The sequence below is a fragment of the Lactiplantibacillus daowaiensis genome, from assembly GCF_005405085.1.
Classification (GTDB): Bacteria; Bacillota; Bacilli; order Lactobacillales; family Lactobacillaceae; genus Lactiplantibacillus; species Lactiplantibacillus daowaiensis.
Genome location: NZ_BJDJ01000006.1, coordinates 1 through 113610, shown reverse-complemented (window position 1 = coordinate 113610; position 113610 = coordinate 1). Strand labels below are relative to the sequence as shown.

Here is a 113610-nt window from a genome sequence, read left to right as displayed (position 1 = left end):
TTGGCACTGATCACCTATGGTTACAACCAGCCAATTCGTTATTACATGTCCCGATCACGACTAAAAATGAACCCCAAGCTGATCCAATCTTGTTGGGAGGCCTCGCTTTCGCTGATCAAAAATTACAAGAACTCGCGACATTAACGACGGCGGCTAACCAAGGCGTTGCGGCCGTCCAAGCGGATTTTGACCGCAATCAAGCCAACTTAGCCGCTTTGAATGCCTCTAGTCACCGTAATAATCAAGCGGTTCGTGACGCTGAAGCCCATTTAGCTGACCAAACATTTGAACGGCAAGCGCCTTTTGCGACCCGGATCAAATTACAACATGACCGACTCCACTTGCCACTACTACCAACAACCACGATTGGCAGCTTTCCTCAAAGTAAAACAGTACGGTCGAAACGCGCGGCTTGGCGCCACGGCGACTTATCTGATGCCGATTATCAAACGTTTTTAAATGCAGAAACCAAGCGTTGGATCGACTATCAAAATGATTTAGGCTTAGACGTCTTAGTCCACGGTGAATTTGAACGCACTGACATGGTCGAATATTTTGGTCAAAAGCTCACTGGCTTTTATGCCACCCAAAACGGTTGGGTTCAATCATATGGGTCTCGTGGGGTACGGCCACCAGTCATCTTCGGTGATGTCGCCTATACCGAACCCATTACGGTCGCGGCTTCTGTCTATGCACAAAGTTTGACCGATAAACCCGTCAAAGGCATGCTAACGGCCCCACTCACGATTATCAACTGGAGTTTTGTCCGTGATGATATTCCAACCGCGCAAGTTCAAAATCAAATTGCGCTCGCTTTACGTCAAGAAGTTCAAAATCTTGAAAAAGCTGGCATTAAGATTATCCAAGTTGACGAACCCGCTTTACGTGAAGGGCTGCCGCTAAAACAACGCCATTGGCAAGCTTATTTAGACGAAGCCGTTTATTCGTTTAAAATCACCACGACAGGTGTTGCCAACGACACCCAAATTCATACACATATGTGCTATTCGAACTTCGCTGACATTATTGACACCATTAAGGCGTTAGATGCCGACGTCATTTCAATTGAAACGTCTCGTAGTCACGGTGAAATCATCAGCGCCTTTGAACAAACTGGCTATGACCAAGAAATTGGCTTGGGCGTTTACGACATTCATAGTCCCCGCGTCCCAAGCGTCGCTGAAATCCAAGCCAATATTCAACGGGCACTGCGGGTGATTGACGTCCATCAATTTTGGATCAATCCAGATTGTGGCTTAAAGACACGTCAAAAACCAGAAACGTTGGCGGCTTTAAAGAACATGGTCGCGGCCCGCGATGCCGTTCGTGACCAGCTCACCACCCCAGCGAAATAAGGAGGTCGGGCCATGGATTTTAAAACAGCCCTTAAACAACGGGTCTTAGTTGCCGATGGCGCGATGGGCACCCTGTTATATGGTAACTATGGTATCAACTCAGCCTTTGAAAACTTGAACTTGACGCACCCCGATACGATTTTGCGGGTCCATCAATCCTATATTAGCGCTGGCGCCGATGTCATTCAGACCAATACGTACGCTGCCAATCGGCTTAAATTGACCCGTTATGATTTACAAGACCAAGTGACCGCAATCAACAAAGCCGCGGTCAAACTGGCCGAGACCGCCAAACATGCTGCTGATCATCCAGTCTATGTCTTAGGGACGATCGGTGGTTTGGCTGGTGATACTGACCAAGCGGTTCAACAAGCAACCCCGGCGGCGATTCAGGCTAGTCTGACTGAACAACTCCAAGCTTTGCTAGCAACCAAACAACTAGACGGGATTTTATTAGAAACTTACTATGACTTACCTGAATTGTTGACGGCCCTCAAAATTGTCAAAGCACAAACCGACTTGCCAGTGATTACCAACGTGTCGATGTTAGCGCCCGGCGTTTTACGCGATGGCACGACTTTTGCCGATGCCGTGATCCAACTGGCTGCGGCCGGTGCTGATGTGATCGGTACTAATTGTCGCTTAGGGCCTTATTATCTAGCCCAGTCATTTGAAAAGCTCGCGGTACCGGCAACGGTTAAACTAGCCGTTTATCCTAATTCGGGCCTCCCCGGGACCGACCAAGATGGCCACGTGGTTTACGATGGTGACCCCAGTTACTTTGAAGAATACGCCGAACGTTTTCGTCAATTAGGCCTCAATCTCATTGGTGGCTGTTGTGGCACGACGCCACTGCACACCGCCGCGTTAGTTCGCGGCTTAGCTAGTCGCGCCATCGTGCCGCACACCGCCGTTGCCCAACCGCAGTCAGCACCAACCTTAGCATCAACGATTGGGCCGCACCCGTTTTTACAAAAAGTTGCCACCCAAAAAACGGCACTAGTTGAACTCGACCCACCAAAAGATTTTGACACGGCCAAATTTTTCAACGGTGCGCAACGCTTAAAAGCCGCGGGTGTCGATGGGATTACCTTGTCAGATAATTCTTTAGCCAGTGTCCGGATCTCAAACGCCACAATTGCCGCTCAATTAAAGTTATCCTATGGCATTACACCAATTGTGCATTTAACGACTCGCGATCATAACTTGATTGGCTTGCAATCTGAAATCATGGGTTTGCATAGTCTTGGGATTGAAGATATTTTAGCAGTCACTGGCGACCCGGCTAAATTAGGTGACTTTCCTGGTGCAACTTCGGTTGGTGATGTCCGTTCCGTCGAACTCATCAAGTTGATCAAACAGTTCAATAGTGGCATCGGCCCGACCGGGAAATCACTCAAACAAGCGACTGATTTTCGCGTTGCGGCTGCTTTTAACCCTAATGCTTATCGCACCAATGTATCAACGAAATCAATTGAACGTAAACGCAATTATGGTTGCGACTATATTATTACGCAACCCGTTTTCGACATCAAAAACGTCCAAGCCCTAGCCGACGCCTTAAAGACCAACGACCTGCACGTGCCCGTTTTTGTCGGCGTCATGCCCTTAGTGTCCTATCGTAACGCGGCCTTTTTGCATCATGAAGTCCACGGCATTCGCTTGCCGCAAACTGTTTTAGACCGCATGAAGCAAGCTGAACAAGCTGGCAATGAACGAGCCGTGGGCATTCAAATTGCCAAGGAATTGATCGATGGCATCTGTGATTGCTTTAATGGCGTGCACATCGTGACCCCGTTTAACCGCTTTAAAACGGTGATTGAACTAGTTGATTATGTGCAGCAAAAAAATTTAACATCGGTGCAATAAAAAATTAACACCGCCAACTAGCACTTCATGCTAAAATTAAACTTGAAGTGTTGATTGGAGGCGTTTTTTAGTGGTTTTACCTGTGCATATTTTAAGTTGGCTGTGGTTAATGCTGATGGTTATTCTCGGCTTGACGCGCCAAACAGCCAAAAGCGCCAATCGGTACTTGATTTTAAGTCGCTTAGGTTACTTAGCCTTAATTATTACTGGCGTCTACCTGAGCACCAAAACGTTTACTGGCGCTTGGCTATTAACTAGTTTAAAGGCGCTACTTGGCCTAGGCACGATTGGCCTGATTGAAGTGGCTTTCGCCCGGCGCCAAGAAAGTCGCTTGACCCCACGCTTGGTCAGTTTACTCGTCGTGGGAATCGTCTTAACCGTTGCGGTTGGTTGGGGGTTACACTGGACCTTAACCGGGCAGTGGTTCTAAAAAAACGACGCTCGTCTTCACGACGAACCCCGTTTATTTACTAAAGCGTTTCAAAATTTGTTGCCGCATGCGCATCTTTTGATTATGTTCCATAAAGATAAGCCGCGATGTGCCATAATTAAAGATACCGACCAAAACTTGATCTAAGATCTTCACAAGCATCGGGGCCCAAAATAGGACCGAGATACCGACAAACATGAGGAACGTATCAAAAAAGTAAGATAAGCCGCGGGTCGCCATAAAGCTTAAAAATTCGCGGCACCAATGCCAAAAATCACTGGATTTTGACCGAAACACCACTGCTTTATTCGTAAAAAAGCTGAAGAGTGTCGCTAAAACCCAAGCAATCGTGTTTGAAAATAAATAGTGCTCTAACATGACCGAATGTAAGACCCAAAAAGCCACCACATTCACGAGCGCGGCTAAAAAACCAAAAATCGCATATTTCCAAAAGTAGCGATACCTACGATAAAGGCGCTTTATTTCCTGCACTGCTGTTCGCCGCCGTTTCTTTATAATCTTAACTGAAAAACGTATCTGACCCATCTTACCCTATTTGACTAGCAGTTGACAAGCGACACTCGCGAATCAACCGGTTACAACCATTAAAAAGCGAATTATTTACCACTATTTGGAGTGAAATTTGATGAAACTTTACTTGTTATTATTGGGCTTAATGCTCGTGTGCGTCATCTTGGTGATTGGTTTAATCATGAGCATCGTCCATAATCACCATCGTAAACAAGCGCAAGCCGCCCAAGCAGACGTCTTAAAAGACATTCGGACGCGCCTGGTACGCCAAACGTTGGTCAACCAAGACCAAGCCGCGGCCTTGACTGAGTTACAAACACAAAACGAAACCTTTAAATCGCAATTACGTAAAACGGTCCCTAAACCCGTCAATGCCCCACAAAAGCACCGAATCGATGCCAATTCACGGGCGATTTTCCGCTCTTATGTGGTCGGTTTAGATTATTACCAAAAAGAATTTGAAGCCGCTCTCCAAGACGCGATTAAACGTGATTATTTTAAACCTTATGATAACTACAACGATTCTGGATTAAAAGCCGATTACTTATATGCTAAAAAGTATCAAGTCGATGCGGATGCTAACATCGGTGAAATCCAATTAGTTGAAGAAGTCGATGGGGCTAAACGCGCGGTACGGATTGAATTAAAAGTCGCTGATCACGGCTACGTCATTGGCTATTTACCGAAGAAGCAAGTCAATGAAGCTTTCAACGTCATTGATATTTACGCTAATTCCGTCATGACCTTATCATCTAAAACCCGCATTACGGGTGGTCAATGGAAGATGGCGATCGATGCCGTTGATGATTTGCAATACATGAATGATCCTAACGCTCAGGAACGGCGATTAGCCGACTATGGATCGACGGATACCCCACTACAAATCAAGACCGGTCGCAAATCTTACTTCTTACAATTTACGTTATACGAACTAGAAATTGCCAACGACCAAATTCCTTTGTATAGTTTAGTCGACACAACTACTGGCCAACGCGGTTCCATCGTCACGATTGAAGCTGAACCAATCAGCTATCAAATTGCAGTGGAAGCTGGCCCTCAAGCTGGGCAAAAATTGCTCATCACACCAGATCAAATCGCCCGCGTCATCTGGGTGCCAAACTGGAAATAACCGAGGTAACTATCCTATGAAAAACATTTTTTTTGCAACTTTATTAGTCGTAAGTATCTTGATTATGGCTTATGTCGATTATCAAGTTATTCAAGGCACTAATTATCCAACGCTTTCACAAGAAGAACAAAGCCAATGAGCCGCCGCTATTTAGGACTCATCGGCCTCAGTTTGGGGTTACTTTTGACCGGTTGTGCGGCTAAAACACCGACGATCACCCAACACAAAGCCAATCAAATTGCCACCGAAAATCGGCAACAAAGCGCGAATGCTGCGGCCCAGGCCCAAGATGCGAGTGCCGCTAAAAAGACCGGTAAACAATACCAAGCGGCTAATGACCATATCACGAGTGCTAGTATGGCCGCCGCGGCCGTCACCCAAGTGTTACAAGCACCCAAACGACAACTTACGCATGCGGTCCCAACTATCAATCAAGATGGCCGTGGCAAGCATTACTATCAAGTCGATACGTATCGGCAATTGACCAACGGCAAACGGGGCCCGTTATTACAAACTTACTTTGTCTATCCCGATGGCCGCATCACCACCAAACAACTCGATTAATAAAACCCCGGTTAGCGTCACGTTAACCGGGGTTTCGTATGCTATAATTAGTACAAACTTACTTTGGAGAGGTCACTAATGAAATTCACAAAATCACTCGGGGTCATTGCGATGGGGATCGCTTTACTTGGTGGCGCCCTACCCGCGCAAGCCGCCCTGCATACACGAACAGTCCCTGCTAGCTTTCGGCACACTTGGTATCACTATGATAGTCGTCACAGCTATAGCAAATTGCAAGTCACTAAGCACGGTACTAAAGGCACGATTTACAAGAATGGCAAAGTCAACCAAGTCTGGGCAAACGCCCAAGGTAAACGCTTTGTCGCCATCATTCATAGCCATAAAAAGATTTCCGTCTATAACACCCGCTATGGTAGTTTAAAACCGTACAGCGACAGCATTGTTTTGACCAAACAAACCAAACACGGTCGCGCTAGCCTCAAAGTTTCAGTAGCTGGTTTTCCAAACACCTACTACCGCAGTAAATCAGCGGCCTATCAATATCGATAACCAAAAAAACACGTTAATGGCGATCACTCGTCATTAACGTGTTTTTTTATAAGGGCGGTATGTGGGAATCGAACCCACGCGTGCCGGAGCCACAATCCGGTGCGTTAACCACTTCGCCAATACCGCCATCAATTATTCGTTGGTTTAAACCAACAAATAATAGTATACACTAGTTAGGCGAAAAGGTTTAGGGGTTTCAGAAAAAAAGTCGACTTAACTTACCGCCGCGAAATTACCTCTAATGATGACTAGCGTCTAACGCTTGACGTAAGGCTTTGGTCATAGCGGTCAACTGACTTAACACCGATGACTGCGTCGCTATTAGCTGCACCATCGTACTTCCAATCACAACACCATCAGCCACCGTGGCCAACTCAGTTGCTGCTACAGTCGTCGTCTCACTCAGTATCACAATTGGCAACTCAGTCACCGCTCGCAATGCCGCGATGACTGGTTGGGTACTTGTAACCGTTGGGGCCTGTCCAGGAGTTGCCAAGACCTCGATAAACCCTGTTGCCGCAGCCGCAATCGCTTGTGCACGCTTAGGCGTCGTGGTGGTACCAACTTGTGGCATCAAAGCAATGCCCTGGGCTGCTAAAGTGGGTTGTAACTCCCCTTGTTCTTCTAATGGCAAGTCTGGAACGATCACGCCACCAATCGCAAGTGCCTGACATTTGGCCGCAAATGCCGCATACCCATATTGGTAAAGCAAATTGGCATAAGCTGATAACACGATTGGCATTGTCGTTTGTTGTCGAATCGCAGCCACCATCGCAAAAACTTGTGCCGGCGTCGTGCCAGCTTTTAACGCGCGTTCATCAGCAGCTTGAACAACTGGCCCATCCGCTACCGGATCAGAGAATGGCACTGCTAAAATAACGAGATCACAACCAGCTTGCGCCAAGGTCACGACTTGACTCACTGTTTGCTCAAAGTTCGGGTCGCCAGCGACTACCGTACTCAACAAAGCTGGCTCGTGCTTAAAATTAACAGTTAATTTAGTCTTCATTTAAGGTCACCCCACGATACTTGGCAATTGCGGCCACATCTTTATCACCACGGCCAGACAAGGTACAAATGATACTTTGATCCGGGCGCATCGTTGGTGCTAACTTTTGCACGTAAGCCACGGCATGCGCACTTTCAATGGCACAAATAATGCCTTCAACTTTAGCAATGTACTCAAAAGCCGCGACCGCTTCATCATCGGTAATCGCCACATATTGTGCCCGCCCCGTTTTGGCTAATTGGACATGTTCGGGACCAACACCGGGATAATCCAGGCCAGCTGAAATCGAGTAAACCGGGGCAATTTGACCAGCATCATCTTGTAAGAATAATGATTTCATCCCGTGAAAGATACCAGGCCGACCACAGGTCATCGTGGCCGCAGTCAGCGGGGTCGCACTCCCCTTGCCCGCCGCTTCACAGCCAATTAATTGAACAGTTGGGTCATCAATGTAATTGGCAAAACTACCGATTGCATTACTGCCACCACCAACACAAGCTACGACCGCGGTTGGCAAATGCCCTAACTGATCCAGACTTTGTTGCCGTGATTCTTGACTGATCACACTTTGATACGTCCGTACCATCACTGGAAATGGATGCGGCCCAGTTGCTGACCCCATGATATACGCCGTATCGTCTGCCCGGGCGGTCCATGCTTGTAGCGCCGCATTGATCGCATCTTTTAAGACCATTGACCCCGCGGTAACCGGATGCACCGTCGCACCCAAAAGTTCCATCCGATACACATTCAGTGCTTGGCGGTCGGTATCCATTTTACCCATGTAGATGTCACACGCCATCCCGAATAAGGCTGCAACGGTAGCAGTTGCTACCCCATGTTGACCAGCCCCAGTTTCTGCAATCAAGCGCTTCTTACCCATCCGTTTTGCCAATAACGCCTGGCCTAAAACATTATTAATTTTATGGGCACCAGTATGATTTAAATCTTCTCGTTTAAAGTAAACCTGCGCGCCACCTAAATCAGCTGACATCCGCTTTGCATGATACAGTAACGACGGCCGATTAGCATAATTACTTAGTAGATCGGTTAATTCAGCTTGGAATTCAGGATCTTGTTGATAGTGTTGAAAGGCTTGGTCTAATCGTTGCAATTCGGGCATCAGTAGTTCCGGGACATATTGGCCACCAAAATCACCATAACGTCCAGTTAACATTGGGTCTTCACTTGATTTAGCTGCTTGCATTGTCGTTTTCTCCTTAATTAAATCCGATTGTTAGTGTCATTGCGTCTAAACAGTCGGCTTGCCATCGTCTCAATAACATGTCTTTTGCCTCCTATCAAAAAAATCCGCCCATGACTAATGATTAGTCAAGGACGGATTATTCCGCGGTACCACCTTGGTTGAACGACTATTGACGCAACGACAAAAAAGACTTGTCCCCCGCAATAATCGTTCCAGCTTAGCAGAATGCTAACACATTCCCGGGAAATGACGTCTCCCTTACGTCGCGAGGTACTTGAACCGTCAATACGGTTGGTTGGTCGCGCCCTCAGTGGTCCATTTAATAACTTGCGTTCGATCGCACTCTCAGCAACGGCGACTCTCTTTACGGGCATCATTATCTTGATCTCCACTTCATTGGTTTCATGGACGAATATTTAAGTTGTTATTTACATTAAAACTTTATGAGTTAAATGTCAATGATTAATTTTGTAGTGGCTTCAATCCTGATATAAGCTGCTATATTAGCGCCTTAAAAATTAAATTTAGATTAGTTTGATTTATGATGGGCCGACACAAGTTTACTAGCTTAATCCGTGCCGTCGGGTAATGGGAAAACTGTTGCTTCGTTTGATAATCACAATGCGCTTAGTGATAACTGCTTCTGAACATAATCATGTCGTGCTTTAATTGCTAACATGATATTGCCGCCAAGTCATCTTCATTAAGCACCCTCATTTAGGATATCCAGTTTACTTGTGCACTTACAAAAAAGACCTCACTAACCGTAGTTAGCAAGGTCTGCTTCGATATTATGATGCCCCAGGCAGGATTCGAACCTGTACATTGTTGCCAATACAGCGACCTGAACGCTGCGCGTCTGCCAGTTCCGCCACTAGGGCAATTGTCTTTCAACAACAGCTTTAATTATAGCGAAAAGCGGGCTAAAAATAAACCTTTTTCTATATTTATGCAGTTAACCTACTTTTTACCCGGTTTAGCGAATTGTTTACGAAAATCAGTATCTAATAACGCTGCCCGTAATTTAGCTTTAACTTCCGCACGCGTGGGTAATGTCTCAGCCGGTTGCTTTCCCTTAGTAGACTTGGTTTTATCAGCCATTTTATCAGATCTCCTTTGACGCATTATTTCAATAGCAAATTTTAACACAACTAAAACCGTTCCCTAGACATAAGTTTCAAATTTTTTTAGTACGAATAAATTTTTAGACTGGTCTTTTACGGAGTTACCTTATAGAAAAGCTGATCAGCTTAATCATTAACTAGGAGGCGTCATTTTTATGCCACAATTGTCAAAACGAGCCCTCATTGGACTCTTCATTACATTATTCGGTGGACTATCCTTTGGTCTGCATCAAGTCAAGCAACATCATCGTGCCGTTCAAGCAGCGGCCGCGAGTTCATCAATGGTCGTTGCCAGTTCCAAAGCCCAAGCTAAAGCCAGTTCACTTGCCGACTCCGCCGCCATTTCAGCGTCAGAAAGTAGTGCTGAAGCCGAATCGGTTGAACAAGCTCGGACTGAAGCTGCTAGCAAAAAGGCCACCCAAGCGGCCAAAAAGAAAGCCAAGGCTAAATCGCTTTCAAAATCCAGTGTCAGCAAAACTTCGAAAAAAACAACCGGTGAAAGCAATGACAGCGAGTCTACTGCCACTACAAGTGCCAGCAGTACCACCAGTACTAACGGTGGCATTATTGGCAACAGTAAAACCCGTATTTACCATCTACCTGGTCAGCGCAGTTATCGTATCAGTCCAGGACATACCGTTTATTTCAACAGCGAAGCTGAAGCGCAGGCAGCGGGGTATCGGCCATCACGACGCTAATAAACTGTCCGTTTTACAACGCAACTGCTATTTTGCTAACTTCACGACAGTTCCATAACCAGTCACTACTAAAAAGCGTGGTGCGACACTCATCCGTACGACCTGAGTGTTAAAGTTCACATAGATCAAACCATCGCCATCATTATCAGCAGCCTTTTGCATTAAATCAGCTTTTACTTTTTCAATTAAATCATCGAAACCTTCGAATTGATCAATGGCATCAGATTCGAACATTGTATGTTCAGTCGCTGAAACGACCGTTTTAATCATGTGTGACCGTTGCAAATCACCAGTGGTCATAAACATGTTGTTCCCCCCTTTTAACTTCAGTTCAAGGTTAATTTTACTGGAAAGCCTTTCCATGCGCAAATATCGTGACGAATCTTGCCGAATTAGTTGACTTTTAGCCTGAAGGGACTAGGTTAGAGCTAGGGAGTGATATTTTGAACAAAGTGAACCAACTTTTAGCAACTTATACGTTTGAACCGATGACGACTAAAACGACTTTTGATGAACATCGGCTCAATGTTCAAGATGACGACCGCATCATTCCATTCGGCCAATTTAAAATCCGGTTGAAAAACATCAACGACCAACATTACTATGAGTTGAATTTAAAACAACAACTCACCCGGATCACAAATCACGGCTTCCAGTTAAAGGACCGGCTACATGGTATCAAGGTTCGGCATGTTAAACAACCAACTAATAAGTTAGTGATTGCAACAACCCTAAAAATCAAACAAGTTCCAGCCAGCATGCCCGCACCAAAACAGCATCAATTACGGACCACTTGCGACGTTCCGGTAATGAACCATCAAGCAACGACACTACCAATGCAAGTACCAGTCTATGCCTTTCATGATAATCACCAAATCGTCTTAAATCAGACGGCGTTAGCCAAGTTGTTTTTAACCACCGATTTGGGGCAAACCGCTTAATCTGCCACTTTTTCATAAATAATTTGTTTTTTTCCAATAAGTATAATCAATATATATTGCAAATAACTAATTAATTGCGTACAATATACTAGAAAATGAAAAGGAGCTGGTTCGATGGCAACCCCAACTAAGAATATTTTATTAGACGAACAATTGTGTTTCGCTTTATACACAGCTAGCAAACGGTTCAATCATTTCTATGCCGAAGCGTTAGCACCGTTTAAGCTAACTTACCCGCAATACATCACTTTGTTAGCCCTTTGGGAAAACAGTCCAATGACTGTCCGCGAACTCGGCTCACACGTCAATCTCGACAGTGGGACCTTGACACCACTACTTAAGCGGATGCAGACCCAGGGTTGGGTTGAACGTAAACGTGATGAAAATGACGAACGGCAAGTCAATATCTCGCTTTCACAAAAAGCAATCGATGCAAAACCTGAAATTTTCGCGCACGTCAATACGTGCATGGATCTGTTAGGCATGGACGAAAAGACCTATCAAGAGACTCGTGATACGGTCAACTTTGCTGCCGACCGCATTAAAAACGCCAATCCAAAAAAAATTGACTACGACGGTCCTGATTTCTAATCAGACCAAAAAGGACGCTGTTGCGTCCTTTTTTTTAGGTCAACATCGTGGTCAAAATCACACTCATCGCCCCTGCATTAATCAAAAAGTGCAACAACATTGGTGCTAACAACTTGCCCGACCAATGATAAACACCAGCTAAAATCAGTCCCATGGTGAAGTAAATTAAAAAACTCGGTAAGGTATTAGTCGTATGTAAACTGCCAAATACCACCCCGCTCAATAGCACATTTAACCAATCGTGTTTAAAAAACAGATTCATTAATACCCCGCGAAAAACCAGTTCTTCCATGATAGGCGTTAAAAACACCGCACTCAATGCTTGCAGCCACAACGCCAAGGTACTCCCAGTCATCAAGGCTTCAATCGCCGCATTATTTTGTGTTTCAGTTTGCTGGTAAAATAACCGGTTTAATAACTGAAAGCCACTTTCTAACATCAAGATGACCATATAGCTGCCTAAGACGAGCCAAAAGTCACGTTTCGTTAAACTAGGCCAATGCCAGTTACCGGTATAGTGGCGATAGATGCGATAAGCCACATAACTTACAACGACAAAAGTCGCTAAATACGCTAATACGAGCCCCAATTGCCAGGGCCATTCGTAAAATTGGGCCACTAATTCGTTAATTAATTGTAATAACATTGGTGGCAACATCACACCTAGTGCCAGCATGGCCATCAAGCCTAATCGCCATAACCAGCTCAAGCCTCGATCAACGATCTGCATCGCTTTCACCTCTTCATGTCCTCGCTTTCATTTTAGCGCAACTATTTTCAAGATACACCCGTTTACCCACGCAGATTTTGCCGACAAAAAAGCGGTCGCCCAATTGGACGACCGTTTATGTTTAAGTTATTTCAATTGTTCAAATAATGTCTTGAAATTAGCGGTACCTAACCCAGTGGCTTGATTGTAGCGCTTGCCAGGTTGACCGGTGTAATACAAGTTCGTGTTATCCGTCTTAGATGTCAATGGTGTAAATGGCGATGATGACGTCTTAGCTAACCGATAAATTTGTGGATTCCAGTAACCGATACGGCTGCTTAATCCACTATTCATGACTGCATTAGCAGCGGCGACTTGTGGTGCCACCACGCTCGTCCCACCAGAGACATACCATTTAGGTGACTTGCCAACCGTCTTAGCTGAACTCAAATATAAGTCATAACCTGTATTTGGATCCGCATTAAATGCTAAATCAGGCACGTTCCGACCAGTCCCTGTCCCAGTGGTGTAAGTCGTCTTACTAGTCCGGGTCAAACTACTGTTGCTAAGTTGCCATAAGTTGACAGCCGCAAACGTATTGACCCCGTCACCGATCAACGTCCGTTGGAAAGCCGGCGTCGTTTTATTCAAACGACTAAAGCCCCCACCGCCACCGGAGAAGTAATCATCCATGCGGTCTTGGTAACTTGAATAGTAACTCTTATCAAAGCGATTATAGAGGTAATCTGATCCCCAAGCCCGTTCGGTTTTCACGTCAACTTTAACTTTCGTTGAACCTAACGTATAACTTGACGTAAATGGTAACGTCGTCCCACCTAATGCCGTCACATAAGCAGAATCCGCTGGAAAATCAACCGTTTTATCAGTCCGATAACTACCGGCATTATCTAAAATACTATCGTAAGCACCATTATCACCGGTAGCCGCAAATGTTGAGATACCTTGAACCGCAGCCTGTTGGAAAATCGTATTGAAGGCTTTAGCATAAGCACTCGTCTCGGCACCTTGACTAATCGCTGATAGCAAGGTGCCTTCACTTTGACCCCAACTCGTTGTCAATTGCGAGGCGTTATTCTTAGCCACAATCGTTGCCAGGGCATTGATCATCCCAGTATCCGTTTGTGGGGCTAAATAAACATCTAATTTGGCATCCGGTGCCACCGCACCAGCTTGTTCAACATCCAATGTCGTTTCATTATAACCAGTCCAACTAGAACCACCATCGATGTTGTACCGGGTAATATTACTTTGAGACCCCGGAATACCTTCTTTTTTCCAATAATACGCCGCATCAGCTGGATGGAAGTTGGCAAACGATAAAATCGCGATGCGTTGGCCTTTCCCAGTCAAACCTTGTTCGTATAATTTATCCAACTTATATTGATTGGCAAATTTTTGCGGTTGCGTCGTTTGATCAACGCTAAGTTGACCTTTTGATGAATGTGCCGTCGTTAAATTTGATTTGTATTTACCATAACTGGATAACCCGAGCACGGCATTGATCTTGCCTTTAAAGCTACTTGGCACTTTGGCTTGCTGCGTATGTGTCTGGTAAGTTTTCCCTTTGACCTTAACTTTGACTAACGTGACGCCAAAAGCTTTATTAATGTTGCTAACTTTCCCGGTCGCTCGAATTACCAAGTTACCACCGTAAACTTTATAGCTTAAATTGTGCTTCTTCAAATACGCTTTGATTGTGTTGAGTGTCTTAGTTGATTGACCATATTGCTTACCAAATTCAGCCGGTGTCAAATATTTGTGGTAACTAGCTGACTTTGGATTGACCGTGGCATAGCTGTACTTACTCAAAGCACTGCTGTTACGTGGCTTTAAAACGATATCAATAACTTCCGTTTTGCTCTTACTAACCTTCGTCTTGCTACTGCTAGACTTCACCCGTGGTGCAATCGTATCCGATAAAGTCGTCGTGCTAGCGTGCCCCGTCATTGGTTGCGCTATCATAATGCTACTGCTTAGACCAACGACTAACCCTAACGTTGCGATCCATTCTTTTTTCATGGTTAACCCCCACTTCTCTGCTTAACTTATCTCAAGTATCAAGATTTTACCAGTGAAAGTCAACAAGTGAAGCTTAAAAAGTAATATTTTTATGTATTAACCATTCAAACCATGATAGATTAGATTTAGGATGATTATTATTTAATAATTAATCTATTAATATAAATAATTTGTATACTTTTTTAAAAATAAAACCAACTTTTTTCCGTTTTAGGCCTAATCTTCACAAAATCTTCACAATTATGTAATACTATACCCTTGTACCTAATAATTATACACTTGTTCATTTTACTCCCCCAAAGTGGATGGACAAGTAAGTACAATCCCCCATATTGTACTTAAACCTAACTCTTTGGCCCTACTGCTACTAAGCGGTAGAGTCATTTTTTTATGTGCTTGTACCTTTTTTGTACCTTTTTTCAGAGAAAAATTTTTAACGATATTATTTTAGCTAAGACTTACTTTCACTTTTGAAAAAGTTGTTGATTTGCTCTAATCATCGTATGCAAAAGCAATCCATTTTGATGCATATCCGCATCGTTTTATTCAAAGATTAAGATACAAAAAAATCCCCATACCAGTCAAAAGTGACTAGTACGGGGATTAAGTTTAGCTATTAATTCTTACATAATCTTTATTGGCAGTGAGATAAAATCCAGACTCGGTTTTAAGCAGCCAGATGTCACCCCAACGAATAACGCCAGTAATCGTGAATACTGTGCCCTTTCCGTACTTACGAACTCTCTTTGTACGGCCCTTATCCTTATACAGATAAGTTGACTTGATAATCGTCACAGATTTCGGATTGGTCACATAGTACCAGTTCCGAACGTTTGTCCTATTGGCGGTAATATAAAAGCCGGACTCCGTGACTAAACGTGGTGTTCCAGCTTTACTTTTAGCAACTGATTTAATTTTAAACTGAGTACCAGCTTTGAAATATCGGACCCGGTGCTTAAACTCAACATCTTTATAGATACCGATTGGTGTCAAAGCCTGAACTAACTTAGGATTCCAACCATAATAGGAAGCTTTTTTAGTTTTAGTGGTTACTTTTCCATCATCATACTTAAACATTACGCCATTATAGTCGATGCTACCATCAACGCCAATCCGCTTCCAATTATCGGTGTATTGCCATGCTTTAGCACTAATAGGCAGCTTAGAGATGCCATACCAGGCAATCCACCATCGTTTAGTAAGGCTAGTAGATAAACGATTTCCGAACCAACTGCCCATTGTATAGACCCAAACGTTTTTATATCCTTGTGATTCCACATAGGACACAAAGGCTTTAACGTCTTTGGTCGGATTGGTCATCAGCGATCCATCTTCAACGTCAACAATAACTGGCTCCGTTTCCTTGATGCCATGAGACTTTAAATGCTTCACAAACCATTGAGCCTCAGCCACAGGATCACCAGCGCCATATCGTGAAGAGTTGCAAGTAAGATAATGGTAGGCGCCAACTGGCAAGCCAACAGCTCGTGCACTGGCTAATTGCGACTTTGCACTAATATTGACATAGGCGGTACCGCTAGCACTGCCCTGAGTGAGCTTTACTAGGACTCCACTACTACCGTAGCTCTTTAGCTTCTTAAAATACGCCTGAGTGGTAGGCTGATAGACAGCCACATCATTAAATTCTGGCACAGGATCATCTCCTATTCTTTTACGGCAGCAGCGTTGATCGTCTCTGCTGGCGCGGCCACTTTAGTATCACTAGCCGGCTGTGTTAGTTTGAAACTTTGATAGGCCGCTTCCACAACATTAGCTACATTCTCGATATCAATATCGATTTTATGATCGGCAAGTTGACGGTTAACGATACGTACGGCTTCTTTTTTCTTATCGGAACCCATGGCATCTAAGTTAACTGAGACTGCAGCCACTGCCGTCCCCGCCCATTGTTCAAGCTGTTCATAATGTTGCTTAGTCTTGGCACTCTTAGTGATCGCCTCTTTGTTATCAAGAATTTTATGGACTAATGGCCATGCCTTAACCGCAATCGTGCCACCGATTACTGCGATCACCGTTGCCCCGCCATTTACTAACCAACTAAATACATCATTTACTAATTTCATCATTTTGTTTGTCCCCCGTTAATTTATCAATTTTGTCTTGCATCAAGCCAACTTGTTTGGTTAAAGCATCAATCGTATGTGATTGGTCTTCAACCTGTGATGTCAATTCCGCAATTTTTCCGTTCTTTGATTCTAGCTGTTCAAGTAGTTCTTGAACTTTAGCAATCATATCTGGCATTGAGTGCGCGTAGACCGATTCCGTATCGGAATTTGCTTTTGTTTTAGTTCCAAAATAAGTGATGATGCCGCCAATCACACCGCCGCCAACCGTTAGCAACGTTTGAATTAATCCTGAGTTCATTCGGTATCACCAGCCCACGCATCAAAAATTAGCCGCCCAGCCACAGCAAACATCAACCAACAATCAAACCGTGCAAATGGGTGTCCCAATAACTCAATATTTTGGATCAAAAAAGCCAGCGCATAGACGATCCACACAAACGTGAGAACGACAAAGCACCAGCTAATCAATGGGCGAATATTATAAACAGCTACAATCACCGTAATCGTGCCTAAGATAATTGCAATTGTAGCGAATGGTGGGTCGCCAATATGACTTGCCACCGTATTAAAAAAGTCCGGGCGTGCAAAACGAAATGAGTTGGCTACAAAGTAGGCACCAATCATAATCGTTTCTAGACCAGACATGAGCAACGACCTATTCAATTTTAGATTATTCATGTTTTCATCCTTTCTTAGTAAGTTACTACTTTGCCCATAAATAGATAATATCCATCATTGTACGGACCATTTATTAATAAATGTGGAATCTGCAAACTTTTTTCACTCACTATCTTGATAGACAATCCGGATGAACCACCGAAGGAAGGACTGACTGGTAAAACAACCGTTTTTCCAACTACCAATTGACTCTTAGGGATATTTCCTTGACCCGTTCCATAATCTGAAAACTGTGGGAGCCCACCCTGCTGATATTCATAATATTTTGTATACGTTATCGTTATCCCATTCTTTGCTCGACTAATTTTATCGCTAAAATTTAATATTAAGTCATCACCAGTTACATTATTATCAGTGTTTGTTGCTAATAGTGTTCCGACTGGGACATAGTCCTGATAAACCTTACTGCCGCCTCTATAAATCGTTCCAATACGTTTGCCATTAATAAATGGGTGTATAGATTTGCCATTTATATAGATTGCCATGCTGTTGCTCCAATCCAACCGAACCAACTAGCAGGCAATTAACACTAGTAGGCCGTAATTGACGCGATAATTAATGAATCAACTTCACCATCATAAGGATAAGCCGCACTTGTATCGTAATACGTTGTTCCACCTAAGCCATGACCCGTTGAAGTTGCTAAAGGCGAGTAGCCTACCTTAATAGTTGTATCGTTAACCTTTGTAAAACGAATATAAAACTTGTTGTAGGAAGCACCTACCAGCAGATCATACGTTGCGCCATTTGCCATAGATTTAAATGGAATTTGTTGGTGAATAGGTGTGCTTAATGCCGGTGATGGTGCTGAATGATATTTAGTCGGGTGATTAGGATCATCTGCCCCAGCAGTGAACTGCCACCAAACATTATCATAATTCGTCGCATTAATTACAATACCTGTTTTAAGCTTACTAATCGGTTGGTTAAGTGTAATGTTCGTATCTGACGTATAATACGCGTTCCCGTTCCACAATATTGTTCCAGGTTTTACGTAATCACGATAGATTACCCCCCCCCGCGATAAATAGTCGCTATTCTTTTACCATTTATATACGGATGTATTGCTTTTCCATTTACGAATATTGCCATATTTCTACCTCCTATTATTCGACTGTGTAATACAAATTATTGCTATCTGCTTTAGACTTGGCAATTGCATCAGCTTCACTAGACGCTTGAAGAAATACTTGATGTAACGTCCAAGCACCCCACCCTGAACCATTCCAGTACATTCTTGTTGCAGTTCTACCATCTTGTTTACACGCGACTTGAATAATTGTATTGTCCGTTGGAAATACTGACCATGCCACATAGGCTTCAGTACCAAACGGGCCATTAGTAACTGCTGTGCTGGAGTAATAATTACCAAATGTGTTGTAGTTGTAGTTATTAAGATCAGCACCATCGGCATTCGTCCCTGCTTTCAAACCATTGATGGCCGATAAAGCACTATTCGCGGTGCTGATAGCGGTTGTAACATCTGCGGTTGTGGCAACATCTTTACCACTTTTTTGAAGTCCATCAGTAAAGTTTGCTGGCTTCGTTGTATCGGCAAGCGTTGATGGAACAGCAGGTACCCCATCTTTTGTGATATAAGGGTTACCAGTAGTTTTATCAATTGGTGCTACATCAAAAGTATTTTTGCCGGTGAACTCTTGGTCTTGACCCGTTCGTGCTAAGTCAGACGGTAAACTGCTTGCTAGTAGTAGCGGATTATTATTAACCGTTGGAACAGTGTCAAAGTTGTTTGCTCCAGATAGGTGGACGACTTTGGAATCATCAGCGGCCGTATAGTTTAGCTTGTCCTGCTTAGCGTTAATCGCCGCCGTAAAGTCAGTTTCAGTTACTAGCACTGACACAGCATCTTTTAAATCTTGATCAGTCAAATAAATATCGGCCGAATTAGTGAAGTTCACTTGATCCGTCCGACTGATAGTTGTTTTATAAGTGTAAGTGACCGCCTGTGGTGTTAGGCCATCAAATGGTGCCAGGTAGTTCGGGTGATCAGATACTGTCAATCCGTATAGAATTTCATTACCATCATCATCTTTGGCATAAACACCGTATGTCTTGATATAAACGCCCGAGCTTAAAGCCGAGTTATCACCATTACCGCGAATCTTCGTTTCACCATTATTGCGGTCAAGCATCGCCTGTGGTGAATTAATAACGACCTCTTGCGGTGTGATTAAAGTTAAGCTTAGTAGTTGTGCATCGCTGAAACTACTGCTATCCATGCTAGAAAATACCATTTTGGAATAAGTAATCTTTGTTTGACCACTTTCAACACGGTCGAGCAATGTTTTACCAGCCGTTGTCAAAATACCTACATTCATCGTTGCCATTAGGCCATCTCCTTTACTGTTACTTGAGCTGATGTCTTAGCTAATACGCCAACATATAGCTGACTAGGGCTTTCGATACTGTACTTCAAATCTTTCAAATTATATTCAGGCGGCAGCATTGACTGAATCGCATTAGTTAAAATGGTCCGCTTAACATCGGCTTTATCTCCGCTATTCCATGAGAACGGAATATTAATAATCTCAATTTCTTCTGGATTATCCGTGCCAACAATATCAAACGTATTGACCGTGACATTCAGTAATGTTGCTATCAACTGCTTAACATCATTAGTCGTAATACCAGTTCGATTCTTCATCATCTGGAAACGAATCTCGAAGCGTAAAAAGTCATCGTCATCATCTAGCCGGTTAATCCCATAATCGGCTGCTAAATCGGTCAAAGACTGGCCCGAACAAGTTGATAATAAACGTTGCTTTGAAATACTTAGCAAGTTATTTTTATGCTGAATAAACATGTCCGCAATGATATTAAGTATGCGTTGATTGTTTGAATCGTCTTCCTGATTCATATAAGCTGGAAAACTACCTAAAACATGTTCACGCATCGTCTGGTCACTGATATCACTTTCAGTTTGATACATACCATCACCTTCAATCTGTAACATTAATCGTAATATTATTAGCTGCCACGACTGCTAATTGAAACGCATTGATCGTGACGTCTTGTGAACTTAAAGCATCCGCTGTCGTACCAATCTTAATCGTGGCATCATTGACTCCGACCGGTGCGTACACGGGACCAAATAGCTTAGAATACAGTACCTTGCCACCCATCTTTAAGGTGTCAAAATAGTTCATAATTGCTTGCTTAATTTGAACGGGGCCATTATCAGTATCAAACTGTGTCTCATCAACAGTTAAATCTGCCGTAATATAAATTGGCACCGTCTCTGCTCGGTCAAACCTCACAATATACTCACTCCCGCCAATATCCGTGACAGCACCCATCACACTGCCGATTGTGTTTGTTACTGGTGGTAAGTGATCGAAGTACGTCTGTGCAATCGTCGCATCATCACCACCGATGACGTACAAATGCAATGACTTAGCTGGATTACCATAGCTATCCGTTGTCATCGTCTGATTATTGACCAGCCGCACGTCTTGGACACCAATGACATTTTTAATCGCCGTCTCAATCCCGCTAACCGTACTGTTTGGCTTGCTTTCACGATTAGCCAGTACCCGTAATCGTAACGCATCATCAGTTTCAGGATCACCGCCACCAGTGGCCGCTTGTAAATTGGTGACTTGCTTAAAACCATCAACGGATTCTTCAGCATTCACAATCATATTCAACATGACATTGCTTTCAGTACCACTCTCCAGCGCATTAGCTTGCACTGTAGCTCGTCCTAGTGGATTACCGTCTTCATCTACCAATGGTTGGGTAATGCCGCCAGAATCCACATAGGTTGCCTGCTTGCTAAGTGTAATATCTTTAGCAGTCGCAAAGATTTGACCATCAGGTGTTGAAAACTGTGTGCCTTCTGGAATAATTGTTGGTGAATCCTGATCAACGTAACCATCAATTTGTAAATCAACAACAGCATACGTGGCTGGCTTACGGTAAACATCTTCCTCAGCCGCTAAATCATCAAGATTAGCGCCATTACTTTTCAAGACAAACATCGCATTATAAATACCCTGAGCTAACTCTTCAACTTGCTCACTGATATCTGACAACGTTCCTGCTAGTAAGCCTGTCGTTTCGGCATCGTCCATATCTACACCATCACCAAAGTATTTTACGAATAAAGCGTTGATGTCTTCCCGTAAATCATCTAGTTCTGGCCGATCATAGCCTTTAGTCGTTAGTGGCACTATCATCATCTCCTTCATCGTCAGCTGTATTATCTAAAGCCATCGTCGCATTATAAGCTTCACCGTCCATCGTTATCGTGGCACTTAAAGCTGAGAGTCGCTGCTCACGATCGATACTGAAATCAGTAATCTCGATACCTTCATAGCTCTCGCCTAGTTGTGTTTGCAAATAATCGTCTAAAATCGATTGCACTACACTTTCGTTATCACCATTAATCATGACATCGTTTTGATCCAATCCAATATCATCATTCCACGCTAATTCACCTAAATTTATACCAAGTAGCAAATTCAAATGTTGGACGATTTCATCATTATCATTGACTGTATTAAAAACACCGGTGTTGGCATCAAAGTCAATATCACCGGTGCTATCTAAAGCTAACGCCATCATGGTTTAACCACCGCCTCAACAACTGGATCTTGCAAACTATGCATTCGTTTACTTTCCAATTGGTAATTACTGCTGCCAGTCCAGTTATCCATCTCACGATCACAATATCCAATCCAGACAACTGAACCAACCTTCATCTTCTTATAGTCTGGCGCTTTCAATGCAACCATCGCTTCATCCGTCTGCCAGATACTTGCTGGCACTACACATTCCGTTAATGCCGCTCGCTTATCTTTATCAGACTGTAGCGGTAACGGTTGCACATCACAAACATGGCGGCTTTTATCATAACTAATTACCCGACCAACAATATGGCAATTGATGGCGGCCTGAATCATCGGAATTAGTTCCTCAGTTAAAAAATCGGATAACTTGTTTTTGGGATCCGAAACCTTCTTAGGCATACACCACCACCTCCATCTCATAAGTGCTCTTATCATGTTTATGATTGACACTTTTGACTCGTTTCAAACCAGAAATATTCGTGGCCTTAACATATACTGCTGAGCCAGCACTTAACCGCGGATCATCAAAGCAAGCTAGCGTATACGTCTTACTACCGCCATCACTTTCATCGGCTGTTGGTTCCGCTGTTAAGCCGTTCTTCATATCCAAGTAAAGATGCTCATTGTATGGATTAGGCTTAGCATTATCATCAATTACCAGCTTACCTTGTCGATAGTAGACTTTGCTTCCACAGTCCTTAGCAATAGCTTTAATGGCTGTTAACGGCTTACTGGAGAGTGTATAGCCCTTCTTGTAAACCTTGTTTTTCTTCAATCGACAAACTGAGATTTCAATCTTGGCATCACGTTTAATCCGATCAATAATCTGTTTGGCTTTAACGCCCTTTTTAAACGCAATATTAACCTTCTTGACCTGTCGCTTGGTATAAGTAACTTTAGTTTTACCAGCAGTTACCGTCTTCTTAACCATTTTGGAACCATTAAATTTGCTATACAGTCGCTTATCTTTAGAATAATCAATACCCTCGGTAAAGGTGACCTGAAAACTTTTATCAGCACTATCAAGCGTTTCTGGGGTGATATTTGTGATATTGCCTTCACTCAATACGCCATAAAGATCACTCGGACCAGACTTAATCACAATATGATCACCTTTATGAATCTTAGATTGATGACTCTTAGCAATGTTATAAAAGGTCACCGTATTACTAGCTGGGCTACCGCCATCGGTCGAATTGACTTCATAATCGATATCAGTATTGTCAGCCGTTGATAAAGTCAGCTTATTGCCGCTATGGGTGATAGTCACTACTGTTTTATATCCCCAGTAATAGCCCTTACTACTAATCTTCTCTTTCAATTGGCTTCACCTCTAAACCACAATGTCATCAATGCAAAGTTGCACCGTATCGCCTAGGTTGCCCGGATCAATCTGAGTTTCATTACCGGACTCATCCATCGGAATAATCGTATCAGTCGGCAGTGCATCATCATTAATGCCACGCCATAACGCCTGATTCAGAATTAAGACTTCGCCTTTACGAATGTCATTACCTTCGGCATCAGCAACATCGACAGTAAAATGCTGGTCAGTTTCGTTCCATTGAAAGGTAAACAAAAAGACCCCATCACTAAGGTCTACGGATTGCGTATAAGGAAAGTCATCAGCATCGACTTCAATCGTGTCATGAACACTCATCAGACATACCTCACTTTCACACCCACCGGAATTACTCGTGCGGGCCACTTATTCATCTTTTCAAGACTAGACACTGACACATTGTACTTCTGTGCAATCCCCCAGTAAGTCATGCCAGCTTTAACTGTGACGTACTTTTTAGTCGATTTACTAGACCCTTTTTTCTTACTAGCACTAGCCTTAGATTTCTTCTTAGACTTCTTAGCATACTTAATATGGGCTTTCTCGGCGTACTGTAAGGTTAGTTGGATGGCTAAGGTGTCTTTGTAAGGCTCATCCATAGTCTTGCTGACACTGGCTAAATAGGCATGATTCCACTTAGAGAATCCCCGCACAACCACTTCAACATTTTTTCTAGCCCAACCTTGTAGAATAACGAACTGTGCATCCAATTTGCTAAAAGAACTGCCGTGCAAGTAATACGTTCCACTTAGCTGCTTACTATTCCGCGATCCGTAGTTAATCCGTGGGTCAGACTTATCAACTGGATGTGTCGGCAAGTCCTGTTCATCCGTTTCATTAGGTGAAGCCTCACCAAATAGGAAAACACGGCTAGTTTTTCTGTCAGCACGATAAATAGCTGTTGAAAAGCCATTTTTAAGACCTTTTGACTTTCTGGCCGCTTTAATCTTATTTTGAATTTTAACGCCATTATCTCGCTGCAGTTTTTGCTTGGCTTCCAAAACCTTTTTATTATAAGCCGTTTTATAAGTCGTATAATTCTTAGTATCTTTGACCTTCTTGGCCTTTAGATCACTAATAGCTTGCTTGGTATTACTAATCACCGTATCTGCACGAACTTTTTGACTCATCGCTTTGGTATAACCGGCACTATTAGCAATCTTACGCATAGTAGCCGCTACTGCGGCCCGTTGCGTGGTAAGGCTTTTAATTTTCTTAGCACATTGTTCACGTTCTTTCTTACTTTTAGTTGTCTTCATCTTAGATTGAGCTGTTTCGATTTGTTTCGTTAATGCTTTGTAGGCCGCACTCTGATCACGGTATCCATTAGCTTTGTTCAACAAATCCTCAGAAGTATCAATCTTCTTCTCGGCTGACGTGATCACACCTTTAGCTTTAGTAATCTTTTGGGCATCTGTTTTAACAACGGCTTTCGCCGAATCAGAATGCTTTTTAAGATATGCTGTGCTCTTACCTTTAGTTACAATCTTTTTCTTCTTAGTCGTCATTAAACAATCAACCCTCCATCATCATTTAAGCCCAAAGTTTCACGAATCTTTTCAACTAAGGCATCGTTTGAATCATTCATTACTGATTGCAGTTTTGAAACCGTATTCGCATCAGCATTACCAGTAACTGTCATTTGAATCGTAGCGCCATGAATATCAATCTTTTGGCTACCACGAGATAGGATCTTCTTAGAAGTCTCATGATCAAAGACATGACCGCCGGATTTAGGCTTGAATAGCTCCCAGCCTTTTTCACCAACTACTGACAGTTGATCAGCCGGCACATCGCCACCCTTGGCGTACCAATGATTGGCTTGCCAATGAGCATATGCTTGATTGATGCTGTGATAGTTGCCATGCGTTACATAGTCTTTCATCCACTTTAACTGCGTAATCGGATTAGTTTTCCAATCAGAACCAGCACTTGCCATCTTTGATCCTGGTAACGATTGTGGTAACCCATAAGCGCCAGAACCGCTATTAGTAGCATGCGGATTCCAACCGGATTCATGACTAATGATGTAGTTATACATGTCATACTCAGACTTTGGAATGCCAGCTTGCTTCAACCAGTGCATATGATCACCGCTTGGCTTGGCATTAGGCCCACCGCCTGAATTGTCAACACCAAACATGCTGGCTAGTTTATCCATAAAACTAAAGAAACCACTACCTACCTGCTTCTTCATATTTTTGTTGATTGAACCAGCCGTGGTAGATTTTTTAGAACTACCTTTGGTATCATCATCATGCAATTGACTAATCCGCCGTAGTCCAGCGAAGCCACTCATAAAGCCTTTGATAGGGCCATATTTAATCCCATCAGTTGGATTTTCGGCGTTATACATCCGACCACTACCACTGGTATTGGAAACAATCCCAACGTGTTCAGATCCGCCAGAACCCCAGAATGCTAAGTCCCCAGGACGAGCCTTAGACCAAGAAACTGGACTAGTAAATTGATATTCAGGTCCGGTAGTAGAACCGCCACCAACATGAACACCTAAATGCTTCAATGCCGTGTAAACCAAACCAGAACAGTCATAGTATTCAGGTCCTAACCGCCCAGCACTCTCGCTATAACCTCTAGCAGCATGACCAAGCTTAATGGCTTCATCTAAGAAAGCGCCACGCGAACCTGAGCCTTGGCTGCCACCACCATCTAGGTTAACCATACCCCATAATGATGACCACCATTGCTTGGCTTGTTTCTTCATACCACCATACATGCCAGAAGCAAATGAACTTAAAATCTCACCGCTGCCCTTTGGCTTGGTCAGCATGTTATTCAAATACTTCGTTGGATTACTAATAATCTTTTTGACAGTGTTAAAAGTGCCAATGGTTGCTTTGGCTACACCTTTAGCGGTTGATGCAATGCTTGCACCTAAACTCTTAGCACCATCCCACGCACCAGTTGCAATATTCTTTGTTCCTTTCCAAATACCACTCAGGAATCCAGTACCATTAGCAAAATGATCTACACCCATCATCTGGCGAGCCTCGGAGGCATTTAGAACCTCGGCGCCTGGTTCCAACATCCGCATGACGTTAGTACCCTTAATCAATTCTGATAGACCATTCGGATGAATTAGCATTTCACGATTGCCCGTTTCTGGACTATCATGACCATCATTAAGCATCGCCATTGTAGGACGAGTAATTGCGCGGCGTTGGTTACCAAATACACCAGTACCAGTTGCCAAATGAACATGGTTAATCGTGCCAATAGCTTTATCGGAACCACCAAACTTGCTAATAACAAAGTCGATGCCCTTGATTCCACCATTCAACGTATCGATAATGCTATTGATACCATCTTGAACATGCTTGACGATGCCTTTCCATAGATTACTAAACCAGTCATCAATACCATTCCAGAAGCTCTTCCAGCCTTTGCCGATATCTTTCCAAGCACCGGCAAATGTATTATTAATTTTTGATAGCCGACCACCAGTTAAATTATCGATATAATCATAAGCACCTTTAAATATACTGATGATTACTTTAAACATATTCCTTGCTAATTTTGGAATATCTTTTTTCAAGTCAGTAAACCTACCTGTAAATACATCGTAAAACACCCGAAGTAAGGACTTAAACGCAGACCATTCTGTCTTAAACACTCGAACTAAGTCTCGCCAAAGACTTCCCCAACGCTTATTGACCCCAGAAACTAGCTTACCCATAATCTTAATCACAGATTTATATGCTTGGCCAAACCATTTGCCAATGCCGGTAGCAAACTTCTTGCCCCATTTCAGTAGACCATTGACGAAGTTGCGGAACTTTTTGTTGTGCTTATAGAGTTCAACTAAAACGGTAATTATAGCAACTACAGCTGTAACAATCGCAATTGACGGATTATTCTTTGCAAATGTAAATATTGATCTAAAGCCTTTGCCAACACCTAATGCTGCCTTCTTTAGTAGACCTAATGATTTAACTGCAGCCTTAGTCGCTACATGCGCAGTAAAACTCAATCCTCTTTTTATCGGACCGCCTACTTTTTTAGCAAATATTGAAAAACCAGAAACTATCTTCTTGGCTCCCTTTGTTGCAACTTCAGCGGTCCATTTCAAATCACCTTTAATTCTTTGTATTGGATGTCGAATAGTACTTGCAAAACGTGTTAATTCTTTCTCGCCCTTCTCACCATCAACTTTAGGCTTAAGAATAAGTCCCGCTTTTTCACCAAAGCCTAAGAAATTCTTCCCAGCAGTGTAACCGCTGATCAACTTAGATGTTGCCCAAATACCAGCTATCGTTTTACCGATCGTTTGGATAGCACCTACATGTTTAGAAATTTCTTTCAGCCAGTCAGCGGTAGATTTAAGGTTCTTAGTTGAATCCTTACCGTGACCAGATAGCAGTGCTGCAGTCCCAGCAAATGCCTTCCAAACACCTAAACCAAGGTTCTTAGTGATACTGAATAACGCGCTACCCATTTCAGCCAAAGCTTTGCGGTTCTTAACCAAGAATTTGATAGCATCGCCAACATAGGTTCCCATCTTGGTACCAAGTGCTTTAGCGATGTCTTGCAATTGTTTCTTAACATCGCCCAAGCCGCCTTTCTTTTTATCGATCGTATCCATAGCTTGCGAAATACCGCCAACCAACGGTGCCGCAAAGACGGCCTTTAAATTCTGGAAGGTCCCACTAATACTTGCCATTTGACCACGCGTTGTTTTACTAAAGGCTGACCACTCTTTACTGCTATTCTTAGCAGCTTTCGATAGGTACCCTTGTAACTTACTCCCAGTAATTTTGCCGTTCTGTAAGGCGCTATTAAAGGCTTGATTGGTCATGCCACTAGCCTTGACAACGGCTTTTTGTAGTGCCGGCATTTGACCGAATGACCGTTGAAAGAAGCCAGCTGAAACTTTCTTTGAACCAGTCAGCTTAGCCACACCCATACTAATCTGTTGAATTTGCTCACCAGATTTACCGGCGGCCATACCATAGGCGGCCATTTCGTTAGTCAACTCTTTAGCTTTAGGAATACTATCAGTTGCCGCATAAAATTTCTTTTGCATCGCGTCCAATGCTGAACCTGCAAAATTAGACTGGCCTCGAATCTCAGCAATTTGATCAGTCATCCCGTGAGCTTGTTTATCATTTAGACCAATGTTTTTCCATTGGTCACGGATTTGTTCGCCACCCTCAGCTAACGCATAACCCTGTTGAGTGATGGTTTTAATCTCACTGGTAAGCCAGCTAAGCCCACTTGAAACCGTAGTAAAGATGAAACTGTTCCTAATGGTGTCATGCAGCTTACTAAGCGAAGACTGTGATTTCTTAGTTTCATCAGTTTCCTTTTTAATCGAATTCGCGGAATCATCAGCCGACTTTTTAGTGTTAACAATTTTATCGCGGACCTCAGTAAACTTTTGGGTAGGTAAGTGAGTCATAGCATCACTATACTTCTTTAAGCTGTCTTGTGATTCATGCATCGCTCTACAGGCTTCTTTAACCGAACGCGTGCTCTTATCAACCGGACTACTAAAATCAGCATCTTTCTGCAGACCATTGGCGGCTCTCTTAGTTTCACTAATATCACTACTCATGCTTTTAAAGCCTTGACTAGCTTTATCAGCAGCCATTTTAAGGTCACGTGTTATCTTATGAACCTCACTAACGGAACTTGTTGCTTTATTGATGCTTTGACTAGCATTGCCAAAACCAGCAAATAGTCCTTTAGTACTCCCAGCGATATCCTTGAGGTCCCGAAATTTACCGAGTAGTTTATCGATATCATCATTTAACCGTCGGAATTCTTCCATACCGCCGATGTTTAACTGAATGCCAATACCGGCATGCCGAACTTCTTTTGTTTCAGTCACTTCTTGTCACCTCCTTCACCAAGTAAAACAGCAATCGCTTCAATCACACCGGCCTTCACCGACTCTTTCAGCAGTTTTGCCAACTCACCTTTATATTTCTGAGTTAATGATTGGGCCTTAATAAACTCATCTTGTCCCATCTTATTGATGGCCTGTTGCGAATATAGTCCCCAGATTGCGGGTTCTATAAAGCCATAGTCGTGATCAGTCGTTTGCTTAACTAGCTCAGCGTTTAGTTTTCCTTTTTTGAAGAACTTGGAATTATTGGAATCGTACCGTATTTGACAGAAATCGAAGTCCAGTAGTTAACGTATCCAGCACACCGTTGTAATCCAACACATCACGTAGATACTTGGTTGCTTCGCTAAATGCCTTCATACCTAGTCCATAGCCATCGTGCCCGACTTCCCAGTATTCCATTTGTACTGGCTGACCGTTGTGACGGAAAACTTCTCGGTTAAGCTTAGCCAATGTATCGTGAATGTTTGATGCACCCGATGGTCGTTCTAACATCATCGTGACTTGTAGCGCCGTCCGATAGCTAGGCCAAACCATTTCAATTTTAATATCTTTGCCAGCCTTATTTTTAACCGCCACTTGCTTCTTATGCATCGATTCTGGTAAAGCCTTTTCAAGTTCTTCGTAGTTCCAACGTGGTTCAATTACCACTTGACTCATAAGGTCTTGGAACATTTTTCCAAAGTCGCCTTCATCATCACCAGTATTCATTAAATCCATAATTTGCGAAGCCTTACCGATGCCGGGATCTTCATAAGTAGCCTTTCGACTAGTTTCCTTGCCATCTTGGTCTTCAAACTTGATAGTTTCATCATGCCGGGCTTCCTTCAAAGCTGCTAAATAATCAACATTTTGCTTAGTTTCACTCATTATTTTTCCTCCTAATAAAAAGGCCCGACCATTACAGCCGGGCTTAAACGTGTTCTAATCTAAATTGATGTCTGGGGCGTTACGCGTAGTCGTATATTCTGAGGCCAGAACTGTCCAGGCCAAGGTATAAGCACCACTATTTTGTTGATCGTCAGGTTCTTGTTGAATAACACAACCTTCACCTTTAGTAACTTGGCCAGTTTGATCATTAGCACAAGTAATTGAGAAAGTTGGATCAACACCAGCATCTGCATTAATTGATTGTTGATACAGATAATGTAATAGGTTGTTGGTATGTGACCCCGGCACCATCGTTAACGTGAAGGTCCCACCTTTATCGTTTGATTGGAAAATCATGTTGTTGCCTTCAAAGGTCTTTTGTTGCGTATGGGTGGCCGTGTTTTGCTTTGAAGAAACCTTTTCACCATCTTGAAACCCACCTAATTCATAAGATTGACCATGAAATCCAATATAAGTGTGCATCCAACGTGCTTCAATTAAGTCGTAGCTAACCCCATTTGATGTTTGTGGCATTTAAGTTCATCCTCCTTCTATAAAGTAATGTCTAACTTCATGTTGACCGTATCGATGTCATCAGCGATTTGGGCCACAACGCCAAAGCCATTGTAGGTACGCGATGCAACATCGGCATTCGGCGTGTTAGCACGAGAAACACTAGTGACATCAACGCTATTCCCATCAGATAATGGGAACAACACACCTAAAGCTGCCAAATCATCACCAGTGGTTTGTAACGTTTGCGTCATTTCCTTGATGTGTGCATCGTCGTAAGTCACGAACTTATGCCGATTCAAGTATTTTTGTAATGCATTTTGGAATCGATCCACAACTAATTGAGTGTGCACAAATTGGTCGATGTAATTAGTCGTTAATGCTTTCCCGTTTAACAACATGTAATCGCCGGCCTTGTTGACTACGGTTGTCCCACCAGCAGCTGCAATTGCATCATAGTCAGCCATCGTTAAGTCGGTATCTGGTGCAAAGGTCGTTTGATTACCAATATGTTGCCAATCAACTGGTAAGTTGGCGGCTGCATAGGCTGCTGCTTGTGCGGCTCGATAATTGCCAGCGGTTGTTACAACTAAAGCGGCCGTATTGCAAAGTGAGTCCTTAGCTTTTTGATAACCAATAACGTGTGTTTGTAACTTTTGTAAATTGGCAACACTACTTGGTTGAGTTACCAGCATGATCCGTTGATTGTCGTAAAGAAAGTCAGAAACTGCTTCAATTTGATCTTCTGAGGCGTTATCTAAGACCAAGTAGATGAAACCATCGTATAGATGTTCAGTTAAACCGGTCACAATCCCTGGTGTCGCATTCGCTGTAACCGTACCGCCGTTAGCGGTACCACTAGCTTTAACGCTTGATGGATCAGCAGCGTCAGTGTTTGGATAAGCGATAACCTCGACTGGTCCTTTGAAATTATCTGCTTCAAACATTGCTTCTGCCTGGTCATATACTCCAGTATCTTCACCATAATCATTGGTTAAATCATAGAGTGAGTTATAGACGGTTGCCTTCGTGGTAGCGTCTGTATTCTTAGTCGCAATGGCAACTAACGGTGTCACTGCACCGCTAGTCAATTGATGAATTGAAACGATGATATGCACATCGGTCATTTGTTTAACTTTCACCATGCTTTAAATCCCCCTTGTTTATTTGAATAGTAGGTTTAACGGCCTGAATTTGACCGGGCTGGGTATTATCCTGAAAGCCATCCAGTATTTCGATCTGTAGGTCAGTTCCTGATGTAAAAATGTAATCGCTAGTCAAAAAATCAACTGTAGGTGGTAATGGTGATGCTCGTTTAACACCGATGCCTAATTGAGCCAATTCAGCGGCCGGTTGCTGTTCACGAAACAGTTTTGATAGCCAATGAGCTATTGCCTTGGCTTCATTCTCAATGTTAGAAACGGCCTTCATTTGAATGCCGACCAACACCGGTTCATCATTCATATTCTCAAACGTTTGGCCACTACCATCGTCATAGATATCATATTCAACGTATGGAAAAGCCGGATTAGGTGCAACTACGTTTTGGGCAGTCACCACTAAGTCCGGCTCTTCTTGATGAATCTGATTAATTAATGCTTCAACTAAATGATTATAAAGATTGTTATCCCACTTACTCATCTTGTCCCACCCCCTGAACCTGGTAGTAGGTCAAGCCGGCAGCAACATCTAGTCCGTGGCTGATCACTTTGTACTTTTGCCCTTGCTGAGTAATCACCAATGTTCCCAATGGCTGTCCAGCAGTTTGAGATTCCCAATACATGTTGCCAACTGCAATCTGACCACCACCCGCATTGTGATAGGTCAAATTAGGATCTGCATTGCTGACTAACGGTTCGTTAACATGATTATCTGGTTGATATTCAGGAGCCGGCAATCCGCGTTCATCACGTGTCTGATTGCCAGTTGGAACACGAATCGTTAATGGTTGGGCTAGCTGATCATACATGAATCTAAACTGACCAAAATTAGGAAAGGCCACTATTTAGCAGTGTCTGCGGTATCTGTAGTTGTACCATCACCTTGGCTAACAGTCGCGCCATCATCAGTGGCCGTAGCTGTTACATTGATTGGATCAACTTCACCAGAAACAGTAAAACCGGGAACAGCAACAAAATGACCAATGAATACTTTTGAGCTAGCATTATAGAAAGCCACCTTGTACTCACCATCCTTGATCACATCGCCAGGTTCACGACCAGTGATCTTAACAACCTTGTTATCCCCATAAAATTTAATGTCATTTACTGTTGGTGTTGCTACTGTTCCGTCTACGATTACTAATTGAAGAGCCATGTCTATCAATTCCTTTCTTTAATCCACATAATTGAATCTCTTAACTTACCACTTTGAATTAATGGATCATCAAATCCTTTATTGGCAACTGTTAACGCCGCGTTCTTAGGATTATCAAATGCCTTAATTGCTTTCTTTAAATCATCTACTATTCGGTCGCCCAGCTTAGTGTAGAAACCATCGACCGATAAATCACCCATCATTAAATTGAAACCTAAGTCACCAGCATAATCAGTCCATGCATCGAGGCTATGATCAAACGTATTCCGAATAAACGGCCTTGGCGGAATCACAACACTTTTACGCAGGACAAACATCGTTTTAATGCCTACTGACTTACCCGGATCTTTCATCGCTAAGTACGCTTTCTCAGGTGTCTGATAAACGAAAAACAGATTAGGAAAATCTTTTGGATGCTTACCATGTGCTTCTGGTGTCGGTAAAGCCAACCATTGCCGATTAACTGGCCGGATAGTCTTGCCATACTCTTGCACTAGCGCAATCATATTTAAATGCTGATCCGTCCACGGCACACCAATAGTCAATCGGTCTTTTTCAAGTTGCTTAAATCGGTCATAAATCGCCGGCATGTTATTGAAGTCATCGCTCATTCAGTCCACACGGCTCCCATATTGCTGCCATTACCAAAACTAGCTACGGTGGCATTATATTGAAGCAAGTACGGGTCATTACTCATCAGCAAATTGAAGTTAGTCTGACTGTTGCCTAATGTCGATGCTGACTGTACGCCGCCATAACTCATCGCCCAATCCACATAAAGCAAATGCCGTGCATACTGAATCGTCCCAGCAATCAATAAATCATCGATCAGGCCGTCATTTAATGCTTGCTGATTTGCTAGCGTTAGCTGTTGGTTAATCTCATCATCAGTAAAGTTCTGAAAAATACTGATACTGCCTTTAACATCACTTACACTAACTGACATGGCCAATCACCTACTTGCTAGGAGTCGTTGATGAACTAGCTGCTGCAGTCGATGCATCGGGTGCGACTTCTGAGTTAACACCTTTAATGACATAGTCAGGATCAATCGTAAATCCATACTTGATAACATGGATGTTACGAACATCATCAACCGGCTTAAATAGCGCTTTGGTCCCAGTTTCAAGGTCATCCTTCCACTTAGTCGGGTCAGATTCAATAGCCATATCTGCAGCCGTCCCAGCGACATGGGTGGTAACGACACGCTTATGCGTAATTGCTGAAATACCACCTTGTTGCAAGTTGTCACGATCAACCGTTACCCCATTTTGTGGTGTGGCTGTTGAGTAGTTCACGGCACCACTACCAAAGATATAGGCAGCTGTCGTCCCTTTAGCATCCAACGTGATTTGGTCATCTTGAACGATAGTCATCCCGTTGTACGTTTCGATTGGGGTCGCACCTACACTTGGTTGAATCGTGACGATTAAGTCCTTTTCCAACATGTAGTTATAGGTCCCTGAGTTAACTGCCATTTGAGTTGGCTTTCCAGAATTAACATCGCCCATTCGTGCCATCGCCCGAGTAAAGTCGGTCGCAGCGAATTCTTTTTCTTTCCCAACATTAAATGACTTAGCCGTTGCAATGTCAGTATTTAAGAAGGCTGCATTCAATACTTGAATCAAACGTTGTTCATCGATGGCACCCCAATAAGTCGCAAATTGTGCTGTGATTTGATCAAGTGTCCGCGCACCAGTTACCAAGTCATCATAATCTGAATTACCAAATGATTGGTCTTCATAGATTTTGACATCATTTTCGGTACCTGACGTCATGCCATGAGTCACAATGTCATTCTTGTTATTCCATACTTGTGTCTTTAACTTAGTATCGATGGCATTCATATGTGGCACAGTAACATATAAACCCGGTTGTAAAAGTTGATTACCTAGGATTGGGTCTTGCGCGATGATGCCAGATTTAAAAAAGTTGTTGGTTTGGGTAACTTGGTCATAGACCCAGTCGAGCCAAACCTGGGGAACAAAGTTAGCTGATAAATCAGTTACATTTCCGCTAATAGTAGCCATATGCTGCTACCTCCTATTGTTTTGAGTATTGTTTATAGCCTTCAGGGTCTTTAGTCGCCAATGCCATTTGTTCTGAAAGACTTAGCTTTGAAAAGTCAGCTTGCGTCATATTCTGTGATACTGTTGCTGAACCGGTTTGTGGATTGGTCTTTCCTTTAACCCGTTCATCGACTGCTTTAGCCACTGCCGATGCAAATAGTTCACTAAACTTCATTAGATTGGCATTGCGCACATCATCATTAGTGTCACTCACAAATTCAGCAAAGCCTGCTGGAATATTTTTATCCGTCAAGGCTTCTTTGGTCGTCGCTAACGCATCACGCTTGTCAGCTGCATCTAACCGTGCTTGCAATTGATCTGATTGTGCTTTAAGGGCATCGCGTTGGTCTTGGATAGCCGCTTCGGCCTTTTCCTGTGCACTCATACCGGCCCGCTTTTCCCCTTCGGCTAACCAATCATCCTTTTGCTTTTGTAAGTCACCATTTAGAGACGCTTCGACTTCACTAGCCTTAGCTGCCATCATTCGATTAACATCTTCCTGCGTGTACTTAGCAGAACCAGCCGATGTCGCTGAACTAGTAGCCGCCGATGCAACAGTCGATTGTGAGTTCGCTGAATCCGGTTCAGGATCAGCAAAATATTGCAACTTCATTTTCATCATTAAAGACTCCTTTGTTTTAAGTCACACGGACTAAATCGGGTAAAGCGCGATAGCTAAATTGCTTGTTCTTTAACGCCCGCTTGCAATAAAAGGGCAAAATAAAAGCCTTGCCTAAGCAAGACTTAAATCATCATATAAGGAACGCACCATGTGACCATTATTATCGACCATCACAAACGAGCATCGACATCCGGGATGTGTATCTTCTGGAAGATGTGGTGCATCGTCAATGAGCCATGGCCCTTCATTAGCCAATTCTTCACACGGACCACAGTGTCCCGGTTGCAATACCATTTCTACAGCATGTCCACCCAAAGCGCTGTAACTATGCAAAGTGGCCTGATTATCACTATCGGCCTTAACTGACTTTAGTAGTGTCTGCGCCTGCGTAATCACTTTGTTTGCTTCACTGGCTAAATTGTCATTTTCACGCGGTTGACTAGGGGACTTAAACTTGGTCAGCTGTTGCCAATCTTGTTTGCTTAAGCCTCGTTGTAAGCCGTGATAAAGGACCTGTTGAACGCGTCCTGCCATCTGGTCATTATGTAACCAAATACGGCTCTTATACTCTTTTAATGGCTTTATTGTTGCTTTGATATCTGTCACTGGTTTAGCAGTTCTAGCTTGATACGTTTTACGATAGCTAGTTTCAATCGCTTGCTGGCCAAACTGATCAGCTTGATCACTGGCAACTGCTAGGCCGATGCTAACCATCGCGCCTAACATATTTCGCTTAGATATAGTTGCTTGGGCATAAGCGAGTTTTAAATGCTTAGCGAGTGCATCGTCTGGATTAGAATCATTGACCATCGCATCAACAGCCAACTTGAACTGTTCTAAATCCCACTGACTAACCTCTTGGTCAACCTGTGTTAATGTCAATCCGGTTTCAGTCGCATAATTGTTATAAAACGTTGTTAAGTGAGCTGAAATCATAACTAATGCATCACGATAGAATTTAGCAAGTTGATTACCGTCCTGTTGATCCTGTTTCACTAGCTGCTTGATCCGTTTCAGTTCCTGTTGCTTCGTCGTCGCCATCATCAGTCACCTCACTATCATCGCTACTCATACCCGGTAAGTTGCCGAATGCTTGTTGGCCACGTTGCATATTCGCATCTTTTTGATCAGCCATCCGTTGTTGCTCTTGATCAGCTGGAATACCAGTAACTTGTTCCGCCATCTCTTGAATCGTTTCATCCGAAACAGCGCCGGTACCCTTCACAGCACTGATGTTCTGCATAATTTCACTATCATTCTTTGGTAAATTAGGTGTAAACGAAACGGTTACGTTACTGTACTGGTCCGCCTGCACGTCAACACCTTCAACAAACGACCATTGCTGACAAATCAGTTTCAAACGTTGCATCAAACCACGTTGATACAATGACTGCATGATGTCACGTTCTTGATCAACACCCCACAACTTATAAGACATTGCAACGCCAGATGCATTCGCCGCAAAGTTTGCATCGGTCGTATCTGGCGTATTGGTATCCTTATGAATATCAGCTAACAATTGATTGATGTAGGTTGACCAGTCTTGCGCACTAAGCTGTTTTGTTAAATACTGCGCTGTCGTTTGACTGACCAACTTAGAACCATTAGGTTGATCATAAACGTAGGGCCGTAAATACAATACGTTAGCATGCGTATCTAAGACCTTTTGTACCATGACAACCTGATTAGTCTTGCCACTGCTATCTTTAGGATTACTAGTATAACCACCCTTTAAATTATCGATATACAGCGGCTTACCATCTGGACCAATCATTTGTTCTAGCTTGCCAGTATTATTTTGCACTTCACCATTAATCATCAGCATTGCATTACTAAAATCTGCCTGACTGTTAGCCATTTCTGATAGCGACTGATCATATTCATCAATCTCATCTAGCTTTGGCTCCCATACGCCCACACGTTCATCGTTCAGCACATACTCAATCAATGGCACATCGCCAAAGCTGTGTTCGACCTGCTGTTGTAATTTCCAATCAGCAGCCGGATTACCCTCAGCTTGATAACTGTAAATAGAGTCTTTTGTATAGACTTCAATTTGATAATTGACCTGATTCATTACGTTTACAGCAAAGTAACGGACTGCAAATAATTCAATTGGTTTGACATCGGTGGACCAAACAACGAACGCCTGACTAGGATCAATCGGCGTAATTTGTGGGGCATTATCATCCTTAGCACAATAGATTAATTCATACGCTCTGCCAGTGTTACATAGATTCTTACCCATAACTTTCTCATGATACGGTTCATCATTTGCACGATTAAAGTCAGCCAGTGCCGTTAAAATATTGTCACCAGTATCTGAATCATCGGCCTTGTTAGAATAGCCAAACGTCAATGGATTACCAAACTCGTAGCCGACTCGAATATTGGTAATGTACCGTGGCAAACCGGACGTAATACGCTTATCAGCCTTGCCACGCCGTTTATTTGATAGCCAATAATGAATGTTATTGTCAGCTTGATAATAGCGTTCTAGCTCTAAAATACGCGGTAATTGATTCGTATAATGATCGTTTACATACCATTGAACCATCTCAATAAAATCAGCAGACATCGGCTTTAGTGCTCGCCAAGTGTCTGCTGGAATTTGGTACTGTTGATTTGCTTGAAATTGATATCGGTCACCAAAACGTTTGCCATTTAGCATTGCAATACTGTTAGGCTCTGGATTAATCGACCGATAATGAGCCACTAAGTCGTTAGTTTCAGCCATCTAATCACCTCACATCCACGGCACTGAATCATCGCCCATAATTAAGTTATTCTGCTCTAAAATTCTTGTTTGTTCGTTTAAGTCAACCTGATTATTGTGCGCTAACTGCCAGGTTCTTGTCGCTCGAGCATAGCGTGTTGCATCCATCACATCATCGTTAAGCTTGATTGGCTCACCAGTTCGTTCATCCCATGTATATTGATATAGTTCGTCTAAAAACTTATCTAAGGCTTCTTTAATCACTAGGAACCGATGCTGCTTAATCAGACCTGCCAGTTCTTCAACACCTGTCAATCGTGTCTTATACGCATTAAACGCATTGAAATGCTCGTTTTGGAATCGCGTCACATACTCAGGCCGCGCTGAATCACAATAAAATGGCATATTATAGCCATATTTAGCCTGCATCGCTCGGGCAACATCGATCCAGTAATCAATCTGTTGATGTTGTTTGGTAGTTTCTTGAATCAAATAAGTATTACCATCATCGTCATCGGCTAAGACAACGATCACGCCTTTATGTTCAAATCCCCAGTCAACACCAGCATAGTAGGTTAAAGTCTTATCATTAGTTCGTCGCTCGTATTCAACTTGACTAATGATATTCTGCTGTTTATCAAAGTCACTGTATACTAAGCCTTCGCCAGCTACCCATAGTCCTAAAACAGAGCGGTCATAGAACATACCACTCATTTGAGCCTTCATATCATGAATATATTTCTTGGGTAAAAAAGTATTATCATCCATCGTAAAGTGGTTATAAAGAATACCTTTACTCTTATCACTGGCTTTATCGATATACTTACGTTTCAACCAATGTGTTGGCACATCCGGGTTGGTATCACCAATGATTCGTGCACCCTCAAATCCCCGAACCCGATTACGGATTTCAGTAAATGATTGCTCATTAGCCAGTGACATTTCATTGATATAAGCACCCCAAGCGTTCATCCCACGAATCGATGCCATCCCAGCAATCGTTCCGGTATAAGCTTGGACAACACGCACACCGAACAACTCAAAAGCCCCATGCACATCAAACTTGATGTTCAACATCGGGTAAGCCTGCATAATTTCTTGTAGCACGTTATTGGCAATCGTCTTACTAGAGAATCCAGCTAAAATGTATTGGGCTTTCTTATTCATCGATTGTGCAACCTTGCCGATGCGTAACAGCTCTCGTAAGAATAAGTCATTATCGATAACCGTTTTCCCTGAGCCAACAGCACCACTGTTAATCATGAGCGACCAATCATCACGGTTAAATTGATCATATACCGTCAACTGTTTCTTAGTATATTTAAGTTCAGCGTAAGTTGTCATTTATCAATTGGCTCCTTCAATCTGGTGAACATCTTATCGAATTGTTCTGCCACATCACTACCACTACTCTTAGCACTCTTGGCTTTTTCCTCAGCAATATCAGCTTCAGCTTGCAGCTTACGTTTCTGAGCATCATTAAGCTCTGTATCAGAACGAAGACTATTACGCCAGACATCTGGTCGCCTATTTTTAAGCCAAAAGGCGGCTGCATTAACATCTGGTGGTAACTCATGCACGTTTTCGGTCTGCTGAATTCGTTTATATTCTGGTACACCAGCAATTGCAGCGTCTTTAACTTCTTTTAACGATGCTTTCGGATGGTCAAGTTTCCACTGGTTACTAAAACGCCGGCGTTCCATCTCCAGAACGTCAGCGTCTTTATGTACCATGCGATACATTTTATCAGTTGTTTTGGTGCCCATAGCTCGTTTCAATAAGGCGTTCTCGACTTCACGATCAACAACTTCTTTGCCTTTACTTATGGTGTCCGAAAGGTCGGGAAATTGTTTACGCCATACATTCAATGTTGAGCGGCTTATTCCCATGTTATAAGCAATCTGCTTATCTGTAAGGCCATCACGCGCCCAACCTCTAATTCGGACAAGGCCATCCGGTTTCAGCCATTTTTCGTACTTGCTCATTACATATCACCTGCACCTCTTTCATCACTATTTGCTCCAAAAATCGGCTTTAAAACACAGCCGACTTTTCTAATTATTTTTCAGCGTCTTTTGCAGATTGAGAGTCACCATCTACATCTGAGAATTCATAATTTAAAATCATTAACCTAATACATGAACCCATTAGCATTGTTCCGGCTATTAAAGTATAAATAAAGAGATAGCCAACTAGCAACGTCATGAACCCACTTAACACCCAATTAATTGGCAATCGAGAACTAATTAAAATGTAATTAAAGAAAGAAATAACAATTTCTAGGGCTAACAATGATCCTTCAAAGTAAAACCTAAAAAAGATTTCCAATAATGACGTAAATCCACCGAGGCTGTCTATTTTTTTAATCACTTTTAAGCCTATACTACCAACTATTAAAGCAAGTCCCCCAATCAAGAATCCAAGAATCCCCACCTCGCTACTTATAATCATCTCTAATACACTTTTAGCGACACTTGTAAATTCTGTTGTATGTGCCGGATAATTACTAACAATTAACATTCCAGCAAATATACCTGATATAACTATGCTAATTGCAGCTTCTTTACTCCAAAAAACTTCAACGTAAATTTTTGTTGAAGTTAAAAAATCCCAGTATCTATCATGTTCTTTTACATCACTTATGTGTTGTATTTTCTCCGCCATTATTATTAGCTCTCAATCTTAATTTAGTTCGATATTTAGCTATATCAAAAATACCCGCTCTCGCTTTTTCGGAAACCACAGTTCTATTCTTGTTGTCGTTAGACCGAACCTTTTTCTTGTACGGAGTGTCCTCACTGGTCTCAAGTGTCAGGTCTTCTCCGTGTGCATCTTTTCCTTGAAAAGTTGCTTCAGAGTACCCTAATTTCACACCCTTAATATTATCTTTTACGAGATCACTACTCTCATCAAGCCCATCCCCCTGCTGAGTCGAATAGTTCATCTCAATTTTCGTTGCACGACTGTTTTGAACTTTCTCAGCATCCAACGAATATATATTCGCAAAAGCAGTCTTGTCTCCATTTGGTGGTACCAATTTAACCTTTAACTTCTTTAATACTGCAAACTCTCGAATTCTAGAATCTAACTCATCAACGTTAGGTTCCAACATAAATTCTACGCCGACACCGGTAGTTTTCTTTATCAGTCTAGCCATATTAGTAAGAACTGATTTCTGACGCATTTTAGGGCTTGTTGTAAAAGCAAACATCTCTTGATGAACATCAAAATAAAAAATCAAGTATTCTAACTTGTTTGGATCCTCAACATCAATCGCCGTATCTTTCGTAGGATCATACGAAGAATGTTCCCCTTCTTTAATGTACCCCATGTTACCAACAATCGTAGTATTATCTTCGTTTTTATCTAAGTCGAACAGTTTAATTCTGCCGCCGAACTCATCATATATTGAAGTGTTTGGGCTTAAATTTGCATAGATGGTTGTAAGCAATTTAGGTAATAACGTAGAATCCTTATAGATATCGTATATTTGTTCATTGATGTTCATTTTTGCAAAATAAATCGTTGCCATTTTTACTGCCTCCAAATTTATATCTAATATAACTATACAAAAACTCTCGCTATTAAGCGAGAGCAAGTTTAGAGTCATGCTATTTAACTAACATATCAATGGCTTATTCTGTGCCATAAATATCACCGGCAGGATTTGAACCTACATCTCATCACGACTTAACCAATTAGTCCACGGCGATCCACATATACTTTTACAAGCACAAGGGGTTACAATCTGCAAATTCAATTAAGCATTTATCGTCCTCAACTCATCCACATATCGCATAATACTAATATAACAGGCCTATCCGGCGCTTTTGGGGCACATTCAAGACATCATACTCATATCGTTAATCGCATCGGCTCCCCAAAGCAAAATCGATAAATCATGCGTAACTGCTTGTATATCACGGTTTATCGTTCGATGGTCTACACCAAATAGCTCAGCACAGCGATCACGATTAATTGTCTTTTTATTTAAAAATAATGCTTTAATCTCACGATAGCGGCGCTTACGTAACTCATCAGCGCTGTTAATGCAATCTTCTTCATACTGCTTGAGTACCAAGTCAATGTATCGAATCATGAGCTTAGAACGTGACTGATACCCAATTAGCGCATAAACACTCAGCTCCCACTTTGGAATAGCAGCAGTCGCCGCCTGATCATCAGTATTTAGCTTTGGCAAGCCAACATTAACATGATCTTCCAAGTACCGATAGTTTTCCAAAATCAATTTGGTATTTCGTAGCTTTCGTTCATAGGCCGATTTCTGATACTTTTTAACTTTGCTCCGATAAGCATCGATACCCACTTGAGCAGCCACCTTAATTTGTGCATCTGTTAATTCTGTCAATTCTCCATCGCCCCTAGCTAAATAATTTACAATCAGTTACTAACTGATAATCTTCATTTTGAAATGCCCGTAACCGTGGATTGATCCACCTAACCGACTTCTCCATAAAGATACTTGCCGACCGCTTACTGATTTGTCCTCGTAAGATACGTTCAAAAATATAAATCTCATAGTTCGTTAATTCATACACCGGACCATGTAAATAAGTCTTCGTTAATCGGTGTAAATCATCTAATTCCGTCTTCGTTGCATTATTCATGCTCCTGTGTTCCAACTCGATTGACTGAACCTTAGCCATAACGAGCGGCCATTTAGTTTTCATATTGTGCTTCCTCCTTAATTTCGTTGATCATCGATGCCACCAAACGCGACACCGCTTTTAGTACCATGGTGCTTCATGCGACTAATCGTTCTTGGCCCATACCGTTTATATAAATCATCGCCTGTAAAATTGGTCGTCGTAATCACCGTTTTATTTTCACGGTTCCGCCAAAAAGTATCGGCTAAATCTAATGAATAGTCTGTGGAGCGTTCGCTGCCAAAATCATCTAATATAACGATATCGGCTCGTTTTAATTCATCCATAGTCTTGTTGACTTGCTTCGCTAACTGACTATCACTAATCGAGCGTTTCTTGTTTTCAACCAATTCACGCCAATCAATAAAAAGTATTTTCCAATTGACCATTTGTTTAGACTTGATACCATGATTGACCGTGAATACTTGTCGCTTATAGCCAGTCTGTTCAAAAATGTAATACATCATACCAACGGCTAAATGAGTCTTGCCGACACCGGTTATCCCCATCAATAGGATATGCTCGGTGTTACCCCCGATAATTTCATTCGCTAAACCTTCACAGCGTGTCAGAACCCTTTTCTGCGCCATACTATTTGTTATATAATTATCAAAGCGGTGATTGAAAGTTTTGCCATCACTAAACAAGCTGTAACTTGTTAGATAGCTCAATGCATCATTTTTATACGCCGATAATGAAAGCTGCTCATTATTCGGAATTGTATGATGCTTAATATCTTCCATATAGCCGCAATCGGGACAAGCACCAGCCATCTTTTGACCGGTTTGAAGATTCAACGCTTTTGGTCGCAGCAATGGGTGTCCACACACTGGGCAACTCACACCAAATGTTTCAAACTTTTTAGTCATCAGCTTGGTGATAGCATCGCCTATGGAATTTCGGTTCATAATAGGTCACTATCCTTTACGTCTCGTTTCTCAAGAGCAAATCCATTTGATCGTGCACGGTTTGAACCGCCAAATTCTGTTCGTGCTTGGTTGTAATGGCTTTGTTCTTCTTTTTTTGCCTGTTCAATCGTCTTGATACCTTTCTTTTGATAACTTTCCAACACGCGGTCCATATATCTGTCAGCACCACGAGCAGTTACATGACTACGACCGGCGTATTCAATTGCATACGCTACAAGGTCATCACCATAGCTGTGCCGCCAATCGTTTAAATCTTGCATCGCAATTGCATTCGGAAAGCCCCACAAGTTTTGCCACAGTTCCACTGGATTTGATTTTGAAATTGGGTCTGGTTGTTTAGGTGAATCTTGAGCGTCATCGTCTACTACATTATTTATTTGGTTAGGTAAGTAATTAGTATTATTAGTACTTAGTAGTGTGGGATTAACCTGTGTACGGTTTTTCCACATAGGTTCATCCGACAATTGCCACTCCGATTTTCCTAGATGCCCAGATTCATCGCGAATTCGGCTGCGTTTTAGATAGCCACTGACTTCTAACTCGCTTAGACCACTGCGCAATGCATCGCGCCCACCAGTAGCATGCTTAACCACTTCAGTTTCATAAAAGTCCCAGTCATCCGGCATACTCCAAAGATAAACAAACAAGCCTTTAGCCTTCCAACTTAGCTCATCATCGCGAATAACCTGATTATCGATTACCGTGTAATTCTTCTGAGCAACTTTTTTAATTCTGGCCAATTAACTCACTTCCCTTAGTCTCGCTTAATCTCATAAGTTAATACGTTATAATGTTTGAGTTTAAACAGTGAATCCATAAACTCTTGCTTGGTTAAGTTGAATTTCTTCATCCCTTCATCGATGGACATCGGTTCCTTAAAGAGGGCCATCACCATTAACAAGAAATCGTAGTCATGTAAATCAAACCTATCTTGTTCTGCTAACGTTTTAATCGTTGAAACTGTTTTAGAAGCATCATACAAGTCAATCGCGAGCCTTTCAGTTTTGTTTGCAGTTGGCTTAAAGACACTTGGTTGATCAAGCACATCATTTCTCGCCATTTTGATAGCCATCTCCTTGAACTAAAAGGTCCTCTAGCACTCCTGTTCCACCTTGTTCACGCTTAAGATCACTCAACGCGGTAATCATATCAACACAGAAAATACGAATGTCTTTATTCATATAGTTAATGAGAAATTCAAACACATCATGAATCGGCGTATCAAGTCCATGTTGCTTAATCATATCCATCGTGGAAAAGTAATCTTTGACTTCACCAGTCTTGTCATAAACTTTGTCAATCGGAAAGATAGTCATGATTTGTCGTGGTGTAAAGCCTTCAACCATCGTTAAATCTTCTTCCATCGCTTTAAAACGGAGCATTGGCGGAATGTTTTTCCACTTTGCACGGTTAACATAACGGTGACTCTTAACGCCTAGAAAGAAGATAGTGGCAAAGATTTCTTGACCACGTTTCATTCGATAATCATCGTCAAGAATGGCATTAAGCTCAATATAGCCATCATGTCCCACCTTGATTTTTCTATTCGCATAGAGATAAAAAAGCTTTTGCGTCTTACTTTGATTCATAGTCCGTCATATCCTCCTCAAATAGTTTTTCAAAATGGTCGTGCACATCGTCCCAACCGTAATGGTCAGCGCGAATTATGGTCGCCAGTAACCCGACAATCATCAATGGCACTAAATTAATACTCATAGCACATATACCTCCTAATTATTTAGATACAAGTCACTCATACCAAGTTCGTCGGCGATGCTTGCCAGCAACTCATAATTAAACTGCTGTACATCTTTGACCGTACATTGCTTAAGTGAGCCATTATCAAGTCGATACGTTAGATTAGGATTAAGTTGGAAATCGTTGTAGGCCAAAAGTGTCTCAAGGTCATCTCGTAACTTATCATTTTGCATGGTGAAACCTCCCTGTTTATTTTTTACCATGGTAATTCTTCCCAGTGCCGGTCTAAGAAAGCGGCCATCACACTAGCCTTAAATCGCCATGGGCTTCCTTTGATACCCCGATGGACTAATTGCCCCTGCTGTTCCATTGAGCCAATCTCACGGCTATACCGGGGGTTTTCTAAGATGTTATCCACTAGCCACGGCCATGATTTATTACCACACCACAAGCGCAAATCTTTAGCTGTCCATGTCCGACCAGTTAGCGATTCGCCATCATAACCATGGCTATCGTCTGGGACTAACTTCATACCATCAGGAATCTGCACAGGTACCGTTACTTCAAGAACTTGTCTCATGTAACCAACTCCTTTCGTAAGGTATTTATTGTTATATAATTTAGCTAATTCAAAATAATCGAGGTGAAATTAATGCCTAAAAGAATTACAGTAACCGATCAAGATAAAACCGGTAGAAATCTTAAGTTCCATGACAATCACACTGGTAAAGATATGTCCCGAAATCAATTTGTGTCCCAAATTAAAAAGGGAAAGTATCCTAATTATGAGATAAGAAGAATAAATGGTTTGGATACTACGGTGTCGAAACCAGATAGTACCGTCAATAATAATCTTGGTTAATCATCCTCACCTGCGTTGAACAGCACTTTGAAGCCACTTTTAGTAATTAATTCCGTGGACGTAATAATTGCAACTGGCTCATTGTTCCTGTTAACAACAGTGATATTTGAGAAGTATTTCCCATTCATAAATATTTGGGCGTGCTTCTCTTTTTTGTTCTCCTTCATGTCAACACCACCTTACATAAAATTAATTTCTTCACTTCTCAATCATCGGTACAACGCCACAGCTCTCAAGTAGTTCATATAAATGAAGATATGGCCCTTTGTGTCCATTTAGTTTATGGCTTAATATCTGTGCGGCCACCAGAATGCACAAGTAAAGGCAAAACCGAATCTAAATCAGGTAATGTCTGGAGTAAAGGCAAATAATTCGATTAGTGGCCGTCTTCGGATGGCTGTTTTAGAATCATTTTCCTGTCCCATAAGATAAAGCACCATCGAAACAGATCTAGCTGAATCCATGACTCAATAATGAACTGATTATTTCCGTCGCGATATTTAGTTAAATAGTGATGAAACACCTTTTATACCTCCTTTGATTTATCCAAAATAAATGACATTGTCATGCCCAAATAGTTTGCAATATAATTAGTTATTCCAACAAATCGAGGTGAAAATCATGGAACTAAATCACGATTGTGTAAGAGCCATTCTAATTTGGACTGAAACAAATGTTCAAATGGGACAGCCACAATATACAGATTCACTTTTCAAAGACACATCATTTTCGAAATGGACTGATGATGAAATAATTTACTGCGTTGCTAAACTAAACGAAGCTGGCTTTCTCGATGGTGGGGCCATCGTTAAAGGCAATCAAGTTTCAATTAATGCAATTAACTCCCTAACATGGGCTGGACATACTTATCTGGATACAATTCGAGATGATAAAGTATGGCGTAAAACAAAATCTGTATTAAGCGATCTTAAATCAGCATCACTTTCGACTGCCGGAAAAGTTGCCGAAACCATCTTGTTGGGAATTATTAAAAAGAAAACAGGTTTACCGCTTTAAGCTATCTTCATCAATGTGCCTTGATACAAAAGATAAATTTTATCTTTATTATCTGGGCACTCTTTTAATACTTTCGATACATGTTCAAAAACAAGTTCAAATAAACTGGCTGGCGTAGTTGCCACAAAATGGCAGTCATATTTCTTAAACTTTGCTTCGTCAATCAATACAACTCCAAACTCTTTCATTTTTCCCTCCTATCTCTCAATCATCGGTACAATTTCATATCCAAGTAATTGTCTTAATATTCCTCATTCCAAATGTCATAACGGATGGCGTACTCTTTAACAATTGCCGTAAAGATTTCAATCAGCTTTTTATCTTGAGCAATCACATCAATTTTGGTCGTACGTTTACGCCGGCTTAGTGATACACCTTCATCGGCCATTCTGCGACGCAAATTAGTCAACCGTGTTTTCAGTGACACACCACCGCGACGATCAACTTCGTCATAAATGTCATTGCGGATACCTCGATGTGCTTCCGGTGCGTTTCCTTCAACAACCGCCATCGCGTTAATTAGATGGGTAGTATCATTACGCCAATCCACTGTAGAAGTACTAATGATGTCGCTCAGCCCATCTAGTTTATGATTCTGATGATTGACTTTACTTTCTAGCTGGCGTTGAGATATTGCTTGCTTATTCATTTGCCCAATCAAACCATTTAATGCTTGTAACTCTGGTGACAGCTGAGACAGGTCAACTTGTGGCTTGGGATTGAAGTAGTTTTCTTCAAGTTCATCGAACATATCCCATGCTTTGTCGGTTCCAAGCATCTTTGAATGACGTGCCGCACCTTGTTTAGTCCAGAGATATAGTGACGGTGCGCGTTTACCAACTAGGTCGAAATTTTCGAAGTAGTTCTTGAATTGCTTTAATTCAGACCCTTTTAAATGATAGTAATGTGTACCTGCAACAAATTTATCTTTGTTATTGAGAAAATTTTGTTGAATTTGTTGGGCAGATGTTTCATAAAATATTGCCAATTGTTCAGTGGTTAAAATCAAATCACCGTTATACTTAACCTGTTGCAATTCGTTCATTTAAGTCACTCCTTAGTAATTTTTCAGTAGATGTATAATTTAGTTATTCCAATACAATCGAGGTGAATTATTAATGGGTAAAAATCAATGGGTTAGTCCTCATGGTGATGGTTGGGCCGTAAAAGGTGCTGGCAATTCCAAAGCTACTAAAGTCTTCACCAAAAAATCTGATGCAGTAGATTTCGGTAAACAAGTCGCGAAGAACCAGCATTCTGAATTAATTGGTCAAAAGAAGAATGGTCAAATTAATTTAAAAAATAGCTACGGTAACGATCCTTTTCCACCAAAGGATAAAGATTAATCATCATATTTAGGCGTTAATCTCACTCTATAACCCTCTGCCATATCAAAATCATTTGCGGTGATTACGGCAATCGTTTTAGGGTGTTTTTCTACGGTTTCAACAACTATCTTGGTCCAATCACGTAGATCAGGTGACTTTTTCATCTCTTATTCCTCCTTACAACTTTCACAACCAATTCATTCAATTTCATTAATCATTTTCACAAACAAGTGTCATTTAAGATTCCGGCTATACCGAATGAGGTTAATGAGAACGCCAATATTCAGAATTAAAATAATCAAGTTGATTGTCATAATTAGATTGTCCATTGAATCACCTGCTTTTCTCTAGCTGATTATTCCTTCGCTTTGTCTAAAATAAATGTCATAGTCACACCCAAATAGTTAGCAACCATTTGCAAACGATCAACTCTTGGAATTGATTTATCCCACTTAGAAATAGAACCATTCGTAAAATTCAAGTCATGTTCTATTTTGTAAATACTCAAATCCTGATCAATAGCAATACCCTTGATTGCTGAATAGACTGTCATATTATTGTCTCCTTTCAGAATTATTTCTAAGAAAACCAATTAATTATATTGACTCTAAATAGAAAAGGTTCTATTATGAAGATGTACTAAATAAGCCAATTGCTTGGACTATTTGGTGAGTCAATATGCTAATTTGCTATGCTCCCTCAAGCACAAATACATGTTAACTCAGAAATAGTTCTAAGTCAACGAATAAATAGAAATACTTCTGAGGAGAAAAAACATGAATACTTATTCTCGTATAAAGGATTTAGCCAATGCTCACAAAATAAGCATTTCCGAACTCGAAAGAACTCTGCAGTTATCTAACGGATCTATTTCTAAATGGGCCAAATCGATGCCTAATTCAAAATATTTAACCAAGGTAGCAGATTACTTCGATGTATCCACAGATTATTTGCTGGGCCGCACTGATAAAAAGCACTTTTACGATTTAACACAAAAAGACCAAACTGATATTGGAAAAGAAGTCGATCGGATGATTGAAGGACTTAGCACCGATGCAGAAGTTAATTACTATGGAGAACCAATGACCGATGAAGATCGAGAAAAAATGCGGGTCGCTATGGTTGCCGCTCTTCAAGCCGCTCAAATAGAAGCTCGCAAGAAATTTACTCCTAAAAAATATAGAGATGATGAGTAGGCGGCGATTTTATGGCTTTCGAAAAAGATGCAATTGAAGAAGCACAGAAATTGATGGACAAATTTCACACGAGCGACCCCTATGAATTAGCAAGAAAGTGTGGATACATTGTCTTGTACGCAGATTTAGGCGATGTCAATTTTGCTCAACGGGACTATTTCAAACGGATTGATGTTATCACGCTAAACTCACGATCAGATGAGAATCTACAACGCTATTCACTGGCTCATGAAATTGGCCACGCAATACTTCATCACGGCTTTTCTACTGCCTTTTTCCGGCGTTCAAGCGGTTGCGGCATGGTAAATTGGGCAGAACGAGATGCCAATGAATTCGCTATGCAGATTATGCTTGGGCAATTTACTGACGATGATGTTGATCAAATGACTAAGTACGATTTAATTGAAGCAATGGGGTTAAATGAAAATTTGGCGGAATATATTATTAAGTAGTATAGCTATTTTGGAGGGATTATATTATGAAATGTTCAATTTGTGGGAAAAGGTTATTAGTTGGAATAAATAGTATCACGACTTTAAAAGATGGTGTAATATGCAACAACTGTGCTACAGAAGTCGGCTTATCAACTAAATCACTCTTTCACAGCATGGCAGAGGTAAAATCTTCTGGAACGGTAACAGTTGCAGAAGCTACTGACTATTTTAATAACCATAAAACATTTACTTTTGAACAAGAACGTGCTCAGAAAAAGCTAGAAAAGAAACAGGCACAAAAAGAGGAAGAACAACAACGAGCGGAAGATGCCGATAAATATGATCAACTATTATCCGAATTCAAAGAAGATAAGGCTTGGCATGTAGGTAAAGTTTATTTCGATGACAAAAAACAACAAGTGTTAGTTAAAAAATCTACCGCCGAACACATATTCAATGAACGAACACTCAACTTTCCCTACTCTGACTTAGAAAGCTACGATGTCATCGAAGACCCAACGACCATCGAAAAGAAGCATGGCGTTGGTCGTTCAATCGTTGGCGGCTTAGTCGCTGGCCCAACTGGTGCAGTACTAGGCGCCTTCTCTGGCGGCAAATCGTACAGCGCTGTATCAAAGGTTGCCATGATACTTTACTTCAAAGAGAACTATCATATTGAAGCCACGTTCTTGAGCACCGATACCTCCACTTCCAGCTCTACATACGCTGCTGTTCAGCGTTCCATCATGCAAGTTGGACACGACTTGGATAAGATTATCGCTGATAACAATGCTGGCACGACCACACAAGCCACTACACCTAGTGATACTTCTAACAGTACTGCCGACGATCTACGTGAGTTAAAACAACTACTAGACGATGGCATTATTACGCAGGATGACTTCGACACTAAGAAGAAACAAATTTTGGGGATTTAGTAACGCTAATACTTTGGAGGAATTATTATGGCTAAAATGTGTCCAATTTGCGGTAACAAAATAAAGTTCTTAAAAAATTTCGAATTAAAAGATGGAACAATCTGTCAAGACTGTGGTCAATCAATTGGCTTAGACGATAGTTTCGTATCTTCTGTAGAGGTTACTTCAATATTAACTATTCAAAATGTCATCGACTATAAAGATGGCAACACCAAGATTGATCCTAAACAATACTGGACAGATTATAAATCTAATAAGAAACAAAAAAAGTCCGCGAAAAAGGCTGCAGAAAACGCACGAATGGAAAAAATCGAGAATGACTACGTCGAACTCATGGATGAGTTCAAAGCCGACAAAGCTTGGCATGTCGGTAAGGTATATTTCGATGACAAGAAGCAACAAGTGCTTGTCAAGAAGAGTATCCCTGAGCGGATGGCCTACGAACGAACACTAAACTTTCCCTACTCTGACTTAGAAAACTACGATGGCATCGAAGACCCAACGACTATCGAAAAGAAGCATGGCGTTGGCCGTTCAATTGTTGGGGGCTTAGTTGCTGGTCCTACCGGTGCAGTATTAGGTGCCTTCTCTGGCGGCAAGTCATACAGCGCTGTATCCAAGGTTGCCATGATACTTTACTTCAAAGGGAACTATCATATTGAAGCCACGTTCTTGAGCACCGATACCTCCACTTCCAGTTCTACATACGCTGCTGTTCAACGTTCCGTCATGCAAGTTGGACACGACTTAGATAAGATCATTGCTGATAACAATGCTAGCACGACCATGCAAGCCGCTACGCCTAGTGATACTTCTAACAGTACTGCCGACGATTTGCGTGAGTTGAAACAATTACTAGACGATGGGATCCTAACCGAGGATGAGTTCACGGCTAAGAAGAAACAAATTTTGGGGATTTAGGAGAAAAAGCGTACATCCTCTCCCACCAATAAGTGTGATGTTTAAAAAGGCCATTTTTTAACACCAGTCATAGCAAATAAAAGAAAGCATAGTGAATTATATGGACATTACCGAACTGACAGATTTAGAAGTCAACCAATTAATCAATTCCGTAAAAAAATGTGAACGATCAATACCTGGTGAAACACCACTTATTGGCAGAATTAAGGACGATACTCCCGTACTAGACTTCGAAAATCACATAAAATACATTTTGCACAGATATCGTCATCCCTTTGATGCTTCACGCTTTAGCTTACACATTAGGTTTACTGACACTAATGATATACTAATACGAGTTGATATACACAATGGAACTCATAAGAATCCAGACGGTACGGTAGTTGGGCAAAACCATATGCATATCTACCACAATCAGGATGGGCTACGAAAAGATGCTTCGGCTATTCCATTGCCAGATGAAATTCATGATATTTCAACACTATTTATAGCCTTAGATGAATTTCTAAATTATACTAATACCAAACCATATGATAGTGTCTCTAATTAGCATTAACTAAATCTTGGAGAGGAGCTTTTCAAATGTTAACGATTCCACAATTAAAAAAATCAGTTGAAGATTTTTATAGAGAAAGCATTAATTGGTCGCCTATTCAGAAAGGCATAACACGAATTGATACTCCTTTCCTAGACAGACATAATGATGCAATCATCCTATATGCGATTAACCAACCTAACGGTTTAATACGGCTTACAGATGGTGGCTACATCTTTGATGACTTAGAAAGTGATGGGATTTATCTTTCTAGATCGAAGCACCGTATGAAGATACTTAAAGAACAGCTAAATGGCTATTCAGTTAAATTAGATAACGAGAATCACGAACTATTTATAATTACATCGCTAAATGACTATCCAGTTAAACAAAATCTTTTAATCCAAGCAATGCTGTTTACTAATGACATGTTTATGCTATCAAACAAAAAAATATCATCCATATTCATTAGTGAGGTTGCAAATTTTTTTGAATCCAAAAATATTAGAGTTACCGATGGTCCTAACATCATCGGGCGTTCCGGTATGATTCATCATTATGACTTCTCAATCCCCGGAATTCGAGAAATACCTGAAAAACTAATTAGGACAATGAATAGTGCAAATAATGAATACTACGCAAAATCAATTGCAATGGACAAAAGGCAAACTCAAGATGTAAGGCCAAATACGGACTTTTACACAATCATAAATGATGAAGATAGTATCGATGACAACATCATTAATCTTTTTAATTCAGAAGGCATCATTCCAGTACCATTTTCAAAACGCAATGATTATGTTGAACAGTTAGCAAAATAAGGATCATAATTTCAATAAAAAAGCACATCCCCTCCCGCCAAGAAGTTGGATGTGCCTAACCTGAATTACATACTAATCGGGACTAGTACGCCCTTTTTAGCTCCTTTAGTATATCATATTGGAGGAATTATCATGGCAGATTTTATTAAACGTGGTGACACGTGGCAATATCGGATGTATGTCGTTCAGCCAACTGGAAAACGTGAACGTATCAATAAGGGCGGCTTTAAAACCAAGAAAGAAGCCCGATTAGCGGCCGCTAAGTTAGAATCAAATTATGATGATGGTTTAGTTATCAAAGTTACTGAAAAGACGCTCGCAGCATACTTTAAAGAATGGTACGAAGTTAATATCGAGCCCCATGTCCGTCCAGCAACCAAACGCCACTATAACATCACCATTAACACGCTTGAAAAAAAGGATATTGGCTCATACCAGCTAAAACGCATCACTCCAACCACATATCAAAAGTTCATTAACACTTTCGGTAAGCATCATGCAATGTGGACAGTAAAAAAAATGAACGCTCAAATCAGAGCTTGCGTAAAACAGGCCGTTTTCAACAAGGAGTTACCCCGTGACTTTACACAAAACGTAAAGCTGGTTTACAATGAAAAACATTCTCGCGATGCCGTTTGGCTTAACGGTACGCAAATGAAGCAGGTATTATCCTATTGTCTCGACTATGTTCAAACATCTGGGAGACCCATTAATCACTATATAATTATAGTGGCCCTACTAACAGGGCTTAGACTAGGTGAGCTGTTAGGATTAACTTGGGCCGATCTCGACTTTAAAGCTAAAACTATCACGGTATCTAAATCTTGGGATTATGTGGCAAAAAAGCTGGCACCAACAAAAACAAAATCATCCATGCGAACCATTTCGATTAACGATGATTGCTTAACGATACTCAAACAGTTACGTGACTATCAAATCCAAAAAAATAACATCAACGCGGACAGCCAAATATTTTTAAATCATTACCACGTTGTGCCAACTCCAACAGGCTTAAACAAAACGGTTCGCGGTGTACTGGATGAATGTGGAATCGATATCCCCGGCTTCCATTTTCACAGTCTGAGACACACTCATGCTAGCTTTTTGCTTTACTCCGGTGTATCTGTCCTAGCCATATCAAAACGGCTAGGACACAGTAACACCCGAATTACCTTAGACGTGTACAGCCATATGATTGATGAAATGCAAAATCGTGAAATGAATAAAATTACAGACACTCTAAATTCACTGTTTTAAGGTGATTAAGTTATATTTTTTAGGGATGGAAAACATTTTGTACCTTTTTTGTACCTTTTTATTTTATAAACTCATATTTTCTTAGTTGTTGTTTAATTTTCAAAAGCTTATAAACACTGCTATATCAGCATTTCTATTTTTAAGATTCTTTCTAAATAGTACCCTTTCGACCCATATTGTACTTAAACCTAACTCTTTGGCCCTACTGCTAGTAAGCGGTAGAGTCATTTTTTTGTTTAAAAGTGCACCAAAAATACCCCAATTTTGCATTGGGCCTTGCACTTGGTATACTTAAGAAGAGATTTGTTAACTTGAGGTGAAACCATGAAACTTGAAGATATTGCACATAACGTGGCCCATGCCATTAAAGATCGTAGTAGTGATAATCCTTACATTTTGGCGATTGAATTTACGGACAAAAAGTCAAAAGGTAAATCCGCCACTGGTTGCGTGATCGTTCAGATGCCAACCGCTAAAACCTATTCATTGACGAGTTATGACTATCGTTATATGGATGCTGGTAAAGATATTTTAGCGATGGAACTCGGAGCCTTTTTCGAATGTGACGATGACCTGGACCAACGGCAACCCATGATTGACTTAATCAATGAACTCGTCAGTCAAGATACTGACAATCACAAAACGTTAGTAACCGACTAACCCAAGTAACCGTTCGTCAATGATTTGACGGCGGTTATTTTTTTGAAATCATCAGTTAATTTTCATCGCTAGTCGTTTTTGTGTTCAAATATTTTCACCAACGTGTGGGACTTTTCACGAAAACATGTTATGCTATAAGTAGTTACTGATGCCCGCAGATTACGTTAGTTATCTAACTTAGTTTACGGTTTTATATTTCATCATAACTGCGTATATCAGTTTAAAAGATTTCATTCACCAGTTACCAACGGCACTAAAAAGGAGCGACTTTTCATCATGCTTATCAGTCATATTATTGGTAGTATCGTCATCATTGCCATTATTTTCACCTTAATTCGACTACATACGGTCCATCAACGCACATTCCAACAAGCTCACAATGGTAACCATCACTCGGCGCCTAGTCACGAAACTTATTTGCAATCCGTCAATACGATCAATTACTTAATGATCAAGCTCACTAATGGGCAAAAACACCAATTTACAGCCGGCGATGCCGCTGATCTCGAAGTCGCTTTACAAGCTTTATTAGGTACCGAAGTTGACGCGCAGCCAATGACTGGGAGTGAAATTATTTTGACGGTGACCCTGTCAGCACAACAAGCCCGCCAAATTGATTTGACCTTAACGCAACCTGATGAAACCACGCCTGAATTATTCGACCATAACAAAAAAACGACCGTCCGCATTAATCAGACTGTCGTTACGAATGGTCGGCACTTTTATGCGGCGATTCAACATGCGTTACGCAATGTTGATTAACTCGCGTAGTTGCCAAACCACACAAGCAAAACATCAAAAATAAGAAATAACAAATTAAATTGCAATAACCACCAATTCATTAGGCCCCGTTCACGCACCATCCCCACGACTGACAACGCCATTCCGGCGACAGGAATAAGACCGCCTTGTAGTAATTGATACAGCGGTAAATAGGCATGCCCTGGTGCAAAAGCTGGCCCCGACATCTGACCCAATAAGACAAAGAATAAAAATACCCCGATATTTAATAACGAACACGCAAAAGCCGTTTCGGTAATCGTGCCCATTGACAACCGGTAATGATACCGAAAACGAAGGACTACCGTGCCAATGATACCAACTATCAAAATGAGTCCAATCACAATCATTGCAACGTTCACCGCTCCTTTTTAATCTCAGCCTCCACGATACGCCATTTACCAATCCCCGCCTACCGGTCGCCTTGAAGCTTAACGTTTTTTTAGCAAAGCCTACGCCTCACTCATAATAGTCACCTAACAAAAAAAGATCATAACAGCAACTGTCATGATCGACCCCCAGTAATAATCAACTTTAAGCGAACCTAACGCTTTGACGCTACTGGTACAGTTAACGTTTCGGTTTTAAGTCCCGGAACTTGAACCTGTACGTGACGCCGACCTTTCACCGAAAACTGGGTGGTGAACCGGCCGTCTTGTTTATTTGAAATGACCTGATGGACCTTTTGACCTGTTCGGAACGTGACGATAACCCCATGTTTCGTCCGTCCACTAATAGTTGCCCGTTGATTGGCGGCATTATAATCCATTTTTGCAACGATTCTATGCCGATAATGACGATTATCACCTTGCAAACTATACTCTGAACCTAGAATTAATAAGCATCCAGCGAGAATCATTAATGTTAGCGACCAAAATTGCTTCATTAACGTATCCCCCTAATAACCGGCCCCCATGACCGCTTATTTCGATAGTCTTATCATACTGGCAATTCACCCCAAAAGACCAAAAAAGGTGCAAAGCATCGAGATGCTTGCACCAACGTTGGGGCGTTTTTATTCAAATGAACGATTTTGTTACATGATTGTAACTATCTCGTTTAATCCACGCGCACGGATAACTGCGATTGCTTGATCAAAGTCGCCAAATCATGCATCTTCCGCACCGCGATATCAACCGTTTCACCATTTTCAAAGTAGCCCAATTGTGCCTGTTTATCGACGCGCACTAACGAACTGGGGTTCACCAAAAAGCTTTTATGCACCCGGAACAACTCCGGATGTGCGACGGTTTCGTCACTGATTTTACCATTATATTGAATGATCCGATCTTTCAAATGCAGTACCAATTTATTGCGCGCTGCGCCCGTTTCAATAAACAATACTTGGTCGAGTGGGATATTAAACAACTGGCCACCCTTGGAATACGAAAACATGGCCTTATTTGCAACCCCTTGCTTCGTATAACGTTCATAAGCAACCCGAATATCTTTTTCGACTTTTGCTTTAACCGTATCTTGACCAAGATCTTTAACCACGAAATCTAACGGTTCAATCCGGCGCTCAAACGTCAAAAAGGCCATTTCCGAATGGGTCGATACAAACACGATTTTGGCATTTACATCGCGTTCACGAATCTTGGTTGCTAATTCCAAGCCATTTAAAGCTTGACCAGTATATTCAATATCTAAGAAATACAACCCTTCTACATCTGGATGCGCATCTAAATAGTCCAATAACGCTTGCGCCTGACTCGTTGCTAAGGTTAAGGCCATATCAAAAGCGTTGATCATAATATGATTACTGATGATCTGTTTTAAAGTCGCTAATTGTTCCGGATCATCTTCCACAACAAAGGTCTTTAACAAGGTTGATTTCACTCACTTTCAATACTAATTATAAATTCAAACCGCTCATGGGCGCTCAATTCATACGTCACATTTTGGATGGGGTCTAGCAATTCGCGTACCGTCGCTAAACCTTGACCATGCCCCGCACCTTTAGACGTGTGCCCAGCCACCATCAATTCATCTAACCGGTCAATCGATCCTGCCAATGAATTGGCAAAAATCAATTCAACCATTTGCGGATATTTTACAACAGCGACCGCAATTTCACCACCAGTTTGCCCGGTAACGGCCTCAATGGCATTATCCAACAAGATGCCGCTCACTCGCGCTAAAGTCACTTGATCGATAGCTGGCGTCACAATGTCATCATTGGCTTCCAAACGGACTTGAACCCCCGCTTGCCGAGCAACTGAGAATTTATCTTGGATAATGGCCTTTAATGATTTATCTTTAATCCGTTCCAAATTATCAAAATGACCAAAATCACGCGTCAAGCTTTTCCCTGATCGATCAACAACTTCCGCAAAATATTGCTTTAAAGCGGGGTCATCCGCATCATGAATATATTCGCCTAACGATAATAAAATATTTTGATAATCATGCCGGAACTTACGCAAATTTTGATAACTATTTTCCAGATTTTTAACATAAATATCATATTGATGGCGCTCTAAGGCTTGACGATGGGCTTGAACGCGCATGGTATAGCTGTAGAACAAGTAAATAAAGGTCCCACCATTAATCAGCAACACCGCAATCAAGATAATCATCAAGATGCCCAAGAAGCCATGCCCAATATTATAATTATCAGCGGCCGCCGCCACAGCAAAATAAGCAATGGCCGCAACAACTAACGCACTCGTAATCACATTTAAAGTGACATCATCACTGAATTGTTTTGCATGCCGTTTGTGTAGTAACTGAAAACTAATCGCCACGGCTAACATACAGGCCGTCACCACAATTTCACCCACGATTTCAAATAGCCAACCACTCCAAGCTCCTAGCCCGACGTGAAAGATATCAAAAATCGTTTCGGTGGCGTAATTCCCAAAGAAACTAAATAAAATATATGCGAGCGTTGCTGTCAAACTTGTCACGATAAAAAACTTCTTATCGCGGACAAATCCCAGCAACCCTAAGTTCACTATAAACGTCGCAATGTCTGAATAATCATCGTAAAGCATGTATCCAGCCGTTAATAACACAGCCATTAGCACCACGGTGCCGTACACCGCCCGCTTGCGCAATTCCTGATTAATCAGGATCTGCAATACGAAAACCAACATGACCGAATACCAATGGTCAAACGCGGCGATAGACCAACTAACATAAACGATGATTTCGCCCCTCCCCAGAATACCGATAGTTCAATAGTCTTATTGTATCGAATGGTGGGCGGTTTGTATATTTTATGTGAGAAACTTAATAATTTTTAAGACTGTTTTTTCATAACCTGACAGGTGCAGGACGTTTTAGACCAATTTTTGGTTAAGATGGGTTTTACATCATTTATTTCAACTAGCAACAAAAAACCACCTATCAATAATAGATAAGTGGTTGATGTCTGTTAATGGAAATCACCCGGCATATAACTTTCAATAACTGCCGTAATATTAAACGTTTCAAAACTATGGAAACTGGCTTCATCGATTTCCGCATACCGAACCGCGATTTGTGGTCGCTTGGTCAGGTCAAAGGTATCCACGTAGTTGAATTCCAAATATTTCTTATGTTCACTATGAATGAACCCGGTATAAGTATCACCATGCTTCTTGATGCGACCAGATAATTGAATGACTTGGTCTTTCTTGAAGGCCAACTTCAATAATGCCTTTAGTAAAGAATGATGATGTTCTTTCTTCAAAAACTTAGTCACTAACCGTTCGGTATTCCAAATATCAAAATAACCGCGTTGTTGGGCTAAGCTGACAATTGTTGTCATACTCTTCAAATAATCGCTGCCTGTCACGATTTTTGCCAGTGACGCCTTCCGGAATACTACAATCCCATCTAACTCACCGTCAACATTAATGGCTTCGACTAAGACGAATTTTTCGTCTTGTTGCATGATATAGCCGACACTAAATTGTTCGTTGGTCCCTTTGGAATAGATCTCAACGAGATGTTTACTTTTAATGGCTTTGGCTAAATCGTCTCGAATCGCACTCATTGCGCGTTCCCCCATTCACTGATAGTTTCCAGTGGTTTTCACTGGCAAAACTTGTCGCGTCCACTACATTTACACCTTACATCATAACACTTGCAAAACTAATTATTCAAACGGAGAAAGTCACAATATAATAATACCATTGTTTACAAAACAAACTTATTTATAACTTCGGCTAACGCATCGTGATTATTATCGGCTTTAGTGACATACTTGGCCGCCGCTTTGACACTATCAATCCCATTAGCCACACTAACTGGTAACCCAACGGCATTTAACATTGGTAAATCATTACTATTATCACCAGCTGCAATAATTTCACTTGGCTGAATACCCAATAGTTGCCCCAATTGAACTGACGCAGAACCTTTATCAACACCGGCCTGGTTAAATTCAACATAACGACTGGATGAAAATGTCACGGCTAATTGACTCGGATCAACAACTTTTTCAACCGCTGCTTGCATCGCCTTACGTTTAGCCACCGTTGGTAGCGCCATAATCACCTTCATCACATTTAAATCCTTAAACTGGTCAAAATCAGCACTCGTGACCGGCGTAAAGGCAGCACCCCGATTGGTCAAATAAGCGGAGTCGTCAGGAGTTGGATTATAAATAAATAATTCATCTTGCGTATAAACATGGGTGGCCGCTTCAGCATCTGCTGCCCCTACTTCAAAAACAGCCTTTGCGAGTTCAAATGGCATCGCATTGACCGCAATCGGTCGATTACCGGCATTTTCCAAAATCAAGCCACCATTATATGAGATAGAATATTGATCTTTTTTATCTCGTAACTGCATCTTTGCCAAACTATCTTGAAATGACGTATAGCTCCGACCGGAATTGGCGACAAAATAGACGCCCTTAGCAGTTGCTGCTTGAATTGCCGCCGCATTTTTCGCAGACAAACTCCCATCATCGTTCATTAAGGTTTCGTCGAGATCACAGACGATCATCTTATACATTGCAATACCCTCTTAATTTTAAGTTTACTTTCTTTACTCTATCTAACTCGTTGTGTAAATGCAACCGCTTTAACGTTAGAGTTAATAGTTCTAGTACTTTATATCCACAAGAAGTGAATTTTTCATTTTGAGTTTTTTTACTAAAAATGAACTTCGCTTTATAAGTGCATTACAAAAATTAATTATTAGTATAAGTCAGAATATGTATATCAAAATAGGATTGGGCTACCACATTCAGATAGCCCAATCCTATTTTCACATATTCAATGAATCGCTACCGCATCTATTTTCTACCTAGAGGCATGTTGACTTCCAACAATAAGTGTAGTATGCTACATTTATTGAGGTGATAAACATGGCAACAACTAAAACTGTAACTGCTATTGGGCCCAGAATTAAAATGCTAAACACATTGGTTGAAAAAGAACTAAATAATACTCTAGCCAACTTAGATACCCCATTAACTGGTACGCAAATGACTGTGCTGATGACAATTAATGATACGCAAGACAGCGTTATTACACAAAAAAACATGGAAAGCATATTGCGCTTAAGCCACCCTACAACACGGGGCGTCATTAAACGATTGGTTGCCATGAATCTGATTAGTACTTCTAAGATGCCTAATGATCAACGTCAAGTCGTTTTAAATATGACATCGCAAGGCGTTGACTTAGTTAAAGTCAATCGCGATAAAATTAATAAGTCAGTGCAAGCTGTCGAAGCAAGAATAGTAGCTGGTCTTTCAACGAAAAACCAACAAGAATTTTTAAAAGTTTTAAACAAAATGATTAACAATTTTTGATTTAAGCAAAAGTGTAGCATAGTACATTTACAGGAGTGATTCAATGAATTCAACAGTTGCAAACCTAAAGGCACATCCAAAACAAAAGACAACGATGGTTATCATCATGCTCTTAGGCGCATTTCTAACATTACTTACTGAGACCTTTTTGAATAATGCCCTACCAACAATCATGAAAGAATTATCTGTTTCACAGGCGACTGCACAGTGGTTGAGTACTGGGTATCTGATGGTCGCGGGGCTTATGATTCCAATTTCGGCATGGGTCTTCAAACGATTTGATGTTAAGTGGACTTACTTAACCATGATGATCATTTTTTTATTCGGAACCATCATTGGCTACCTAGCACCTTCGTTTCTAGTCCTCTTAATCGGTCGCTTGATCCAAGCAATCGCTGCTGGTTCATTGATCCCTTTAATTCAAAACGTGGTTCTAATCTTATATCCCGTTGAAAAACGCGGTGCAGCGATGGGAATGACCGGAATTGTCGTAGCCTTTGCACCCGCAATCGGTCCCACCCTCTCTGGATTATTAATCGATGATTTTGGCTGGCGTTCCTTGTTTCTAGTACTGATTCCTTTAACGTTAATTGTATTAGCATTAGGGGCTATTTTCATTCAACACATCAACGATGCGCGACACGAGGCACTAGATTTTTGGTCCTTATTCCTATCACTAACAGGCTTTGGTGCCTTACTCTATAGCTTTTCATTAGTTGGTAATAGCGGCACGGTAACACTATCCGTTATTCTCATGTTCATCATTGGCTGCATCTTAATTATTTTATTTGGTATTCGTCAGTTAAAAATTAAAAACCCACTAATTGAACTACGAGTATTCAAAAACCAGACTTTTTCAATAACTTCGATCTTAAGCGCCATCAGTAATATTTCAATGCTAGGGGTAGAACTCGTCATGCCGCTGTATTTGCAAAATGTTCACGGTGTCTCAGCTCTCATTTCTGGCTTAACGCTTTTACCTGGAGCCCTCGTCATGGCCGTTTTAAATCCGATTTCCGGCCAATTATTCGATAAGTATGGCATTTTTAAATTATCACTAGTTGGATACTTGATCCTTGGCTTGGGGACGTTGCCAATGTTCTTCTTTACAGCTAGTACCAGCCTATATTTGATTGCCAGTTTGTACGCGATACGAATGGTTGGTATTGCGCTCGTTATGATGCCTACCTTTACAGCTGGGGTAAACGCGCTTGATGAAAAATTAGCCATCCACGGTAACGCAGCTTCTTCCACAGTTCGACAAATTGCGGGGTCATTAGGCACAGCGTTACTGATGATGTTAGTCGCATTATTCAGTAAAACAACCAATGGTAAGACAGATTTGACCAGTCTAAATCAAGGCTATCATGCCGCATTCCTAGTGGCTTTTCTAATGGCAATTATGGGATTAATTATTTCATTTAAGTTAAGAAAAAAAGTTCAGGATTAATATCAGATTTCCTCGGCGAAACAGATATACGGATAGAAAGCTGAGTTGATCTATTATGAAGCTCATCAAAAATTATTGGTTCAACACATGGCTATTTTCGCGGATAGTTATCATAATTGTGCACAAAAAAGGATTGAACTATCATTCTCTCGATAGTTCAACCCTTTTCCTATTGGTCTACGCTCTATAATCTTCAATTGATTTCCTACTAATATAACTTGAAGGCATGCTTCAATAAACTTTGGGACTTTCTTGTGAAGAGTACTTGCTAAGTACACTATTTATTTCATTTTCCTTTTACAAGGGGCTTAGTCATATGTTCCCGGTAATTTTCACCAACATATGCAAACTCATAAATCAAATCACTCGTTTCAATGAACGACCGATCACCATCAATATAATTAATAGTGCCTTCGGCCAAATATCGCCCATATTTCGGCTTTGTTCCTTTAAAAATCCACCTAAGAAAGAATGGTGTCATCTTATAAATATAACGAGCATCTAACTCTTGCTTAACTTTAACAGTATATTCAATTGTCTTTTCACCACTTCGAAATAAATAGTGAGTGACTTTTGGAAATTCATGGACGGACTCCTTTTGCATAAATTCCTCATGTACTTCACACTCTACATTATCAGTGCTATCGAATAACAATTTACCATTGATGTCTTGCAGAAAAACCAATGGAATACGTTTATATTCGTAATGTTCATTCATCACAAAGTCAAACACGGTTAAAGTATGCTTTGATGTACTCTGTCGCGACCAAAACCAATGATTTAAAAAATCGAATTGAGTTGTGTTCCCCCATTGATGATCATGATAGCCTACTCCTGTAACCTCATGTACTTGACCATCAATCATGACCGTTCCGGTCACCTTACCACGTGGTACAACACATAACCAAGTAAAATACTTTTCATCATTCGCTTCAAAACCAATATGTCCTGTTTCTCCACGCCACGGTGAACTTTCGCTTTTTAACTGGACATCAAACCCAAATCCATCGACTGGTGCAACTTTGATATTATAAGTTTTTAAATCTCCCTCAAAGTAATTATCACCCCAACGGACATCGCATTTTTCTTCAGAGAAACTAATCTCATTATTTGGAAACTTAGTAATCCTTTTGGAAATCTGACGACCGTCTGGTGTTGTTAAATCGAATTTAATGCAGGGATGGGTTCCTTTCATAAACATAAAAGGCTGGATTTTTGTTGAATATACCGCTGCAATTTTACTTCCATCATCTAAAATAACATCAAAGTACCACCATTCCACGACACCACGACGATCATCATCTCGTTTTCCATCTTCCCATAGTTCGACTTCTCCAGATTTCAAACCTAACCGTTGATAGTCTTCAAGTCCTGCCATCAATCTTGACTGGGCCATTTTGGTTCCTCCTTAACTGATCCATTTATTATTCTGATTGTGATTGTCGCTGTAACGCCATACGACATCCATTACGGAATTCAACTGCATAATGTTCAATATGTTCTTCAACATAATTATCCGGGCAATTCGCTGGATACCAAATCATCAAATTTGCTTCCATACCATTATCAGTATTTTTGTATTGTTGAAGCACATACGTAAACGGCGTATCGTCTTGCAGCGGACCACTGCCAGCTGTAACAATGGCATATTGCGTGTCATCTACAAATTGACGTATAAACTTTGGCATCATGTTAATTGGCGTAGGCATAGGCTTAGTCAGTACTGGGTGCCCACCCATAGTTTCAATATTACCGCCACCTAATGCATAATGTTCTGGATGTACTACAAAAGTTTGCTCAAACATCATGTCACGGGCCTGATTAGTAGATCCCTTCACTGCATTCATTAGTTTGGTTACGGATTCAATCAATATTTCACTAGTAATGCCTTCAATTTGCAAGATTAACTGACCATAGTTGAAGTCGTTATCTGAAGTATCCGCATACTTTTTATTCAAAGTAAAAGACTCCGCTAACTCATTCTTTAATAGAGCTAACATTTTATCTTCATACAACAATTTACGTAAATTGGTCACTGCACGATTTGCTGCCGTCAACTCCCATAGGTCAATTTGTTCATCATCGTTATGTGGTTGGTTCATTAGTTTGTTTGCATGAATAACCATAGTTTTGCTCTGGATTAATTTCATCTAAAATAATGCCTCCTAATGCATACTTGTTCTAAATTGACGATTGATTATACCTATGCCATAGTATAAGCTGGTTTGATGATTCAAAGTGTATCACCTAAAAACAAACAGAACAATAACATACAGCGGGACAATATAGTTATCTTTGTCTCAGTAAAAAGGAGTTATCATTATGCGTTACAGTAAAACCGAGAATATTCGAGTGAAAAATCAAATCGTCAATGGCCTATTCACCTTGTTACAAAATACCCCCTTCTCTGCCGTGACAATTTCGGAGTTAGTTAAAACTGCTAACGTAGCTCGTGCTAGTTATTACCGTAATTTTAATAACAAAGAAGAAATTCTCGATTACTATTTCCAGTCCCTAAGATTGCGCCGTAATTTAACCAAAGATCAAGATATTTCCTTAGATTATGAGCACTTTAACAAGGGATTTGAAGAAGCATTCAAATTATTCTTGAACGAAAAGCAACGGATAACTTTGTTGTTTAACAACGGACTTTCCAGTTATATTTACGATTGGAGTCTTGATCAAGTCATAGCTGTTGTTGGAAATATGCCTGCCAATTCTCCAGAGCGATATCGTATAAATTTTTTTGCTGGTAGCATATTTAGCGTTCTCTCCGAATGGCTTCTTTCCGGCACTCGTGAAAGTCCACGAGAAATGTCAGACATTCTATCCAAATACTTAATGCATGGTGTACTCTAGTACTCCTTATATTCTTCGAGAGCATTTTTAAGTTATCTAATTTTTTGATTGTGAGTGACATATTGCATTCAATCCTTGACTTTGTAGCGTGTTGAAATAAAATTTTAAAAAATTCAGTTTTAAATACACGCAAAAAATTTCGAGATGTTTTTAACTAAATCCGTACTTTATTTCAATATAAAGTGAATTTTTCATTAATAAATGAACTTTCCTTTATAAATCGACTACAAAAACTAATTTTTAGTATAACTTGTTACGTGCATATCAAAATAGGATTGAGCTATCATATTCAGGTAGCTCAATCCTATTTTCACATATTGAAAATTCAATTATTTATTTTTCAGACCGGCAATTACTCACTGTTTATGATTAGATTCATTCGCAATATATCTCATCACTGCTGTTAATTCAAAAGAAGTAGTCTTGTCATGTAAATCCGCTCAATCATTATCATATTTATCCAAAATTTCTTTAGCAATTCTTTTTTGTTTTTTAGATCAACATTCTTCACTTATATATCCTCTTCACAGAATTACTTTCTTAAATAAAATACCGGTTCTTTCTACGGCATCTTTTACAAATTGAAATAAATCGTAATGACTTATTGCGTCTAAATTCCCCCTAAGAATTTCTAAAAGCTGCTGTTATTAAAATAGCTATTATAAAAAATGTTAATGCAGATGCAAACGGTACTTTTCCAAGTAGGTATGTTATGGATAACCCGATTGTTCTCATCAACAAAATGACTAGCAGCCAATTTTTAACTTTATTCATACGCCGCTTCCAATCATGTTATAGCATAACGTCTATCCATATTTAGGATAAACACATTTTACAAAATCAAAATAACAGATGTCTTATATATATCCACAGAATACAATATCACATGCATTTAAATAGCGGAGAACCATTCACAAACATAAATAATCAACAGCCAAATCATGGATCATTATAAAAGCTTGTATTCAATTACCATAAAAACACCATTTCTAATTTCATATTATCGCGGTAACCTAGCAAGTTCTATTTCAGCTTCCCCGCAACAATCTGTATAATGAATGTTGTTGTAAGCCCTCACAATCAGAAATATAGCCTGTCTTTACTTTTAAATTTTTTAAAGACAAATTCCACACTTACTGCTTAAAGTCTTTTTGACAATTATTTAGTAGTCATGTAAAAGAATTTACCAGCCACGAATAGCGCGTAAATCATGAAATGAGGTATGTTTAATGGCTCGTCCAACAACTAAAAAGGATTTAATTGCGGCTAGTGACAACCAGTACGCGGCTTTGTTAGCATTGATTGAATCCATCCCAACCGAAGATCGCACTCGTGAGTTTAATTTCGACAGCTCTAAGGAAAAGCAAGCCCATTGGCGACGTGATAAAACGATTCGTGATGTTTTAATTCATATTTTTGAATGGCATCAACTGGTCTTAAACTGGGTCAACAGTAATCTAGCCGGTACTAAGCAGCCTTTTTTCCAACGGGCTATAATTGGCGAAACTATGGTGAATTAAATCAGGTTTTCTTTGACAATCATCAACAGACCAGCCTTGATGAAGCCATTGCACTATTGAAGCAAACACATCATGACGTTATGTGCTTAATCGATACATTTACAAATGAAGCACTATTTTCAAAGCATCATTATGAATGGGTTGGCGGCACGACGCTTGGTAGTTATTTTGTATCTTGCACAGCGAGTCACTATACTTGGGCCATCAAGAAAATAAAGAAACATAAAAACGCGTTAGCTTAACGATTCAGTAACAACATTAGAAATTCTGAGCGCACAACAGTTTGCTGTTCTCAGGATTTTTTAGTCTGCCATTCTAAAGAACAGTAACTATCCAAGTAACACCACAATTGCAGTAATCGCGTTTCAGCATCAATCAATAAAATTAGTTTCAAACTTATCCTAACCGCAAAAAAACCATGCGTTTCAATTGTGACTAGCTGGTATCTCTGATATGCTGGTTAAGACCAATTTGAAGGGAGTACACACATTATGATTGAAGAATTTAAAGCGTTTATTGCGCGGGGCAACGTGATTGACCTGGCCGTCGGGGTTATTATTGGATCCGCCTTTACTGGTATCGTCAAATCACTGACAAATAATTTAATTAATCCGCTAATCGGGATTTTTCTAGGTCGCATTGATTTGTCTAACTTAAAAGTGACGATTGGTGAAGCGACCTTTAAGTATGGGGCTTTTTTAAACTCGGTCATTAACTTCTTTATTATCGCGATTGTTGTGTTCCTGATCGTCAAAGCGATTAATAAAGTCGTGCGTACTGAGCCTGAAGTTGAAGAAGCACCTGAACCAGATCAATCAGAACAATATTTAAGTGAAATTCGTGATTTATTAAAAGAACAAGCTAAAAAGCAGTAAAACTAGGCCTAAGCAAAGTTTCTATCAAAAGTCTATATAGTATTGTGCCTCTTTTTTTGATACAATATATTGTGCAATTTTCTATAAAGAGGGGCTATCATGGTGATAATAACAGCAGGAATGATTGGGGTCGGTAAAACTACGTTAACTGGTTTAATCGCCGATCACCTTGGAACTAAGGCTTTTTATGAACCCGTTGGCGACAATCCAGTATTGCCGTTATACTACTCGGATCCCAAAAACTATGGTTTCCTATTACAAATCTATTTCCTTAACAAACGTTTTGCAATGATCAAGAAGGCATTGGCCGATGACAACAACGTCCTCGACCGTTCAATTTATGAAGATGCCCTCTTCACTAAGGAAAACAACGCCGAAGGTAATATTTCGGATACGGAATTGAAGGTTTATCTTCAATTGCTCGATAACATGATGACTGAATTAACCGAATTGCCTAAAAAGGCGCCTGATTTGATGGTTTATTCTGAAACTGATTTTGACACGATTTTATATCGGATCAAAAAACGTGGTCGTGACTACGAACAATTCGATAACAATCCCGAATTGGAATCTTATTACTACAAGATGTGGACCGCTTATCGGAAGTGGTTCGATGAATACGACGCTAGTCCTAAGATGAAGATTGACTTGCAACACTACGACTTAGAAAAAGTTGAAAATCAACAAGCTGTTTTGGCTCAAATTGATGCTGAATTGGCTAAGATTCGCAAACCCGCGAACGTTGACTAATTAAAAAGCGACACTACCGATTTCATTTGGTAGTGTCGCTTTTTGTCTGGCAAGTTTTAAACAGCAGCGCGGACATCGCGCGCCAATTCAAAGTTATCGGTAATCACGGCACTCACTTGTTTATCAAACAACTGTCGCAATTCATCAGGATCATCCACGGTCCAAACTCGTTCGGCCACATGGTGCATGGTTTGATAATGCTCCAAATGTAAGCCTTCCAAATGTTCCGTCGCTGCAAAGCCCTCGGGATCACCAATTCTAGCCGATGACAAGAACGCATATTTCTGGGTTGGGTCTAGGTCATGCCCACGTTGCAAACTCTTTAAATTAAATGACGAAAAAACTACTGGATAAACCAAGTCGGTTTGACGAATCATGCCTAGAACAATACGTTCAATGCCTTGATAGTAGTGCTTATCCGTCTTAAATTCCAGATTCAGATGGACTGGTTCACCACTGACCAATTCTAAAAATTCCGCTAATGATGGCACTGGTTCGCCATTAGCTAATGTGAATTGCCGAATTTCAGCAAACGTATAATCCGCAATGGCCCCCATCCCATCAGTAGTCCGGTTAATCTTTTCATCATGCATGATCACTGGAATATGATCCTTTGTTAAGTGTACATCAAACTCTAAGCCATCAATATGTTGACTAATCGCATACGCGAAGCCTGCTAATGAATTTTCTGGAAACTTTACTGGCACTCCGCGGTGACCATAGATTAATGATTTACTAGTCATCTCATTTCAACTCTTTCCGCTTATCCGCGACCATTGGCCCGGTTAGTTGATTTTAACACTTTATTGTAAGAATTTTCAGCCGTTTTCAATGATTGATAGACATCTTTACCCGCATAAATTTGCTGCATCGCATTTTCAATCAAGGCTCGCGCCGCAATCACGCCATCGATAAAAATACCCGAGTTCGTATAATTAGCCTGAGCACTGCGTAGTTGATCACCCGGTACTTTCGTCATGGGGTATTGCGCATATAATTTTTTCAGCACGGGTTCTTTGGCTGAATGCGTATTAATCGCCAAGTAGCCCGTTGCTTTTTCCCATTTGGCTTGATTTTGCGCATTTACTAAAAACTTGGTGAATTCCCAGGCCCCTTCCTGAACGGCGGCCGATTTATCATTGGCGATCCACAATGACGCCCCACCGACCGAGATACCATTTGGTTTCACACCATCTGGGTGGGGATAATAGGTCACACCGAGATTTTTCCCAAGTCCTTTAATCAATAAACTCGTATCGGCAGATGACTGCATAAACAACCCTAATTTACCGGATAAAAAGGCCGCCGTTTCATTCTTGGCATCACCATAATTCATCAGATCACCAGCTTTAGCCCGCCCCTGTAACCACTTCATTGATTCAAGTGCGACTGGCCCGGTAAAGTTAACTTTCGTTGAAATACCAGTATGCCCATCGTGTTGGTTGGCAAATTCTTCATTGGCATTCGATAAAAATTGTTCAAATAACCAAGAATATGCTTCGACACTCATGCCCTTTATTTGATGGTTAGACTTTTGATATAACTGCTGTGAAACCCGGGAAATATCACTATAACTTGGGCTAACCGGTAATGGTTTGATACCGTATTTCTTAAATAGTCCAGCATTGTAAAACAACGTGGTTTGTGAGGTGTTGAATGGCATCGCCAACAATTTGCCATTTCGAGTTGCCACGCCACGCGCGACTGATGCAATTTGATCAATATCATAATGGTCACGGTCAATAAACTTTTGGACCGGTACCGTGTAGCCACTATGATACATTTGGCTCGTCGAGATATCCATAGACTGAAAAACAGCCGGCGACGCGGAAGTCCCATGCGTATTCATCACCTTTTGAATCACAGCGTTATAACTGCCTTGAAATTGTGGTACCACTTCATACTTCGACTGCGACTTGTTAAACGCTGCAATGAATTCGTTCAACTGTTGCTGACCTGGTCCCTTCATCTCATGCCAAAAGACCACTTTAATTCGACTAGAAGCGGCTTGCACTTGAGTCCGAGCGTAACCGAAAATACTAAAGCCAATAATGACTAACCCAACAACACCAAGCACTTGCCAATAGGTTTTAAAGAGATTTTGGACAGCTTTCATTTGACAGCCCCCGCATTCAATCCTGATTTGAAGTAGTGTTGACCGATCAATAAGACGATTAAAGTCGGCACCACAACAATCGCCGCACTAGCTTGAATCATCCCCCAATCATTGAAAGTTTCTTCTGACTGTAACTGACGTAACCCATCTTGTACGGGACGTAAATGATCACTAAATGTTGTTAACATCGGCCACAAATATTGATTCCAACTACCTAGAAAACTATAGGCCGCTAGCGTGACCAAACTAATCTTGCTGTATGGCAACGTGACTTGCCAATAAAATTGCCAATGACTAAGACCTTCCACATCAGCGGCCGCTTTTAAATCCGCCGGAATTTGTAAAAAGGCTTGGCGCAGCATGAAGATGCCAAATGCTGATGTCAAAAATGGGATGATCATGACCGCATAATGATTGAGCAACCCTAGTTGTCTAACGGTTGTGAAGTTAGGAATCACTTCCGCTTCAAACGGTAGCATCATTGTGGCCAAGACAATATAGAACAGTGCATCGCGATATTTAAATTTTAAAAAGACAAACGCATATGCAGCTAACGAGCAGAAAAAGACATGCGCAATCATGACTAAAGTTGAGATGACTAGACTATTAAATAAATAACGCAAAATCTTGGTTTTGGTAAAGGCTGCAACGTAATTATTCAGCGACAAGTGAGTACTCCAATATGATCCCTTAGCGATATCCATCGATGGGAGAAAACTCGTCCATAGGCCCAAAACAAAGGGGAAAATCACGATCAGTGCCAACAACACCAATCCAAAATACTTCAGGCTGTTCCCCAACCGCCGTTGTCGTTGTGCTTGTTGTACAGAGACATTTTCCATTAGTAAGTCACCCGTTTCGCTAGTAGTTTAAATTGCACTAAGGTAATGACGGCAATAATAACGGCTAAAATAATTGATTCAGTACTAGCTTGGGCATAATTACCGTTCATAAAAGCGTCTTTATAAATACGATAAACCAATAAATTAGTAGCATCAGTTGGACCACCCGCCGTCATCAAGTCAATCAGACCAAAACTCTTAAAAGCTGAGATCAACGTCACGACCCCCACAAAAAACATGGTCGGTGAAATCATTGGCAACGTAATATGCCAAAATTGATACCATGCTGACGCACCACCAACATCAGCCGCATCATACAAGCTTTTAGGCACCGATTGTAAGGCCCCAAAGAAAAGTAAAAAGGTAAAGCCTAGATGCATCCAAACACTGGTGACGATCACGGCGACCATCGCCCAACCTGGTTTCGTCAACCAAGCAATCGGCTGACCGCCAAAGAACATAACGATTTGATTTAATACACCGGTCGTGGGATTAAACATAAACAACCAGAAAATAGCTGAGACCGACACCGAAACACCCATTGTCGCAGTAAAGATCGTGCGAAAAAAGCCAATTCCTCGTAACTTTTGATTCGCCATTGCCGCGAGTAATAATCCCAAAACTAAGGTTAAAACAGCGACACCCACCACATACGTCACCGTCGCTCTTAAACTCGCCAAATACGGGGCTGATTTCAGTAAATTAAGATAATTTTGTACACCGACGAAGACGGTCGGTTGACCAAAATTATTCGTTAAAAACAAACTCAAATAGAAGGTGCGCAACATCGGATAAAAGACAAACACGCCTAATAGTAACAACGATGGTCCTAAGAACAACCAGGCATAATACTTATCATTCTTTCGTAACTCAAAACTAGCCACCTTAGTTGTCGTCGACTGTTTGGTAAAAGGATGATGATTTGTTGGTTGTTGCGGTTTAGTTGACGGTAGCGACTCGAGCATCTTTAGCCCCCCTTTGTTCTGCAATCAACGTGTCATCGGTTCCAAAAACAAATGCGGGGCCTAACGCGGTAATCGTCACGCGTTGATCAAGGGCCACTTGCATTTGGCCAGCTGCAACCACCCGAACTTCCACATCATTATCTAAAATTGCCTCAATAATTGTTTGATCACCTAAAGCTTCAACGTTAATCACCGTGGCATTACCGGCCTGATCAGCGACCGAGGTCAACTGCAACTCATTCGGCCGAATACCAACTGTATACCGTCCGGCAGCTAATGGCTGATCTAATTCAATTTCTAAGTCGTCATCAATAACTAATTGTGCTGACGCAGCGGTTCCCGAGGTCATTGCCGATAACAAGTTAATCTGGGGGGTGCCAAAGAATTGGGCAACAAAATGATTGGCCGGATGATTATAAATGGCCAATGGTGTATCGATTTGTTGCACATGTTGGTCATTTAACACCATGACGTGATCCGCCATGGTCATCGCTTCAGTCTGGTCATGAGTGACATAAATCAAAGTTAAATTAAGTTGCCGTTGAAGCTCACAAATTTCAGCCCGCATCCGCACGCGTAATTGCGCATCCAAGTTAGATAACGGTTCATCCATTAAACAGATCTTAGAATCACTCGCAATGGCGCGTGCTAAGGCCACCCGTTGTCGTTGACCACCGGAAAGTTCACGTGGTTTGCGGTCACGATATTCCGTCAGATTAACCATTGTCAGCGCTTCAGTTACCCGCTGCTCAATTTCAGCCGGCGCCATTTTACGGGCTTTTAAGCCAAAGGCCACGTTGTCAGCAACATTTAAAAAGGGATAGAGTGCATAGCTCTGAAAGACCATCGATAAATTCCGGTCTTTCGGTGGGACCCCATTCATAATCTGACCATTGATCTTCAATATACCGTCAGATATTGGGATAATCCCCGCAATCATGCGCAATAATGTACTCTTGCCGCAACCTGATGGCCCGACAATCACAAATAATTCACCATCTTGAATCTCAGCATTAACCGCACTTAAAACTGGCTGTGTATCATGTCCATACGACTTAGTGATACCTTGCAATTCAATTCCCATAAAGGCTGACTCCCTCATGTCATTTATTTGTGATTTGAACTTACCAATCACTACTTAAAGCATGCCAGATGAACGTTTCGAAAACATCGTTATGATGTAAAGATTACGTATGAGTTATGTAAAATGATTGCAAATCACCATTTTATTTTCAGAAAGACATATAAAAAGCCCGATCAACTAGGCTTTCCTAGTCAATCGAGCTTCAAAAAAGACTACTATACTTTACGCGTACTACGCTTAGGCTGGTCTACTGTTTGCTGGGCCAAATCCGTCCGTACAATTAACGTATCACAAGTTGCTTTACGCATCACATAGGCAGCGTTAGAACCAATCAAGATCCGGGCAACTGCATTCAAGCCAGTCGCACCAACAATGATCAAATCTGTCCCATACAAAGCCGGTAGTTCAGTCGCCAGTAGCAGTTTAGAGTTGCCAGAGTGTAAATGCACCTGGACGTCACTGACACCAGCGTCAACGGCTGTTTGCCGGGCCTTCGCTAAGTTCGCTTTTAATTCCGTTGTTAAATCATTTAAGAGTTGTGGAGTTGCCGCACCAAATCCCATGGGTCCTTGTGTAATACCGATAAACTTTTCCGTGTTAATAATCGTCACAATATCTAAAGCAGCTTGGTTTTGACGGGCAATCGCAATCGCCTTATTTAAAGCCAATTGTGATTGCGGGGAAGTATCGACGCCGACGAGAATCTTTTGGTAATTAGTCATGGCAATTCCCTCCTTAAAAGGTTTTACTTGTCAGTTGCGAGTACTGCAATGGATTCACCATAGATCGCCATAGCAGCCATCAAGTCATCTACTGGTTGGAATTCGTTTGCTTGGTGCATGGTGTCTTCAGTATGTGGGAATAAGGCCCCAAAGGCAACCCCACGCTTCATCATCCGACCGTAAGTCCCACCACCCACGATTTCAGGTTGTGAGTCAGTATCGCCAGTTTGCCGACGATAAACATCCATTAAGTCTTTGACAATTGGATCTTCTGGATCAACATAATGTGGCACCATGAAACTCCCTTGACTGACCGTTGCCCCAGTTGGTAATTGTGCCATCACACCCTTAGTTAAGGTTTCAGGTTCAATCCCTTTTGGATAACGGAAGTTTAAGGTCAAATCGCCACCATTTTGATGGTCAAAATGGAGTAACCCGACATTCATCGTCAAGTCACCCATCACATCATCGGTAAAGGCTAAGCCTAATTGGTTGACCCGTGAATCATCATGCAATTTGTCGGCAATAAACGCGATAAAGTGTTGTGCATCGCCAGCAAACGCATAACGGTTCAAGAAGGTTGCCAAATAGGTCCCGGCATTGATCCCGTTGCGTGGTTCCATCCCATGAGCGGCCTTACCGATAACTTCCAAGCGTACCCCTTCAGGGACAACCGTCAATTCACCAATAACGGGTTGTTCGTCCAAGTAAGCCGTAAAGTCAGCCGCTAATTGTTCATTATCATCTGTTGAGACAATGGCAACCGCTTCACGTGGCACCATATTTTCCCGCAACCCGGAATCAAATGAAACCAAGTTATAATCGCCGGTATCCGTGTTACCAAAGTGGACTTGTAAGCTCACATTCCCCTTTTCACCATTGATCAATGGGAATTCAGCATCTGGTGAAAAACCTAACGTTGGTGCTGGTTCAACTTCAAAGTACCGTTTCATCCCAGTCCAATTGCTTTCTTCATCAGTCCCAACAATAAACCGGACCTTCTTGTTTAAGGTCAAGCCAAGTTCTTTGACCATCTTCAAGCCATAATAAGCGGCCATCCCAGGGCCCTTGTCATCTGAAGCGCCCCGCGCATACAACTTACCATCTTTGATCGTTGGTTCAAATGGATCTGTATCCCAACCATTACCAGCTGGCATTTCATCCACATGGGCCAAAACAGCCAAGGTTTCATCGCCTTCACCATATTCAGCATAACCAACTAAGTTATCAATATTCTTAGTCTTAAAGCCATCGCGTTTGGCAATGTCTAAAAACGTCACTAGGGCTTCTTTAGGACCTGGTCCTAAAGGCGCATCATCTGTTGCCTTACTATCATCGCGAAAACTTGGTACCCGTAACATGGTGGTTAAATCAGCTAAATAATCATCCTTATGTTTAGCTGCTTCTGCTGACCAATCAATTGTCATCTTTTGGTTCCTCCCAATTCTATTATTACTTTAATTTTATCATAGGTGACGCAAAGTTAATAATTTGAAGCAACCGCTATCAGGTCTGCTATACTAAACTTGTAATCGAGAAAGTAGGGCGACTTATGCAAACTATCACGACTGACTTAGTCAAACAAACCATTATCAAACGGCCCGCTGATTCTTATAAGGGAACTTACGGCCGCATCATGCTCATCGGCGGCAATCAAAATTTTGGTGGGGCCATCATCATGGCTGCCACCGCAGCAACATACAGTGGCGCCGGCTTAGTCACAGTGGCGACTGATCCTAGCAACTTCACCAGCCTCCATGCCCAATTACCAGAGGCAATGGTCATGGATTATCAAAACACGCCACAGCTACTGGCCTTATTAAAAGGTATGGACGTCATTGTCATTGGCCCGGGTTTGGGGACTGAACCTGGTGCCGAAACCGTTTTAACCACGGTTTTGACTCATGTGACCGTCCAACAACGATTGGTATTAGATGGCTCTGCTTTAACCTTACTAGCCGCTAATCCCCAACCGTTACCCGCTAGTCCCATCGTCGTGACGCCCCATCAAATGGAGTGGCAACGCCTAAGTGGGCTAAAAATTGCTGATCAAACCCCAGCTGCCAACCAAGTTGCAGCACAACGCTTACACGTAACGGCCGTTGTCAAAGCCCATCGCACCACGATTTACGCTGGTACGCAAGCTTGGCGCAATCCCGGTGGGTCCCCCGCAATGGCAACTGGTGGGATGGGTGATACGTTAGCTGGAATGGTTGGTGGCTTTTTAGCCCAATTTGCTGATTTTAACCACGCCATTTTAAGTGCCGTCTATCTACACAGTGCGATTGCTGATGACTTAGCACAAACCCGCTACGTGGTCTTGCCGCATCAAATCAGTGCCGAAATTCCGAAATACATGCATCACTATAGTCAATTGTAAAAAAAGTGGCCGCTGACAAATTTGTCAGCGACCACTTTTCCTTATTCAGTTTGACCCGCATCGGCCTTTAAAGCCGTTAATTCAGCTTCTGTCAAGGCCCGATAGTTACCCGCTAATAGGCCGACTGGTAACGTCAATGACCCAAATTTGATGCGTTTTAATTGCACGACCCGTTCACCCAAAGTGCCAATCATCCGTTTAACTTGATGATATTTACCTTCGTGAATCATGATTCGAATCGTCGTGAAATTCTCGATTTCGTGAAATGCCACGATTTCAGCTTGGGCTGGTTGGAGTTGGGTCCCGTCTTTTAACGTGATCCCCTCGTTAAACCCAGCAACTTGTTCAGCGGTGATTTCACCAGTGACTTCTGCCTCATAAACTTTGGTCACATGATGGGCCGGTGCTAATAACGCGTGTGATAACGCGCCATCATTGGTAATCAACAAAATGCCTTCGGTATCCTTATCTAACCGACCAACTGGGAATAAATCATCCCGGTAATCCGTCGTGTTAAATAAGTCCAAGACCGTCTTATCCGTCGCATCCACTGTCGCCGTAATCGCGCCAACTGGCTTATTCATCACATAATAAAAATATTGTTGATAACGTACTTGTTCATCATCTAAGAAAACTGCGTCACTGACGGGGTTCACTTGTTGTTTGCCTGACAAGACGCGTTCGCCATTTGCACTAATATGGCCATCTTTAATCAACCGCCGTACTTGGGTTCGCGTCCCAATTCGCATCGCATGTAAAAATTTATCAATTCGCATAATGCACCTACTTAATTCGTAGTTTCCGCCGTAACCCGGCTGCCCGACTGCCAATCATCAGATCAGCTAAGTGGGACTTCAAAGCAAAGTAAGCATAGACCGCCCCACCGGCAGCCACTGCTAAGATTAAAATAACCATCGCTTGCAATTTGCTTTGTTCATTTAATACTAAGTTTAACCCATGGACCACGATTGTCGCCGCTAAATACGTAAAAATCGAATAAATCAAAATTCGATTGACCTTTGGTAAAAGCTTGGCATACCGCACCCCAAAATTAACTTCTAAGTCATAAAGAATCAAGAGACTCGAAACCGCCATCCCAATTGCTGTCGCCACTAACGGCCCAGCAGCTGATAAGAAGATCACACATGGCACTTGGACGATTAATTTAACCGCCAAGCCAATCAAGTAAAACCGAATCACATCTCGATTTCGCGATAAGCCTTGCATTAACGCCGAAACAACGGTAAATAGTCCGAGTAAAATCGCTGTAAAAGCTGAGATTTGTAAAATCAAAGCGCCAAGTTCGTCATAACCATAAAACAGCGTGTTCAATGGATAAGCCACTGCGGCCATCCCTAATGACCCTGGAATCATAATAAAGAGGAACAAAATCAACGCATCTTCGAGTTGTTTGCGGATTTGCTTTAAGTTATGTGCCGCAAGTGATTCTGACAACAATGGGACGACCGTAATCGCAATCGCTGACGCCAAAGAGACGATAATCATGACCAACTTATTAGAGTTAAACGCAAAGAGTGCGTACAACGTGTTGATCACAGAAACTTTCATATGGAAGAAATGTTGCATGATTGGTTGGAACGTTGCTTGGTCAAATAAGTTAAAGACCGTCGTTGCCGTATCAATCACAATAAATGGAATGGCTTGGATAATAATGTCTTTAAACAACTGCCAAACCGGAATCACTAATTTGTTATCACTTTGTGCGGCTAAACGGTTCAATTCCGGTTGTTGGCGGTAATAATACCAACCCAACAACAAGAAACTAGCAGCAGCCCCCACAAAGGCGGCAAACGTTGATTGCGTAATGGCATTGACCCAATCGCCGCGTTGTACCCGCATGATAAAATACGTTGCGCCTAACATGTAAACCACGCGAAAGACTTGTTCCACAAATTGAGAGACCGCGGATGGTGCCATTTGTTGATACCCTTGGAAGAATCCCCGCGTTAGAGACATCGATGGAATAATCACCAATGCAATCGCTAACGCACGCAAGACCGGGATCATGTGCGGATCGCTACCCCCAAAGATAAAACCAATGGGTTGCGCCCCGAACCACAAAATGCAGCCCGCTAAAATCCCGAGCGCCGTGGTCAACAAGAGGCCCCGTTTGTACAGTCGTTGGCCAACGCCATATTCATTCATGGCATTATATTCTGAAACCTGTTTAGAAATGGCAGATGGAATCCCACCAATGGCGACTAACAAGAAGAAGCTATAGATGTTATAGCCTTTTGCATACAATGCATTCCCCTGCGCGTAGTCATTGCCGAGCCACATGACCCAGGGAATAATGTAAATGGCCCCCAAAATCCGCGAAAACAGACTACCGGCGGTCATCCATGCTGAACCACGGACCATCTTTTGATGCGCGTCAGCCTCCGAATTCATGTGCGGATTTTGTGACTGATTTGCTTTCGATTCCTCAGACATGTTCTCCTAACCCACTTTCTTAGTTCAATCTTAACCATTTTAGATGAAATATAGCGAACATGCAATTCAATTCTGAGGTTAACCGCGACTTTAATCGAACCTTAACTAACACCATGGCGGCTTAAATTGCGCCCCACAAATATAAACAGCCGCCACCTTTTTTGGTGACGACTGTTTGTCGTAATAGTCGAAGTCAATTAAACGCGCGCGTCCCAGCGGTCAGTTAGCAGTTTTCACTACATCGCTTCTTCCGCAATCTTAGTATAATAAGTCTTACCACCTAAACTGTATAGGCTGTAATAGGCATACGGAATGTCATCGTCTGATTGGCCCGGCGTATATTGTGGCTGATGTAAATTCTTCAATTGCAAGCGATACTTGGCCTTCCCGGCCTTAGCAACCTGCTTCATCGTCACGCCTTTAACCCGTTGACTAAAATATAAGTTTTTGACGGACTTGGTCCCCGTCGTCTTGGTAAGCTTTGCGGCACTGGTTGGTTTAACAGTTATCGTACCGGTACTGTTAACAGTGTGGACTTCCAAATAACCATCCGCTGTCAACCGCACAACTTTAGTCGCCACAAAGTGCTGAACCGCCGCTTTGCCGCCTAAATATAAGTCGCCTTGGCTCCAAGTTGGCATATAACTTGGCGTTTTGGCCCGTTGAAAGTACCGCTTCTTAGCGGTGATCGTCGTCACGACCGGTGCAGGCTTGGTTTTCGTTGCATAGACTCTTTTCAAAAGCTGATAACTCAACTGACTGCCGCGATTAAGCCACAATTCTTTGCCCATCGCATCGCCTGACACAACGGTCCCCTTCGGCAAAGTCACGGTCTTCACCGCATCTTGGCCTTGACTGGTCATCGTCGTAACGGTCAGCTTGACAGGCTGTTTGGCCTGATAATATGGTCTAGCTTGTAAATAATCCCGTGAGACCGTCGCGTTACCAATCTTTACCGTCAATGATTGTGCCTGTGCCTGTGCCAGCGTCGGGCCAACTAGTCCCCCTAACAATAAGCCAGCTACTAATATGAGCCCCTTTTTTAACCGTTTCATCCTGTAATGCCCCCCTATTTTATAGTCAAACTCAGTTTAGTAGATGCTCAAATTAACGTCAAGCTACAAATCGCCATGATACCTAACGATATAAAAAGTGTGCTAAACCCCGATTTAATATCGGTCTTTAGCACACTCGATTATACGTTTAACTTAGTTGGCAACAATGTTAACCAATTTGCCAGGCAAAGCGATCACTTTACGAATCGTCTTACCATCGATAAATTCTTGCACTTTTTCATCAGCTAACGCTAACTTTTCAAGCGCATCTTTGTCCATGTCTTTAGCAACTTCCGCATGTGAACGAACTTTACCATTAACTTGGAGCACGATTTGAACCGTATCTTCAACTAACTTGGCTTCGTCATAAGTTGGCCAGCTAGCGTAAGCAACGGTGTGGTCGTGACCTAACAAGGCCCATAATTCTTCAGATAAATGTGGCGTGATTGGGGCTAATAACTTCACTAAGCCTTCAATGTAAACCACTGGTAAATCATCGACTTTATAGGCTTCATTAACAAAGACCATCATTTGGGAGATGGCGATATTGAAACGCATGGCTTCATAATCTTCCGTCACCTTTTTAACGGTTTCGTGATAAATTTTATCTAACTTACCGTCATTAATGGTCGTGACCCGATCCCGCACATGATTATTATCATCAATAATCAAACGCCAAACCCGTTCGATCCACTTGTTGGCCCCATGTAACCCATCCGTACTCCAAGGAATTGAAGCTTCTAATGGGCCCATGAACATTTCGTATAACCGTAACGTATCGGCACCGTATTGGTCGACGATATCATCAGGGTTAACGACGTTGCCACGTGACTTAGACATCTTTTCGTGGTTATCACCTAAGATCATCCCTTGGTTCACTAACTTCTGGAATGGTTCCTTAGTTGGCACGACGCCTAAGTCATACAAGAACTTATGCCAGAACCGCGCATAAAGTAAATGTAAGACCGCATGTTCTGCCCCACCGACATACAAGTCAACTGGTGACCAGTACTTCAACTTGTCGTAATCCGCTAATGCTTCCTTATTATGTGGATCAACGTAACGTAAGAAGTACCACGAACTCCCAGCCCATTGTGGCATCGTGTTCGTTTCACGTTTCCCTTTACGGCCGTTTTCATCAACGACATTGACCCAGTCATCGATATTGGCTAATGGACTTTCACCGGTCCCAGAAGGTTCCAAGTTCTTAGTCGCTGGTAACCGCAATGGCAATTCATCTTCAGGTACTAACGTGGTCTCGCCATCTTCCCAATGAATCACTGGGATTGGTTCACCCCAATACCGTTGCCGTGAGAAGATCCAGTCGCGTAGTCGATAGTTGACCTTCTTTTCACCAGCATCATGTTTAACTAACCAATCCACCATCTTATCAACGGCGGGCTTCGTTGCCATGCCATTCAAGAAACCGGAGTTGATGTGTTCACCATCTTCGGTATAAACTTGCTTGTCATAATCGTTTTCACCAGCAATGACTGGTTTGATTGGCAAGTCAAATTTTTGCGCAAATTCAAAGTCACGGCTATCATGCGCTGGTACACCCATGACGGCCCCAGTCCCATAAGAAGCTAAGACATAATCAGCAATCCAAATTGGTAATTTTTCGCCATTAACTGGGTTAACGACATAACTACCCGTGAAGACCCCGGTTTTATCCTTGTTTAAATCAGTCCGTTCGAGATCAGATTTAGTTGAGATTTGTTCTTTGTAAGCTTTAACAACGGCTGCTTGTTCCGGTGTTGTCAATTGTTCAACTAACTCATGTTCAGGTGCTAAGACTAAGTAACTTGCCCCGTATAACGTATCTGGACGCGTTGAGAAGACTTCGATTTGCTGGTCTTCAGCACCGGCCACTTTAAAGCGAATGGATGCCCCAACTGAGCGACCAATCCAATTACGTTGTTGTTCTTTGATGCTTTCAGGCCAATCAATATCATCTAAGTCATCGATCAAACGGTCAGCATACGCTGTAATCTTCAAGCTCCATTGTTTCATTGGGACCCGATAGACTGGGTAGCCGCCCCGTTCGGTCTTACCGTCGATTACTTCTTCGTTAGAAACCACGGTCCCACCCATCATATCAGGGGCCCAGTTAACCAACGTTTCAGATTCGTAGGCTAAACCTTTTTTGTATAATTGTTCAAAAATCCATTGGGTCCATTTGTAGTAACTTGGATCCGTGGTGTTCACTTCGCGATCCCAATCATATGAAAAACCCAATGACCGAATCTGACGCTTGAAGTTTTTAATATTTTTCGCCGTAAAGTCCTTAGGATTATGCCCAGTCTTTAAAGCGTATTGTTCAGCAGGTAACCCAAAGGCATCCCAGCCCATTGGATGTAACACGTTGAATCCTTGCATCCGTTTCATCCGCGACATAATATCTGTGGCGGTATAGCCTTCTGGATGCCCAACGTGTAACCCTTGACCAGATGGGTAAGGGAACATATCCAAAGCGTAATACTTTGGCTTATCGGTCCCGTCTTGTGCCTTGAAAGTCTTATTGACTCTCCAATAATGTTGCCATTTGTGTTCAATGACTTTATGGTTGTATGCCATAATAGTGCCCCTTTCTTGTGCCTGCTATGTAACTAGCATTGCGATGGTTAACTTTGGACTAGTGTTGACGTTGACTTACCTGAGGCGTTTGCGTTGATTTTGGAGTAGTCTCTTGTTTTTTAGTCGAAACGTGTTCAGTCAGGCAGCCAGCTCCGCTTGCTACGCCAGGGTCACTGGCAACCCGCCTTCCTTCACACTCTAGACAAAAAAAGCCTATAAGCAAACAGCGCTTATAGGACGAAACGGGGTTCCGCGGTACCACCTATGATTCCACGATAGTCGTGGCTTCTTGGGAATCTTAACGCGAAACCACGTCCGTACCTACTTCATTCAGCCGGAAGACTCGAAGGTGAGTTCATCGGCCATGAATCCCCGTTTTCAACTGCCACGGAGTTTCTGAAAATCATCGCCGACTACTAGTCCTTGTCAGAGTCGCAAAGTTATTAGTTCTCATGGTAGCAAACCCCACGGGATTATTCAAGCGCTCTGGCTAAATATTCCATGTGATTCCCCGGCTAAGCCAAGCGCGTCGCTAGCGTCTCAGATAATCTAATTTGTATTTTATTAACGGTAAAATGATTGAATGCTATAATAGTTTGAGATAAATTTAACGGAGGTGGGGCGATGACCCGACATAAATGGCGACCCCTAGACTTTTGGATGCTTGGTTTGACCGCGTTTTGGTTCTTTTGGACTGGGTTAGTGGCGCAACCAGCCCAGTTTATTCATGATTTCGACCAAGCTATCGCCCTACCGCTTCACCATAGTCCACAGTGGTTTCAGCAACTGATGGTCGGTTACACCCAACTGGGTAATCCACATAACTTGACGATTATCACGCTCGTCTTAGGATTGGGCCTACTTATGTTAAAACAACCCCGAGCCACGATATTTTTATGGATCAATACATGGATCTTTGGCGGTTATGGTAATTACTTCGTCAAACAAATCATTCAACGACCGCGACCAACCGCTTGGCGACTCGTCCAAATTGGCGGCTACAGTTACCCCAGTGGTCATTCAACATCAACGACCCTCTTAATCGGTAGTCTTATCGTGATTGCTTGGGACTTATGGCCAAACCGCTACCGCTTAAAACGGTGGCTACTCGGGATTGGTGCTAGTTTAGTGGGCCTCATGATGGTCAGCCGTATTATCGTGGGCGTCCATTATCCTAGCGATACGGTTGGTGGCCTAATCCTCGGCTGTTGTTTACTTTACTTAAGTGTTCGTTTAACGACCGGTCGCCGGACTGGTCCACTCAATTATCAGTCAACGCACCAAAATTCATCAAAGGAGTGAAGTATCATTCAACTCAGTTCTGCGCTAGCGTTCAGTCATACTTTGATCAACCAAGTTGTCGATCCTGGTGATACCGTCGTTGATGCCACCGTTGGTAACGGCCACGATACGGTTTACTTAGCCAAGTTAGTGGGGCCAACCGGTCACGTCTTTGGCTTCGATATTCAAGCAGCGGCGATTCAACACACGACAGATGCCTTGAAGGCCGAACGCTTAGAACACCAAGTCACGTTAACTAAGGCCGGTCACGAAACATTAGCAACCGTCATTCCTGCCGATCAGCTGATTAAATGTGCCATTTTTAATCTCGGGTACTTACCCGGTGGTGATAAAACGATTATCACGACGCCAACGACAACTTTAACAGCCGTACAAGCATTAGAATCACGGTTAGCGACCAACGGTGTGATTATTTTACTCGTCTACGCCGGCCATCCTGGTGGTGAACAAGAAGCCCAAGCGGTATTAGACCATGTCACCCAGCTTGATCAACACCAGTTTCAAGTCTTACGCTACGGCTTTCTCAATCAAGTCCATCAGCCACCTTACTTGTTGGCTATTCAAAAACGTTAAGCGTATCACAAAAAGTCACCGCAACAGTAACGATTGCGATGACTTTTTTTGCACTAAAACACATGCTTATTTAAGTTGCCTTAACCACTGCAACAACGTTGTTTCAACGAGCTGCTGCTGCCGGTGAGTACTAATGGTGGCCGTATGATCCCCCTTTTGGTGACCATAACTGCCAAAGCCCGCATGATTGCCCCCTTTTAAAGTGACAAACTGCGTTTCTGCTGGTAAATAATGTTTGCTTTGACGATAGCTCGTCCAGTTCAACACACCGTCCCGACTAGCGGTTACCGATAAGGCTGGCAAAGTGGTCGCCTTTAAAGAACCCTTTTTATCTGGATAACTCGCCAAATAAAAGATCCCCATTAACCCCTTGGGATGTACCGCCGCATAACGACTTGCCATCACACCACCGAGGGAATGCCCCCCAATGACATAATTTTTGCGCGCTGCAGTTGGCACGGCCGCCGCCCGATTACCGGCTAATACCGCTAAGTCGAGTGGAAAATGCATCAAATACACAGTATAGCCGTGCTTAGCCAATTGTCGCGCCCAAACACTGTAACTATTCGGTGCCACTAACGCTCCGGGATAAAAGATCACGGCAGGTTTGGTGGATTGCCCTTTAAAAACCGTATATTTTTTTGTAATTTTTGCACTAGTCGCGGCATTAGTCGCCGCTGAACTCGGTTGATATTCCTTGGCCTTAAAGACACCTAGTCCAATGCCTAATAAAATAATCACCACGCCTAGCGACCAGCATAAAACTTTAGTCTTTCGCTTCATCACGTTCACGTTGATGTAACTTTTCAGCATGTTGCGCCGCGGTCAATTGCGGCCCGCGGTCTAGCGTATTGACAATTACTGCGATAACCAATAAGGCCAACGCAATTAAATAAACCCAATGCAAGCCATTATATAAAATACCGCGTAACGTTGGCAGTAGTTTAGCTGGTAATTCAGTGGCCGTTTGGGGATTGATCAATTTGTTCATCATCGCCATATTGGTGCCTGGATGCCGTGCAATCCCATGGTTCATGCCAACATTTAACGCAATCCCAAAGACTGAAATCATCAACGTTTGACCAATCGTCCGACTTAATGTATTAAATGATGTGGCCACCCCAACAGTTTTAGGCGAAACCAAGTGTTGTGACGTAACCGTCGTGGCGGTAATCACAATCCCGAATCCAATCCCACCAACCGCGGTAATTAAGAAGAACCAACCAAAAGCCGTTGTGACTGGAATCAAGGCTAAACAAATCCCCGTGACCGCAATAAAGGCCAAACTCAAATAAATGATCCGGCGTGGGGTCCATTTGGCTAACAACCGACCAGTCACAAAGGACCCGATAATCCACATCAATGAACTTGGCGTGACCGCGAAACCAGCTAATGACGCTGGCACGCCCAAAATACCTTGCGTCCAAGTTGGAATATACACTTCGACCGCCATTAGAAAACCACTAATTAGAGCAGCAACAGCATTTTGAATCACAAACGTACGATTCTTAAATAGCTTCAGCGAAATCACTGGTTCATCCGTATGACTTTCCCGTCGAATAAAGAGCCATAAACTCAAGGCGCTCACGACCCAAGCAATCACGACGGTCGCCCAATTAATCGTGGCATTCCCTAAGAGTTGGAAACTAAGCATTAAGCCTAGTAAAAATAGCATTAACCAAAAACTACCTAAATAATCGACTTTGACATTATTGTGACGCTTAGGTTCACGTAAATAGACTTGGAATAAGATCAACGTAATCAACCCAACTGGCACATTAATGAAGAAAATCCAGTGCCAGCTTAACTTATCAACGATCAAGCCCCCAATTAACGGCGCTAACACGGAGGCAATCCCCCAAGCTGAACTATTAAAGCCTAAGACTTTCGCGCGTCGTTCAAATGAATAAATATCAGCAATGATCGTCATTGAGACTGGCATCAATGCCCCGGCCCCAATCCCTTGAATGGCCCGCCAAAAAATTAGCGTTGGCATCGAATCGGATAAGCCACTCATCATCGAACCCACAATAAAAATCAAGAGTCCCGCTTGCATCACTGGTTTACGACCAATTAAATCAGTTAACTTACCATAAATCGGCGTCATCATGGCATTCGTTAATAGATAAATCGAGAACACCCAGTTCATTAAAGCGACCCCATGCAAATCACCAACGATCGTTGGCAAGGCCGTTGAAACAATCGTCCCTTCAATCGCGCTCATGAACGTGGCCACATAGATGGCGACCGTAACGGCCATGACGTTCGTTTTTCGTTGTTGCATCAATACATACTCCCTTACTTTTTAATCAAATTTCACTTAATGGTTACCGACAAAATCACCCCAAAATAAAAAACGGCCTCAAAAAGAGGTCGCTTTTAGCGTCGAGTACCTACAGACCGTTACGATCTGATTGGATCGTCACCGTTTATTATTTAAATTCAGCTTTTAAGGCATCCGCTTTGTCAGTGTGTTCCCAAGGTAAATCAATATCAGTCCGACCAAAATGACCATAAGCCGCTGTTTGGCGGTAGATTGGCCGTTGTAAGTCCAACATCTTAATGATCCCAGCTGGACGTAAATCAAAGTGGTTGCGAATTGCGTTGATCAATGCTTCATCACTCACTTTACCCGTGCCGGCAGTATCAACGGCGATGGAAACAGGTTCCGCCACCCCAATGGCATAGGCTAATTGCACTTCGATTTGGTCAGCTAAGCCAGCCGCAACAATGTTTTTAGCAATGTAGCGTGCGGCGTAACTTGCAGAACGGTCAACCTTAGTGGCATCCTTACCAGAGAAGGCACCACCACCATGATGAGCAAACCCACCATAAGTATCAACGATAACTTTCCGGCCAGTTAAACCAGCATCCCCTTGAGGACCACCGATAACGAAACGACCAGTTGGGTTAACCAAATACTTGGTTTTATCATCTAACAAGTTTGCTGGAATCACAGCCTTGATCACTTGATCAATCACCGTTTGGCGAATCGTGTCCAAGTCAACATCAGGATCATGTTGCGTTGATAACACAACCGTATCCACACGTTGTGGTTGGTTTTGTTCGTCATATTCTACGGTCACTTGGGCCTTAGCATCAGGACGTAACCAGTTAATGGTGCCATTTTTCCGTAATTCGGCAATCTTGCGCATTAAGCGATGGCTTAACGAGATTGGTAATGGCATTAATTCAGGGGTTTCGTTGATGGCATAGCCAAACATCATCCCTTGATCACCAGCACCGATTTGGTCCAATGGATCACCGTCACCTTCACGGGTTTCCAAGGAATCATCGACCCCTTGCGCGATATCAGGTGATTGTTCGTCTAAAGAAACGAGGACGGCACAGTTGTCACCGTCAAAGCCGTATTGGCCATCGGTATAACCGATTGACTTAATCGTGTTACGGACGACTTTTTGAATATCCACGTAGGCCTTGGTTGATACTTCACCGAAGACCAGCACTAACCCAGTTGTCACTGAAGTTTCAACGGCAACCCGTGCTTCTGGGTCTTGTTCCAACATAGCATCTAAGATTGAGTCACTGATTTGATCCGCAATTTTATCGGGATGGCCTTCAGAAACAGATTCAGATGTAAATAGGTGTCTTTCACTCACTTTAAAATTCCCCCTTAGATATTTCGGTTACAAGGCATCTAAGAGTGTACCCGCAAACGGGTTGGTGGCGCGCATAGCCTAGCTTAACAATTACTGCGGGTTTGGCAGTGGTTGTTAAGCGTAGCTAGGCACAGCCACCAGTTTGCGGGTGCACGTTTCGGCTCGATTGCCAGCACGTGCCTCTTATCCTTTCGGGAACTGCTCATAACTGTACCACTCTAACACAATCAACAAATTTTTTAAAGAATCTTCCCAAATTATTGACCGACCGTCAGCTTATCGGTAGGATTGAAATATTAACTACGAAAGATGTTGAGTCGATGATTCGAATTGGAAAAATAAAATTAAAACGCGATTATGTGCAACTCGTGGTCTACACGATCTTGCAAAGCATCATCTGTTGGTGGGCCGCGCTTGATTATGGCCGCTCCTTTCAAACCGCAACGTTTTCAAGTGCGCAGTTGCCATTGATTGGCTACACCATCGCCATTGCAGCGACCGTCTTTATTATTCTTGACCGTCAAATACCGGCGCAATGGAGTTTGATTGCCATTGGCGTTTCAGTGGCCTTTGCCTTTACCAACATTATTGCCAAGGAATCAGAATTACTGTATTTACTGCTCACTTGTAGTGTTTGGCTATTCGTGATGGCAATTCCACGGTTTGGCATGCAAAACTATTTCGGACTCGTCGTCTTTAGTATCGTCATGACGTTTACGATTCCAGTGGCCGTCTTCTATTTACAAAACAATTATTTATCCACGACATTTTTATGGAAGCTCACGCCACTAGTTGCCAGCTACGTGTTCTTATATGTCCCGACCTTTAGCAAGCAGCGCCAGATTAACCAACTGATTTCGGCAATTACTGGCGCCTTGTTAGTCATCGCGATTTTCTTACAACCGATGACTTGGCAAACTATCGTGGCCATTGTCGTCACGATTGGGATTTGGTTTAGTCAGCAGTCGTTTGGCCGCATTCGCCAACACTTGATGATCAATGCACTCGCACAATTAATCTTGATGTTTTTACTTTACTAACCAAAAAAACTCAGCCAATTGGCTGAGTTTTTTTAATCGGCAACGATAAAGATACCAATAATGATATATAACCACGCTAAACTAACTAACGTCAGCACAAGTGCCAACGTCCCCCACAATAATTGCCAGCCCCAATGTGCTTGGTGGCGTCGACAAATAACCAGCAATGTCCAACATATTATCATGGCAATAATTACCATTAACCCCAGAAAAATCATCTTAAGCCCTACTCTCGATTAGTTTTATTGTGCGGCCACAATTTTTGCCGCCGCGGCAATATCTTGCGGGGTTGTGCGACAACACCCGCCAATAATATTGGCACCTGCGGTAATCCAACTTGCCACAAAATCAGCATATTGATGCGCGGCAGCCGTTTTTTGCCACGTCTTCGTCACGGGATCGTATTCATCACCAGAATTGGGATAAACGATTAACGGAATTTTAACCGCTGCCCGTAAAGTCTTTAAGGCTGGTTCAATATTTTCCAACCGCGTGCAGTTTACCCCAACAGCGACCACATTTGGTTGGCCCGCAACCCATTGCGCGGCGGTCGCTAAATCAGTGCCATCGCACAACGTTTTTGAATCTTGAATACTGAAGCTCACCCAGTAGGGTTGGTTAGCAAACTCAGTGGTCACCAAGTTAACTAACGCTTGCACTTCTGCAAAGTTGGGCATGGTTTCAAGCGCTAATAAATCAACCCCGGCTTGAGTGATCAATTGCAGCCGTTCGCGATGAAACGCTTGGTAGGCGACTTCGTCTAAATGATACTTGCCCGTATACTCACTGCCATCAGCCAAGTAAGCCCCATATGGCCCAATACTGCCAGCCACAAATCCGGTAAAGTCTGTATGTAGGATGGCGTAATCATCGCGAGCTTTGGTGGCAATTTCAACTGCTGTTTGAATCAAGTGACGCCCCGTTTCGGCTGATAAACCAGCCTGAACAAAAGCTGGGACATTAGCTTGATACGTATTGGTCGTCGCAATCTGGGCCCCAGCTTCAAAATAGCTTTGATGGACCGCTGCGATGGCCGCTGGTCGCTCCAGCATCGCGGTGGCCGACCACAAGGCGCTGTCCGTCGTTACGCCACGCTTTTCTAATTCCGTTGCCATAGCCCCATCGCTAATCATGAGACCAGTCGCCGTTAATTGTTTAAATGATTTAACTTGCATTAACAGGTTCCTTTCTCGCTTAAACTTATGTTATTCTAATACCATTGCGATTTACTCATTCTATTCTAATTAATTCAAAAACACCAGAAAGGTTTGCGATAGTTATGTCCAAACAAACACATTTAAACCGGCAAATGGAATCTCGCCACGTTTTAATGATTTCCCTCGGTGGGGTCATTGGGACTGGGCTTTTTTTAAGTTCCGGTTATACGATTCACGAAGCTGGTCCGATTGGGACTTTGATTGCTTATTCAATTGGCGCTATTCTGGTCTATTTGGTCATGCTCTGCCTCGGCGAACTCGCCGTTGCCATGCCGTACACCGGCGCCTTTCACGTTTATGCCAAGCAATACATTGGTCCCGGAACTGGTTTTACCGTCGCCATTTTATATTGGCTGACTTGGACGATTGCCTTAGGCTCTGAATTCACCGCCGCTGGATTGATCATGCAACATTGGTTTCCCCACATTGCCACTTGGCTCTGGAGTCTGCTATTCATGGTCGTTATTTTCTTAGTCAATGCGATGTCAGTTCGTTGGTTTGCCGAAGCCGAGTTTTGGTTTGCTAGCATCAAAGTTGTGGCGATTATCGCCTTTATTATTTTAGGCGGCCTAGCGATGGTCGGCGTTTTACATATGCAAGGCCATGCCAGCGCCCCTGGTCTTAGTAATTATACCAAAAATGGCTGGTTTCCAAATGGTTTTGGTGGCGTCTTTACCACGATGTTAACCGTTAACTTTGCGTTTTCGGGCACCGAACTGATTGGGATTACTGCGGGTGAAACTAAAGACCCCGCGCATACGATTCCCACTGCGATTCGAACGACCTTGTGGCGCCTGATTATTTTCTTTGTTGGCAGTATGTTCGTGATGGCGGCGTTGATTCCTTATCAAAAAGCCGGCGTCACGCAAAGTCCGTTCGTCTTAGTATTCAAAGAAATCGGGATTCCCTATGCTGCTGATCTGATGAATTTCGTGGTCTTAACTGCCATTATGTCCGCTGCTAATTCCGGCTTATATGCCTCGACACGGATGTTATGGTCGTTAGCAAATGAAGGGACAATTCCTAAGATTTTTAAGCAAACGACCAAACGTGATGTGCCGCTAGTGGCCTTAATTACGAGTATGCTCGGTGGTATTTTGGCGTTACTTTCAAGTGTCTACGCGGCCGGTTCCGTCTACTTAGTGTTAGTCTCAATTTCTGGGTTAGCTGTCGTCATCGTTTGGATGGCAATCGCCCTGTCAGAAATCAACTTTCGCAAGGCTTACTTAAAAGCTGGCCATGATGTCAACGACTTGGTCTATCGCACACCCGGTTATCCTGTTGTCCCGTGGTTGGCCTTTATTTTAAGTGCATTATCATGTCTTTTAATTTGGTTTGACCCTAATCAACGGATTGCGCTATATTATACGGTGCCGTTTGTTGCCATTTGCTATCTCGGCTATTATGTGAACCAAAAACTCAAAAAACGTAAGGAAGTCTAATCATGTCGGCTGCAATGTCTAGAAATACTGCCCAACTATTAGTGGAATGTTTAGAAAATGAAGGCGTCCAATACGTCTTTGGGATTCCGGGTGAAGAAAATATTCATCTGGTGGATGCCATTAAACAATCAAAGAAAATCGAATTTATTTTAACTCGTCATGAACAAGGTGCTTCCTTTATGGCTAGTGTCTATGGCCGCTTAACGGGGAACCCTGGGGTATGTGTCGCGACCCTCGGTCCTGGCGCCATCAACTTACTATTAGGTGTTGCCGATGCTGAAACGCAATCAACACCCCTAGTTGCGATCAGCGCCCAAGGTGGCCTTAACCGGTTGCACAAAGAATCCCACCAAGTCATCGACTTAGTGTCGATGTTTAAACCAGTGACCCAATACGCCAACATGGTCTTAACCCCACGGGCAGTCCCCGAAATGGTCCGCAAAGCCTTTTCGATTTCAAAACGCGACAAGCCTGGTGCGACTTACTTATCGATTCCACAAGACGTGGAGATGGCACCTGCAGATACCGATAGTAAGCCGTTACCCATCGCCCCGATTTCAGTAACCCAACCAACCGCTAGTGACATTGCCAAAGCGGTTGAATTAATTGCGGCCGCTAAACATCCCGTTATCTTAGCTGGTGATGGGGTGACCTGGAAGCACGCGGAACAATATGTCCGTGAATTGAGTGAAAAGCTCAACATTCCAGTTGCCACCACCTTTATGAGTAAAGGGGTGATCTCTGATCGTCATAAGAATGCCTTGGGTGTTGTTGGGTTCATGCGCAAAGATTACGAAAACTTTGCTTTTGACGACGCGGATTTAATTATTGCGATTGGCTTTTCAATCCAACAGTTTGACCCTAAGAAGATCAATCCACGCGGCGACAAAAAGATTATCCATATCAATATGTTCCGCCAAGATACTGACAGTCATTACGACGTCACTTTAAATATCATCGCCAACATTCGACCAAGCTTAGCCGCTTTAATCAGCGCCTTAAGTGAACAAGATATTCGCTTTGATAATCGTAAACCGATGATTCGGCAAATGATCCAAAAAGAACTCGCAACTGGGGCTGCTAGCGACGCCTTTCCAATGTTGCCGCAAAAAGTCGTTAACGACACCCGCGATGCCCTAGCTGACGATGCAATCGTCTTAGTCGATACTGGGGCCGTTAAAATGTGGATGGCGCGGTTATACCAAACCTATTTACCAAATACCTGCCTCATCGATAACGGTCTATCCACCATGTCTTGGACTTTACCAGGTGCACTAGGCGCAAAACTCGCCTACCCTGACCGGACGATTGTTGCCGTTATGGGCGATGGGAGTTTCATGATGAATTCGCAAGAAATCGAAACTGCCATGCGCAATCACTTACACTTAGTCTTCGTTATTTGGGAAGATGCCTCATATGGGTTGATCAAGTGGAAGATGGACATGGAACTTGAGCATCATGATGAAGTTGACTTTAGTAATCCAGACTTTGTGAAATACGCCGAAAGTTTTGGCGCTAAAGGCTACCGCGTTACGAAGGCCGACGAATTCGAACCAATACTAAAAGCCGCCGTCGCTGCCAAATCAGGCGTCCACATCATTACGGTGCCGGTTGATTATCGTGAAAATATGAAGTTAATTAAGAAATTAGGGAATACGACGATTCGGTTGTAGCCACTAACTAAGGCACCGTTGAATGATAATTGTTCATTCAACGGTGCCTTAGTTTTGTGTCACTTATAAACTAAGCTGTCATGGCCGCCACCAAGAATGACAACTCCGGTGCGATACCGGCGATCGGGGTCGAACCAAATAAAAAGGACATACTCACGCCAACAATGACACTGATGGATGAGTATGTCCTTTTTTCTCTGACCCATTTTCTTGTGACAACCACCTAATAAGCTTGCATAAACAAACTCCCGGCTAAAATCAACGCCCCAATCCCAATAATGATTTTGGTCAACCGATCCGGTAACCACCGCACGATTTGTGGGCCAACTAAACCGCCAATCAAAAAGCCAATCCCCAATGGCCAAACCAAATGCCACGGAATCGTGGTTTGAAAGGCATACATGACCGCGGAAATACAATTTGCCGCGCCTAACGCTAAATTTTTTTGGGCATTATATTCCGCAAACGGTGCCGTACTGATTACGGATAACATTGATAACATTAACACCCCACCAGCGGCCCCAAAATAGCCACTGTAAACCCCAACGAGTAACACGCCGATCCATGCCAATAATGTCTTCATTGAAAATCCAACCGGTTCACCACTCGTTTTCACCTGAATGTGACGTGGCAACAAGACTAAAATACCAGCGACCAAAATAAAGAATGGGACGATTTTTTGAAAGGTGGCAGCTGGAATCGCAAATAACAGTAAGGCTCCAACGATACAACCAGCGATCGTTAGTGGCATAATCATTAATAAATCGCGACCATGGCCTTTTAATTCGCGTCGTGAAGCCACGGCTGAACCGACACCTGTAAAGACTAAGCCAGCAGTATTCGTCACATTGGCCGTCACTGGTGGCAATCCCAATGCTAATAACGCCGGATAAGAGACCAACGATGCTAAGCCACCGACAGTACTCACGATCCCGGCGATAATGCCAACTGGTAATAAAATTAAACTCATCATTAATGTACTGATGATGATCACTTTCTCTCTTCAAATTACCCTAAGCTTACCACCGTGATTTTTTGATAGTCAAACAGCCATGTTATAATAGGCAATCATAATCATAGCGTTTAAAAATCAGTCCTGATAAGGAGTTTTACATGCAACTCAAAGATTTAGCATATTACGTCGCCTTAACTGAACAAAAAAACTTTTCGCTCGTTGCAACGCAATTCCATGTGAGTCAACCAACGATTTCCGCCGCAATTCGGCGGCTAGAAACTGAATTACAAACCCAACTATTGATTCGCGATAATCCCCATCAACCACTAGTTTTAACGACCACTGGTCAACAAGTTCGCGACCACGCCAAGCTCATCTTGCACCAAGCCAACCTCATGCATTTAGAAGTGCAACATAGCGAACAACAACGACTGGTGATTGGGATGCCACCCATTATTGAAATCACGTATCTACCACGGGTCGCCCGCCAATTGCCACCCAAAATTTTTAAGCAACTCGCCCCAATCAGTCAAGGATCACTGGCCGCTTTGAAAAGTTTAAAAAGTGGCCAATTCGATGTCGCTTTCTTAGGATACTTAGATGCTTTAGCGGAACCAGCCCTAACGATTGAGCGCTTCGACCGCCAACCATTTTCAATTATCGTCGCCCGTGACCATCCATTAGCTAGCCAACCTGAAATCGCGTTTCAGACCTTACGCCAGACACCTTTCATTGCATTAAAACACAACTTTGTGCATCGCCAAGCGTTTCAACAATTAGCGCGTCAAAATCACATTCAACCACCGATTTTATTTGAATCCAACGAAATCCAAGGCGTCTTGAATATGGTTGCCAACCAGGTCGGCATTGCGCTATTAAGTAACGCCGTGCCCATCGACAAGACCGCCTTAGTGCGAATTCCGCTGAGCGATACCCCGGCACCAATGTTCAACGTGGGGTTAGCTTATCGTCAAGACACGACTTTTAGTCCAGTCCAACAACAACTCCTGACTCAGATTCGCACCGCGTTTGGTTTGCAAAATTAAGTCACTTGGCAAACCACACTAGTAATTATCACTTGATAACCGTTATAAATCATTGGTAAACGCTACCTTTTACAATCAGGTTGTGCGAAGATTAATTTGTAAGTCTAAACAAGGAAGTGTTGACTATGCAACCTGGGTTATTACTCGTTAATCTTGGTTCCCCGGCCTCGCCAACGACCCGGGACGTCAAACAATATTTACAAACGTTTCTGAGCGATCCAAGTGTGGTCGAAATGCCCAAAGCACTTTGGCAACCCCTTTTACGCGGTGTCATTTTGCCAATGCGGGCTTGGCGTTCCGCCACCTTTTATCGTGACAGTTGGTTAGCTAGTGGCTCACCACTGATCGTTAATTCGCGCGCCATTCAGCGTCTCGTACAGGCACAACTCCCCACCTGGGATGTCCAACTGGCGATGACCTATGGTAAACCAGCGATTGATACGACTTTAATGGCCATGCATAACCGCGGCGACACTCAACTCGTCGTTCTACCATTATTCCCGCAATATACGCAAAGTACCCATGCTGGCATTAAGCGCCAAGCGGCTGCCACGGGGTTACCATTTGAATTTATCACGCATTTTTACGACGAACCCGTCTATCAAGACCTCTTGGCTGACCAAATCCAGATGAGTTATGACCGCCATCATTACGACGCCATCGTCATTAGTTACCATAGTATTCCGACTGCGATGGTCCGCCATGGTGATCCTTATCAAGCACAATGTCAAGCAACCACCCAAGCCATGCTTGACCGTTTGAGCCCCGCGGCGCAAGCAAAAGTCGTCACGGCCTATCAATCAAAATTCGGTCCGATGCCTTGGCTAAAACCCTACTTAAAAAATGAATTAATGCAACTCGTTGAGATGGGTAAGCGTAACGTGCTCGTCGCAACACCTTCATTTGTTGTTGACTGTCTTGAAACGATTGAAGAAGATTATGTTCAAAACTATCAAACCTTCAAAGCTTGTGGTGGAGACCGCTTTGACCTCGTGCCACCGATGAATGATGATCCGACCTTCAGTCAGTTATTGGCGACCTTGGCCAAACGGCAATTGGAGGCGGTCGTCAATGGCTAAACCAACGCCGAAAAGTTTGGCAGAAATCAATCAAAGTGTCCCAGTCCCAGATGTGTACCAATCAGCTTTCTGGCAAAAATTTCTCGCATACAGTGGTCCAGGGGCTTTAGTGGCCGTTGGTTACATGGATCCCGGAAACTGGCTGACCTCACTAGCTGGTGGTAGTCAATTTCGATACCATTTACTCGCCGTCTTGTTGATTGCCATCATTGTCGCCATGTTTATGCAAACGTTAGCCATCAAACTCGGTGTCGTGGCACGACAAGATTTAGCCCAAGCCATTGCCGCCACCTTACCACGCCCCGTCCGTTATGGGCTCTGGATCTTGAACGAAGTCGCGATGATGGCCACCGATATGACGGGGGTCATCGGCACGGCCGTTGCCTTAAACTTACTATTTGGACTCCCGCTGGTCGCAGGTATTTTGTTAACAATTGCCGACGTCTTAGTCGTCTTGTTATTTTTACGGTTTGGCATTCGCCGAATTGAATTCATCGTCTTAGCCGCTATTATCACGGTAGGCGTGATTTTTGGTCTGGAAGTCGGGCGCGCACAACCACCACTAACGGCGATTTTAACGGGACTCGTGCCAACCAATTTAATCATTAAAAATCATGCCGCGTTAATTTTGAGTTTAGGGATTTTAGGCGCAACGATTATGCCGCACAACTTGTATCTGCACTCATCTTTAGCGCAAAGTCGCCGCTATGATTATCACAATCCAGCCCAAGTTAACGAAGCGTTACGCTTTGCCAATTGGGACTCCAACGTGCATTTAGTGGCCGCCTTTTTAATCAATGCCTTACTGTTGATTTTAGGTGGCACCCTCTTTTTCCACACTGATCACCAATTAGCTAGTCTCGCCGCTGTCTATGCGGGGTTAAAAAGTACCGCTATCGTTGGTCAGTTAGCTAGTCCCATCATGAGTACGTTATTTGCGTTTGCCTTATTGATTACTGGCCTAATTTCGTCCATCACTAGTACCTTAGCTGGACAAATCGTGATGGAAGGCTACTTGCATATTCGTCTTCCATTGTGGCAGCGGCGCCTATTGACGCGATTAGTGACTTTGGTTCCGATTTTTATCATTGGCTGGGCAGTCGGTTTTACTGATCAAGCCTTTGAAAACCTGATTATTTATGCGCAAGTCGCGCTCAGCATCGCCTTACCATTCACGTTATATCCAATGGTCGCCCTAACTGGTAATAAAGCCTTAATGGGCAACCATGTCAATTCGCGGTGGACGACTTGGTTAGGCTACGGCCTCACAACGATTATCACCATTTTGAACTTAAATTTAATTTGGCATTTAGGCTAAATAAAAGACATCGACGTTAGCCGATGCCTTTTTTAACTATTCAGCGATCAACTTACCACCGCCACTTAATTTGTAAGTCTTACCATTTAACCACTTATTGGCGCTATTGCTCTTAGCATAATAGACATTATGACCATTAGATTGGATATGTTTTAACGCGCTCTTGGTGCTGACCAAAGCGGTCACATGTGAATTCTTCGTTACGACCCACTTGTTGTTGCCTTTCAAAGTCAACGTGGTCTTGCCGGCCGTGTCAGCACTGTTGATGGCACCAGTTAGCTTGCTACCACTCGTTAAGTTCAGCTTCAAGGTACTCCCTTTAGCCACTAAAATGTTCCCCTTCAACGTTTGGTTTTTAGCCGTAAAGGTCAATTTACCCCCATTACTACCACTGGTGCCCCAACGATCACTGGCTAAACGAATCAACGTTGAAGAAGCGTTGGTTAATTTAACGTTAGTCAAATTGATTTTAGCCGTGGTATTGGTGACATAGAACATCGCACCCGTATGGTTGGTGGTGCCTTTAGTGCCACTCTTGACCTTAGACGTGAGACTCCCGTTAGTCATCGTAAAGACCGAAGTCCCAACTTCAGAATCACCGGACATGCTTTGATACAACATGACCCCGTTATTCTTTTCACCAGTCAACTTAGAATTCTTCACGGTAATACTATTTGACCCTTCAATATCAGCGGCTTCAGCGTCAGTCGCTGTCCCGGTCACATTCGTGGCGGTAATGGCCCCCGTTGAATAGATGACTGGCGACCCATCACCAGCCGTCTTTAAGGTCCCTTTGGTTAAGCTAACGGTCCCGCCACCACGATCAGTGGCTAACGCAGCTGAATGACTGCCTTTCGTCGTAATATTGGTGTTCGTCGCCGTAATCTTACCTTTATAAGTGGCATCTAACCCTCGTGACGATGATTTGCTTGTGTTAATCGTACTATTTTTTATCGTGACTTTGGCATTCTTACCAGTGGCAAAAATTCCATTGGCGCCGGTGGCATTCGTCGTTTCAGTTAACTTGTTGACGGTCGCACTACTGCCCTTAGTCACTAACAACCCGGCATTTTGACCATAAAAATTACTACTATCGGCGCTACTCGTGCTGCCGGTCTTGGTTAATTTGCTATTGTTTAACGTTAATTTACCGCCGCTCTTCACATAAACTGCAGATTGGTTAGCAGTTGTCGACTTAATGGTTTTACCACTCAGTGATTTGATCCCCGTTATCGTTGTCTTGCCAGATAATTTAGCACTACTGCTACTAGTGGACCCTGGGGCTTTAGTCCCACTTGGCTTGGCCTTGGTGGCCGCCTGAACAGTCGTCGCTGGCTGTAAGTGTTGTAGCACTTGGGGCGCCGCTGCTAAGCCCCCGACCAGTGCCGTACTCGTTAAAGCAATGGTGATGTTACGTTTGGTTTTATTCATCTTAAAAAATCCTCCCTTGGCATCGACTCACGTACTTTTGGTATGCCTAAGTTTGTTATACACTACCGATATCGTGAATGTAAGGGAATCTGACAAACAGCACAGAAGTTTCAAAGCTTTGTCACACAATCAGTTAAAAATCAGCGTCCTAGTTGATTGGTATAGTTCTATTCATTATTAAACTACCAAGCAAATTGCTGCTGATACTTAGCCATAACTTGACCAAATTGATCCGCCGCTTCGACATGATTATACGTTTTAAAAGTGTCATCGCCATCAATAGGCTCAAAATCAACAATTACATTTTGACTACGAATTTTCAAAGCTTTAACTAATTGTCGATATTGAGCCGCCGACAGGTCTTGCTTGGCAGTCTTTAAATTGCACATATAAATCACCCCATTATCACCAGTATTCATATCACTGATTTGTTTTTTTATCGTGGTCACATGACGATTAGGGACATAAAAATAAACTGGCGACCGATCAAAATGTGTCGTTTGATGATTCACCACCCGACTAATTGTCTTTGCAGCAACCGGCTTAAGTGTTAACTGTTTAGCCGCAACACTCGGATGCATGACTAACGCCATTAATACACCACCGGCAACCAACAAGCTGCCCCACCATTGCTGTTGTTGCGTAAATGCCCGCCGTAAACTAATAAACGTCAGCCAATCCAAATAACCCAAACTGATAATTAGCAGTCCGATCCAAAGCCAAAAGAACATGGTCGGCCAACTCTTCAAGACATGTTGCTGCCGGTTCAGGACTAAAGAACCAATCCGAATCAATAGAACGATATTGCATAAACTCAATAATAACCACGTTAATTTTTCGCGCATCTTTTCACCTCGCTGGCACTTACCTACATTATTAACCCGTACTGCCTATATCTGATAGCGCTTACCCTTTTAAGTATACAAGTATCCTTAAAACTTTCCCCAAGAACCTAACCCGAATATGCTAAACTATAATTAAATTAATTTTAGGGGGCCTGCACATGGGGGCATGGCGTTTTTGGTGGGCTGGGACCCGCCGTTTTTATCAGCACTGGGGTAGTTATGTGGCGCTGATTTTTGGCACGAACCTCGCCATTAGTTATTTAGCAATTCCATTCTTTAACTGGGCCTTGGAGATGTTACTGAAATCTCAAGGCGTTGCCTATGTATCTTATACCAATCTTGGCAATATTATCATCAAGCACCCACTCGCGGCGATTGGCATGCTAGTAATCTTGCTAGCACTGATTATTTTAGTCTATTGGCAATTTGCCTTCTTATTATTAGGCATTACCAATATTTTAAATAGCCGGCCAGCGACCGTACGTGCCGTGATTCGTGACACGATTCAAAGCTTGCACGATACCTCGATCAGTACTTTCTTATTCTTTATCGGTTACTTCATCGTGATCTTGCCGTTTGGGAGCTATATTTTCACGACCCCACTCCTGAACAAAGCTAAGATTCCGGCTTTTATCGTGGCTTATTTACTCGATAATCCTTGGATGGCAGTGGGCTTAATTGCCTTTTACATCGTCGCGGGTTACGTCGGCTTGCGTTTAATGACGTTACTACCACTCATGATTATCGACCAATTACCTTGGCGCATGGCCGTTACACAAAGCTGGCATCAAAGTCGCCACCGCGTTTGGCGTTACTTCTGGCATTCACTCGTTATTTTAGGGATGGTCACCGTCATTGTGACGTTGTGCTATACCGCGCTTTATCTCGCGCAACTTTATTTTGATACGACTAGTTTTGGGATGGCAGCTGCAACAGTCAATCTCTTTATTATGGAAGTCATTACCGAAATCATTATCTGTTACACGACCGCCATTTTCATGATGTTGATCATCGCGGGTTATCGGCAAGACTTGAGCTTACCTAGCGCTGATCAACTCCGCTTTAACGAACCACCCCGCTTAAAACGGTTGACCCGTAGTGGTGTGGTCGTGGGACTGACTTTAGCCAGTGGTTTGCTCGTCGCATTTAACTTAGTTTATTTAAACGGCCTCGCCATTTCAAAGCCGCTGATGATCTCTCACCGCGGCGTCGATAATGGCAATGGCGTTCAAAATACCATTCCAGCATTGATTAAAACGAGCCGTGAAAAACCCGATTATGTTGAAATGGATATTCAGGTCACCAAGGATCATAAATTCGTGGTGATGCATGATCCGAGTCTGAAAAGTTTGGCCGGCATTAAGAAGAAACCATCGCAATTAACCCTTAAACAATTGCAAAAAATCACGGTTCGTGAAAATGGTTACCAAGCTAAAATTCCGAGCTTTGATCAATATTTGACTGCCGCTATCAAGCATCATCAAAAACTATTGGTTGAAATCAAAACATCGTCAATTTATCGTCGCCAAGACACTAAGAACTTCGTGAAATGGTATGGTCAAAAACTATTGGCCAATCACGATCAAGTCCATACCTTGAGTTATAAGGTCATGAACGACTTAAAGACGCTGGATACGAAACAATTCGTGAACTACATCATGCCGTATAACTTGACTTTCCCTTACACGAAAGCCAACGGTTATACGATGGAAGTCACCACCTTAAATGACCAATTCGTCGATAAAGCCGACCGCCATCATAAGAAAGTTTATGCTTGGGACATCGACGATACCGATCAAATGGATCAAATGATGTTTATGGGCGTTACCGGTATCATCACTGATAATTTACATGAAATGCAAGTTGAAGCGAAGAGCAATACCGATCATCCGGGTTACGCTAAATTACTACTGACCTTTATGAACGAACTCAATTTAACTTCAAATGATTAATACACACCGAAACCCCGCGGCTCAAATCGAGTCGTGGGGCTTTTTGATTACGCGCGTGCCACTTGTTGCGCTGGCTGTGCTAACCAGTCTTGAATCGTGGTCACAATTTGTTGCGGCGTTAAGGCATCGGTTTGAATCACTAAGTCAGCGGCAGCTTCGTAGAGCGGTGCGCGCCGATGTTTCAAGTCTAATAACGCCGTCGTATCTAAGTCATTGACTAGTGGCCGACTCGCATCGCCGGTAACCCGTTGTAAAATCGTGGCATCACTAGCTGCTAGTAAAATCACGGGTACCGGGCTCGCCGTTAAGATGGCTGCATTGGCTGGCATCGTTGGCGTCCCGCCGCCAGTTGAGAGAATTCCCGGTGTGGTCAACGCCCGCCGCAAGGTTTGTTGTTCTAACCGCCGGAAATAAGCTTCCCCCTGATTTGCAAAGATGTCTGTAATGGCACACCCCGCAGATGCAACAATCAACTCATCTAAATCCGCGTGTTCAGTCCCGGTTTGTTGCGCCAGTAAACGTCCGACAGTGGTTTTACCACTGCCCATAAACCCAATTAAAATTGCTTTCATTTTAGTCTCTCCTAACGATTTGGTAGTCCGCGGCTTGTAGTAGTGCGGCCGCTTGGTCACGGGTGGCAGCATTGGCAAAGGTCACTTGTAAGACGCCGTCCACTTCTTCACGAATCTCTAAAATATGAATATTCACTAACGACAACTTCGCTTGGGCTAACCGTTGGGTCACATCAGCGATTGAGCCAACTTGATCCGGCACATTGAGAAATAAATCAAAGAAATTTGGTAAACTCCCGAGCCGTTCCGGACCTAAATGATCCCGCGTGGTTTTGGCTGCCGTAAAAAATTGTTTGATTTGTGGCACATCTTGTTGCTCAATGGCCGCCTGAATTTGACCTAAAGCGTCTTGATAAGCCTGCAATCGATTGGTTATCAGTGTCGCGTTGTTTAACAAAATTGCCGTCCACATGGTCGGGTCCGCCGAAGCGATCCGCGTAATACTTTTAAAGCCACCTGCAGCCAAGCGTAATCCTAATGGTGAATCCGCAAAGGTCGTTTGCGTTTGGTTGACCAAGGCCGCCGCGACGATATGTGGCAGATGACTGAGTTGCGCCACCAAGCGATCGTGTTGCATCGGCGTGACCGTTAGCCATTTAACATGCGTGCCAACTAGCAACGTCTGAAGTTGCGTGACTGCGGCTTGTGGCGCCAGACCAGGCACCAAAAAGTAGTAGGCATTTTCAAACAAATCAGCCCGCCCCGCTTGTATACCAGCTTTATGCGACCCAGCCATCGGGTGCCCACCGATAACCGTGATGCCTTGTTGTTGCAAGGGTCGTGCAGCTTGTAAAACTGTCTGCTTGGTGCTGCCCACATCCGTAACGATCACCTGGGGCTTTAAGGTTAACGTGGCTAACGTCGCCAAGTTCGCTGTGATCACACTGACGGGGCCCGCTAAAATAATGACGTCGGCGGTTGAAGCGGCGGCTGAGAAATCGCTTGTAACTTCATCAACGATTTGATGTTGCCGCGCATAGTCCCGAGTTACCGCCTGCACATCACACCCAACTAGCTGTACGGCCGGATGGGCTTGGCGAATCGCCAACGCTAACGAACAGCCAATCAGTCCCAGGCCATTAATCAAAACTTGCGTCATGCTAACGCCTCCTTTGTGGGACAGAGTTGTTGTAAATCAGTAAAGAAACCTGGATATGAAATGTTAATCGCTTCGGCATGTGCTAATGTCGTCGGCTGGGTTAACCGTAATCCCGCAATCGCCATCATCATGCCGATGCGATGGTCACCATGACTATCAAAAGTCGCCGTTTTGACTTGCCAAGCTGGCCGACCATCAATCGTAAAACCATCTGGTTGTTCGGTAATTTGGACGCCCAACTTCTTGAGTTCAGCGACGATGGTGGCGATGCGATCAGTTTCTTTAACACGTAGCTCGCTAGCCCCGGTAATGTGACTCACACCTGTCGCCGTGGCCGCTAGTAATGCAACTAATGGTAATTCATCGATTACGGCTGGAATATCGTCAGCCCCCAAGTCAATCGGCTTTAAGGTGGCCGCTTTAACGGTCACCGTGCCTAATGGTTCGCCCACACTAGCTTGCGGGGTAACTGTGACATCACCACCCATGCGTTGTAGCACTTGCAATAAGCCGGTCCGAGTCGGATTCAACCCAACTTGGGGCAATGTGATTTGGGAACCAGGTACGATGCTTGCCGCGGTCATAAAGAAAGCCGCAGACGACATATCACCTGGTACCGTGACCGTTTTCCCCGTTAAATGGGGTTGTGGTTGAACCGTAATCGTGCGCCCATCGGCGGCGGTGTTGAGCTGTCCACCAAACGCAGTGAGTAGCCGTTCAGTATGATCCCGGGTCGGTAATTGTTCAATGATCGTGCTAGCCGTTGGTGCTTGAAGCGCCGCTAAGATCAATGCACTTTTAACTTGCGCACTGGCCACCGCCATCTTGATGGTCGCCGACTGCAACGCTCGGCCGTGAATCCGCATCGGTAAATGTCCCGCGGTCAAGTCAAGCTTGGCACCCATTTGCGCTAACGGTTGTTGCACCCGTTGCATCGGGCGTTGACTGAGGGAGTCATCGCCAACTAAGGTACTGTCAAATGCTTGGCCAGCTAGTAAACCGGCCAATAACCGCGTCGCCGTCCCAGCATTTCCCATATCTAACGGCTGCGTTGGTGCCGTTAAGCCATGTAAGCCGACCCCATGGACAGTCACTGTTGTCTCATGCCGGTCAATTTTGACGCCCAATTGTTGCAAGGCGGTCAATGTGGATAAACAATCTTCAGCTGGCAAAAAGTTAGTCAAGCGCGTCGTTCCGGTACTAATCGCGCCAAAAATTAAACCACGATGCGAAATACTCTTATCACCGGGAACGGTCAACCGACCATGTAGCCCATTTTGGGGCCGTTTTATTAATGTTTGCATTTGTCATCATCCTTAATCTGGTAAACGCACCATACCATCTTCGGTGTCAGGCGCTTAATAAGTCGTTCGTGGTCAGTCAACGTGACATTCTTTTCATTGGTCAAAACGTAACCGGCGCGATTAGTTTGGTAGTCTTGATAAGCCAAATATTTACTGGCAGCCGTCTGCACGCTGACATGACTCACGATTCGTTGCAATAATTGTGCTGTCGCGGCGTGCGTGTAGCCGATTCGATTATCGGCATCCAAACGTTCGACGACGACTAATGGGTCAAGCTGGATCATAAAACAAGTCGTTAACTCAAGTTGATCCAATAAGGCATAGTGCACATCACCCCAACTTGCATGTAAACTCGGTGATTGAAACGCCGCCGGCATAATCAGCCAGTCACCAACATAGTCTGCTAAGTGCGTCAAAATCGTTTCAAAACTCGGATGACCGACCACCGTTGCTTGACCATTACAAGCCGTTTGATTGTAATACGTCGCTGCAGCATAACTATCCGTCACTGCTGGTCCCAATGTATGCAAGCGCATCTTAATACGCCTGCAGTTCTGACCGGTAAGCCGCTAGTGTTGCTTGCAATCGCGCTAAGTTGCTGCCGTCAAAAGTTGCGGTTAGGGCTTTAACGAGTTCAATGGCAACCACGCTTTCAACCACGATCGATGCCGGCACGATTGCGGTCGTATCGGAGCGTTCGACACTGGCTTTTTGAACGGCTTTGGTTTGAATATCAACACTTTGTAATGGTTTGTAAAGCGTCGGAATCGGCTTCATCGCTGCTTTAATAATGATTGGCATCCCGTTTGTCATGCCACCTTCAAAGCCACCTAAATGATTCGTCAATCGTGACCACCCCGTATCGGCGTGCCAATCGATTTCATCCATCACTTGACTACCGTAGCGACCAGCCGCTGCAAAGCCGTCGCCAATTTCAACACCTTTCATCGCGTTGACGCCCATCACTGCGGCCGCCAACTGCCCATCTAACTTGGTATCCCAATTGGTGTAACTTCCCAATCCAGCCGGGACGTTGGTTGCTACAACACGGATCACCCCACCGAGGGTATCACCCGCTTTTTTAGTCGTTGTAATCAAGTCATGAATCGCTGCCACTTGCTGTTGATCAGCAATCCGTAGGTCATTAGCCGTAATGGCCGTCGTCAATGCTTCAACCGATAAACTGGCGGCATCGTCGACTGTAATCGTGCCAATTTGTTGGACGTAGCCCACTAGCTGGATTTTTAACTGAGCTAATAATTGTTTGCAAATTTGACCAATCGCAACGCGCATCGCAGTTTCACGAGCCGATGAGCGTTCTAACACATTCCGTAAATCGCGATGCCCATACTTCATCCCGCCAACTAAGTCAGCATGTCCGGGGCGTGGTCGCGTCACTTGGCGCAACGTATTTTCAGCCGTTGCTGGACTAGTGGGATTCATAATCGCTGACCAATGGGCATGGTCGCGGTTTTGAATCGTTAAGGCTAATGGCGAACCAAGGGTCACGCCATGGCGTAAGCCCCCAGTCACCGTCACGACATCATGTTCGATCTGTTGGCGATTGCCGCGGCCAAACCCACCTTGTCGCGCCGCTAAACCAGCGTTGATGGCATCGATATCTAAAGTTAATCCCGCTGGTAATCCGGTTAGGATACCGGTTAATTGGGGGCCGTGAGATTCACCGGCTGTAACGTAATTAATCATGTGACAATTCCTCCTTTGACTGCGTTGGGGTCGTTTGACGTGCCGTTTGGTAGGCCCGTGAATTTGCCATAATGGCTTGATAAATCGCTTGTAAATATGGCGTATGTGCAGCTTGTTGACTCTTAGCCGCGACCCGTTGTAAGACGATAGCTTCACGACTTTGATCGAGCACTGGTAATTGCGCGGCTTGTTTCAAGTCACCAATCGCCGTCACGGTTTCAAAGCGTTGATTGAGTAAATGGACGATTTGTTGATCGATTTGGTTAATTTGTTGACGTTCATGCGCTAACGTCTTAGTTGGTCGCAATGCCCATACGGCTAATACGACACAACTGAGGCCCGCTAAGCCAACGACTAAATCAAAGCGCATCGCTGCGCCAATACTTTGTTTGGATAGCCAACCGGTAATAATCGGAATCGTAAAGGCGGCAATGCTACCAAACGTGAAGAACACACCGGTCACTGTACCTTTGGCTTGTGGGTAGAGCCGGATAAATAAGTTCAACCCAACTTGCATCATGCCCCCGGCCGCAGTGAAGCCAAATAAGAATGACGCGATAATCGATAACCATGGGACGCTGGCGTAACTAACAACTAATAAAGCAACTAAGGCACACGCATTCATCGTGACCAACAATTTTGCTTCAGCTAAGCCCCGATGTAACAACCAGAAGGTCACTAAGACCCCGGTAATCGAGCCGATACTGTAAAGTGATAACAACAAATGCGCCAAGATCCGGGAATACCCCATTTCGTTAGTCACAAATAAACTGATCCATTGGGTATATAAAATCATCACTGCCATTGAGGTATAGCCATAACCCGCCAAACTGGCACTTGCTAACCACCGCCGTGGCTTGGATAATTGTTGCGTCGTGGCTTCAGCACCGGCATCTGCTTGATTGCGCACGGGAAACTTTTGCCGATTGAGTAATACTAAATTAATGAGTAGGACCACGGCGGCTAACATGAAGGACCAGCCATACCATTGCTTAGTTGTTTCTAAACTGGCAATCAGTAGTGGCAAGATAAATTCTCCAGCGGACATAAAGGCTTTGATCAACACATTAGCGGACCCTTGACGTCCCCCCATTTCAATAAAGGTGGTGTAAGTGCCTGAATCCAAAGCTGAATTGGCAATCCCAGCCAGAATCGCTAACCCGTAGGCCACTTGAATATTAGTGACCACGGCCATGCCAATAAAGAAGACTAAGTAGCTTAGCATCCCAATATTGATAAATAACTTACGGCCATAGCGGTCAGATAGTTTGCCAAAGATAAAGTAAGCAAACAACCGGCCCATCCCAATTCCTGAGACGACGTAAGAAACGGTGGCTAATGGTGTCTGCCAATGTTGACTGAGCGCTTGCATGTTTTGCGTTAAAATGATTAACCCAATCCCATGCACGAAGTAATTCAGGTATAAACTTAATGATAATGTCCGACGATGCATAACGGTCACTCCTTATATATTAAAAACGAATTAGAGAAACAAAAAAGCCAGCTAGATTTAGAAAATCTAGCTGGCTTAAAAAACCATGCAGGAATGATTGCTAATTTCCCAGCTAGACTCTCATGTGTCTAGCTGGCCAAAGACAAAAATGACTTTGCTCACCTTAGACACGGACGTGTTTGCCGCCCGCATCTAAGAAACTAATACGGACGCTACCTAAAGTAATAAAAGCCATAATAATACGCGTTAGTTGTGAGTAATTGAGTCATGATAATCTTCCCTTTCCGTTAAGTTGATGTTTACATTAAAGCATTCTCATTTTAGACTGTCAACCCTAATTTCATTTTAATTTGTTTTGCGTTAAACTTTCGGTAAAATAAAAACCGTCGTCATCGTGCGGATGACCACGGTTCGAAACGAATTGGCTTGAATATACGTGCTGATATATTACTTCGTTCCAACTAGTAGCCTACCAAAGTAAGGTTGCGTTAACTTTGCAGGTCAGTTACAGCCGGTTAACAAAATTACGAAGAAAATATTAAGCCAGTAAAATACTTATACTAATCATTAACGGAGGTCATTTATGTTACAAAAAATTGCCGTTTTAGCTGATATCCATGGCAACGCCACTGCACTGGCCGCCGTCTTAGCCGATGCCCGTGAACAACACGTTACCGACTATTGGACTGTCGGCGATATTACCGTGCGGGGACCCGAATCTGAGCGCTGTATGCAGTTGCTTGACCAAGTGCACCCAACTGCGTATGTGCTTGGCAACCACGAACAAAACTATCGCAAAGTCTTGGCCGCAACGCCAACCAACTTTACCAAACCAAAACAAGTGATGGCAACGATTCTGACCGACTACGATCGTCGCCAATTATCGGCCGCTCACTTTGAACAGTTATTGCATTTACCGCTAACGGTCACTAAACAAGTGGGTGGGTTAAAAATCCGGTTGCAACATGTGCTGCCGAACTTTGCGAGTGGTCACACCCTCGCCCCGACTGCGCCACAAGTGAATTTTGATCAGGCCGCTGCAGGTCAGCCAGATATCGTCATCTACGCGCATACCCATCAGCCATTGATGCGCTACTCTAGTGACGGACAATTAATCCTAAATGCCGGGACGATTGGTTTACCAACGGCCGTACGACCGGCCTTACGCCATCGCCAAGCGATGTATTTAATCTTGACGTTTGATGACCATGGCCTTAAAGGGACCGACTATCGCCAAGTGGCGTTTGATTGGCAACAAGCCATCAAAATTGCCCAAGAGCAGCACCTGCCCTATTTGCCCTTTTATGAACAGACTTTGCGTACTGGCGCTTATCAGTATGCGCCAACCGCTGTGGCTAGTTATAACGACGCGCATCAACTAGCAACACAGGCCGCCGCGATTTTACGCGCCCAAGCTTAAATGAAAAAATCTTAAATTTCGGGTGGAAATTCTTTCATTCTGACAAGATTTCTGTATACTGTTTAAGTCAGCCCGAAATTTGAGCTGTGGATTTAGGAGAGGAGCTACGTTACATGTATTTTGAAAAAGCAACCTTAGACGATTTAGACACGATCATCGAAATTTTGAGTGATGGTCGTAATCAATTAGCCGAAGCCGGTGTCAATCAATGGCAAGGCGACTATCCATCCCGTAACCAAATTACTGAAGACATTATGAATGGGTCAGCCTACTTATTCCACGCTGACGACAAAGCCACCGTTGGTGCAGTCGCAGTTGTACCATCGCCTGACGCAACCTACGATACTGCCGATGCCACTTGGTTGAACACCACCGAACCTTACGTGGTGATTCATCGGGTCGCAATTCATTCTAACCATGCGGGCAACGGTTATGCGACGCAATTATTTGAAAAAATCATTGATCACATTATTCGCCGCCACCCTGAAATCAAGAGTATCCGTATTGATACGCATGCCGATAACATGGCCATGCAACATCTAATCGCCAAAATGCAATTTGAACGTGTTGGCGAAATGGTTGGTGTTTACCATCAAGACGATGTTTGCTATGTTTACGAAAAACTCATCAAGTAGTCAAAAATCCCTGCTAATTTAGCGGGGATTTTTTAGTAGCGTCTGAATTAATGGTATCTTGGTCGTCCAATCATTGGTTTTAATCGATAACACCGGCTGGGTTAGTAAGTAGTCTAACTGTGATTGTCTTTCAGGTCGATTTAAGTAGACATAGCTTTGAGGTGTGACAAAGTTCGAGAAACGCGTTCTAAGCGATTTTAAACTCGTTTGGGGTAATTGCACCGCTTTTAGGATTGGAATCGTGAGACCGGTATTTTGAGCGGCATAATAATCATATAGCTTATCGTAATCATCATTTTGTACTTGCTGACCAATTTGCGCTAAAGTTGCCGCATCCGCCTTGATGGGCTGTCCACATTGGAGATATAAATTCACCCCACCTTGCCGACCGGTCGTATAAACAAATGCTTGAAACGCTTGTTGGAAAAATCGCCGTCGATATTCAAGCCATTTAGTTTGTGCCAAAATAGCTTGCGTATTTTCCGGATGCAATGAGAGCAACAAGGTTGGTCGTTGTGGATCATACAGTGTTGTTAGTTTCATCTATGCCCCTCCTTTGCTTTCCAGTATACCCTTTTAATCAATATTCTTTTAGCGTATATTGAAATCACAGTATTGGCATTTGGAGGCAGAATTATCTTGAAATTTAAATCATCGTTAATTGTATTAAGCTTAGCAACCAGTCTTGTTTTACCAGCAAATCTGGTTAGCGCACAGGCTAGTCACTATCGTACAGCACACGTGACGCGCAAAATCACCGTTTATCATTGGATCAAAGGCAGCAGCTTTGCCACCAGCCGGTTAGGTGCGCACTTGCGTTTAGCTAAAGGTCGCAAAATTACGATTATGCCGTTTTATCACATGGGCAAAGACGGTTATATGCTGCACGTTAAAGGTCACGGCAATGTCGTCTACTACGCCCGAACGAACAGCACGCACTGGTTCAAATATTAGCTTGCTTATCGGTTGTATTATCCGATAAATAGCGCATAATTAAGCCAACTATATCCGCGGGGAGATGTTAAAATGCGTCCTAAGTCAACTGCCATTATTTTATTCAGTTTGCTATTAGGTATCGGTGCCTTATCAGGCCCGATCGCAACGACTGCAACAGCTGCTAGTTTACCAGCAAGTTCATCGCGCTACTGGTATCACTTTCATAAGGTACGCATTCGTAAAGGGACTTGGGCGCATCAAGTCAAAGTAATGACGCCGGCATACAAGGACCACTATGTTGCCAAGGTCTATTTAAAACCTGGCACAACGATTTATGCTATCAATGGTGGTGCCAGTTGGCATTGGGTCGTTAAAGGCCACGGGCTGACGACTAACAGTCACTACTTTTGGGTCACCACTCGAACAAATAGCCAATGGTTAAAAAAATAAGCTTTAGTGGACCGGTTCAGTCATTTGAATCGGTTTTTTATTTTTCATCCGTTGGTTAAACGTTCCTAGTTGAATTCTAGTTTTAAGCAAAAAAGACATCATATCAAACTGATATGATGTCTTTAACGTACCATTAACTTCCGAAGAAGCTTTCTGATACCGGCGATCGGGGTCGAACCGATACTCCCTCAACGGGAACTGGATTTTGAGTCCAGCGCGTCTGCCAATTCCGCCACGCCGGCATAATAATAACTTGGCATATATATTTAATTGTACCTTACTGATCAGGATTATAACCATCACAGGAAAGGCGGTAACCGGATTTGAACCGGTGATGAAGGTTTTGCAGACCTCTGCCTTACCACTTGGCTATACCGCCATCATCTTGTTACCCAAACCCAACTGGGTTAGCTGGATTCGAACCAGCGCATGATGGAGTCAAAGTCCATTGCCTTACCACTTGGCTATAACCCAATCAAAGGGCGGTATGTGGGAATCGAACCCACGCGTGCCGGAGCCACAATCCGGTGCGTTAACCACTTCGCCAATACCGCCATCATGGCAGGGATAGTAGGAGTTGAACCCACACCGACGGTTTTGGAGACCGTTGTTCTACCATTAAACTATATCCCTATAAAGAATGGAGGGGAGTGGATTCGAACCACCGAACCCGAAGGAGCGGATTTACAGTCCGCCGCGTTTAGCCAGACTTCGCT

128 protein-coding genes, 8 tRNA genes, 2 pseudogenes and 1 other annotated feature (1 of these 139 only partly in view) are annotated in these 113610 nt (G+C 42.8%); of the genes and pseudogenes, 43 read left to right on the top strand and 95 right to left on the bottom strand.

Annotated features, from left to right (window positions below):
* The 3 genes from metE to FFM75_RS05650 all read left to right on the top strand — a co-directional run.
* Positions 1-1355, top strand: the 3' portion of a protein-coding gene (gene metE, locus FFM75_RS05660) for a 5-methyltetrahydropteroyltriglutamate--homocysteine S-methyltransferase (RefSeq protein WP_137628213.1). It extends 952 nt beyond the left edge of the window; only the last 1355 of its 2307 coding nucleotides appear in the window; the start codon falls outside the window, past its left edge; the stop codon is at positions 1353-1355.
* Positions 1356-1367: 12 nt separating this feature from the next.
* Positions 1368-3224, top strand: a complete 1857-nt coding sequence (locus FFM75_RS05655) for a bifunctional homocysteine S-methyltransferase/methylenetetrahydrofolate reductase (protein WP_137628212.1) — start codon at positions 1368-1370, stop codon at positions 3222-3224.
* 70 nt (positions 3225-3294) lie between these two features.
* Complete coding sequence (locus tag FFM75_RS05650; RefSeq protein ID WP_137628211.1) at positions 3295-3654, top strand: DUF1516 family protein; 360 nt, start codon at positions 3295-3297, stop codon at positions 3652-3654.
* Positions 3655-3687: 33 nt separating this feature from the next.
* On the opposite strand, the gene FFM75_RS05645 is transcribed toward FFM75_RS05650, so the two are convergent.
* Complete coding sequence (locus FFM75_RS05645) at positions 3688-4146, bottom strand: GtrA family protein (protein ID WP_223876621.1); 459 nt, start codon at positions 4144-4146, stop codon at positions 3688-3690.
* A gap of 154 nt (positions 4147-4300) precedes the next feature.
* On the opposite strand from FFM75_RS05645, the gene FFM75_RS05640 reads away from it, so the two are divergent.
* The 4 genes from FFM75_RS05640 (at position 4301) to FFM75_RS05630 (ending at position 6388) form a co-directional block, all read left to right on the top strand.
* Positions 4301-5314 carry a hypothetical protein gene (locus tag FFM75_RS05640; RefSeq protein ID WP_137628209.1) on the top strand — a complete coding sequence of 338 codons (1014 nt, stop codon included), beginning with the start codon at positions 4301-4303 and terminating at the stop codon, positions 5312-5314.
* Between the two features lie 16 nt (positions 5315-5330).
* Positions 5331-5453 carry a hypothetical protein gene (locus tag FFM75_RS14125; RefSeq protein WP_263390548.1) on the top strand — a complete coding sequence of 41 codons (123 nt, stop codon included), beginning with the start codon at positions 5331-5333 and terminating at the stop codon, positions 5451-5453.
* Complete coding sequence (locus tag FFM75_RS05635) at positions 5450-5878, top strand: hypothetical protein (protein WP_137628208.1); 429 nt, start codon at positions 5450-5452, stop codon at positions 5876-5878. Before FFM75_RS14125 ends, FFM75_RS05635 begins: the two co-directional genes overlap by 4 nt.
* A 78-nt stretch (positions 5879-5956) precedes the next feature.
* Positions 5957-6388, top strand: a complete 432-nt coding sequence (locus FFM75_RS05630) for a hypothetical protein (protein WP_137628207.1) — start codon at positions 5957-5959, stop codon at positions 6386-6388.
* Between the two features lie 53 nt (positions 6389-6441).
* Here the strand turns inward: FFM75_RS05630 and FFM75_RS05625 are convergent.
* From FFM75_RS05625 to FFM75_RS13950, 5 genes are all read right to left on the bottom strand, one after another.
* Positions 6442-6514: transfer RNA gene (locus FFM75_RS05625), tRNA-His, on the bottom strand.
* A gap of 112 nt (positions 6515-6626) precedes the next feature.
* Positions 6627-7397: a tryptophan synthase subunit alpha gene (gene trpA / locus FFM75_RS05620; protein WP_137628206.1), complete on the bottom strand. Its 771-nt coding sequence runs from the start codon at positions 7395-7397 to the stop codon at positions 6627-6629.
* Positions 7387-8604 carry a tryptophan synthase subunit beta gene (gene trpB / locus FFM75_RS05615; protein ID WP_171001433.1) on the bottom strand — a complete coding sequence of 406 codons (1218 nt, stop codon included), beginning with the start codon at positions 8602-8604 and terminating at the stop codon, positions 7387-7389. Before trpB ends, trpA begins: the two co-directional genes overlap by 11 nt.
* A gap of 797 nt (positions 8605-9401) precedes the next feature.
* Positions 9402-9485 (bottom strand) — tRNA-Leu (locus FFM75_RS05610).
* Between the two features lie 79 nt (positions 9486-9564).
* Positions 9565-9705: a hypothetical protein gene (locus FFM75_RS13950; protein ID WP_171001432.1), complete on the bottom strand. Its 141-nt coding sequence runs from the start codon at positions 9703-9705 to the stop codon at positions 9565-9567.
* Positions 9706-9883: 178 nt separating this feature from the next.
* Between FFM75_RS13950 and FFM75_RS05605 the strand changes: the two genes are divergently transcribed.
* The gene (locus tag FFM75_RS05605; RefSeq protein ID WP_137628205.1) at positions 9884-10426 is read left to right on the top strand and encodes a sunset domain-containing protein; all 543 of its coding nucleotides are present in this window, start codon (positions 9884-9886) and stop codon (positions 10424-10426) included.
* 27 nt (positions 10427-10453) lie between these two features.
* Here the strand turns inward: FFM75_RS05605 and FFM75_RS05600 are convergent, their stop codons facing one another.
* Entirely contained in the window at positions 10454-10732 is a 279-nt protein-coding gene (locus FFM75_RS05600; RefSeq protein ID WP_137628204.1) for a hypothetical protein, read from the bottom strand.
* A 146-nt stretch (positions 10733-10878) separates the two neighbouring features.
* On the opposite strand from FFM75_RS05600, the gene FFM75_RS05595 reads away from it, so the two are divergent.
* Together FFM75_RS05595 and FFM75_RS05590 are read left to right on the top strand one after the other, a co-directional pair.
* Complete coding sequence (locus FFM75_RS05595; protein WP_223876623.1) at positions 10879-11367, top strand: hypothetical protein; 489 nt, start codon at positions 10879-10881, stop codon at positions 11365-11367.
* A gap of 114 nt (positions 11368-11481) precedes the next feature.
* A complete protein-coding gene (locus tag FFM75_RS05590) occupies positions 11482-11958 on the top strand; it encodes a MarR family winged helix-turn-helix transcriptional regulator (RefSeq protein WP_137628203.1) in 477 nt (158 codons plus the stop codon).
* A gap of 34 nt (positions 11959-11992) precedes the next feature.
* Here FFM75_RS05590 and FFM75_RS05585 read toward each other — a convergent pair whose 3' ends face one another.
* From FFM75_RS05585 to FFM75_RS05385, 43 genes are all read right to left on the bottom strand, one after another.
* Positions 11993-12688 carry a CPBP family intramembrane glutamic endopeptidase gene (locus tag FFM75_RS05585; protein ID WP_137628202.1) on the bottom strand — a complete coding sequence of 232 codons (696 nt, stop codon included), beginning with the start codon at positions 12686-12688 and terminating at the stop codon, positions 11993-11995.
* A gap of 126 nt (positions 12689-12814) precedes the next feature.
* Positions 12815-14707: a S53 family peptidase gene (locus FFM75_RS05580; protein ID WP_137628201.1), complete on the bottom strand. Its 1893-nt coding sequence runs from the start codon at positions 14705-14707 to the stop codon at positions 12815-12817.
* A 609-nt stretch (positions 14708-15316) separates the two neighbouring features.
* Positions 15317-16360: a DUF5776 domain-containing protein gene (locus FFM75_RS05575; protein WP_171001431.1), complete on the bottom strand. Its 1044-nt coding sequence runs from the start codon at positions 16358-16360 to the stop codon at positions 15317-15319.
* Positions 16361-16371: 11 nt separating this feature from the next.
* A complete protein-coding gene (locus tag FFM75_RS05570; protein WP_137628199.1) occupies positions 16372-16794 on the bottom strand; it encodes a phage holin, LLH family in 423 nt (140 codons plus the stop codon).
* Positions 16775-17092: a hypothetical protein gene (locus FFM75_RS05565; RefSeq protein ID WP_137628198.1), complete on the bottom strand. Its 318-nt coding sequence runs from the start codon at positions 17090-17092 to the stop codon at positions 16775-16777. The genes FFM75_RS05570 and FFM75_RS05565 overlap by 20 nt, the downstream gene beginning before the upstream one ends.
* A complete protein-coding gene (locus FFM75_RS05560) occupies positions 17089-17439 on the bottom strand; it encodes a hypothetical protein (protein ID WP_223876620.1) in 351 nt (116 codons plus the stop codon). Before FFM75_RS05560 ends, FFM75_RS05565 begins: the two co-directional genes overlap by 4 nt.
* Before the next feature lie 47 nt (positions 17440-17486).
* Complete coding sequence (locus tag FFM75_RS05555) at positions 17487-17957, bottom strand: hypothetical protein (protein ID WP_137628196.1); 471 nt, start codon at positions 17955-17957, stop codon at positions 17487-17489.
* A gap of 44 nt (positions 17958-18001) precedes the next feature.
* Entirely contained in the window at positions 18002-18448 is a 447-nt protein-coding gene (locus tag FFM75_RS05550) for a hypothetical protein (protein WP_137628195.1), read from the bottom strand.
* 130 nt (positions 18449-18578) lie between these two features.
* A complete protein-coding gene (locus FFM75_RS14045) occupies positions 18579-19820 on the bottom strand; it encodes a hypothetical protein (protein WP_223876619.1) in 1242 nt (413 codons plus the stop codon).
* Positions 19820-20422 (bottom strand): hypothetical protein, encoded by a 603-nt coding sequence (locus FFM75_RS05540; protein ID WP_137628194.1) that lies wholly within the window; start codon positions 20420-20422, stop codon positions 19820-19822. Before FFM75_RS05540 ends, FFM75_RS14045 begins: the two co-directional genes overlap by 1 nt.
* Before the next feature lie 10 nt (positions 20423-20432).
* A complete protein-coding gene (locus FFM75_RS05535) occupies positions 20433-21665 on the bottom strand; it encodes a baseplate J/gp47 family protein (protein WP_171001430.1) in 1233 nt (410 codons plus the stop codon).
* Positions 21649-22059, bottom strand: a complete 411-nt coding sequence (locus FFM75_RS05530; protein ID WP_137628192.1) for a contractile injection system sheath initiator — start codon at positions 22057-22059, stop codon at positions 21649-21651. The genes FFM75_RS05535 and FFM75_RS05530 overlap by 17 nt, the downstream gene beginning before the upstream one ends.
* Positions 22056-22463: a Gp138 family membrane-puncturing spike protein gene (locus FFM75_RS05525; protein WP_137628191.1), complete on the bottom strand. Its 408-nt coding sequence runs from the start codon at positions 22461-22463 to the stop codon at positions 22056-22058. Before FFM75_RS05525 ends, FFM75_RS05530 begins: the two co-directional genes overlap by 4 nt.
* Positions 22456-23385, bottom strand: a complete 930-nt coding sequence (locus FFM75_RS05520) for a hypothetical protein (protein ID WP_137628190.1) — start codon at positions 23383-23385, stop codon at positions 22456-22458. Before FFM75_RS05520 ends, FFM75_RS05525 begins: the two co-directional genes overlap by 8 nt.
* A 12-nt stretch (positions 23386-23397) precedes the next feature.
* Positions 23398-23724 (bottom strand): phage baseplate plug family protein, encoded by a 327-nt coding sequence (locus FFM75_RS05515; protein WP_130843994.1) that lies wholly within the window; start codon positions 23722-23724, stop codon positions 23398-23400.
* The gene (locus FFM75_RS05510; RefSeq protein ID WP_137628189.1) at positions 23724-24914 is read right to left on the bottom strand and encodes a LysM peptidoglycan-binding domain-containing protein; all 1191 of its coding nucleotides are present in this window, start codon (positions 24912-24914) and stop codon (positions 23724-23726) included. The genes FFM75_RS05515 and FFM75_RS05510 overlap by 1 nt, the downstream gene beginning before the upstream one ends.
* On the bottom strand, positions 24914-29257 hold the full coding sequence (locus FFM75_RS05505; protein ID WP_137628188.1) for an aggregation-promoting factor C-terminal-like domain-containing protein: 4344 nt from the start codon (positions 29255-29257) through the stop codon (positions 24914-24916). Before FFM75_RS05505 ends, FFM75_RS05510 begins: the two co-directional genes overlap by 1 nt.
* The gene (locus FFM75_RS13945) at positions 29254-29397 is read right to left on the bottom strand and encodes a hypothetical protein (protein ID WP_171001429.1); all 144 of its coding nucleotides are present in this window, start codon (positions 29395-29397) and stop codon (positions 29254-29256) included. The genes FFM75_RS05505 and FFM75_RS13945 overlap by 4 nt, the downstream gene beginning before the upstream one ends.
* 121 nt (positions 29398-29518) lie before the next feature.
* Positions 29519-30145, bottom strand: a complete 627-nt coding sequence (locus tag FFM75_RS05500) for a hypothetical protein (protein ID WP_137628187.1) — start codon at positions 30143-30145, stop codon at positions 29519-29521.
* Between the two features lie 54 nt (positions 30146-30199).
* Entirely contained in the window at positions 30200-30679 is a 480-nt protein-coding gene (locus tag FFM75_RS05495) for a tail tube family protein (protein WP_137628186.1), read from the bottom strand.
* Positions 30680-30696: 17 nt separating this feature from the next.
* Positions 30697-31803 (bottom strand): hypothetical protein, encoded by a 1107-nt coding sequence (locus FFM75_RS05490; protein ID WP_137628185.1) that lies wholly within the window; start codon positions 31801-31803, stop codon positions 30697-30699.
* Positions 31790-32299, bottom strand: a complete 510-nt coding sequence (locus FFM75_RS05485; RefSeq protein ID WP_137628184.1) for a phage neck terminator protein — start codon at positions 32297-32299, stop codon at positions 31790-31792. Before FFM75_RS05485 ends, FFM75_RS05490 begins: the two co-directional genes overlap by 14 nt.
* Positions 32292-32627 carry a hypothetical protein gene (locus tag FFM75_RS05480; protein ID WP_130847706.1) on the bottom strand — a complete coding sequence of 112 codons (336 nt, stop codon included), beginning with the start codon at positions 32625-32627 and terminating at the stop codon, positions 32292-32294. Before FFM75_RS05480 ends, FFM75_RS05485 begins: the two co-directional genes overlap by 8 nt.
* 32 nt (positions 32628-32659) lie before the next feature.
* Positions 32660-32974, bottom strand: coding sequence for a hypothetical protein (locus FFM75_RS05475; protein ID WP_137628183.1), 315 nt, complete (start codon positions 32972-32974; stop codon positions 32660-32662).
* A 5-nt stretch (positions 32975-32979) separates the two neighbouring features.
* Positions 32980-33585, bottom strand: coding sequence for a hypothetical protein (locus FFM75_RS05470; protein ID WP_137628182.1), 606 nt, complete (start codon positions 33583-33585; stop codon positions 32980-32982).
* Positions 33582-33920 carry a hypothetical protein gene (locus FFM75_RS05465; protein ID WP_137628181.1) on the bottom strand — a complete coding sequence of 113 codons (339 nt, stop codon included), beginning with the start codon at positions 33918-33920 and terminating at the stop codon, positions 33582-33584. The genes FFM75_RS05470 and FFM75_RS05465 overlap by 4 nt, the downstream gene beginning before the upstream one ends.
* A gap of 10 nt (positions 33921-33930) precedes the next feature.
* Positions 33931-35004, bottom strand: a complete 1074-nt coding sequence (locus FFM75_RS05460; RefSeq protein ID WP_137628180.1) for a phage capsid protein — start codon at positions 35002-35004, stop codon at positions 33931-33933.
* 13 nt (positions 35005-35017) lie between these two features.
* The gene (locus tag FFM75_RS05455; protein ID WP_223876618.1) at positions 35018-35665 is read right to left on the bottom strand and encodes a DUF4355 domain-containing protein; all 648 of its coding nucleotides are present in this window, start codon (positions 35663-35665) and stop codon (positions 35018-35020) included.
* A 111-nt stretch (positions 35666-35776) separates the two neighbouring features.
* On the bottom strand, positions 35777-36706 hold the full coding sequence (locus tag FFM75_RS05450; RefSeq protein WP_137628179.1) for a hypothetical protein: 930 nt from the start codon (positions 36704-36706) through the stop codon (positions 35777-35779).
* The gene (locus FFM75_RS05445; protein WP_137628178.1) at positions 36636-38402 is read right to left on the bottom strand and encodes a phage portal protein; all 1767 of its coding nucleotides are present in this window, start codon (positions 38400-38402) and stop codon (positions 36636-36638) included. The genes FFM75_RS05450 and FFM75_RS05445 overlap by 71 nt, the downstream gene beginning before the upstream one ends.
* Positions 38403-38411: 9 nt before the next feature.
* Positions 38412-39725 (bottom strand): PBSX family phage terminase large subunit, encoded by a 1314-nt coding sequence (locus tag FFM75_RS05440; protein ID WP_137628177.1) that lies wholly within the window; start codon positions 39723-39725, stop codon positions 38412-38414.
* Positions 39722-40366 (bottom strand): helix-turn-helix domain-containing protein, encoded by a 645-nt coding sequence (locus FFM75_RS05435; RefSeq protein WP_137628176.1) that lies wholly within the window; start codon positions 40364-40366, stop codon positions 39722-39724. Before FFM75_RS05435 ends, FFM75_RS05440 begins: the two co-directional genes overlap by 4 nt.
* Before the next feature lie 73 nt (positions 40367-40439).
* Positions 40440-41045, bottom strand: coding sequence for a hypothetical protein (locus FFM75_RS05430; RefSeq protein WP_137628175.1), 606 nt, complete (start codon positions 41043-41045; stop codon positions 40440-40442).
* Positions 41017-41913 carry a DUF4747 family protein gene (locus tag FFM75_RS05425; protein ID WP_137628174.1) on the bottom strand — a complete coding sequence of 299 codons (897 nt, stop codon included), beginning with the start codon at positions 41911-41913 and terminating at the stop codon, positions 41017-41019. The genes FFM75_RS05430 and FFM75_RS05425 overlap by 29 nt, the downstream gene beginning before the upstream one ends.
* Positions 41914-42222: 309 nt before the next feature.
* Positions 42223-42750, bottom strand: a complete 528-nt coding sequence (locus tag FFM75_RS05420) for a hypothetical protein (protein ID WP_137628173.1) — start codon at positions 42748-42750, stop codon at positions 42223-42225.
* Between the two features lie 13 nt (positions 42751-42763).
* Positions 42764-43072: a hypothetical protein gene (locus FFM75_RS05415; protein WP_137628172.1), complete on the bottom strand. Its 309-nt coding sequence runs from the start codon at positions 43070-43072 to the stop codon at positions 42764-42766.
* Between the two features lie 14 nt (positions 43073-43086).
* Positions 43087-43863 (bottom strand): ATP-binding protein, encoded by a 777-nt coding sequence (locus tag FFM75_RS05410; RefSeq protein WP_223876617.1) that lies wholly within the window; start codon positions 43861-43863, stop codon positions 43087-43089.
* An 89-nt stretch (positions 43864-43952) separates the two neighbouring features.
* Entirely contained in the window at positions 43953-44717 is a 765-nt protein-coding gene (locus tag FFM75_RS05405; protein WP_137628171.1) for a DnaD domain-containing protein, read from the bottom strand.
* 14 nt (positions 44718-44731) lie between these two features.
* Entirely contained in the window at positions 44732-45037 is a 306-nt protein-coding gene (locus FFM75_RS05400; protein ID WP_137628170.1) for a hypothetical protein, read from the bottom strand.
* A complete protein-coding gene (locus FFM75_RS05395; RefSeq protein ID WP_137628169.1) occupies positions 45024-45566 on the bottom strand; it encodes a hypothetical protein in 543 nt (180 codons plus the stop codon). The genes FFM75_RS05400 and FFM75_RS05395 overlap by 14 nt, the downstream gene beginning before the upstream one ends.
* Complete coding sequence (locus FFM75_RS13940) at positions 45553-45693, bottom strand: hypothetical protein (RefSeq protein WP_171001428.1); 141 nt, start codon at positions 45691-45693, stop codon at positions 45553-45555. The genes FFM75_RS05395 and FFM75_RS13940 overlap by 14 nt, the downstream gene beginning before the upstream one ends.
* 14 nt (positions 45694-45707) lie before the next feature.
* A complete protein-coding gene (locus FFM75_RS05390) occupies positions 45708-45908 on the bottom strand; it encodes a hypothetical protein (RefSeq protein ID WP_137628168.1) in 201 nt (66 codons plus the stop codon).
* A gap of 23 nt (positions 45909-45931) precedes the next feature.
* Positions 45932-46255 carry a DUF771 domain-containing protein gene (locus FFM75_RS05385; RefSeq protein ID WP_137628167.1) on the bottom strand — a complete coding sequence of 108 codons (324 nt, stop codon included), beginning with the start codon at positions 46253-46255 and terminating at the stop codon, positions 45932-45934.
* Between the two features lie 72 nt (positions 46256-46327).
* Here FFM75_RS05385 and FFM75_RS05380 point away from each other — a divergent pair, with 72 nt between their 5' ends.
* Positions 46328-46537, top strand: coding sequence for a hypothetical protein (locus FFM75_RS05380; protein WP_137628166.1), 210 nt, complete (start codon positions 46328-46330; stop codon positions 46535-46537).
* Here FFM75_RS05380 and FFM75_RS13935 read toward each other — a convergent pair.
* Positions 46534-46704 (bottom strand): hypothetical protein, encoded by a 171-nt coding sequence (locus tag FFM75_RS13935; RefSeq protein ID WP_171001427.1) that lies wholly within the window; start codon positions 46702-46704, stop codon positions 46534-46536. The genes FFM75_RS05380 and FFM75_RS13935 overlap by 4 nt on opposite strands.
* A 454-nt stretch (positions 46705-47158) precedes the next feature.
* Between FFM75_RS13935 and FFM75_RS05375 the strand changes: the two genes are divergently transcribed.
* Entirely contained in the window at positions 47159-47554 is a 396-nt protein-coding gene (locus tag FFM75_RS05375) for a DUF2513 domain-containing protein (protein ID WP_137628165.1), read from the top strand.
* Here FFM75_RS05375 and FFM75_RS05370 read toward each other — a convergent pair.
* On the bottom strand, positions 47551-47742 hold the full coding sequence (locus FFM75_RS05370) for a hypothetical protein (protein ID WP_137628164.1): 192 nt from the start codon (positions 47740-47742) through the stop codon (positions 47551-47553). The genes FFM75_RS05375 and FFM75_RS05370 overlap by 4 nt on opposite strands.
* Positions 47743-47795: 53 nt before the next feature.
* Positions 47796-48599: an ORF6N domain-containing protein gene (locus FFM75_RS05365; protein WP_137628163.1), complete on the bottom strand. Its 804-nt coding sequence runs from the start codon at positions 48597-48599 to the stop codon at positions 47796-47798.
* Between the two features lie 73 nt (positions 48600-48672).
* Here FFM75_RS05365 and FFM75_RS05360 point away from each other — a divergent pair, with 73 nt between their 5' ends.
* On the top strand, positions 48673-48900 hold the full coding sequence (locus tag FFM75_RS05360) for a DUF2188 domain-containing protein (protein ID WP_137628162.1): 228 nt from the start codon (positions 48673-48675) through the stop codon (positions 48898-48900).
* Here FFM75_RS05360 and FFM75_RS13930 read toward each other — a convergent pair.
* Positions 48897-49046 (bottom strand): hypothetical protein, encoded by a 150-nt coding sequence (locus FFM75_RS13930; protein ID WP_171001426.1) that lies wholly within the window; start codon positions 49044-49046, stop codon positions 48897-48899. The genes FFM75_RS05360 and FFM75_RS13930 overlap by 4 nt on opposite strands.
* Positions 49047-49237: 191 nt before the next feature.
* Positions 49238-49435, bottom strand: a complete 198-nt coding sequence (locus FFM75_RS05355; protein WP_137628161.1) for an XRE family transcriptional regulator — start codon at positions 49433-49435, stop codon at positions 49238-49240.
* Between the two features lie 223 nt (positions 49436-49658).
* Here FFM75_RS05355 and FFM75_RS05350 point away from each other — a divergent pair, with 223 nt between their 5' ends.
* From FFM75_RS05350 to FFM75_RS05310, 10 genes and pseudogenes are all read left to right on the top strand, one after another.
* Complete coding sequence (locus FFM75_RS05350; protein ID WP_137628160.1) at positions 49659-50078, top strand: helix-turn-helix domain-containing protein; 420 nt, start codon at positions 49659-49661, stop codon at positions 50076-50078.
* A gap of 11 nt (positions 50079-50089) precedes the next feature.
* A complete protein-coding gene (locus tag FFM75_RS05345) occupies positions 50090-50530 on the top strand; it encodes an ImmA/IrrE family metallo-endopeptidase (protein WP_137628159.1) in 441 nt (146 codons plus the stop codon).
* Positions 50531-50556: 26 nt separating this feature from the next.
* Positions 50557-51450: an SHOCT domain-containing protein gene (locus tag FFM75_RS05340; RefSeq protein ID WP_137628158.1), complete on the top strand. Its 894-nt coding sequence runs from the start codon at positions 50557-50559 to the stop codon at positions 51448-51450.
* Between the two features lie 27 nt (positions 51451-51477).
* Positions 51478-51561, top strand: a pseudogene (locus tag FFM75_RS14205) (DUF4428 domain-containing protein); the annotation flags it as partial.
* A gap of 189 nt (positions 51562-51750) precedes the next feature.
* Positions 51751-52371, top strand: coding sequence for an SHOCT domain-containing protein (locus tag FFM75_RS05335; RefSeq protein WP_223876622.1), 621 nt, complete (start codon positions 51751-51753; stop codon positions 52369-52371).
* 100 nt (positions 52372-52471) lie between these two features.
* Positions 52472-52921: a DUF6978 family protein gene (locus tag FFM75_RS14180; protein ID WP_137628157.1), complete on the top strand. Its 450-nt coding sequence runs from the start codon at positions 52472-52474 to the stop codon at positions 52919-52921.
* Positions 52922-52953: 32 nt separating this feature from the next.
* The gene (locus FFM75_RS05325) at positions 52954-53727 is read left to right on the top strand and encodes a DUF1828 domain-containing protein (protein WP_137628156.1); all 774 of its coding nucleotides are present in this window, start codon (positions 52954-52956) and stop codon (positions 53725-53727) included.
* Positions 53728-53859: 132 nt separating this feature from the next.
* Positions 53860-54984, top strand: coding sequence for a tyrosine-type recombinase/integrase (locus FFM75_RS05320; protein WP_137628155.1), 1125 nt, complete (start codon positions 53860-53862; stop codon positions 54982-54984).
* A gap of 324 nt (positions 54985-55308) precedes the next feature.
* Positions 55309-55644: a hypothetical protein gene (locus tag FFM75_RS05315; protein ID WP_137628154.1), complete on the top strand. Its 336-nt coding sequence runs from the start codon at positions 55309-55311 to the stop codon at positions 55642-55644.
* Positions 55645-55920: 276 nt separating this feature from the next.
* Positions 55921-56406 (top strand): hypothetical protein, encoded by a 486-nt coding sequence (locus FFM75_RS05310; RefSeq protein WP_137628153.1) that lies wholly within the window; start codon positions 55921-55923, stop codon positions 56404-56406.
* On the opposite strand, the gene FFM75_RS05305 is transcribed toward FFM75_RS05310, so the two are convergent.
* From FFM75_RS05305 to FFM75_RS05275, 6 genes are all read right to left on the bottom strand, one after another.
* The gene (locus tag FFM75_RS05305) at positions 56403-56774 is read right to left on the bottom strand and encodes a hypothetical protein (protein WP_137628152.1); all 372 of its coding nucleotides are present in this window, start codon (positions 56772-56774) and stop codon (positions 56403-56405) included. The two genes, FFM75_RS05310 and FFM75_RS05305, sit on opposite strands and share 4 nt — an antisense overlap.
* Positions 56775-56968: 194 nt before the next feature.
* Positions 56969-57310: a hypothetical protein gene (locus tag FFM75_RS05300; protein WP_137628151.1), complete on the bottom strand. Its 342-nt coding sequence runs from the start codon at positions 57308-57310 to the stop codon at positions 56969-56971.
* A 173-nt stretch (positions 57311-57483) separates the two neighbouring features.
* Entirely contained in the window at positions 57484-58251 is a 768-nt protein-coding gene (locus FFM75_RS05295; protein ID WP_137628231.1) for a LytR/AlgR family response regulator transcription factor, read from the bottom strand.
* An 8-nt stretch (positions 58252-58259) separates the two neighbouring features.
* Positions 58260-59507 carry a sensor histidine kinase gene (locus FFM75_RS05290; RefSeq protein WP_223876616.1) on the bottom strand — a complete coding sequence of 416 codons (1248 nt, stop codon included), beginning with the start codon at positions 59505-59507 and terminating at the stop codon, positions 58260-58262.
* A gap of 296 nt (positions 59508-59803) precedes the next feature.
* Positions 59804-60406 carry a hypothetical protein gene (locus FFM75_RS05280; RefSeq protein WP_137628149.1) on the bottom strand — a complete coding sequence of 201 codons (603 nt, stop codon included), beginning with the start codon at positions 60404-60406 and terminating at the stop codon, positions 59804-59806.
* 143 nt (positions 60407-60549) lie between these two features.
* Positions 60550-61371, bottom strand: coding sequence for a Cof-type HAD-IIB family hydrolase (locus FFM75_RS05275; protein ID WP_137628148.1), 822 nt, complete (start codon positions 61369-61371; stop codon positions 60550-60552).
* A 355-nt stretch (positions 61372-61726) separates the two neighbouring features.
* Between FFM75_RS05275 and FFM75_RS05270 the strand changes: the two genes are divergently transcribed.
* Both FFM75_RS05270 and FFM75_RS05265 read left to right on the top strand, forming a co-directional pair.
* Entirely contained in the window at positions 61727-62176 is a 450-nt protein-coding gene (locus tag FFM75_RS05270; protein WP_137628147.1) for a MarR family winged helix-turn-helix transcriptional regulator, read from the top strand.
* Positions 62177-62219: 43 nt separating this feature from the next.
* On the top strand, positions 62220-63626 hold the full coding sequence (locus tag FFM75_RS05265) for an MDR family MFS transporter (protein WP_137628146.1): 1407 nt from the start codon (positions 62220-62222) through the stop codon (positions 63624-63626).
* Positions 63627-63912: 286 nt separating this feature from the next.
* On the opposite strand, the gene FFM75_RS05260 is transcribed toward FFM75_RS05265, so the two are convergent.
* Together FFM75_RS05260 and FFM75_RS05255 are read right to left on the bottom strand one after the other, a co-directional pair.
* Positions 63913-65022 carry a lipocalin-like domain-containing protein gene (locus FFM75_RS05260; protein WP_137628145.1) on the bottom strand — a complete coding sequence of 370 codons (1110 nt, stop codon included), beginning with the start codon at positions 65020-65022 and terminating at the stop codon, positions 63913-63915.
* Between the two features lie 28 nt (positions 65023-65050).
* Positions 65051-65776 carry a hypothetical protein gene (locus FFM75_RS05255; protein ID WP_137628144.1) on the bottom strand — a complete coding sequence of 242 codons (726 nt, stop codon included), beginning with the start codon at positions 65774-65776 and terminating at the stop codon, positions 65051-65053.
* A 172-nt stretch (positions 65777-65948) separates the two neighbouring features.
* Here FFM75_RS05255 and FFM75_RS05250 point away from each other — a divergent pair, with 172 nt between their 5' ends.
* The 4 genes and pseudogenes from FFM75_RS05250 to FFM75_RS05235 all read left to right on the top strand — a co-directional run bounded on the left by FFM75_RS05250 (position 65949) and on the right by FFM75_RS05235 (position 69630).
* A complete protein-coding gene (locus FFM75_RS05250; protein ID WP_137628143.1) occupies positions 65949-66485 on the top strand; it encodes a TetR/AcrR family transcriptional regulator in 537 nt (178 codons plus the stop codon).
* A gap of 1229 nt (positions 66486-67714) precedes the next feature.
* Positions 67715-68247 (top strand): annotated as a pseudogene (locus FFM75_RS05245) (ClbS/DfsB family four-helix bundle protein).
* A 249-nt stretch (positions 68248-68496) separates the two neighbouring features.
* A complete protein-coding gene (gene mscL, locus FFM75_RS05240; protein ID WP_137628142.1) occupies positions 68497-68880 on the top strand; it encodes a large-conductance mechanosensitive channel protein MscL in 384 nt (127 codons plus the stop codon).
* A 99-nt stretch (positions 68881-68979) separates the two neighbouring features.
* Entirely contained in the window at positions 68980-69630 is a 651-nt protein-coding gene (locus tag FFM75_RS05235; RefSeq protein WP_137628141.1) for a deoxynucleoside kinase, read from the top strand.
* Between the two features lie 56 nt (positions 69631-69686).
* Here FFM75_RS05235 and FFM75_RS05230 read toward each other — a convergent pair whose 3' ends face one another.
* The 7 genes from FFM75_RS05230 to pepV form a co-directional block, all read right to left on the bottom strand.
* A complete protein-coding gene (locus FFM75_RS05230) occupies positions 69687-70373 on the bottom strand; it encodes a glycerophosphodiester phosphodiesterase (protein ID WP_137628140.1) in 687 nt (228 codons plus the stop codon).
* 20 nt (positions 70374-70393) lie between these two features.
* Positions 70394-71746: an ABC transporter substrate-binding protein gene (locus FFM75_RS05225; protein ID WP_137628139.1), complete on the bottom strand. Its 1353-nt coding sequence runs from the start codon at positions 71744-71746 to the stop codon at positions 70394-70396.
* Positions 71743-72588 (bottom strand): carbohydrate ABC transporter permease, encoded by an 846-nt coding sequence (locus tag FFM75_RS05220; RefSeq protein ID WP_137628138.1) that lies wholly within the window; start codon positions 72586-72588, stop codon positions 71743-71745. The genes FFM75_RS05225 and FFM75_RS05220 overlap by 4 nt, the downstream gene beginning before the upstream one ends.
* Positions 72588-73553, bottom strand: a complete 966-nt coding sequence (locus tag FFM75_RS05215) for a carbohydrate ABC transporter permease (protein WP_137628137.1) — start codon at positions 73551-73553, stop codon at positions 72588-72590. Before FFM75_RS05215 ends, FFM75_RS05220 begins: the two co-directional genes overlap by 1 nt.
* Complete coding sequence (locus FFM75_RS05210) at positions 73528-74637, bottom strand: ABC transporter ATP-binding protein (RefSeq protein ID WP_137628136.1); 1110 nt, start codon at positions 74635-74637, stop codon at positions 73528-73530. The genes FFM75_RS05215 and FFM75_RS05210 overlap by 26 nt, the downstream gene beginning before the upstream one ends.
* 215 nt (positions 74638-74852) lie before the next feature.
* On the bottom strand, positions 74853-75359 hold the full coding sequence (locus FFM75_RS05205) for a universal stress protein (RefSeq protein ID WP_137628135.1): 507 nt from the start codon (positions 75357-75359) through the stop codon (positions 74853-74855).
* Positions 75360-75382: 23 nt separating this feature from the next.
* Positions 75383-76786, bottom strand: a complete 1404-nt coding sequence (gene pepV, locus FFM75_RS05200) for a dipeptidase PepV (protein WP_137628134.1) — start codon at positions 76784-76786, stop codon at positions 75383-75385.
* 125 nt (positions 76787-76911) lie between these two features.
* Here pepV and FFM75_RS05195 point away from each other — a divergent pair, with 125 nt between their 5' ends.
* On the top strand, positions 76912-77739 hold the full coding sequence (locus tag FFM75_RS05195; RefSeq protein WP_137628133.1) for an NAD(P)H-hydrate dehydratase: 828 nt from the start codon (positions 76912-76914) through the stop codon (positions 77737-77739).
* Between the two features lie 41 nt (positions 77740-77780).
* On the opposite strand, the gene FFM75_RS05190 is transcribed toward FFM75_RS05195, so the two are convergent.
* From FFM75_RS05190 to leuS, 4 genes are all read right to left on the bottom strand, one after another.
* Entirely contained in the window at positions 77781-78515 is a 735-nt protein-coding gene (locus FFM75_RS05190; protein WP_137628132.1) for a 16S rRNA pseudouridine(516) synthase, read from the bottom strand.
* Positions 78516-78522: 7 nt separating this feature from the next.
* On the bottom strand, positions 78523-80193 hold the full coding sequence (locus FFM75_RS05185) for a putative polysaccharide biosynthesis protein (RefSeq protein WP_137628131.1): 1671 nt from the start codon (positions 80191-80193) through the stop codon (positions 78523-78525).
* Positions 80194-80429: 236 nt separating this feature from the next.
* A complete protein-coding gene (locus FFM75_RS05180) occupies positions 80430-81248 on the bottom strand; it encodes a hypothetical protein (protein WP_137628130.1) in 819 nt (272 codons plus the stop codon).
* 153 nt (positions 81249-81401) lie between these two features.
* Entirely contained in the window at positions 81402-83825 is a 2424-nt protein-coding gene (gene leuS / locus FFM75_RS05175) for a leucine--tRNA ligase (protein ID WP_137628129.1), read from the bottom strand.
* A 230-nt stretch (positions 83826-84055) separates the two neighbouring features.
* Positions 84056-84264 (bottom strand) — a binding site (T-box leader).
* Between the two features lie 185 nt (positions 84265-84449).
* On the opposite strand from leuS, the gene FFM75_RS05170 reads away from it, so the two are divergent.
* The gene (locus tag FFM75_RS05170; protein WP_137628128.1) at positions 84450-85127 is read left to right on the top strand and encodes a phosphatase PAP2 family protein; all 678 of its coding nucleotides are present in this window, start codon (positions 84450-84452) and stop codon (positions 85125-85127) included.
* A gap of 3 nt (positions 85128-85130) precedes the next feature.
* Entirely contained in the window at positions 85131-85700 is a 570-nt protein-coding gene (mnmM, locus tag FFM75_RS05165) for a tRNA 5-(aminomethyl)-2-thiouridylate-methyltransferase MnmM (protein WP_479686864.1), read from the top strand.
* Between the two features lie 66 nt (positions 85701-85766).
* Here mnmM and FFM75_RS05160 read toward each other — a convergent pair whose 3' ends face one another.
* From FFM75_RS05160 to metK, 3 genes are all read right to left on the bottom strand, one after another.
* Positions 85767-86483: an alpha/beta hydrolase gene (locus FFM75_RS05160; protein WP_137628127.1), complete on the bottom strand. Its 717-nt coding sequence runs from the start codon at positions 86481-86483 to the stop codon at positions 85767-85769.
* Entirely contained in the window at positions 86467-87984 is a 1518-nt protein-coding gene (locus tag FFM75_RS05155) for an MDR family MFS transporter (protein WP_137628126.1), read from the bottom strand. Before FFM75_RS05155 ends, FFM75_RS05160 begins: the two co-directional genes overlap by 17 nt.
* A 148-nt stretch (positions 87985-88132) precedes the next feature.
* Positions 88133-89320, bottom strand: a complete 1188-nt coding sequence (metK, locus tag FFM75_RS05150; protein WP_137628125.1) for a methionine adenosyltransferase — start codon at positions 89318-89320, stop codon at positions 88133-88135.
* A gap of 320 nt (positions 89321-89640) precedes the next feature.
* Between metK and FFM75_RS05145 the strand changes: the two genes are divergently transcribed.
* Positions 89641-90360: a hypothetical protein gene (locus FFM75_RS05145; RefSeq protein WP_137628124.1), complete on the top strand. Its 720-nt coding sequence runs from the start codon at positions 89641-89643 to the stop codon at positions 90358-90360.
* Between the two features lie 32 nt (positions 90361-90392).
* On the opposite strand, the gene FFM75_RS05140 is transcribed toward FFM75_RS05145, so the two are convergent.
* Together FFM75_RS05140 and mmuM are read right to left on the bottom strand one after the other, a co-directional pair.
* A complete protein-coding gene (locus FFM75_RS05140) occupies positions 90393-90578 on the bottom strand; it encodes a hypothetical protein (protein WP_137628123.1) in 186 nt (61 codons plus the stop codon).
* Between the two features lie 24 nt (positions 90579-90602).
* A complete protein-coding gene (gene mmuM / locus FFM75_RS05135; RefSeq protein WP_137628122.1) occupies positions 90603-91535 on the bottom strand; it encodes a homocysteine S-methyltransferase in 933 nt (310 codons plus the stop codon).
* Between the two features lie 104 nt (positions 91536-91639).
* On the opposite strand from mmuM, the gene FFM75_RS05130 reads away from it, so the two are divergent.
* Positions 91640-93019 carry an amino acid permease gene (locus FFM75_RS05130; RefSeq protein WP_137628121.1) on the top strand — a complete coding sequence of 460 codons (1380 nt, stop codon included), beginning with the start codon at positions 91640-91642 and terminating at the stop codon, positions 93017-93019.
* Positions 93020-93021: 2 nt separating this feature from the next.
* Entirely contained in the window at positions 93022-94692 is a 1671-nt protein-coding gene (locus FFM75_RS05125; protein ID WP_137628120.1) for an acetolactate synthase large subunit, read from the top strand.
* 223 nt (positions 94693-94915) lie between these two features.
* Here the strand turns inward: FFM75_RS05125 and FFM75_RS05120 are convergent, their stop codons facing one another.
* On the bottom strand, positions 94916-95662 hold the full coding sequence (locus FFM75_RS05120; protein ID WP_223876615.1) for a sulfite exporter TauE/SafE family protein: 747 nt from the start codon (positions 95660-95662) through the stop codon (positions 94916-94918).
* Positions 95663-95805: 143 nt separating this feature from the next.
* Here FFM75_RS05120 and FFM75_RS05115 point away from each other — a divergent pair, with 143 nt between their 5' ends.
* From FFM75_RS05115 to FFM75_RS05105, 3 genes are all read left to right on the top strand, one after another.
* Positions 95806-96693, top strand: a complete 888-nt coding sequence (locus FFM75_RS05115) for a LysR family transcriptional regulator (RefSeq protein WP_137628118.1) — start codon at positions 95806-95808, stop codon at positions 96691-96693.
* Positions 96694-96818: 125 nt separating this feature from the next.
* Complete coding sequence (gene hemH / locus FFM75_RS05110) at positions 96819-97772, top strand: ferrochelatase (protein ID WP_137628117.1); 954 nt, start codon at positions 96819-96821, stop codon at positions 97770-97772.
* Entirely contained in the window at positions 97765-99090 is a 1326-nt protein-coding gene (locus FFM75_RS05105) for an Nramp family divalent metal transporter (RefSeq protein WP_137628116.1), read from the top strand. Before hemH ends, FFM75_RS05105 begins: the two co-directional genes overlap by 8 nt.
* Positions 99091-99126: 36 nt before the next feature.
* Here FFM75_RS05105 and FFM75_RS05100 read toward each other — a convergent pair whose 3' ends face one another.
* Both FFM75_RS05100 and FFM75_RS05095 read right to left on the bottom strand, forming a co-directional pair.
* Positions 99127-100521 carry a hypothetical protein gene (locus tag FFM75_RS05100; RefSeq protein WP_137628115.1) on the bottom strand — a complete coding sequence of 465 codons (1395 nt, stop codon included), beginning with the start codon at positions 100519-100521 and terminating at the stop codon, positions 99127-99129.
* Positions 100522-100703: 182 nt separating this feature from the next.
* Complete coding sequence (locus tag FFM75_RS05095; RefSeq protein ID WP_137628114.1) at positions 100704-101366, bottom strand: hypothetical protein; 663 nt, start codon at positions 101364-101366, stop codon at positions 100704-100706.
* A gap of 158 nt (positions 101367-101524) precedes the next feature.
* Between FFM75_RS05095 and FFM75_RS05090 the strand changes: the two genes are divergently transcribed.
* Complete coding sequence (locus FFM75_RS05090; protein ID WP_137628113.1) at positions 101525-103318, top strand: glycerophosphoryl diester phosphodiesterase membrane domain-containing protein; 1794 nt, start codon at positions 101525-101527, stop codon at positions 103316-103318.
* Positions 103319-103365: 47 nt separating this feature from the next.
* On the opposite strand, the gene FFM75_RS05085 is transcribed toward FFM75_RS05090, so the two are convergent.
* From FFM75_RS05085 to FFM75_RS05060, 6 genes are read right to left on the bottom strand one after another with little or no spacing between them, the layout of a single operon-like run.
* Positions 103366-103890: a shikimate kinase gene (locus FFM75_RS05085; RefSeq protein WP_137628112.1), complete on the bottom strand. Its 525-nt coding sequence runs from the start codon at positions 103888-103890 to the stop codon at positions 103366-103368.
* A 1-nt stretch (position 103891) separates the two neighbouring features.
* Positions 103892-104989, bottom strand: coding sequence for a prephenate dehydrogenase (locus FFM75_RS05080; RefSeq protein ID WP_137628111.1), 1098 nt, complete (start codon positions 104987-104989; stop codon positions 103892-103894).
* On the bottom strand, positions 104986-106293 hold the full coding sequence (gene aroA / locus FFM75_RS05075) for a 3-phosphoshikimate 1-carboxyvinyltransferase (RefSeq protein WP_137628110.1): 1308 nt from the start codon (positions 106291-106293) through the stop codon (positions 104986-104988). Before aroA ends, FFM75_RS05080 begins: the two co-directional genes overlap by 4 nt.
* Positions 106281-106829: an amino acid biosynthesis protein gene (locus tag FFM75_RS05070; protein ID WP_137628109.1), complete on the bottom strand. Its 549-nt coding sequence runs from the start codon at positions 106827-106829 to the stop codon at positions 106281-106283. Before FFM75_RS05070 ends, aroA begins: the two co-directional genes overlap by 13 nt.
* Position 106830: 1 nt before the next feature.
* Entirely contained in the window at positions 106831-108000 is a 1170-nt protein-coding gene (aroC, locus tag FFM75_RS05065) for a chorismate synthase (protein ID WP_137628108.1), read from the bottom strand.
* On the bottom strand, positions 107993-109453 hold the full coding sequence (locus FFM75_RS05060; RefSeq protein ID WP_137628107.1) for an MFS transporter: 1461 nt from the start codon (positions 109451-109453) through the stop codon (positions 107993-107995). Before FFM75_RS05060 ends, aroC begins: the two co-directional genes overlap by 8 nt.
* Positions 109454-110036: 583 nt before the next feature.
* Here FFM75_RS05060 and FFM75_RS05055 point away from each other — a divergent pair.
* Both FFM75_RS05055 and FFM75_RS05050 read left to right on the top strand, forming a co-directional pair.
* Positions 110037-110873, top strand: coding sequence for a metallophosphoesterase family protein (locus tag FFM75_RS05055; RefSeq protein WP_137628106.1), 837 nt, complete (start codon positions 110037-110039; stop codon positions 110871-110873).
* A 113-nt stretch (positions 110874-110986) separates the two neighbouring features.
* The gene (locus tag FFM75_RS05050) at positions 110987-111508 is read left to right on the top strand and encodes a GNAT family N-acetyltransferase (protein WP_137628105.1); all 522 of its coding nucleotides are present in this window, start codon (positions 110987-110989) and stop codon (positions 111506-111508) included.
* Between the two features lie 18 nt (positions 111509-111526).
* On the opposite strand, the gene FFM75_RS05045 is transcribed toward FFM75_RS05050, so the two are convergent.
* On the bottom strand, positions 111527-112051 hold the full coding sequence (locus tag FFM75_RS05045) for a hypothetical protein (RefSeq protein WP_223876614.1): 525 nt from the start codon (positions 112049-112051) through the stop codon (positions 111527-111529).
* 96 nt (positions 112052-112147) lie between these two features.
* Here FFM75_RS05045 and FFM75_RS05040 point away from each other — a divergent pair, with 96 nt between their 5' ends.
* Positions 112148-112462, top strand: coding sequence for a hypothetical protein (locus tag FFM75_RS05040; protein ID WP_137628104.1), 315 nt, complete (start codon positions 112148-112150; stop codon positions 112460-112462).
* Positions 112463-112534: 72 nt separating this feature from the next.
* On the top strand, positions 112535-112894 hold the full coding sequence (locus FFM75_RS05035; RefSeq protein WP_137628103.1) for a hypothetical protein: 360 nt from the start codon (positions 112535-112537) through the stop codon (positions 112892-112894).
* 157 nt (positions 112895-113051) lie between these two features.
* Here the strand turns inward: FFM75_RS05035 and FFM75_RS05030 are convergent.
* From FFM75_RS05030 to FFM75_RS05005, 6 genes are all read right to left on the bottom strand, one after another.
* Positions 113052-113136, bottom strand: a tRNA-Leu gene (locus FFM75_RS05030).
* A 66-nt stretch (positions 113137-113202) separates the two neighbouring features.
* Positions 113203-113273, bottom strand: a tRNA-Cys gene (locus FFM75_RS05025).
* A gap of 23 nt (positions 113274-113296) precedes the next feature.
* Positions 113297-113368: transfer RNA gene (locus FFM75_RS05020), tRNA-Gln, on the bottom strand.
* Positions 113369-113375: 7 nt separating this feature from the next.
* A tRNA-His gene (locus tag FFM75_RS05015) sits at positions 113376-113448 on the bottom strand.
* A gap of 5 nt (positions 113449-113453) precedes the next feature.
* A tRNA-Trp gene (locus FFM75_RS05010) sits at positions 113454-113527 on the bottom strand.
* 8 nt (positions 113528-113535) lie between these two features.
* Positions 113536-113610: transfer RNA gene (locus FFM75_RS05005), tRNA-Tyr, on the bottom strand.

Coding starts and splice junctions, on each gene's coding strand:
- mscL (WP_137628142.1), top strand. CDS start 68,497: ATGATTGAAGAATTTAAAGCGTTTATTGCGCGGGGCAACGTGATTGAC.
- FFM75_RS05130 (WP_137628121.1), top strand. CDS start 91,640: ATGTCCAAACAAACACATTTAAACCGGCAAATGGAATCTCGCCACGTT.
- FFM75_RS05100 (WP_137628115.1), bottom strand. CDS start 100,521: ATGAATAAAACCAAACGTAACATCACCATTGCTTTAACGAGTACGGCA.
- FFM75_RS05035 (WP_137628103.1), top strand. CDS start 112,535: ATGCGTCCTAAGTCAACTGCCATTATTTTATTCAGTTTGCTATTAGGT.
- FFM75_RS05315 (WP_137628154.1), top strand. CDS start 55,309: ATGAAACTTGAAGATATTGCACATAACGTGGCCCATGCCATTAAAGAT.
- FFM75_RS05500 (WP_137628187.1), bottom strand. CDS start 30,145: ATGAGTGAAACTAAGCAAAATGTTGATTATTTAGCAGCTTTGAAGGAA.
- FFM75_RS05425 (WP_137628174.1), bottom strand. CDS start 41,913: ATGGCAACGATTTATTTTGCAAAAATGAACATCAATGAACAAATATAC.
- FFM75_RS05570 (WP_137628199.1), bottom strand. CDS start 16,794: ATGATGAAATTAGTAAATGATGTATTTAGTTGGTTAGTAAATGGCGGG.
- FFM75_RS05220 (WP_137628138.1), bottom strand. CDS start 72,588: ATGGAAAATGTCTCTGTACAACAAGCACAACGACAACGGCGGTTGGGG.
- FFM75_RS05485 (WP_137628184.1), bottom strand. CDS start 32,299: ATGAGTAAGTGGGATAACAATCTTTATAATCATTTAGTTGAAGCATTA.
- FFM75_RS05460 (WP_137628180.1), bottom strand. CDS start 35,004: ATGGCTACTATTAGCGGAAATGTAACTGATTTATCAGCTAACTTTGTT.
- FFM75_RS05190 (WP_137628132.1), bottom strand. CDS start 78,515: ATGCGAATTGATAAATTTTTACATGCGATGCGAATTGGGACGCGAACC.
- FFM75_RS05320 (WP_137628155.1), top strand. CDS start 53,860: ATGGCAGATTTTATTAAACGTGGTGACACGTGGCAATATCGGATGTAT.
- FFM75_RS05415 (WP_137628172.1), bottom strand. CDS start 43,072: ATGAAAACTAAATGGCCGCTCGTTATGGCTAAGGTTCAGTCAATCGAG.
- aroC (WP_137628108.1), bottom strand. CDS start 108,000: ATGATTAATTACGTTACAGCCGGTGAATCTCACGGCCCCCAATTAACC.
- FFM75_RS05440 (WP_137628177.1), bottom strand. CDS start 39,725: ATGACAACTTACGCTGAACTTAAATATACTAAGAAACAGTTGACGGTA.
- FFM75_RS05060 (WP_137628107.1), bottom strand. CDS start 109,453: ATGCATCGTCGGACATTATCATTAAGTTTATACCTGAATTACTTCGTG.
- FFM75_RS05555 (WP_137628196.1), bottom strand. CDS start 17,957: ATGGCAATCTATATAAATGGCAAATCTATACACCCATTTATTAATGGC.
- FFM75_RS05585 (WP_137628202.1), bottom strand. CDS start 12,688: ATGCAGATCGTTGATCGAGGCTTGAGCTGGTTATGGCGATTAGGCTTG.
- FFM75_RS05195 (WP_137628133.1), top strand. CDS start 76,912: ATGCAAACTATCACGACTGACTTAGTCAAACAAACCATTATCAAACGG.
- FFM75_RS05265 (WP_137628146.1), top strand. CDS start 62,220: ATGAATTCAACAGTTGCAAACCTAAAGGCACATCCAAAACAAAAGACA.
- FFM75_RS05250 (WP_137628143.1), top strand. CDS start 65,949: ATGCGTTACAGTAAAACCGAGAATATTCGAGTGAAAAATCAAATCGTC.
- FFM75_RS05180 (WP_137628130.1), bottom strand. CDS start 81,248: ATGAAACGGTTAAAAAAGGGGCTCATATTAGTAGCTGGCTTATTGTTA.
- FFM75_RS05340 (WP_137628158.1), top strand. CDS start 50,557: ATGAAATGTTCAATTTGTGGGAAAAGGTTATTAGTTGGAATAAATAGT.
- FFM75_RS05115 (WP_137628118.1), top strand. CDS start 95,806: ATGCAACTCAAAGATTTAGCATATTACGTCGCCTTAACTGAACAAAAA.
- FFM75_RS05270 (WP_137628147.1), top strand. CDS start 61,727: ATGGCAACAACTAAAACTGTAACTGCTATTGGGCCCAGAATTAAAATG.
- FFM75_RS14180 (WP_137628157.1), top strand. CDS start 52,472: ATGGACATTACCGAACTGACAGATTTAGAAGTCAACCAATTAATCAAT.
- FFM75_RS05325 (WP_137628156.1), top strand. CDS start 52,954: ATGTTAACGATTCCACAATTAAAAAAATCAGTTGAAGATTTTTATAGA.
- FFM75_RS13945 (WP_171001429.1), bottom strand. CDS start 29,397: ATGGGACAAGATGAGTTTATTAAGGCCCAATCATTAACTCAGAAATAT.
- FFM75_RS05655 (WP_137628212.1), top strand. CDS start 1,368: ATGGATTTTAAAACAGCCCTTAAACAACGGGTCTTAGTTGCCGATGGC.
- FFM75_RS05280 (WP_137628149.1), bottom strand. CDS start 60,406: ATGAGTGCGATTCGAGACGATTTAGCCAAAGCCATTAAAAGTAAACAT.
- FFM75_RS05480 (WP_130847706.1), bottom strand. CDS start 32,627: ATGTATGATCAGCTAGCCCAACCATTAACGATTCGTGTTCCAACTGGC.
- FFM75_RS05390 (WP_137628168.1), bottom strand. CDS start 45,908: ATGCAAAATGATAAGTTACGAGATGACCTTGAGACACTTTTGGCCTAC.
- FFM75_RS05495 (WP_137628186.1), bottom strand. CDS start 30,679: ATGCCACAAACATCAAATGGGGTTAGCTACGACTTAATTGAAGCACGT.
- FFM75_RS05080 (WP_137628111.1), bottom strand. CDS start 104,989: ATGACGCAAGTTTTGATTAATGGCCTGGGACTGATTGGCTGTTCGTTA.
- FFM75_RS05170 (WP_137628128.1), top strand. CDS start 84,450: ATGACCCGACATAAATGGCGACCCCTAGACTTTTGGATGCTTGGTTTG.
- FFM75_RS05385 (WP_137628167.1), bottom strand. CDS start 46,255: ATGAGACAAGTTCTTGAAGTAACGGTACCTGTGCAGATTCCTGATGGT.
- FFM75_RS05400 (WP_137628170.1), bottom strand. CDS start 45,037: ATGGCGAGAAATGATGTGCTTGATCAACCAAGTGTCTTTAAGCCAACT.
- mmuM (WP_137628122.1), bottom strand. CDS start 91,535: ATGCAAGTTAAATCATTTAAACAATTAACGGCGACTGGTCTCATGATT.
- FFM75_RS05140 (WP_137628123.1), bottom strand. CDS start 90,578: ATGATTTTTCTGGGGTTAATGGTAATTATTGCCATGATAATATGTTGG.
- FFM75_RS05275 (WP_137628148.1), bottom strand. CDS start 61,371: ATGTATAAGATGATCGTCTGTGATCTCGACGAAACCTTAATGAACGAT.
- FFM75_RS05395 (WP_137628169.1), bottom strand. CDS start 45,566: ATGAATCAAAGTAAGACGCAAAAGCTTTTTTATCTCTATGCGAATAGA.
- FFM75_RS05155 (WP_137628126.1), bottom strand. CDS start 87,984: ATGCAACAACGAAAAACGAACGTCATGGCCGTTACGGTCGCCATCTAT.
- FFM75_RS05215 (WP_137628137.1), bottom strand. CDS start 73,553: ATGCTCGAGTCGCTACCGTCAACTAAACCGCAACAACCAACAAATCAT.
- FFM75_RS05470 (WP_137628182.1), bottom strand. CDS start 33,585: ATGAGCGATGACTTCAATAACATGCCGGCGATTTATGACCGATTTAAG.
- FFM75_RS05510 (WP_137628189.1), bottom strand. CDS start 24,914: ATGACGACTAAGAAGAAAAAGATTGTAACTAAAGGTAAGAGCACAGCA.
- FFM75_RS05300 (WP_137628151.1), bottom strand. CDS start 57,310: ATGAAGCAATTTTGGTCGCTAACATTAATGATTCTCGCTGGATGCTTA.
- FFM75_RS05210 (WP_137628136.1), bottom strand. CDS start 74,637: ATGGGAATTGAATTGCAAGGTATCACTAAGTCGTATGGACATGATACA.
- FFM75_RS05375 (WP_137628165.1), top strand. CDS start 47,159: ATGGAACTAAATCACGATTGTGTAAGAGCCATTCTAATTTGGACTGAA.
- FFM75_RS05600 (WP_137628204.1), bottom strand. CDS start 10,732: ATGTTTATGACCACTGGTGATTTGCAACGGTCACACATGATTAAAACG.
- FFM75_RS05160 (WP_137628127.1), bottom strand. CDS start 86,483: ATGAAGCGAAAGACTAAAGTTTTATGCTGGTCGCTAGGCGTGGTGATT.
- FFM75_RS05225 (WP_137628139.1), bottom strand. CDS start 71,746: ATGAAAGCTGTCCAAAATCTCTTTAAAACCTATTGGCAAGTGCTTGGT.
- FFM75_RS05605 (WP_137628205.1), top strand. CDS start 9,884: ATGCCACAATTGTCAAAACGAGCCCTCATTGGACTCTTCATTACATTA.
- FFM75_RS05370 (WP_137628164.1), bottom strand. CDS start 47,742: ATGAAAGAGTTTGGAGTTGTATTGATTGACGAAGCAAAGTTTAAGAAA.
- FFM75_RS05475 (WP_137628183.1), bottom strand. CDS start 32,974: ATGGCTCTTCAATTAGTAATCGTAGACGGAACAGTAGCAACACCAACA.
- FFM75_RS05230 (WP_137628140.1), bottom strand. CDS start 70,373: ATGACTAGTAAATCATTAATCTATGGTCACCGCGGAGTGCCAGTAAAG.
- FFM75_RS05350 (WP_137628160.1), top strand. CDS start 49,659: ATGAATACTTATTCTCGTATAAAGGATTTAGCCAATGCTCACAAAATA.
- FFM75_RS05640 (WP_137628209.1), top strand. CDS start 4,301: ATGAAACTTTACTTGTTATTATTGGGCTTAATGCTCGTGTGCGTCATC.
- FFM75_RS05050 (WP_137628105.1), top strand. CDS start 110,987: ATGTATTTTGAAAAAGCAACCTTAGACGATTTAGACACGATCATCGAA.
- FFM75_RS05455 (WP_223876618.1), bottom strand. CDS start 35,665: ATGATGAAAATGAAGTTGCAATATTTTGCTGATCCTGAACCGGATTCA.
- FFM75_RS05490 (WP_137628185.1), bottom strand. CDS start 31,803: ATGGTGAAAGTTAAACAAATGACCGATGTGCATATCATCGTTTCAATT.
- trpA (WP_137628206.1), bottom strand. CDS start 7,397: ATGAAGACTAAATTAACTGTTAATTTTAAGCACGAGCCAGCTTTGTTG.
- FFM75_RS05635 (WP_137628208.1), top strand. CDS start 5,450: ATGAGCCGCCGCTATTTAGGACTCATCGGCCTCAGTTTGGGGTTACTT.
- FFM75_RS05090 (WP_137628113.1), top strand. CDS start 101,525: ATGGGGGCATGGCGTTTTTGGTGGGCTGGGACCCGCCGTTTTTATCAG.
- FFM75_RS05235 (WP_137628141.1), top strand. CDS start 68,980: ATGGTGATAATAACAGCAGGAATGATTGGGGTCGGTAAAACTACGTTA.
- FFM75_RS05335 (WP_223876622.1), top strand. CDS start 51,751: ATGGAAAAAATCGAGAATGACTACGTCGAACTCATGGATGAGTTCAAA.
- leuS (WP_137628129.1), bottom strand. CDS start 83,825: ATGGCATACAACCATAAAGTCATTGAACACAAATGGCAACATTATTGG.
- FFM75_RS05120 (WP_223876615.1), bottom strand. CDS start 95,662: ATGAGTTTAATTTTATTACCAGTTGGCATTATCGCCGGGATCGTGAGT.
- FFM75_RS05045 (WP_223876614.1), bottom strand. CDS start 112,051: ATGAAACTAACAACACTGTATGATCCACAACGACCAACCTTGTTGCTC.
- FFM75_RS05380 (WP_137628166.1), top strand. CDS start 46,328: ATGCCTAAAAGAATTACAGTAACCGATCAAGATAAAACCGGTAGAAAT.
- FFM75_RS05590 (WP_137628203.1), top strand. CDS start 11,482: ATGGCAACCCCAACTAAGAATATTTTATTAGACGAACAATTGTGTTTC.
- FFM75_RS05525 (WP_137628191.1), bottom strand. CDS start 22,463: ATGCCTAAGAAGGTTTCGGATCCCAAAAACAAGTTATCCGATTTTTTA.
- FFM75_RS05430 (WP_137628175.1), bottom strand. CDS start 41,045: ATGGCGGAGAAAATACAACACATAAGTGATGTAAAAGAACATGATAGA.
- FFM75_RS05355 (WP_137628161.1), bottom strand. CDS start 49,435: ATGACAGTCTATTCAGCAATCAAGGGTATTGCTATTGATCAGGATTTG.
- FFM75_RS05105 (WP_137628116.1), top strand. CDS start 97,765: ATGGCTAAACCAACGCCGAAAAGTTTGGCAGAAATCAATCAAAGTGTC.
- FFM75_RS05345 (WP_137628159.1), top strand. CDS start 50,090: ATGGCTTTCGAAAAAGATGCAATTGAAGAAGCACAGAAATTGATGGAC.
- FFM75_RS05185 (WP_137628131.1), bottom strand. CDS start 80,193: ATGTCTGAGGAATCGAAAGCAAATCAGTCACAAAATCCGCACATGAAT.
- FFM75_RS05305 (WP_137628152.1), bottom strand. CDS start 56,774: ATGATTGTGATTGGACTCATTTTGATAGTTGGTATCATTGGCACGGTA.
- aroA (WP_137628110.1), bottom strand. CDS start 106,293: ATGCAAACATTAATAAAACGGCCCCAAAATGGGCTACATGGTCGGTTG.
- FFM75_RS05145 (WP_137628124.1), top strand. CDS start 89,641: ATGATTCGAATTGGAAAAATAAAATTAAAACGCGATTATGTGCAACTC.
- FFM75_RS05360 (WP_137628162.1), top strand. CDS start 48,673: ATGGGTAAAAATCAATGGGTTAGTCCTCATGGTGATGGTTGGGCCGTA.
- FFM75_RS05465 (WP_137628181.1), bottom strand. CDS start 33,920: ATGTCAGTTAGTGTAAGTGATGTTAAAGGCAGTATCAGTATTTTTCAG.
- FFM75_RS05095 (WP_137628114.1), bottom strand. CDS start 101,366: ATGCGCGAAAAATTAACGTGGTTATTATTGAGTTTATGCAATATCGTT.
- FFM75_RS05260 (WP_137628145.1), bottom strand. CDS start 65,022: ATGGCCCAGTCAAGATTGATGGCAGGACTTGAAGACTATCAACGGTTA.
- pepV (WP_137628134.1), bottom strand. CDS start 76,786: ATGACAATTGATTGGTCAGCAGAAGCAGCTAAACATAAGGATGATTAT.
- FFM75_RS05580 (WP_137628201.1), bottom strand. CDS start 14,707: ATGAAAAAAGAATGGATCGCAACGTTAGGGTTAGTCGTTGGTCTAAGC.
- FFM75_RS05540 (WP_137628194.1), bottom strand. CDS start 20,422: ATGTATCAAACTGAAAGTGATATCAGTGACCAGACGATGCGTGAACAT.
- FFM75_RS13950 (WP_171001432.1), bottom strand. CDS start 9,705: ATGGCTGATAAAACCAAGTCTACTAAGGGAAAGCAACCGGCTGAGACA.
- hemH (WP_137628117.1), top strand. CDS start 96,819: ATGCAACCTGGGTTATTACTCGTTAATCTTGGTTCCCCGGCCTCGCCA.
- FFM75_RS13930 (WP_171001426.1), bottom strand. CDS start 49,046: ATGAAAAAGTCACCTGATCTACGTGATTGGACCAAGATAGTTGTTGAA.
- FFM75_RS05565 (WP_137628198.1), bottom strand. CDS start 17,092: ATGAACTCAGGATTAATTCAAACGTTGCTAACGGTTGGCGGCGGTGTG.
- FFM75_RS05070 (WP_137628109.1), bottom strand. CDS start 106,829: ATGCGCTTGCATACATTGGGACCAGCAGTGACGGATAGTTATGCTGCA.
- FFM75_RS05630 (WP_137628207.1), top strand. CDS start 5,957: ATGAAATTCACAAAATCACTCGGGGTCATTGCGATGGGGATCGCTTTA.
- FFM75_RS05205 (WP_137628135.1), bottom strand. CDS start 75,359: ATGACTAATTACCAAAAGATTCTCGTCGGCGTCGATACTTCCCCGCAA.
- FFM75_RS13940 (WP_171001428.1), bottom strand. CDS start 45,693: ATGAGTATTAATTTAGTGCCATTGATGATTGTCGGGTTACTGGCGACC.
- FFM75_RS05435 (WP_137628176.1), bottom strand. CDS start 40,366: ATGAGCAAGTACGAAAAATGGCTGAAACCGGATGGCCTTGTCCGAATT.
- FFM75_RS05530 (WP_137628192.1), bottom strand. CDS start 22,059: ATGATGGCGTTAGCTTTAGATAGCACCGGTGATATTGACTTTGATGCC.
- FFM75_RS05085 (WP_137628112.1), bottom strand. CDS start 103,890: ATGAAAGCAATTTTAATTGGGTTTATGGGCAGTGGTAAAACCACTGTC.
- FFM75_RS05515 (WP_130843994.1), bottom strand. CDS start 23,724: ATGAGTGTTCATGACACGATTGAAGTCGATGCTGATGACTTTCCTTAT.
- FFM75_RS05450 (WP_137628179.1), bottom strand. CDS start 36,706: ATGGCGACGACGAAGCAACAGGAACTGAAACGGATCAAGCAGCTAGTG.
- FFM75_RS05310 (WP_137628153.1), top strand. CDS start 55,921: ATGCTTATCAGTCATATTATTGGTAGTATCGTCATCATTGCCATTATT.
- FFM75_RS14125 (WP_263390548.1), top strand. CDS start 5,331: ATGAAAAACATTTTTTTTGCAACTTTATTAGTCGTAAGTATCTTGATT.
- FFM75_RS13935 (WP_171001427.1), bottom strand. CDS start 46,704: ATGAAGGAGAACAAAAAAGAGAAGCACGCCCAAATATTTATGAATGGG.
- FFM75_RS05255 (WP_137628144.1), bottom strand. CDS start 65,776: ATGAAATTAATCCAGAGCAAAACTATGGTTATTCATGCAAACAAACTA.
- trpB (WP_171001433.1), bottom strand. CDS start 8,604: ATGCAAGCAGCTAAATCAAGTGAAGACCCAATGTTAACTGGACGTTAT.
- FFM75_RS05125 (WP_137628120.1), top strand. CDS start 93,022: ATGTCGGCTGCAATGTCTAGAAATACTGCCCAACTATTAGTGGAATGT.
- FFM75_RS05055 (WP_137628106.1), top strand. CDS start 110,037: ATGTTACAAAAAATTGCCGTTTTAGCTGATATCCATGGCAACGCCACT.
- FFM75_RS05560 (WP_223876620.1), bottom strand. CDS start 17,439: ATGTCTGGTCTAGAAACGATTATGATTGGTGCCTACTTTGTAGCCAAC.
- FFM75_RS05365 (WP_137628163.1), bottom strand. CDS start 48,599: ATGAACGAATTGCAACAGGTTAAGTATAACGGTGATTTGATTTTAACC.
- FFM75_RS05445 (WP_137628178.1), bottom strand. CDS start 38,402: ATGGCTGAAACTAACGACTTAGTGGCTCATTATCGGTCGATTAATCCA.
- FFM75_RS14045 (WP_223876619.1), bottom strand. CDS start 19,820: ATGGCAACGATGAATGTAGGTATTTTGACAACGGCTGGTAAAACATTG.